Origin of the sequence: Oceanicoccus sp. KOV_DT_Chl (assembly GCF_900120175.1) — a bacterium.
GTDB lineage: Bacteria > Pseudomonadota > Gammaproteobacteria > Pseudomonadales > Dasaniaceae > Oceanicoccus.
Map to the genome: position 1 here is coordinate 1 of NZ_FQLF01000001.1, position 115,343 is coordinate 115,343.

General features: G+C 44.7%; 103 protein-coding genes, 2 rRNA genes and 6 pseudogenes (1 of these 111 running past the window's edge). 53 read left to right on the forward strand and 58 right to left on the reverse strand.

The features are described 5' to 3' along the window. The 5 genes from UNITIG_RS00005 to UNITIG_RS00025 all read left to right on the forward strand — a co-directional run. Nucleotides 1-672, forward strand: a 23S ribosomal RNA gene (locus UNITIG_RS00005); the annotation flags it as partial. 211 nt (nt 673-883) lie between these two features. Next, nucleotides 884-999: ribosomal RNA gene (rrf, locus tag UNITIG_RS00010) — 5S ribosomal RNA — on the forward strand. Between the two features lie 758 nt (nt 1,000-1,757). Further along, the gene (locus UNITIG_RS00015) at nt 1,758-2,516 is read left to right on the forward strand and encodes an ABC transporter permease (RefSeq protein WP_101756524.1); all 759 of its coding nucleotides are present in this window, start codon (nt 1,758-1,760) and stop codon (nt 2,514-2,516) included. A 10-nt stretch (nt 2,517-2,526) separates the two neighbouring features. Then, a complete protein-coding gene (locus UNITIG_RS00020; protein WP_145999026.1) occupies nt 2,527-3,345 on the forward strand; it encodes an ABC transporter ATP-binding protein in 819 nt (272 codons plus the stop codon). Nucleotides 3,346-3,370: 25 nt separating this feature from the next. After that, nucleotides 3,371-4,420, forward strand: a complete 1,050-nt coding sequence (locus UNITIG_RS00025) for a hypothetical protein (RefSeq protein WP_145999027.1) — start codon at nt 3,371-3,373, stop codon at nt 4,418-4,420. Nucleotides 4,421-4,495: 75 nt separating this feature from the next. Here UNITIG_RS00025 and UNITIG_RS00030 read toward each other — a convergent pair whose 3' ends face one another. From UNITIG_RS00030 to UNITIG_RS00065, 8 genes are all read right to left on the reverse strand, one after another. Continuing rightward, entirely contained in the window at nt 4,496-5,362 is an 867-nt protein-coding gene (locus UNITIG_RS00030) for a cyclopropane-fatty-acyl-phospholipid synthase family protein (RefSeq protein ID WP_159930979.1), read from the reverse strand. Nucleotides 5,363-5,396: 34 nt separating this feature from the next. Next, a complete protein-coding gene (locus UNITIG_RS00035) occupies nt 5,397-6,125 on the reverse strand; it encodes a 3-oxoacyl-ACP reductase family protein (protein ID WP_101756528.1) in 729 nt (242 codons plus the stop codon). 9 nt (nt 6,126-6,134) lie between these two features. Then, a complete protein-coding gene (locus UNITIG_RS00040) occupies nt 6,135-7,517 on the reverse strand; it encodes a class I adenylate-forming enzyme family protein (RefSeq protein ID WP_101756529.1) in 1,383 nt (460 codons plus the stop codon). 6 nt (nt 7,518-7,523) lie between these two features. Next, nucleotides 7,524-7,757: a phosphopantetheine-binding protein gene (locus tag UNITIG_RS00045; RefSeq protein WP_101756530.1), complete on the reverse strand. Its 234-nt coding sequence runs from the start codon at nt 7,755-7,757 to the stop codon at nt 7,524-7,526. A 221-nt stretch (nt 7,758-7,978) separates the two neighbouring features. Further along, the gene (locus UNITIG_RS00050) at nt 7,979-9,163 is read right to left on the reverse strand and encodes a hypothetical protein (RefSeq protein WP_145999028.1); all 1,185 of its coding nucleotides are present in this window, start codon (nt 9,161-9,163) and stop codon (nt 7,979-7,981) included. Nucleotides 9,164-9,484: 321 nt separating this feature from the next. Further along, nucleotides 9,485-10,714 (reverse strand): MBOAT family protein, encoded by a 1,230-nt coding sequence (locus UNITIG_RS00055; RefSeq protein WP_235015181.1) that lies wholly within the window; start codon nt 10,712-10,714, stop codon nt 9,485-9,487. Nucleotides 10,715-10,776: 62 nt separating this feature from the next. Further along, a complete protein-coding gene (locus tag UNITIG_RS00060) occupies nt 10,777-12,081 on the reverse strand; it encodes a class I SAM-dependent methyltransferase (RefSeq protein ID WP_101756532.1) in 1,305 nt (434 codons plus the stop codon). Between the two features lie 16 nt (nt 12,082-12,097). Next, the gene (locus tag UNITIG_RS00065; RefSeq protein WP_145999029.1) at nt 12,098-13,030 is read right to left on the reverse strand and encodes a sulfotransferase family protein; all 933 of its coding nucleotides are present in this window, start codon (nt 13,028-13,030) and stop codon (nt 12,098-12,100) included. A gap of 151 nt (nt 13,031-13,181) precedes the next feature. On the opposite strand from UNITIG_RS00065, the gene UNITIG_RS00070 reads away from it, so the two are divergent. Genes UNITIG_RS00070 through UNITIG_RS00080 form a run of 3 tightly spaced genes read left to right on the forward strand, consistent with a single transcriptional unit; the run spans nt 13,182 to nt 16,174 of the window. Beyond that, complete coding sequence (locus UNITIG_RS00070; RefSeq protein ID WP_101756534.1) at nt 13,182-14,273, forward strand: phytanoyl-CoA dioxygenase family protein; 1,092 nt, start codon at nt 13,182-13,184, stop codon at nt 14,271-14,273. A gap of 15 nt (nt 14,274-14,288) precedes the next feature. Beyond that, nucleotides 14,289-14,579 (forward strand): glycosyltransferase family A protein, encoded by a 291-nt coding sequence (locus tag UNITIG_RS25355; RefSeq protein WP_145999030.1) that lies wholly within the window; start codon nt 14,289-14,291, stop codon nt 14,577-14,579. 32 nt (nt 14,580-14,611) lie between these two features. Next, entirely contained in the window at nt 14,612-16,174 is a 1,563-nt protein-coding gene (locus UNITIG_RS00080; protein ID WP_159930981.1) for a hypothetical protein, read from the forward strand. Here UNITIG_RS00080 and UNITIG_RS00085 read toward each other — a convergent pair. The 3 genes and pseudogenes from UNITIG_RS00085 to UNITIG_RS25360 form a co-directional block, all read right to left on the reverse strand. After that, nucleotides 16,164-16,400, reverse strand: a complete 237-nt coding sequence (locus UNITIG_RS00085) for a hypothetical protein (protein ID WP_101756537.1) — start codon at nt 16,398-16,400, stop codon at nt 16,164-16,166. The genes UNITIG_RS00080 and UNITIG_RS00085 overlap by 11 nt on opposite strands. A 20-nt stretch (nt 16,401-16,420) precedes the next feature. Beyond that, a complete protein-coding gene (locus UNITIG_RS23820; RefSeq protein WP_235015182.1) occupies nt 16,421-16,780 on the reverse strand; it encodes a hypothetical protein in 360 nt (119 codons plus the stop codon). A gap of 50 nt (nt 16,781-16,830) precedes the next feature. After that, a pseudogene (locus tag UNITIG_RS25360) lies at nt 16,831-17,013 on the reverse strand (hypothetical protein); the annotation flags it as partial. A 198-nt stretch (nt 17,014-17,211) separates the two neighbouring features. On the opposite strand from UNITIG_RS25360, the gene UNITIG_RS00095 reads away from it, so the two are divergent. Next, entirely contained in the window at nt 17,212-19,395 is a 2,184-nt protein-coding gene (locus UNITIG_RS00095; protein WP_101756539.1) for a glycosyltransferase, read from the forward strand. A 511-nt stretch (nt 19,396-19,906) separates the two neighbouring features. On the opposite strand, the gene UNITIG_RS00100 is transcribed toward UNITIG_RS00095, so the two are convergent. Next, a complete protein-coding gene (locus UNITIG_RS00100) occupies nt 19,907-20,290 on the reverse strand; it encodes a hypothetical protein (protein WP_101756540.1) in 384 nt (127 codons plus the stop codon). A 12-nt stretch (nt 20,291-20,302) separates the two neighbouring features. On the opposite strand from UNITIG_RS00100, the gene UNITIG_RS00105 reads away from it, so the two are divergent. From UNITIG_RS00105 to UNITIG_RS00120, 4 genes are all read left to right on the forward strand, one after another. Then, nucleotides 20,303-21,034: a hypothetical protein gene (locus tag UNITIG_RS00105; RefSeq protein ID WP_145999032.1), complete on the forward strand. Its 732-nt coding sequence runs from the start codon at nt 20,303-20,305 to the stop codon at nt 21,032-21,034. A 350-nt stretch (nt 21,035-21,384) separates the two neighbouring features. Further along, the gene (locus UNITIG_RS00110) at nt 21,385-21,885 is read left to right on the forward strand and encodes a class I SAM-dependent methyltransferase (protein WP_159930983.1); all 501 of its coding nucleotides are present in this window, start codon (nt 21,385-21,387) and stop codon (nt 21,883-21,885) included. 320 nt (nt 21,886-22,205) lie between these two features. Continuing rightward, entirely contained in the window at nt 22,206-23,162 is a 957-nt protein-coding gene (locus tag UNITIG_RS00115) for a glycosyltransferase family 2 protein (RefSeq protein WP_235015183.1), read from the forward strand. Nucleotides 23,163-23,202: 40 nt separating this feature from the next. Beyond that, nucleotides 23,203-23,937: a bifunctional 2-polyprenyl-6-hydroxyphenol methylase/3-demethylubiquinol 3-O-methyltransferase UbiG gene (locus UNITIG_RS00120; RefSeq protein ID WP_101756544.1), complete on the forward strand. Its 735-nt coding sequence runs from the start codon at nt 23,203-23,205 to the stop codon at nt 23,935-23,937. On the opposite strand, the gene UNITIG_RS00125 is transcribed toward UNITIG_RS00120, so the two are convergent. The 18 genes from UNITIG_RS00125 to UNITIG_RS00200 form a co-directional block, all read right to left on the reverse strand. After that, a complete protein-coding gene (locus tag UNITIG_RS00125; protein WP_101756545.1) occupies nt 23,932-25,581 on the reverse strand; it encodes a glycosyltransferase family 39 protein in 1,650 nt (549 codons plus the stop codon). The genes UNITIG_RS00120 and UNITIG_RS00125 overlap by 6 nt on opposite strands. A gap of 125 nt (nt 25,582-25,706) precedes the next feature. After that, a complete protein-coding gene (locus UNITIG_RS00130) occupies nt 25,707-26,693 on the reverse strand; it encodes a lysylphosphatidylglycerol synthase domain-containing protein (RefSeq protein ID WP_101756546.1) in 987 nt (328 codons plus the stop codon). Beyond that, on the reverse strand, nt 26,690-27,697 hold the full coding sequence (locus tag UNITIG_RS00135) for a fatty acid desaturase (RefSeq protein WP_159930985.1): 1,008 nt from the start codon (nt 27,695-27,697) through the stop codon (nt 26,690-26,692). The genes UNITIG_RS00130 and UNITIG_RS00135 overlap by 4 nt, the downstream gene beginning before the upstream one ends. Before the next feature lie 11 nt (nt 27,698-27,708). Then, complete coding sequence (locus UNITIG_RS00140) at nt 27,709-28,641, reverse strand: class I SAM-dependent methyltransferase (protein ID WP_101756548.1); 933 nt, start codon at nt 28,639-28,641, stop codon at nt 27,709-27,711. Nucleotides 28,642-28,671: 30 nt separating this feature from the next. Then, nucleotides 28,672-29,487, reverse strand: coding sequence for a bifunctional 2-polyprenyl-6-hydroxyphenol methylase/3-demethylubiquinol 3-O-methyltransferase UbiG (locus tag UNITIG_RS00145; RefSeq protein ID WP_101756549.1), 816 nt, complete (start codon nt 29,485-29,487; stop codon nt 28,672-28,674). A 144-nt stretch (nt 29,488-29,631) separates the two neighbouring features. Continuing rightward, nucleotides 29,632-30,906 (reverse strand): hypothetical protein, encoded by a 1,275-nt coding sequence (locus UNITIG_RS00150; protein WP_145999033.1) that lies wholly within the window; start codon nt 30,904-30,906, stop codon nt 29,632-29,634. Between the two features lie 231 nt (nt 30,907-31,137). Next, nucleotides 31,138-31,884, reverse strand: a complete 747-nt coding sequence (locus UNITIG_RS00155; RefSeq protein WP_159930987.1) for an SDR family NAD(P)-dependent oxidoreductase — start codon at nt 31,882-31,884, stop codon at nt 31,138-31,140. Continuing rightward, the gene (locus tag UNITIG_RS23205; protein WP_200821118.1) at nt 31,881-32,411 is read right to left on the reverse strand and encodes a hypothetical protein; all 531 of its coding nucleotides are present in this window, start codon (nt 32,409-32,411) and stop codon (nt 31,881-31,883) included. The genes UNITIG_RS00155 and UNITIG_RS23205 overlap by 4 nt, the downstream gene beginning before the upstream one ends. Before the next feature lie 8 nt (nt 32,412-32,419). Continuing rightward, nucleotides 32,420-33,166: an FAD-binding oxidoreductase gene (locus UNITIG_RS23210; protein ID WP_200821119.1), complete on the reverse strand. Its 747-nt coding sequence runs from the start codon at nt 33,164-33,166 to the stop codon at nt 32,420-32,422. Nucleotides 33,167-33,212: 46 nt separating this feature from the next. Next, the gene (locus tag UNITIG_RS00165; protein WP_101756552.1) at nt 33,213-34,640 is read right to left on the reverse strand and encodes a UbiA family prenyltransferase; all 1,428 of its coding nucleotides are present in this window, start codon (nt 34,638-34,640) and stop codon (nt 33,213-33,215) included. 7 nt (nt 34,641-34,647) lie between these two features. Then, a complete protein-coding gene (locus tag UNITIG_RS23215; RefSeq protein WP_200821120.1) occupies nt 34,648-35,088 on the reverse strand; it encodes a class I SAM-dependent methyltransferase in 441 nt (146 codons plus the stop codon). After that, nucleotides 35,085-35,336, reverse strand: coding sequence for a class I SAM-dependent methyltransferase (locus UNITIG_RS23220; RefSeq protein WP_200821121.1), 252 nt, complete (start codon nt 35,334-35,336; stop codon nt 35,085-35,087). Before UNITIG_RS23220 ends, UNITIG_RS23215 begins: the two co-directional genes overlap by 4 nt. A gap of 31 nt (nt 35,337-35,367) precedes the next feature. Next, on the reverse strand, nt 35,368-35,784 hold the full coding sequence (locus tag UNITIG_RS00175) for a GtrA family protein (RefSeq protein WP_200821122.1): 417 nt from the start codon (nt 35,782-35,784) through the stop codon (nt 35,368-35,370). 331 nt (nt 35,785-36,115) lie between these two features. Continuing rightward, nucleotides 36,116-37,069, reverse strand: a complete 954-nt coding sequence (locus tag UNITIG_RS00180; protein ID WP_200821123.1) for an NAD(P)/FAD-dependent oxidoreductase — start codon at nt 37,067-37,069, stop codon at nt 36,116-36,118. A gap of 149 nt (nt 37,070-37,218) precedes the next feature. Further along, nucleotides 37,219-38,022, reverse strand: coding sequence for an NAD(P)-dependent oxidoreductase (locus UNITIG_RS00185; RefSeq protein ID WP_200821124.1), 804 nt, complete (start codon nt 38,020-38,022; stop codon nt 37,219-37,221). A gap of 132 nt (nt 38,023-38,154) precedes the next feature. Next, on the reverse strand, nt 38,155-39,699 hold the full coding sequence (locus UNITIG_RS00190; protein WP_145999034.1) for a hypothetical protein: 1,545 nt from the start codon (nt 39,697-39,699) through the stop codon (nt 38,155-38,157). Nucleotides 39,700-39,862: 163 nt separating this feature from the next. Next, nucleotides 39,863-43,021: a YidC/Oxa1 family membrane protein insertase gene (locus UNITIG_RS00195; RefSeq protein WP_101756554.1), complete on the reverse strand. Its 3,159-nt coding sequence runs from the start codon at nt 43,019-43,021 to the stop codon at nt 39,863-39,865. Nucleotides 43,022-43,042: 21 nt separating this feature from the next. Further along, complete coding sequence (locus UNITIG_RS00200; RefSeq protein WP_101756555.1) at nt 43,043-44,437, reverse strand: CDP-glycerol glycerophosphotransferase family protein; 1,395 nt, start codon at nt 44,435-44,437, stop codon at nt 43,043-43,045. Nucleotides 44,438-45,259: 822 nt separating this feature from the next. Here UNITIG_RS00200 and UNITIG_RS00205 point away from each other — a divergent pair. Both UNITIG_RS00205 and UNITIG_RS00210 read left to right on the forward strand, forming a co-directional pair. Continuing rightward, nucleotides 45,260-46,285, forward strand: a complete 1,026-nt coding sequence (locus UNITIG_RS00205; RefSeq protein WP_101756556.1) for a radical SAM protein — start codon at nt 45,260-45,262, stop codon at nt 46,283-46,285. A gap of 10 nt (nt 46,286-46,295) precedes the next feature. Next, the gene (locus tag UNITIG_RS00210; protein WP_101756557.1) at nt 46,296-47,237 is read left to right on the forward strand and encodes a glycosyltransferase family 2 protein; all 942 of its coding nucleotides are present in this window, start codon (nt 46,296-46,298) and stop codon (nt 47,235-47,237) included. On the opposite strand, the gene UNITIG_RS00215 is transcribed toward UNITIG_RS00210, so the two are convergent. Continuing rightward, the gene (locus UNITIG_RS00215) at nt 47,234-48,910 is read right to left on the reverse strand and encodes a hypothetical protein (protein WP_145999035.1); all 1,677 of its coding nucleotides are present in this window, start codon (nt 48,908-48,910) and stop codon (nt 47,234-47,236) included. The two genes, UNITIG_RS00210 and UNITIG_RS00215, sit on opposite strands and share 4 nt — an antisense overlap. Continuing rightward, entirely contained in the window at nt 48,817-50,064 is a 1,248-nt protein-coding gene (locus tag UNITIG_RS00220; RefSeq protein ID WP_101756559.1) for a hypothetical protein, read from the reverse strand. The genes UNITIG_RS00215 and UNITIG_RS00220 overlap by 94 nt, the downstream gene beginning before the upstream one ends. Before the next feature lie 163 nt (nt 50,065-50,227). Here UNITIG_RS00220 and UNITIG_RS00225 point away from each other — a divergent pair, with 163 nt between their 5' ends. After that, the gene (locus UNITIG_RS00225) at nt 50,228-51,094 is read left to right on the forward strand and encodes a UbiA family prenyltransferase (RefSeq protein ID WP_200821125.1); all 867 of its coding nucleotides are present in this window, start codon (nt 50,228-50,230) and stop codon (nt 51,092-51,094) included. A gap of 263 nt (nt 51,095-51,357) precedes the next feature. Beyond that, nucleotides 51,358-52,188, forward strand: coding sequence for a glycosyltransferase (locus tag UNITIG_RS00230; protein ID WP_101756561.1), 831 nt, complete (start codon nt 51,358-51,360; stop codon nt 52,186-52,188). A 42-nt stretch (nt 52,189-52,230) separates the two neighbouring features. Here UNITIG_RS00230 and UNITIG_RS00235 read toward each other — a convergent pair whose 3' ends face one another. Genes UNITIG_RS00235 through UNITIG_RS00245 form a run of 3 tightly spaced genes read right to left on the reverse strand, consistent with a single transcriptional unit; the run spans nt 52,231 to nt 55,031 of the window. Then, a complete protein-coding gene (locus UNITIG_RS00235; protein WP_200821126.1) occupies nt 52,231-53,607 on the reverse strand; it encodes an NAD(P)(+) transhydrogenase (Re/Si-specific) subunit beta in 1,377 nt (458 codons plus the stop codon). Nucleotides 53,608-53,616: 9 nt separating this feature from the next. After that, nucleotides 53,617-53,895 carry an NAD(P) transhydrogenase subunit alpha gene (locus UNITIG_RS00240; protein WP_101756562.1) on the reverse strand — a complete coding sequence of 93 codons (279 nt, stop codon included), beginning with the start codon at nt 53,893-53,895 and terminating at the stop codon, nt 53,617-53,619. 2 nt (nt 53,896-53,897) lie between these two features. Further along, nucleotides 53,898-55,031: a Re/Si-specific NAD(P)(+) transhydrogenase subunit alpha gene (locus UNITIG_RS00245; RefSeq protein WP_101756563.1), complete on the reverse strand. Its 1,134-nt coding sequence runs from the start codon at nt 55,029-55,031 to the stop codon at nt 53,898-53,900. Between the two features lie 514 nt (nt 55,032-55,545). Between UNITIG_RS00245 and UNITIG_RS00250 the strand changes: the two genes are divergently transcribed. From UNITIG_RS00250 to UNITIG_RS00285, 8 genes are all read left to right on the forward strand, one after another. Beyond that, entirely contained in the window at nt 55,546-57,096 is a 1,551-nt protein-coding gene (locus UNITIG_RS00250; protein WP_101756564.1) for a 2-isopropylmalate synthase, read from the forward strand. Between the two features lie 6 nt (nt 57,097-57,102). Next, nucleotides 57,103-57,924: a hypothetical protein gene (locus UNITIG_RS00255; protein WP_101756565.1), complete on the forward strand. Its 822-nt coding sequence runs from the start codon at nt 57,103-57,105 to the stop codon at nt 57,922-57,924. After that, complete coding sequence (rimI, locus tag UNITIG_RS00260) at nt 57,924-58,394, forward strand: ribosomal protein S18-alanine N-acetyltransferase (RefSeq protein ID WP_101756566.1); 471 nt, start codon at nt 57,924-57,926, stop codon at nt 58,392-58,394. The genes UNITIG_RS00255 and rimI overlap by 1 nt, the downstream gene beginning before the upstream one ends. Nucleotides 58,395-58,411: 17 nt before the next feature. Next, entirely contained in the window at nt 58,412-58,834 is a 423-nt protein-coding gene (locus UNITIG_RS00265) for a hypothetical protein (protein WP_101756567.1), read from the forward strand. A 727-nt stretch (nt 58,835-59,561) separates the two neighbouring features. Then, nucleotides 59,562-60,188 (forward strand): TetR/AcrR family transcriptional regulator, encoded by a 627-nt coding sequence (locus UNITIG_RS00270; protein ID WP_101756568.1) that lies wholly within the window; start codon nt 59,562-59,564, stop codon nt 60,186-60,188. 161 nt (nt 60,189-60,349) lie between these two features. Next, nucleotides 60,350-61,378: an NAD(P)/FAD-dependent oxidoreductase gene (locus UNITIG_RS00275; RefSeq protein ID WP_101756569.1), complete on the forward strand. Its 1,029-nt coding sequence runs from the start codon at nt 60,350-60,352 to the stop codon at nt 61,376-61,378. Further along, nucleotides 61,336-61,830: a hypothetical protein gene (locus UNITIG_RS00280; RefSeq protein ID WP_145999036.1), complete on the forward strand. Its 495-nt coding sequence runs from the start codon at nt 61,336-61,338 to the stop codon at nt 61,828-61,830. Before UNITIG_RS00275 ends, UNITIG_RS00280 begins: the two co-directional genes overlap by 43 nt. A gap of 74 nt (nt 61,831-61,904) precedes the next feature. After that, nucleotides 61,905-63,065, forward strand: a complete 1,161-nt coding sequence (locus tag UNITIG_RS00285) for a CocE/NonD family hydrolase (RefSeq protein WP_101756571.1) — start codon at nt 61,905-61,907, stop codon at nt 63,063-63,065. Between the two features lie 639 nt (nt 63,066-63,704). Here the strand turns inward: UNITIG_RS00285 and UNITIG_RS00290 are convergent. From UNITIG_RS00290 to UNITIG_RS00300, 3 genes are all read right to left on the reverse strand, one after another. Beyond that, entirely contained in the window at nt 63,705-65,132 is a 1,428-nt protein-coding gene (locus tag UNITIG_RS00290; protein WP_101756572.1) for a nicotinate-nucleotide adenylyltransferase, read from the reverse strand. A gap of 27 nt (nt 65,133-65,159) precedes the next feature. Beyond that, nucleotides 65,160-65,399: a PQQ-binding-like beta-propeller repeat protein gene (locus UNITIG_RS00295; protein ID WP_101756573.1), complete on the reverse strand. Its 240-nt coding sequence runs from the start codon at nt 65,397-65,399 to the stop codon at nt 65,160-65,162. A gap of 145 nt (nt 65,400-65,544) precedes the next feature. Then, complete coding sequence (locus UNITIG_RS00300) at nt 65,545-67,191, reverse strand: PQQ-binding-like beta-propeller repeat protein (RefSeq protein ID WP_159930989.1); 1,647 nt, start codon at nt 67,189-67,191, stop codon at nt 65,545-65,547. A gap of 69 nt (nt 67,192-67,260) precedes the next feature. On the opposite strand from UNITIG_RS00300, the gene UNITIG_RS00305 reads away from it, so the two are divergent. Together UNITIG_RS00305 and UNITIG_RS00310 are read left to right on the forward strand one after the other, a co-directional pair. Next, nucleotides 67,261-67,503, forward strand: a complete 243-nt coding sequence (locus tag UNITIG_RS00305; protein WP_101756575.1) for a GNAT family N-acetyltransferase — start codon at nt 67,261-67,263, stop codon at nt 67,501-67,503. 2 nt (nt 67,504-67,505) lie between these two features. Continuing rightward, nucleotides 67,506-67,742, forward strand: a complete 237-nt coding sequence (locus tag UNITIG_RS00310; RefSeq protein WP_101756576.1) for a DUF2970 domain-containing protein — start codon at nt 67,506-67,508, stop codon at nt 67,740-67,742. Between the two features lie 32 nt (nt 67,743-67,774). Here UNITIG_RS00310 and UNITIG_RS25365 read toward each other — a convergent pair. Next, nucleotides 67,775-68,562, reverse strand: a pseudogene (locus tag UNITIG_RS25365) (SDR family oxidoreductase). Between the two features lie 203 nt (nt 68,563-68,765). Between UNITIG_RS25365 and UNITIG_RS00320 the strand changes: the two are divergent. Together UNITIG_RS00320 and UNITIG_RS00325 are read left to right on the forward strand one after the other, a co-directional pair. Next, nucleotides 68,766-69,800 carry a rhodanese-related sulfurtransferase gene (locus UNITIG_RS00320; protein ID WP_101756577.1) on the forward strand — a complete coding sequence of 345 codons (1,035 nt, stop codon included), beginning with the start codon at nt 68,766-68,768 and terminating at the stop codon, nt 69,798-69,800. 136 nt (nt 69,801-69,936) lie between these two features. Beyond that, on the forward strand, nt 69,937-70,773 hold the full coding sequence (locus UNITIG_RS00325) for a MipA/OmpV family protein (RefSeq protein WP_159930991.1): 837 nt from the start codon (nt 69,937-69,939) through the stop codon (nt 70,771-70,773). 22 nt (nt 70,774-70,795) lie between these two features. On the opposite strand, the gene UNITIG_RS00330 is transcribed toward UNITIG_RS00325, so the two are convergent. The 7 genes and pseudogenes from UNITIG_RS00330 to UNITIG_RS00365 form a co-directional block, all read right to left on the reverse strand. Next, nucleotides 70,796-71,395: a tRNA-uridine aminocarboxypropyltransferase gene (locus UNITIG_RS00330; protein ID WP_159930993.1), complete on the reverse strand. Its 600-nt coding sequence runs from the start codon at nt 71,393-71,395 to the stop codon at nt 70,796-70,798. Then, a complete protein-coding gene (locus tag UNITIG_RS00335; RefSeq protein WP_101756580.1) occupies nt 71,373-72,230 on the reverse strand; it encodes a glutaminyl-peptide cyclotransferase in 858 nt (285 codons plus the stop codon). The genes UNITIG_RS00330 and UNITIG_RS00335 overlap by 23 nt, the downstream gene beginning before the upstream one ends. 3 nt (nt 72,231-72,233) lie before the next feature. Next, complete coding sequence (locus tag UNITIG_RS00340) at nt 72,234-72,539, reverse strand: late competence development ComFB family protein (RefSeq protein ID WP_101756581.1); 306 nt, start codon at nt 72,537-72,539, stop codon at nt 72,234-72,236. Between the two features lie 66 nt (nt 72,540-72,605). Beyond that, nucleotides 72,606-73,429 (reverse strand): annotated as a pseudogene (mnmC, locus tag UNITIG_RS25370) (FAD-dependent 5-carboxymethylaminomethyl-2-thiouridine(34) oxidoreductase MnmC). A gap of 20 nt (nt 73,430-73,449) precedes the next feature. Further along, the gene (gene mnmD, locus UNITIG_RS00355; RefSeq protein ID WP_101756584.1) at nt 73,450-74,676 is read right to left on the reverse strand and encodes a tRNA (5-methylaminomethyl-2-thiouridine)(34)-methyltransferase MnmD; all 1,227 of its coding nucleotides are present in this window, start codon (nt 74,674-74,676) and stop codon (nt 73,450-73,452) included. 83 nt (nt 74,677-74,759) lie between these two features. Then, nucleotides 74,760-75,959 carry a hypothetical protein gene (locus tag UNITIG_RS00360; RefSeq protein ID WP_101756585.1) on the reverse strand — a complete coding sequence of 400 codons (1,200 nt, stop codon included), beginning with the start codon at nt 75,957-75,959 and terminating at the stop codon, nt 74,760-74,762. A gap of 300 nt (nt 75,960-76,259) precedes the next feature. Further along, complete coding sequence (locus UNITIG_RS00365; protein ID WP_101756586.1) at nt 76,260-76,733, reverse strand: MaoC/PaaZ C-terminal domain-containing protein; 474 nt, start codon at nt 76,731-76,733, stop codon at nt 76,260-76,262. A 166-nt stretch (nt 76,734-76,899) separates the two neighbouring features. Between UNITIG_RS00365 and UNITIG_RS00370 the strand changes: the two genes are divergently transcribed. The 7 genes from UNITIG_RS00370 to UNITIG_RS00400 all read left to right on the forward strand — a co-directional run bounded on the left by UNITIG_RS00370 (nt 76,900) and on the right by UNITIG_RS00400 (nt 86,910). After that, on the forward strand, nt 76,900-78,555 hold the full coding sequence (locus UNITIG_RS00370; protein ID WP_101756587.1) for an AMP-binding protein: 1,656 nt from the start codon (nt 76,900-76,902) through the stop codon (nt 78,553-78,555). Nucleotides 78,556-78,657: 102 nt separating this feature from the next. Further along, complete coding sequence (gene hrpA / locus UNITIG_RS00375; protein WP_101756588.1) at nt 78,658-82,605, forward strand: ATP-dependent RNA helicase HrpA; 3,948 nt, start codon at nt 78,658-78,660, stop codon at nt 82,603-82,605. A 45-nt stretch (nt 82,606-82,650) separates the two neighbouring features. Then, nucleotides 82,651-83,565: an alpha/beta fold hydrolase gene (locus UNITIG_RS00380; protein ID WP_101756589.1), complete on the forward strand. Its 915-nt coding sequence runs from the start codon at nt 82,651-82,653 to the stop codon at nt 83,563-83,565. 220 nt (nt 83,566-83,785) lie between these two features. Next, the gene (locus tag UNITIG_RS00385) at nt 83,786-84,139 is read left to right on the forward strand and encodes a hypothetical protein (protein ID WP_101756590.1); all 354 of its coding nucleotides are present in this window, start codon (nt 83,786-83,788) and stop codon (nt 84,137-84,139) included. Nucleotides 84,140-84,265: 126 nt separating this feature from the next. Further along, on the forward strand, nt 84,266-85,144 hold the full coding sequence (locus UNITIG_RS00390; protein ID WP_101756591.1) for a DUF692 domain-containing protein: 879 nt from the start codon (nt 84,266-84,268) through the stop codon (nt 85,142-85,144). After that, on the forward strand, nt 85,144-85,902 hold the full coding sequence (locus UNITIG_RS00395; protein ID WP_101756592.1) for a DUF2063 domain-containing protein: 759 nt from the start codon (nt 85,144-85,146) through the stop codon (nt 85,900-85,902). Before UNITIG_RS00390 ends, UNITIG_RS00395 begins: the two co-directional genes overlap by 1 nt. A gap of 159 nt (nt 85,903-86,061) precedes the next feature. Next, entirely contained in the window at nt 86,062-86,910 is an 849-nt protein-coding gene (locus tag UNITIG_RS00400) for a VacJ family lipoprotein (protein ID WP_159930997.1), read from the forward strand. Between the two features lie 39 nt (nt 86,911-86,949). Here the strand turns inward: UNITIG_RS00400 and UNITIG_RS00405 are convergent, their stop codons facing one another. After that, on the reverse strand, nt 86,950-87,258 hold the full coding sequence (locus tag UNITIG_RS00405) for a PilZ domain-containing protein (RefSeq protein WP_101756594.1): 309 nt from the start codon (nt 87,256-87,258) through the stop codon (nt 86,950-86,952). Nucleotides 87,259-87,489: 231 nt separating this feature from the next. Between UNITIG_RS00405 and UNITIG_RS00410 the strand changes: the two genes are divergently transcribed. Both UNITIG_RS00410 and UNITIG_RS00415 read left to right on the forward strand, forming a co-directional pair. Beyond that, the gene (locus UNITIG_RS00410; protein WP_101756595.1) at nt 87,490-88,671 is read left to right on the forward strand and encodes a PP2C family protein-serine/threonine phosphatase; all 1,182 of its coding nucleotides are present in this window, start codon (nt 87,490-87,492) and stop codon (nt 88,669-88,671) included. 67 nt (nt 88,672-88,738) lie between these two features. Next, complete coding sequence (locus UNITIG_RS00415) at nt 88,739-89,227, forward strand: STAS domain-containing protein (protein WP_101756596.1); 489 nt, start codon at nt 88,739-88,741, stop codon at nt 89,225-89,227. A gap of 71 nt (nt 89,228-89,298) precedes the next feature. Here the strand turns inward: UNITIG_RS00415 and UNITIG_RS00420 are convergent, their stop codons facing one another. From UNITIG_RS00420 to dusA, 5 genes are all read right to left on the reverse strand, one after another. Then, entirely contained in the window at nt 89,299-89,832 is a 534-nt protein-coding gene (locus UNITIG_RS00420; RefSeq protein ID WP_101756597.1) for a hypothetical protein, read from the reverse strand. Between the two features lie 47 nt (nt 89,833-89,879). Then, nucleotides 89,880-90,464 carry a hypothetical protein gene (locus UNITIG_RS00425; RefSeq protein ID WP_101756598.1) on the reverse strand — a complete coding sequence of 195 codons (585 nt, stop codon included), beginning with the start codon at nt 90,462-90,464 and terminating at the stop codon, nt 89,880-89,882. Nucleotides 90,465-90,661: 197 nt separating this feature from the next. Next, nucleotides 90,662-91,108, reverse strand: a complete 447-nt coding sequence (locus UNITIG_RS00430; RefSeq protein WP_101756599.1) for a TerB family tellurite resistance protein — start codon at nt 91,106-91,108, stop codon at nt 90,662-90,664. Between the two features lie 13 nt (nt 91,109-91,121). Next, the gene (gene tal, locus UNITIG_RS00435; protein ID WP_101756600.1) at nt 91,122-92,072 is read right to left on the reverse strand and encodes a transaldolase; all 951 of its coding nucleotides are present in this window, start codon (nt 92,070-92,072) and stop codon (nt 91,122-91,124) included. Between the two features lie 47 nt (nt 92,073-92,119). Beyond that, nucleotides 92,120-93,133 carry a tRNA dihydrouridine(20/20a) synthase DusA gene (dusA, locus tag UNITIG_RS00440; protein ID WP_101756601.1) on the reverse strand — a complete coding sequence of 338 codons (1,014 nt, stop codon included), beginning with the start codon at nt 93,131-93,133 and terminating at the stop codon, nt 92,120-92,122. 407 nt (nt 93,134-93,540) lie between these two features. Between dusA and UNITIG_RS00445 the strand changes: the two genes are divergently transcribed. Continuing rightward, a complete protein-coding gene (locus tag UNITIG_RS00445; RefSeq protein ID WP_101756602.1) occupies nt 93,541-93,732 on the forward strand; it encodes a hypothetical protein in 192 nt (63 codons plus the stop codon). Between the two features lie 33 nt (nt 93,733-93,765). Here UNITIG_RS00445 and dapD read toward each other — a convergent pair whose 3' ends face one another. From dapD to map, 6 genes are all read right to left on the reverse strand, one after another. Further along, the gene (gene dapD / locus UNITIG_RS00450; RefSeq protein ID WP_101756603.1) at nt 93,766-94,803 is read right to left on the reverse strand and encodes a 2,3,4,5-tetrahydropyridine-2,6-dicarboxylate N-succinyltransferase; all 1,038 of its coding nucleotides are present in this window, start codon (nt 94,801-94,803) and stop codon (nt 93,766-93,768) included. Between the two features lie 32 nt (nt 94,804-94,835). After that, the gene (locus tag UNITIG_RS00455) at nt 94,836-95,186 is read right to left on the reverse strand and encodes an ArsC family reductase (RefSeq protein ID WP_101756604.1); all 351 of its coding nucleotides are present in this window, start codon (nt 95,184-95,186) and stop codon (nt 94,836-94,838) included. Between the two features lie 81 nt (nt 95,187-95,267). Continuing rightward, nucleotides 95,268-95,921, reverse strand: coding sequence for an endonuclease III (nth, locus tag UNITIG_RS00460; RefSeq protein ID WP_101756605.1), 654 nt, complete (start codon nt 95,919-95,921; stop codon nt 95,268-95,270). A 5-nt stretch (nt 95,922-95,926) separates the two neighbouring features. Continuing rightward, complete coding sequence (gene dapC / locus UNITIG_RS00465; protein WP_101756606.1) at nt 95,927-97,129, reverse strand: succinyldiaminopimelate transaminase; 1,203 nt, start codon at nt 97,127-97,129, stop codon at nt 95,927-95,929. Nucleotides 97,130-97,149: 20 nt separating this feature from the next. Continuing rightward, on the reverse strand, nt 97,150-99,840 hold the full coding sequence (locus tag UNITIG_RS00470; protein WP_101756607.1) for a [protein-PII] uridylyltransferase: 2,691 nt from the start codon (nt 99,838-99,840) through the stop codon (nt 97,150-97,152). 111 nt (nt 99,841-99,951) lie between these two features. After that, the gene (gene map / locus UNITIG_RS00475; RefSeq protein ID WP_101756608.1) at nt 99,952-100,734 is read right to left on the reverse strand and encodes a type I methionyl aminopeptidase; all 783 of its coding nucleotides are present in this window, start codon (nt 100,732-100,734) and stop codon (nt 99,952-99,954) included. Nucleotides 100,735-101,143: 409 nt separating this feature from the next. Between map and rpsB the strand changes: the two genes are divergently transcribed. The 14 genes and pseudogenes from rpsB to lpxB all read left to right on the forward strand — a co-directional run. Next, entirely contained in the window at nt 101,144-101,893 is a 750-nt protein-coding gene (gene rpsB, locus UNITIG_RS00480) for a 30S ribosomal protein S2 (protein ID WP_101756609.1), read from the forward strand. 113 nt (nt 101,894-102,006) lie between these two features. Continuing rightward, complete coding sequence (tsf, locus tag UNITIG_RS00485; RefSeq protein ID WP_101756610.1) at nt 102,007-102,870, forward strand: translation elongation factor Ts; 864 nt, start codon at nt 102,007-102,009, stop codon at nt 102,868-102,870. A 113-nt stretch (nt 102,871-102,983) separates the two neighbouring features. Then, on the forward strand, nt 102,984-103,709 hold the full coding sequence (gene pyrH, locus UNITIG_RS00490) for a UMP kinase (RefSeq protein ID WP_101756611.1): 726 nt from the start codon (nt 102,984-102,986) through the stop codon (nt 103,707-103,709). A gap of 71 nt (nt 103,710-103,780) precedes the next feature. Next, on the forward strand, nt 103,781-104,338 hold the full coding sequence (gene frr / locus UNITIG_RS00495) for a ribosome recycling factor (RefSeq protein WP_101756612.1): 558 nt from the start codon (nt 103,781-103,783) through the stop codon (nt 104,336-104,338). A 27-nt stretch (nt 104,339-104,365) separates the two neighbouring features. Then, nucleotides 104,366-105,142: a polyprenyl diphosphate synthase gene (gene uppS / locus UNITIG_RS00500; RefSeq protein ID WP_101757137.1), complete on the forward strand. Its 777-nt coding sequence runs from the start codon at nt 104,366-104,368 to the stop codon at nt 105,140-105,142. Next, entirely contained in the window at nt 105,136-105,969 is an 834-nt protein-coding gene (locus tag UNITIG_RS00505; protein WP_101756613.1) for a phosphatidate cytidylyltransferase, read from the forward strand. Before uppS ends, UNITIG_RS00505 begins: the two co-directional genes overlap by 7 nt. 4 nt (nt 105,970-105,973) lie before the next feature. Next, nucleotides 105,974-107,182: a 1-deoxy-D-xylulose-5-phosphate reductoisomerase gene (gene ispC / locus UNITIG_RS00510; protein ID WP_101756614.1), complete on the forward strand. Its 1,209-nt coding sequence runs from the start codon at nt 105,974-105,976 to the stop codon at nt 107,180-107,182. A gap of 25 nt (nt 107,183-107,207) precedes the next feature. After that, nucleotides 107,208-108,562: pseudogene (gene rseP, locus UNITIG_RS00515) on the forward strand (RIP metalloprotease RseP). Between the two features lie 156 nt (nt 108,563-108,718). Beyond that, a pseudogene (gene bamA, locus UNITIG_RS00520) lies at nt 108,719-111,402 on the forward strand (outer membrane protein assembly factor BamA). 70 nt (nt 111,403-111,472) lie between these two features. Continuing rightward, a complete protein-coding gene (locus UNITIG_RS00525) occupies nt 111,473-111,982 on the forward strand; it encodes an OmpH family outer membrane protein (protein ID WP_235015185.1) in 510 nt (169 codons plus the stop codon). A 31-nt stretch (nt 111,983-112,013) separates the two neighbouring features. Then, nucleotides 112,014-113,057, forward strand: a complete 1,044-nt coding sequence (gene lpxD / locus UNITIG_RS00530) for a UDP-3-O-(3-hydroxymyristoyl)glucosamine N-acyltransferase (RefSeq protein ID WP_101756615.1) — start codon at nt 112,014-112,016, stop codon at nt 113,055-113,057. 43 nt (nt 113,058-113,100) lie between these two features. Then, the gene (fabZ, locus tag UNITIG_RS00535) at nt 113,101-113,547 is read left to right on the forward strand and encodes a 3-hydroxyacyl-ACP dehydratase FabZ (protein WP_235015187.1); all 447 of its coding nucleotides are present in this window, start codon (nt 113,101-113,103) and stop codon (nt 113,545-113,547) included. A gap of 11 nt (nt 113,548-113,558) precedes the next feature. Beyond that, a pseudogene (lpxA, locus tag UNITIG_RS00540) lies at nt 113,559-114,343 on the forward strand (acyl-ACP--UDP-N-acetylglucosamine O-acyltransferase). Nucleotides 114,344-114,375: 32 nt separating this feature from the next. Beyond that, nucleotides 114,376-115,343, forward strand: partial view of a lipid-A-disaccharide synthase gene (gene lpxB / locus UNITIG_RS00545; protein WP_101756617.1) — the 5' portion only. The gene runs 202 nt beyond the window's last position; the window shows 968 of its 1,170 coding nt (coding positions 1-968); its start codon is at nt 114,376-114,378; the stop codon falls past the right edge of the window.

A 115,343-nucleotide genomic window follows, 5' to 3' on the forward strand; every position in this document is an offset into this window, starting at 1 on the left:
GTGTGGTGGGTAGTTTGACTGGGGCGGTCTCCTCCCAAAGAGTAACGGAGGAGTACGAAGGTGCGCTAATCACGGTCGGAAATCGTGAGGTTATAATGGTACAAGCGCGCTTGACTGCGAGACTGACAAGTCGAGCAGGTACGAAAGTAGGTCATAGTGATCCGGTGGTTCTGTATGGAAGGGCCATCGCTCAACGGATAAAAGGTACTCCGGGGATAACAGGCTGATACCGCCCAAGAGTTCACATCGACGGCGGTGTTTGGCACCTCGATGTCGGCTCATCACATCCTGGGGCTGAAGCCGGTCCCAAGGGTATGGCTGTTCGCCATTTAAAGTGGTACGCGAGCTGGGTTTAGAACGTCGTGAGACAGTTCGGTCCCTATCTGCCGTGGGCGTTGGAGAATTGAGGAAAGCTGCTTCTAGTACGAGAGGACCGAAGTGGACGAACCTCTGGTGTTCCGGTTGTATCGCCAGATGCATTGCCGGGTAGCTACGTTCGGACAGGATAACCGCTGAAAGCATCTAAGCGGGAAGCCCCATCCAAGATTAATTCTCCCTAACTCCTTGAGAGTTCTAAAGGGCCGTAGAAGACTACTACGTTGATAGGCTGGGTGTGTAAGCGTTGTGAGGCGTTGAGCTAACCAGTACTAATTGCCCGTGAGGCTTGACCATATAATGAAATGGTTTTATGACTAGTTCATTGTATGTAAAGCTAAGAAACATTGATGAGACATAACCTTCGGGTTAAACGGATCATACGAAGCAACACAAGAAATTACAGTCTCTTGTTAAAGAGAGCTAATTAGCTTATTTACCACCTTATTTGGATTGAATGTGCAGCGCAACGCGCGCGTAAGACAGACCATTCAGCCAAGCCAGTTTGCCTGGCGACCATAGAGACATGGAACCACCTGACCCCATCCCGAACTCAGTAGTGAAATGTGTCCTCGCCGATGGTAGTGTGGGGTTTCCCCATGTGAGAGTAGGTCATCGCCAGGCTTTAATTAGGAACGCCAGTATCGGAAGGTACTGGCGTTTTTTTATGGGTGTGATTTAGGTGGGTTGGCATCTAATAGCAAATTGCAATGCTTAGGAAGATCGTTATCGCGAATAACATGGAAAGATAGCAGCTACGTTCAAGCTTTTGTAGATAGACCTGCGTAGTATCAGCGCTGTGTCAGGGATTGACACAGCCAGGAGGGTTACCCAGGAGGGGATTGCAAGGGAATGCGATTGAGCACGGATGCTTAATCCTCCTGGCTTCTTTTTTTATACTTCTTTTTTATTTAATGTGATTGATTGCTGTGTGCGTCCTTTATCGGGTAACGATCCCGCAGAGGTGCTTGCAGGTGATTCCTCTATTGCCAGAACTGCGCTTTTTAGTGTGCCAATGCGGTGAGGGGCTTAGTGGTATCACGCCGTGCGGACGGTAAGTGGGTTGGAGCGTATTGCAGGTAGTTTATTGAAGACCGGTTGGTCGCTTTTTACCTACCACCGTTTACAGTACGCTTATGAATAATTTCCTATCTCATTGGTATGGTCTGATTTTGTTTAGCTGGTTAAATAAAATCAGGTAGCTTCGACAGGACACTAGGTTACAATATTGCAGTCACTAATTGCTAATATATATTTATTCCATTGTTTGGTTTCAGATGTCATTTAATATTTATGGTTTATAGTGGTTTGATGCTTCTCTTGTAGTAAAATACGAGTTCACAATAATTATTATTCGTTAATTAAATTACTGTTTTTATACTATGAGAAGATATCTCGACCTTATTTTTTTACGTGCCTTGGCGGAGATAAAATCTGGAACAAAACAATCTCATCTTGGAGCGCTTTGGTGGTTTTTAGATCCCCTTCTATATTTGTCAGTTTTTTATGTTGTTTTTGGGGTGGTACTCCATAGAGGCGGTGACGGTTTTGTGACGTACCTTATTATTGGTTTAGTCTTTTGGAGATGGTTTGAATCATCCATACACCAGTGTTCAAGTGTACTTATTAATTACAAGGGTGTAATAGATCAGGTCTACCTACCAAAAATAATATTACCTTTTATTCCATTCTTTTCTAATGTGATACGTTTCCTGATCATTTTATCAGTTTTACTCATTCTTCTTATTTTGTTCAATACCCCTAGCTATTCTACATGGCACTGGTTGCCGGTTTTATTACTTGGTCAGGCTTTAATGATTCTTTCCATCGGTGTTCTGCTATCAGCGCTGCTGCCATTTTTTCCTGATTTAAGGTCATTTATTGGTTACGGTTTAAGTTTGCTTTTTTTTATGTCTGCTATTTTTTACCGCATCGATGATTTGTCTGAAAAGAAGCAGTTTTTCTTTATGTTTAACCCAATGGTGTTTTATATTGAGTCCCAGAGGGGGGTTTTGATAGAGGGAACCAAGCCAGCCTTAATGTTTTTATTCGCCTATATAGTTATGTCATTGATTGTGCTTTGTATCGGGCTATTATTACTTCATCGTTACGATAGACGTTATCCTAAAATTATGGGTTGATTTGATTGCTATGAATTCTGCACATCCAATTATTTATTCAGCAGCGAATGTCGGTGTCTGTTACAGAAGTCTGTCAGGAAAGCTCAATTCGAAAAGTGAGTGGGTGCTAAGAGGTCTGGATCTTGAAATCTATCAGGGCGAAAGCCTTGCAATTGTAGGTCGAAATGGTGCCGGTAAAAGTACTTTGATGCGATTAATTGCTGGCATTATAGAGGAAGATGAAGGGATCATAAAAAAGACAGGCTCAGCAAAGGCTGCTTTGCTGTCTCTGCAAGCCGGATTTATTTCTGATCTATCAGGGTTGGATAACATATACCTCAGTGCAGTGTTACTCGGCTTGTCAAAATCCCAGGTTGATAGCAAGTTGCAAGCAATTATTGACTATGCAGACCTGGGTTCGCATATACACAAATCAATAAGTACCTATTCCTCAGGAATGAGGGCGCGTTTGGGTTTTTCTATCGCTTTATATTCTGAGCCGGAAGTGGTGCTTGTGGATGAAGTGTTGGGTGTTGGTGATGAGGAGTTCAAAGAGAAGTCAACGCGAGCAATTCATGAGATGGTTAAATCAGATCAAACAGTTGTTTTTGTGTCGCACGCTCCTGCCATAGTGAAAGAGCTTTGTGATCGGGCAGTATGGTTGGAGAATGGGCGCGTGGTATACGAATCTACGCCGGAGAATGTATTAAAGCGATACAGCCAGTTTAATTCTATTTGTAGTATGATTGCTAAGGATAATGGCTGGACGGAGTCCGAGGCTCGTTTACACGAGAATAATAAGAACCCAATGGAAACTATAGCTAGATTTCATAATACCAGAAGTAAGTAGCCCAATAATCGTGCGGGAATAATTTGTGAAACAATTATTAATCGTTTGTGGTATGCATAGAAGTGGGACATCACTTATTTCAAGGTCATTGTCGAAGACGGGCCTGAGTTTTGGTTCAACCTATATAGCGGATCAACCGTTTATTAATCGTGATGGGTTCTATGAAGATAAGCGAGTTGTTGCAATAAATGAGAAGATTTTAGGGAGAAATAAACATAGTTGGTGGTCGATAGAACCGTTTTTTGATCATAATTCTGATGTAAGTATCGCTGACATCCGTGAATTATTAAAGACCATTGATGAGCCTTATTATGCAATTAAGGATCCCAGACTTTGTCTTACTATTGATCTGTGGCTAAAAGCTGCAGCTCTAGAGTTAATCACAACAAAAATCGTATGGGTTGAACGTTGCGTTGAATCTATAGCTTTATCACTATATAGAAGAGATTTGTTACCACCAATCATAAGTCATGAACTGTTAGCTGTTTACCGGGATAGTTTTTTTGTTGCAGCGGACGCTCATGATGGTTATTTAGGTACGATTCATTATCCCCCGCATGAACAAGAATTAGACAGCAGTCATGATTTGGAGAAGTGGCTTACTTCACTCGGCATGACGTCATTTAAAGACGCGTATATAGCCAGTTATGACGGGGCTGAAAATAGAAATTCTGCGAGTCCTGGGGTTTTTGGAATTAAGGAAAAGCAACAGATACTTAATCGTTGGAAAGATACGCATGAATTGATTGCAGAATTAGAAGACGATCTTAAGGCAAGTAGGAAAGTGTGGATTCGAAAGCGAGTAAAGCACATTGTTGATAAAGATCAGGAATGGTTTGAAAACTTAGAGAAAAGAAATCTTGAGCTGGAACAGGCTTTAGGATCTAGAATTATTCAATTGGAATCTAGTAATAGCCAGCTAGGCGCTAGAATAAATGAATTAGAAAATGACTTGGCATCAGTGCGAGAAGAAAATAATCTATACAAGTTGCGTGATTTAAAATTCCCATGGGTTCTTTATTTATTCTTAAAAAGAAAAATTGACCGTATTTTCTTAAGGGGGAATTCTGACTGAGTTTATCGAGATTTCGATAAAAGTCCGGCGGATCGTTTTTAAAGGTAGAAGAAATAAACTTGACGTATTATTGAGTTAATCTGGCTTGATTGCAGCAATTATTCCATACCCCAGAATCTGTTCAGCCCAAAATTTTTCAAGTACATCACAGGACTCGACGAATTGATTCCATCCTTCTTCCCCTATTAGTTTTATTACTTTGTCTTTATGAATATAGGCATTTTCGCGCCAACAACTAAAGGTAGGCTGTGTCTGGAAAGAAATATTCTCAGAGTGTAAAACAGACATTTTATTGCAAGCAAACTGATCATTGTAGAACTCCATCGTTGCCATGCGGGCTCTGCCAAAGGCGTCGCGTAACAAAAGAAACTCGTCACGATATTGGATGACGGTTTCAAGTGCTAACGTCTGATGTAGGATAATATCGCAAAGCACCAGACGCCCCCCGGGTTTTAATACTCTGCAAGCCTCTTTAATCAAGCTTTGCTTGTCTGGTATAAGGTGAGATGACTCCATGATCCAAACGCAGTCGAAGCTCTGTTCGGTAAAGCACATCAATGCGCCGTCGCCCATAATAAACTCTACCTGCCCGGTGAGCGTTCGGGACAGTGCTCTATCTCTGGCTTGCTCGACACAAATCTTGCTGGGAGATATGCCAATTACGCTGGCTGCATAGTCCTGTGCCATCATGCAGGCTGGATTACCTGTTCCGCAGCCGACATCTAAAACTCGATGCCCTGCTTGAAGCTGCGCTAATTCAGTCATCTTATTACTTAGACTTTCTGTTGCACTTGTCAATGTGTCTCCATCAGGCCCGAAATAGCCATAATGCAGGTTTTCACCAAGCAGAAATCCCCAAGCCCGTGTTACGCGATTATAGTGCGCTGTTGGGTCATTAAGCGCTAGGTCATTCAGGTGTTGATGATCATTGCTAAGTTTCAATTTTGGTCCCTGTATTGCTCATTGGTAGAGCCTCTTAGCAAGAAATACCACCATCTACGACCAAGACTTGGCCGGTTATGAATTTTGCAGCTGGGCTGGCAATAAAGCCAACCAATTCGGCTACATCTTCGGGGTCGCCCAATCGTCCTAAAGGTGTACGGTTTACAATTTGGCGTGTTTGTTTCTGGTTGAGTTCATCGGTCATTTCAGTCGTCAAATAGCCAGGGGCAACTGAGTTAACGGTGATGTTTCTTGGGCCTAGCTCCCTAGCCAACGAACGGGTAAAACCATCGAGTGCAGCTTTGGTTGCGCTATATACGGATAGCCCTCGGTAGCCTGTTAGGCCCACAATCGATGAAATATTAATTATCCGACCACTGCTAAGTGATAGCATCGGGCGACAAATCATTTTTGTCAATTGAAAAGTACCCTTCAGGTTGAGGTCGATGATTTCGTCCATGTCCTTATCAGAGAATAGCGGCAGTAAGCTGGTCTTGCTGATGCCGGCATTGTTTACAAGCACATTAATATCACCTAGTTTTTCCTGAACTGTTTTTACAAAGTTGGAACAGGCCGCTGTATCTGTCAGGCTTAGAGTATCAAAATAAAAATTTTCAGGGTGGGAAGACTGCCATTTTTTTACCTGGGCGGTGGTGTTGCGGCTAAACGTAGCAACGTAATCTCCCTGATCCAGAAAATACTGGACTAGTGAGGCTCCTAAACCTCTACTGCCGCCACTTATAATAACAATGTTTTTTTTCAAGATCGGCGCCTAATTCTTACGTGAAAGCTTATAGTTATTGATATCCAGTGAATCTACCATTTGCACGAGCTTTGGTCGACTATGTCTGGGGAGGATTGTGCAGGCCTCAAATATAGCATCTTCAACCTGATCTGAATTAACTTCTTTTTCCAGTACAACATTAACCGCAACAATTTGCCCCATAATGGGGTTGTCACGCCCATAGACATGAGCAAGATGAACCCCTGGCACTTGACTAATAATATCCTCGACTTCTAGCGGGTGTACCTTAACTCCCCCGACGTTAATGGATTCAGTTTTTCGGCCCAAAAATAGAATTCTATTGTTTTCTATTCGCACCAGGTCTCCGGTTTCTCGCCAGCCTTGGTCGTCTATATCTTGCTTGCTTGCGGAAGCCTTATCAACATATCCCCTCATGCCATGTTTCGCCTTAACATATAGCTCGCCATCTTTAATTTTGAATTGAACATCATGATCATCGCAACGATCCAGTACCGCCAAGGGTAAGCCAGGTTTACGATCAGTCACCGAAACGCATGACCCTAGTTCTGTAGCCGCATATATTTGGGAAATACTTGCATCAGGAAATAGCGCCGTTAAGTGGCTTAAAATCGATGAAGTTACGGCTTCACTGCCAAGGGTTATATGTTGGAGAGACAATTTCAATGTTGGTTGAGAATGCATTTGCGCAATGGCAAAGCGCCAGAAGGTCGGTGTGGCACTGATATGTGTGGCCGAATACAGTTGGGCAGCCTTCAACATTCCAGTGACACTATTGGATTCTGCCAGTACCAGAGAGCAGCGATTAACAAGAGCATATATAAACATTTGAATGCCGGCAAAATGATTCAGGTGATAAGTCAGTAACCAGTTTTGACTGGCCCCCTGCACAGAGCGCTTGACCTGTGCGGCAATATCAGACCAACGGTAACGGACGCATTTAGGCGTTCCAGTCGTTCCTGATGTCATAATGAGTAAGTCAGCATCTATACCCGTTATCAGGTTTTTTTTATCTGCATACAGCAACGCCTGTTTTTCCAGTTGATCCATTTGAAGTATTTTACAAGGGACTGTTAATTCAAGCTCTCTATCAGTGACTATAAGGTCAACATCTAATTCGTTGGCAAGTAGTTTTATTTGCTCGGGCGAATAATCACGGTTAAAGATACAGATTGAAGTGCCGGATATGGCAGCCGCCGCCATTAAGGAAAGTAAGCGGGGAGAGTCAGGCATGTAGCAGGCGAGTACGACTACTTTTTGTTCAGTAAGTGCGGCTGCAAGAAGGGTGCTTTGATCAAGAAATCGCTGGTAAGTCCAGCTCCCTGAAGGTGCATGTAAGAGCGGTTGCTCAGCAGCCGAGTCGATAGCTTCATGTAATAACTGCTTAATCACGACTTATCAGGCATCGTAGAACGAAATAATATCCGCTACAGTTTGCGGTAAAACACCACTAGTATATGGGTCTTTCCCATAGTTTTTTTCTAGCTGCGCCGAAAGCTCAGCTACACAAAGAGAGTCAAGACCAATACCGTCGTCATAAAGGGGTGACTCAGCCGATACAACGATTTCTGGAAGACCTTGGTGCTTTAGTATCACCGTAATAATTTCGATTATTTTGTTTTCAGTGCTCATTTAGTAACCATGCCTAGATTCATAATCCTAACAGCCAGCACACCAGGAATAGCAATAGAGTGCGGGCGATGGGGTGAAAAAACCGGTCAGATTATACCATAACCAACGGCCAGGAAATATTCTGCTCTGCGCACGGATCAGCTTAACAAAAACCGGGCGAATATTAATTTCTCAGTGACGATATAATACAAGCCCCGGTTTTCGTTATACATTTAGCGATACTAATTACTTGTGGGGGCCTTTATCTGCCGTATTAATTGAGCTGTGTTTTCTTCATGTTCCTTAAGGAAGTCAATATTGATTTTTTCAACTTGGTCTAGATAAGTAGCTAAGTTGGTCTTGTTGAGCTTGATGCCATGGCTTGGAGAAATATCGTTTGAAAGTGTTTCATTGAGCATAATCTTACCGAAATGGGGGTTAAAGTGAACACCGCCCTGAAACCAGCTCTTAGTCGAATCTATGTTGTTCCATAGAGGTTCATTTACGATATCGTAAGCGGCATTAAAACCCCATATGCTATAAGTATCTCGCTGATATTGCCTGGCTAGGCGATTGTTTTCTGCAATTAGACGATCGTGCCAATATCGCCATTCATCCATTAAATTAAGATGTTTATAAACTTCGAGATACATAATATGCACAGGCATTAATATAAAGTGCGTATTGATCTTATTAGCATGACAAAACTCGAGTAACTCTACGAAATAGGAAAAGTCCATTGCTTGCTCAGGGCCATAAGGGGTCTGCAACTCAATCTGGTGTTTTGCAGTAAACTTAAAACCAGCAATTCCGGAAAAAATATGTTTGGAGCCTGAATACCAATTTCCACTGGGAAAGTATGTATTGTGTGTCGTTCTCTTATCTAAAATGGCTGACAGGGAATTTATTAAAGTCGTTGTTGATAGTAAGGTTCGATAGTGTACTTTGAAGCGACTCCACCCAGTCACAATGGATGAAATCTCACCCTCTCTATTAGTAAGCGCGGCATCATCAAATCCGCGTCTAAGTTTGGGGGCTGATGGCAGAAAGGCACTAAAATCCAGACCAATAACCAGACTCATGAGAGGTTGTGTGGCATGGCTATGTTGTACTAATCTCAATAGCTCATAATTGGTGATACCAGGAATAGATAAATTGTAGGATGTGTATGTTTCCCATGATGGGTGTTGGGGCGCGATTCTTCCCGCAGTTGAAGAACCTATTACAATAGCGTTGGGCTGAAGTTGATAAACCTTCAGTGGTTTAATCGTTCGCATGTGATGAAATTGATTAATGCGACTTAATGAGAACTTGGTTGCAGGCCGATAAAGCCCATAGGGGTCAACTCGATAATTAATCGAAGCGATGACTATGACCAAAATAAAAGTAAAAAAAGTAGAAAAATAGAGGTAGTTTTTATAGTTCACTAGGAGAACTCTAGAATTGAAAATAAATAAATTCAGAGACTTCCGTAAGCCCCAGGAATGAAATAGCCAATAATATTGCAGTCATACTAGCCCAGCGTATATTGCTATGCCAGATAACGCCGAATGCAGGCTCCCTGACGATTCTTTGTTCAAGTATAGCTACATCATAGGGCTTAAACAATTGATAGGTATTAGGAAGGAACCAGCATATAGAAAGCGCAAGCAGAAGCGCAGACAAGACCAGAGGTACTAATGATATAGCTGGGTTAAATGTCTTGGCTAATAATATAAGGTTACTGTTATTAAGTGACGTCTGGTAAATCATTGAGAAGCCTTGGCCGGGAAATTCATCAGGCTTTTAAAAAGATAGGTTGCACTTTCAAGTGATTCCGCCCTAAAGAAAACTAGTGTTAAGGAAATTAGTACGAAAGTAAAAGCCTGGCAGCTATATTTATAAATGCGATTGTTAATTAGTCCAAGTGGGCCAGAGATTTTTATGCGCCATATCTGATGTAGAACCACATAGAGACCATGACAGCTACCGTATATAACAAATGTCCAGCCGGCTCCATGCCAGACGCCGCCCAAAAACATCGTCGCAAAGAGGTTGAATTTTTGTCGGCGTGGGCTACAGACAAAGCCACCCAGTGGAGTATAAATATAATCCCTAAGAAACCTTGCTAGGGTTGCGTGCCACATGCGCCAGAAATCAGCAATATTCTGTGCCCGATAGGGAGAAAAAAAGTTTACTGGTAAGCGAACCCCAAACAAAAATGCAAGACCTATTGCCATATCACTGTAACCGGAAAAATCGAAATACAGTTGAAAAGAGTAACTAAAAATCCCAGCCAAGGCATCTAGCGTATTTATATCCGCACCGTCTGCTGCTGCCGAATAAGCCGGGCTTGCCCATTGGGCAAAGCTATCAGCCAAAATCACTTTCTTAAAAAGGCCTATGGATATAATGGAGCAGCCTATGGCCAAGTTTAAAATCACTTCCTTCTTAAGGTGTAGTGTCTGAAACTGCGGTAGCATCTGTTTATGGTGGACTATGGGGCCCGCAATTAATTGTGGGAAGAAGGTTACAAAAAGACAGTATTCCAAAAAGCTATGTGGTTCTGTCAGTCCTTTGTAAGTATCAACCAAATAGGCAATTTGTTGAAAGGTGAAAAAAGAAATTGCTAGAGGAAGAATGATTTTTTGCAGATGAAAGTCATCAGTAAGCAGGTAATTAATATTATCAACAAAAAAATTGGCGTATTTAAAGTAACCTAGTAAGCAGAGGTTGAATAAGAGACCTAGAACTAAGAATAAGCGATGATGATTTTTGGCCCTTTGCGAAACAATTAGTAGGCTAAATGCATAATTAGCGCCAATTGAAAGCAGTATCAAGAGCAGATAACTAGGGTTCCACCAGGCATAAAAAAATAATGAGGCGGCTGTTAGCCAAACGATTTGAGAAATAATTTTTCCCTTAAAGTGGAGGATCTGAAAAACGACGTAGACCATAGGTAGGAATAAAAATATGAATTCCAGCGAATTAAATAACATAGAGCTATTCCGGGTTGTTATTCTTTTTCATTAAGGTCGAATTATATACGGATAATAAATGCTCACTTAAGTTTTAGTTCTTCGATAATTTTACACGCCTGATCAGATTTTATACTGCCATTAGATATACTGTTTAACAGAATATTAAGTGAGTTATTATCTGGATCAATAATACCTTGTCTGCTTATGATACTTTCTGGCGGCTCTGGGTCCTGTTTATAAATAAAGTTATCAATGATTTCGTTATATTCGTAGTTAAGTGTTTGGTTTTCGCAGCTAGTATTAATGATTAGTAGTAATCCTGTTGGTGAAGTATCGACAGCTATCATTGCAAGGTCGGGGCGGTAATGTTTTAGGCAGGGTATTAATTTCCAGACATCCCCCGTCCAAACTTGAGAGTCTCGTTTTCTAAGAGCTTGTCTGGGGTGGCAGGGGAATATGTCATCGATAATAATTAATGTGCTTTCATGGCTGTATAGTTCACAATTAATAAAATCTCTTAGTGCATATTCAAAAAGATGCATCCCGTCAATAAATATTAGGTCTCTGTTGTTCTTAAGAATGTTGGGAGCAATGTTTTCAAAAAAGTCATCACTGGTATTTGGGTAGATGATTGTGTTTTCAAGAGTGACTTTTATATCAGGAGTAGGGTCAATGCCAATAGATGGGCATTTCGCTTGAGCGAGGGAGCGACCATGCCTTATACCGATTTCAAGGTAGTTCTGAGGTGATATTTTCTTGTGGATATGGTCAAAGAAAGATAGGTAAGGTATTTTTCCTCTGGTCTTTTCTTCTTCTTCCGAGGCTGGTGATATTGGTCCGCTCAAGTGAGTCGGTATGTCTAGTAATGAATGGCGTAATTCTAATTCGGGTTTTCCATCCCAGCCATTTTTGTTAGTGGTTTTCCTTATAATTGAGTAAACTTCATTATCTTTTCCTCTTTTTTCAAACCAGTGGTCAACTATTCTAGAGTGGTTTAGTTTTGATAGATTGCTAATCTCGCTGGGTGTGGGAGAGGTATTATTGTTTTTGTGATTTCCAGTGACAAGAAAAAAATATCCGTCATCATTTAAAGCGGACAATAGTTGTACAAAGATTTTATTAAGCGATATGTTCTTATCAGTAAGATTGACGAAGATAATGATGTCATATGTGGTTTTGGTGTTTATGATAAGCTCGTCACTTGGCGGTAAAATATTAACTGATTCATATGTGCAGAAGTCCTTATTGAAAACTGAAGAAATATGACTTGGCCCTGTGTCATAGATTATCTCAAAAATTTTCAAGGTATTTTTTATCTGATAGGCATCATCTCCAATAAATTTTGAGAAAGCCTTACCAATATTTTCTTTTATTGTGATATTCATCTTAAGTACTCAGTTATTATCCGCATAGCCGGTGAATAATTTTTTTAATAAAGCTGCGATCAGTTTTATTTTTTATTGTCCACTCCAGGTTGCGTATCTTACGTGCGTGGTCGGCGGCATCGTTTAGTATGTTGTAGGTATAATTAACAAGATTGTTATAATCTTCTATAGAAATGCTATTTGCTAAGTCTTCCTGCCATTGATTTAAGGTGGATAGCAAAGCTGTTTTGTTTTCTCTGTAGTTCTTTAATTGGGGTAGATGTTCATCATTGATAGATATAGATTTATGATTGATCAAGCCTGGCGTGATTACGCTATAGGGGTCAGCGTTGTTATGTTCAACCTGTAGTTTTTCTAATGATTGCTTAATTATCTGAGGGTTTCTGACAACCTCATCAAAGAAGATAGTTGTATTATTTTTATCAATAATAGAATTAATTGCTTCGAGATAATACCGTATCCACAGTAATTTTCCTTGAATTAATGGCATACCATCACGTCGATGCAGTGAGGCACAGACTTGTTCTGGGTCGCGTATCAAAGTGATAGTCTGAACATTGATGTTCAAATTTTGAGCGGCAATTAGCCACAGCGGTAAAAGGCGGCACACCCGAGGGTCTTTAATGCACAGTGTATCGGTGTGTTGAAACTCCTGATTGAGATAGTTGCCTATGTAATCAAGGGCTCTTTTTGCCGGTACAGAGTTTGTATCCAAAGTAAGTGGGGTAGTATTGCCCCAGTGGCTATTAAGCTGCTTCAGAAAACAATCTTGTTGCCTGGCCAAATCAAGGTCTTCAAAATACCCTTTTTGGTTATCTTCACCAATAGCCGATTTGGCATTCTTGGCTAGAGGTATACCTAGGTGGTTGATAATGTTGGCGCACATTGATGTGCCTGACCTGTGCATGCCAATTAATAGTATGAGGGTTCTTTGGATCTGCTGTGGCATTTGTTCTATATCATTGTATGATTGAAAAGCTATTGATAGAGGTTAAACAGGTGTTAGTTTGGGTTATAATTTACCACAGATTAGATACTTAATGCTTAAATTTACTACTCAATTTTGTTAGCGTCTGGAAATCTTATGTTTGAGGAAAATAATGGCTAATAATTCTACTGTGGATATTTCAAGTGCTGAGCAATTGACCTTCCTGCAGTCACTGTTCTTGTCGCTGGCATCTATTTTACCACTGCGCCTACGGTATTATTTCCTGTCGATTTGTTCCTTTTGCCATTCAACTCAGCAGTGGCTTGAAACGGTTGAGTTGATGGCGTCTCGTTTTCCCTCAATAGCATCAGAAAGCTTAAATATAGATCTGAGATTGCTGCATTTTAAGCGAAGGCCTGAGTTTGCAAAAAATAACTTTGTTGAAACTAGCGAAAAATCAATATTTCCCAAAGGTAGTATTCCAAGAATATCGTATGTCAATTTATCCGAGTCAATATTGGACGATGCGATGCGAAATCATGGCGCATTAATTGTTGAAAATGCAATATCATCTGATAAAGCTGAAGAATTGAAGGCTGAGATCGAGACAGTCAGATCAGAGCATCAAAAGCGTTTGATTGATATTGCAGGCTATACTTGCGGTCGTCACTACAGGCCGCTACCGGCTGAGAATAAAAACAATTCATATTTTATTAATAGTTCTATCTATCTTGCTGAGGCGCCACTTATATTTAATGCTTTTTATAATATTCTGAATACTACTAAGTTGCGTAGTCTTATTGTAAATTATCTTGGTAATCATGCGGCGATGTCGGTGGAAAAATCTGTTCTGAGAAAGATGGAGCCGGATAATAGTGATAAATGGCAGTGGGCATGGCATCAGGATGGCGCTTTTCTTGGTGATAACATTCATTCATTAAATATGTGGTTGGCACTGACTGATTGCGGTGCCGAGGCTCCAAGCCTGGATGTGCTTACTGAGCGTTATAGGGCTATATTACCTACCGGGTCCGGCAAGGCTTTATACGATTGGTCGCTTTGCCCTGATTTGATTGAAGATGAAATCCAAAAACATGGTTTTGAGCATACTGATTTTAAACAGGGGGACCTTATTTTCTTTGACCACTATAATGTTCATAGAACAGGAATGATCAAGAATATGACCAAAACGCGTTATGCAATTGAAAGCTGGTTTTTTAGTGAATATGGCTTTCCTGAAACCAAGACCGGGTTAAAACTTTAAGGAACTACCGCTACAGTGTCAGACTATAAATATAAGCTATCGATAATAGTCGCATGTTACAACATGCAGAGAGAGTTACCTCGAACTATTGAAACGTTGATGCCACGTTACCAACGAGGTATTGAAAAAGAAGAATATGAAGTAATTGTTATAGACAATGGTTCTGAGGAGCCCCTGATAATTGAGCGGGAAGCCTATTCACAGTCAAATCTTCAGATTATTAGTGTTGAAAATCCAAAAGTTTCCCCTGTTAGTGCTATCAATGAAGCAGTCAAGCAGTCTCGGGGGAGAACATTGCGATATTAATAGATGGCGCCAGGATGGTGACACCGGGCCTATTGTCACAGGCATTAACAATTCTAAATTCCTCGCCATATAACGTTGTTTCTGCATTGTCATACCACTTGGGGCCTGGAGTTCAGCACATTACAGTTTCACAAGGTTATTGTCAGGACGTTGAAGATAATCTGCTGGCAAGCATTGATTGGCGTAATAATGGGTATGAGTTGTTCACCATTTCAGAAATGGCGGCGAGTTCTGGTGCAGGTATGTTTGAGCCAGTGAGTGAGTCAAACTCTATCTTTGTATCAAAAAAGTTCTGGTTTGAAATTGGTGGTTTTGAGGAAGCCTTTGTTTCGCCGGGCGCGGGTTTGGCAAATCTGGATTTATATAAGCGTATTTGTGAACATGAATTATCTGAGGTATACACGCTTATGGGGGAGGGTAGTTTTCATCAAATTCATGGCGGTGTATCTACCAATACACCGGGTGGACGTTTTGCTGAATTTGAAGAAGAGTATATTCGTATTAGGGGTGAGCGATTTATTAAACCGTCTTCGCCTGCAATTGTATATGGTAAGCCTCATTTTCATGCACTCAGATTTATAGAGCAGTCGGTATTACAATCGCAAAATATACGTTCTAATAAAGCAAAAAACCGCATAGAAGTTTCTCTGCATACGGATGAACATCAAGATGCCTCTGCGATACTAGTGGTTGGGCTGTTGGCGATGTCTGATCAGGAGTTCTCTTCTTTATATTGTCAGGGTTATGGTGATTCGCTATCTCGATTTATCCAGGATTTAAACAAGCAGTTATTATCTACGTTTGAGATGTCGGCCTTTTATAATGCTTCACTAAACCACACCTGGCTTAAGAAAATTGCCAAAAATTACGATGCTAGTAAATTGAAGCAACAATTATCGAGTCTTGCGCTAGCATCTATTGAGTGTCTTTATGATCCATTAATGAATAGGTGTCTGCCATTTTGGTTGGAGCCGATAAATGATAGATGTAAAACCATATCGCCTTTGTTCGTTATTTCTGACCCCGAAAACTTTGTCTTAAGACAGGCTGACAAGCTTGGCTTAAGTAGTGATCAGGCTTTGTCGTTTTGGTTTTATTCTTATATGGATGCAGAAAGAGCATCCAGATCATTAGATAGAGTTTGTATTGCTGAACAGGCATTGTTACTAGTACGGTCTGCAGAAGGGTCACATTTTTTCGATAAGTTCTTCTCAAGTGATTTTAAAAACGAAGTACTGGTCCCTGAGGTTAAAGGAGTTGGTAATAAGCTGGATATTTATAGAGAGTTTTTTACCCTGCTAATGGATTTGACGGTGTCGGATGATGAGGCGAAGCACAAAGAAATTGATGAATTTTACCTCAGGTATCTTGATTTTGAATGTTTATCAGATACTTCTGTAAGTATATTAGAGGGTATTATTAATCATAAAAATGCTGTTATAGATGATCAGCATTTAAGGCTGGAAGAATTGTTGGTGAGGGTGGACCGTCTTGAAAATTGGTCTGCTCGCTATAAGAATGCCTTTGCCCGTCCTTATCTAGGCGTGGTAAAAGGCGCATGGCGGGTGTTAAAAAGAAAGCTTGCTAAGGTTTGATAACGTCATTCATTGCTGCAAGGTTTGGCATGTGGCCTATATATTGAATATTCACTTTTGGTCTTGAATAAGCCTTTTTATAAATAGAATAATATTCACTTTGATAGCTTGATAATTTTATTGTTCTTTCAGATCCATTGCTGTTGGTTGTATCACCGCCGTGAACTTGGTGGAATGTGCCCTCACCAATAATGCCCACGATAGTTGTTTTGCTGCCCTCAACCATTCTCTTATATAAGTCAAGGTTTACCAGTCCGCCCCCGGCAATTTGAATGATTCGTTGACTGCGCCATATTGGTAAAAGTCATATCGGTTAATAAATAGACAGTTGCACTCGAATTTTTCCATAAACCAGCTTTGATTGCTTTCGCCGATAATTTCGCCGATCTCAAATAGTTTGTAGCCGTCAGTAGGCCAGTTAATCTGTTCAAATAGCAGGTCTTCAGCCTGCTGATTGTAGCCGTTTTTTGTCGTTATACTTTGTTGTCCCGGACCAAGAAAAAGTAATGAGGTGTGATAATGGGCTTTTTGTATATCCGGGTGGCCAAATCTGCATAATGCAATACTCCCGGAGTAAGTATGTGAGCACCATCTATCATCATGCATAGATATTCGCCACTGGCTTGTTGGGCGCCTAGATTCATTGCTTTTGCCGGAGACTTACTGGCATTGCTAATTCTAAGGAGCTTGAATTCTGGTCCGAATGAATGAACTAAATCTGGATCTAAAGGTTGATCTGACCCGTTATCTACAACAATTACCTCATAGCTGAGATCTCGTATGCCCCACTGGTAGCTTCTGCTCAGTGATTGTAAGGTGCGCTTGATTTCCCGCTCCATGTTGTAGCATATAACGATGAAACTGAATTTGGGCGCGGTTTCAAAAATCGAGAAAAAAATGAATTCATTGATTAAGCCGAAAGAAGTTTTAGTATTTGAATATACGGGTTGATGGAGCTTTAACAAAGATAATACGGGTATGAATTTCTTGATAATCCTTTAGAATTAACGTCAATTATATATCTACTAGAGTTTCATATGAAGTTAGCAGTGATAATGCCTGTCTATGGGGATTTTAGCTTAACATCGGCTTGTCTTGACAGTGTTATTCAATCAAAGGTTATGAATGCAACTGATTTCCGGTTGCTAGTGATTTATGACTGTTCTGGGGACAAGGACATTGAACAGTATCTGGATAATTTGGAGGCGGCTGGCTTAATAGAGCTACACAAAAATCTATCTAATCTTGGGTTTGTTAAGACGGTCAATCGCGGTTTTTCCTACACCGAGGATGCCGATTGCATTATTTTAAATAGTGATACTCTGGTTAATGGTGATTGGATCGATCGTCTTGTGAGTGTTGCCGATAGTGATCCGGCAATTGGGACTATTACGCCGTACACTAATAATGGTGAGATATGTTCTTTTCCTGAAATCTGTAAGGATAATGTGCTCCCGGAATTCACAACCTTTGCTGAGATTGATAGAGCTTTTTCCAGGAATTACGATGAAGCTATTATTGACCTGCCGACAGGAGTGGGTTTTTGTATGTATGTCAGCCGCCAAGCTTTAAAGGCGGCTGGTAATTTTGATGAGGGCGCTTTTGGAAAGGGTTATGGAGAAGAAAACGACCTTTGTCAGCGCTTTGCCAAGCTTGGCTACAGAAATGTTTTAGCGCCTAACATCTTTGTTTATCACTCGGGTGGAGCTAGCTTTGGAGAAAAAAAGCAGCAACTTATTAATAATGCGATGACAGTTATTAATAATAGGTATCCAGATTATGCCGCATTAGTATCTGTGTTTATTGAAAACGATTTACCGCAATATACACGTTTTAAGACTATGGCTCGCCTGATGGCAGAATCGGATAAGCCATCCATCCTGATGATTTGTCATGGCTTGGGAGGAGGGACTGGGCGTTATGTCGATGAGTTATGCGATTTTTTTCATGGGGCCGCTAATTTTTTCCGTTTAACTCCTTCCCAAAACAAACGTGTGAGCCTGTCCTTCCCAGCATGGTGTGGCCTGGATCCGCTATCTTTTAGTATCGAAGAAAACTACGATAATTTTATTGACTTATTACAGTCACTTTCTTTAAATCTCATACATATTAATCATATAAAAGGTTATGAATTTCTGGTGTCACGCCTGATTAAAGATATGGCATTACGGTATATCTTTACTCTGCACGACTATTATCTGGTGTCGGGAAATCCAGTACTTACCGGTGGTAATGGTATTCACGACTCTCAGATAGCTTTGGATCCACAATTAAGGCACAAGGATTTTGACCGGCATATTAGATTCTGTAGTTATCAGGATTGGCTGTCCCTTGGTGAGATATTGATTGAGGGGGCGCATACAGTCATTGCTCCTTGTCGTAGCATCGTTGATATTTTTCAGGGTATTTATCCCAATGCCAGCTACTTGGTAACGCCTCACTTGGATACCCAACAATTATCCGTATACCCGGATGTGTATGTAAGGCCAACTAGCAGTGAGGCTTTAAAGAAAGTTGTGGTATTAGGGGCTTTAAGTCAGGAAAAAGGTGCGGATATACTTGAGCAGGTCGCAGACCTTGCAAGAGAAAATGGACTCAATATTGAATTCCATCTGGTAGGTTATGGATACCGCCGGCTTAGTTCAAATGTGATTGTTACTGGCCCATATGCTGAAGAGGATTTGCCAGCGCTCTTGGACAAGATCAACCCCGACCTGATTTGGTTTCCCTCGCGCTGGGCTGAAACCTATAGTTACACATTGAGCGCTGCATTTCTCGCTGCATGCCCAGTGATGGTCCCAGAGTTTGGTGCGCAATATGTTCGCTCTTCCGGACGCCCACAAACAACTGTTTTTACTTCCTACGAGGCAAAGGATTTACTGGATACAATTCAGACTAGCCTGTCATCACTTGATCAGCATCAGGGAAAAACGATTCACTGGCAGCAGGATATGTGCGACGGTTTCAGTTACCTTGAAGACTATTTGTGGCTGGCAGAACCCAATGCTGAAAGGGGGAGGATCAGTGATGAATTGGCTGTCGCTTGTTTGGATAATTATAGGCCACCTGAGCTGACCGAGAATTTCAAAAAGAAACTTTTACGGTTGTTGGTCATGATAAGAATGAGCCGAATGGGTGCGACAGTATCACGATTAGTTCCATTGTCGTTACAGAAAAAGATTAAGCGTATGTTATTTCGAGGCAGTGTTCATGAGTTATAGGGATGGGGCGTGGATTCAGAGATTAGCTGAAAAAAAACAGTGTCTCCCGAGGTGTTGCTCGACAGGGGAATAGTAATGAGGTTCTAACAAGTATTATGATCGCTCGCTTTAATTTGGCATTTTCTATCACTGTGTTCTTGTTGGGCTTGGTATCACTGCTGGTAAGTCTTACGGTATGGTATCGATACCACGTACAAATCCCAATAAAAGATACTCTTGATTTACTAACCTTGGTTACATCGGCGATGGAGAAGGGTTGGTCGGGCGTTAGCCTGGAAGAGTGGCTGGCACCCCACTCGGGTGCACACAGAATTTTTATTACTCGCTTGCTGATGGTCTTTGATTACGCCCACCTAGGCGGGAAAAACATTTTAATATACCTGAGTCTCTGGTCGAGTATAGCGGTGTTGTTGCTGGCCTATATAGCGGCCGCTCGGACTACTCTCTCAAGGGTGCAAGGGGCCTATTTTTTTATCGCAGGCCTCGCATTAATATATATTTGCAGTCCGACTCAATACTGGAACATTGTTAATCCTATCAATGCTAGTTGGTATGTTGCCTTTGCAGCCAGCGCTGCGAGCGTCTTGATACTTACAGCCTGTGGAAAAGACCTGAGTGTCAGGATGGCATTTCTGGCATGTTGTCTATCTGCTGTTGCAGCTTTGTCTAATTTTTCCGGTTTGCTTTGCTGCCTGATGATACCCGTTATAGTCATATACCATCGTTCCCGAAATTGTGCTTGGGTAGTCGTTTTTTGTGTGGTTTTGTGTTCCTTTATATGCAAGGTATTGAGTCCGGTAGTGCAAAAATAGCCCGGTTGCAGGCAAATTCCCCCGGTTTTTTTAATTCCTGGTTTACGAGGCTGAGTGGTGTTGTTTCCAATACCGGATTGCATCTCGGAGCCCCTTTGTCAGTCAAGTACGCAGCACTGGCCTCAGTAGCTGTACTGATTTCGGTCGTCTTTATAGCCTATAACTGGATCAGGCTGTGGCTTGATTGGTATAAGAAAAAAGACCTGGCCTCAAAGGCGCTCGAGTTTTATTTGGTTATGGCGACTATTTGTCTTGGGGTTTCTGCTGCTATTTGGCTTGGTCGGGCGGTATATGTTGATCCCACTGCGGAGAGATACCAAACAATTACTATGCTTTACTGGTTAAGCGTCTCTTGCCTGATGTTATGCCAGATCTACTCAATGTCTAATAAAAAAAATGCCCTCATAGCTTTGATTTCTGTGGCCTTGATTCCATTGGTTTTGCTGTCGGGGGCGAATATGTTTTCTTTATCTGGTGTTACTAACGTTAGTGAAAGTGCTGGCAGGATCCAAATATTAGGAAGCATGGGACTAGCTCGATTGAAGGGAGATAATGCTGTGCTGCCAATGAATAAAAAGGATTATTTTTCTCAGCATTTTGATTTTCTTCTGGAGCATAGTTTTACGCCTATTGGCGGCAGTGCACCCCATCCACAGAGGGGGGCGAGCAGTGATGACCGGTGCCCCAAACTGAAGGTAACTACAGCGTCGACTCACTGGTCGGATATCCAGAAAGTTTCCCTCTCGCTGGAGAGAAATTCTGCTATTTTTCTGAGAAGAATGGACATGATTGGTGTAAATGAACAGCGGGGGGCTTATATTTTTTAACACCCCGGCAGTACCGGTGGCAGTCAGTTATTCAGGGTTCCCGAAAGTGGGATGGTTTTTATCGTGGTAATATAGAAAGTTCAATGCCGGTAGAGCTGGTAATTAATCCTGTTTTTGGGCGCAGTTATCGCTGTAGGTTGAGTGTAGAAAACTTACAGAGTTAGATCCTTCTGCCTCATATTTGATTTCAAGGGCGAGGGTTATTTATACAGGCCTAGTGTTATAAAATTCAAAATATGAGGTCTGTTTAAATAGTATTTTGTTCGCTAATGTCAACGTTAGTTGTTAGGTTTTTGGTATGAAGCTTTCATTTTTCTCGGTGGGAAATAAGTAATCTATAGGGGATTTATTTGTATAAATATAATGAAGAATTCTATAACTATATCGGTGGGGGCGCAGTAGATTCTGCCAAGATAATTGTACCGCTTGTATTAAAAGTGTTATTACGCCAAGTAGACTCAGTGCTGGATGTGGGGTGTGGTGCTGGCGCATGGTTGTCGGTATGGAAAGAGCACGGTAGTCGCATAACGGGTATCGATGGTGAGTACGTAAACAGGGATATGTTAATGATAGCGCCAGATACTTTTGTGGGGCGGGATTTAAGGTTTGAGTTTTTGCTCCCGCAGCATTATGATTTAGTCCAATGTTTAGAGGTAGCGGAGCACCTTCCCGGTTCTTCTGCTCCACAATTGGTGGCTAGTCTTTGCCGACATAGTGATATTGTAGTTTTTTCTGCTGCACCGCCTGGCCAAGGTGGAGAGAATCATATTAATGAGCAGGATTATTCATATTGGAGGGATCTTTTTGATAAGAATAATTTTCAGATGTATGACTGTCTTCGCCCCATCTGATCAATAATCGTATGGTTATGCCATGGTACCGGTACAATATTTTTGTTTATATTAACAGAAAATGTGTTCCTGAAACTCATCAGTTATTAATGGATTTTGCTATTGCCCATGATGAATCTCCCAAAGATGTATCGCCTACACTATACCAGATTAGAAAGCTTATTATTCGTGGCATTCCTGTCAAGTTACAAACTATGTTAGCTATCATGAAAAAGAATTTTAATAACTTCTTCGGCATATAGCCTGTATTTTCTAATTAATATCCAGAATTGAGATTACAAGAGTAGAGTTATGTCGCTATCGCCCCTCCTAAGATTAGCTTGGTTATACCTTGTTATAACGAAGAAGAAATTCTTCCAATTATTTCGGTTAAATTAAAAGCCAAGCTGTCACTATTAATAGAGCAAGGCTTGATCCATGAGGCATCTAAAGTTTACTTTATCGATGATGGTAGCATTGATGATACTTGGTTAACGATTTCTTCTCTTGTCGAAGAGGGGGGGCCTTTTGTAGGGGTAAGGTTAACCAGAAACTTTGGTCACCAGTATGCGCTCTATGCTGGCCTGATGCAGGCTGATGGCGATGCCCTGATTTCGTTAGATGCAGATTTACAGGATGATATAGATGTTATTGAGGAGATGATTCAGCTTTATCTTGAAGGTAATGAAATTGTGTATGGAGTGCGTGAGAATCGGGAAAGCGACAGCCTCTTTAAGAAATGGACTGCTATTTCGCACTATCGAATTTCGGCTTTGTTAGGTGTAAATACAGTCCAGGATCACGCTGACTATCGTTTGCTAAGCCGGCGAGCAGTTAAAATGTTAGGTCAATATCGTGAGACCAATATTTATTTAAGAGGTGTGATTCCTTTATTAGGGCTGAAATCTTCCAAAGTCTATTATACCCGGCATGCACGAGTTGCTGGAGAATCGAAATACAATCTTAAAAGCATGTTTAGCTTGTCAGTTAAAGGTGTGACGTCTTTTTCAATTATGCCCTTACGAATTATCACCTTACTGGGGTTTCTGGTTTTTATAATTTCTCTCATCATGGGCGGATGGGCACTAACTGCCGCAATAGGAGGTGATACTGCAATAGCAGGGTGGGCCTCTACAGTAATTCCAATCTATTTATTTGGTGGTATTCAGCTGTTAGCGCTTGGTGTGGCTGGGGAGTATATTGGTAAAACCTATATAGAGGTTAAAAATCGCCCGCTTTATTTAATTGACGAAATATGCCGTAACGACATACAGGTCGAGCAGAAGTCAGATAATTGAAAGAGCCATATGCAGGTAGTCGATTGTAATAGAGAGCTAAATGAAAACAGAATTTTCAAATGATCAATATGATTTTGCTTACCCGGATGGCATTGAAAATCATTGGTGGAGCATGGCTAGAAGTAAGATTATTTCGAAAGTTATTTCTAAGCATTTATCTCCCGGCGCTCTAATTCTTGAAGTTGGTGCTGGCAAGGGTGTTACGGTCAAGCAGTTAAGAAGTTACGATATTTTTTGTGATGGTGTGGAGTTAGCTGAGGTGACTCCTTTAAAGGGCGTTGAGGATGTTATGGTGACAGGCCTCAGCGCTGAAGAATTGTCTCAATCCGAGCGAGAAAAATACGAGGTGATTTTATTACTTGATGTAATAGAACATTTGCCAGATCCTCATGCTTTTATAAAAGCATTAAGGCTGTCCTTCCCCAATGTTTCCACTGTATTGATTACTGTTCCGGCCGGTCCAAAAATATGGTCTAATTATGATCAATTTTATGGGCATTACCGACGTTATAATTTGAGTATGCTGGCCCACTTGGTAGAGTCTCTAGGCGCAATATCATTGGTAAAAAGTTATTTTTTTCACCTGCCTTATCTTCCAGCACGAGTCCTCTCTATTTTTAAGGTTAGCAGAAGCGTTCGAATTAATGCTCCGCATGGGTTGTTGGTATTTTTAAATAAAATTATTGCTAAATTGATGTTTTTTGATTTTATTTGCATGCCTGCTTGTGTGGCGGGTACTAGCGCGATAGTTTGTTTTAAATTTAACAAATTATAACTCTGTGATTTTATCTATCTTGCCTTTCGGGCGCCAAATACTTAAATTATATCTTCCGCCGCCAGGCCTTTTGATTAGCGAAATAGTTAATATATCAGTTTTTTCATAGTATTTTTTTAAGTAGCTGGTGCCATCTATAGCGGGGTCTAGATGCGATGGTGGCGCTGGTATTTTCGTCGAGCGATCTAGTATTATCAGATCAAATTCTTGATCCTCTATGTTTTTATAAATTCGGCTTATATGTGATTGCCATATAGTGTTTAGAATGGTGTCTTTTTCAGTTCTTTTAAATATTTCTGGTTTGAAACTGGCGTACATAAAGTAGTTTGTATGGCCATTTTGATATATTGGTTTGTCAGTATTGAGTATTTGGGTGAGAATAATGGGGGGGCCATATATTTTTTTATTCTCTGACATAATTGCTTCTAACTTCCTCCAGCTTTCAGTGTCAACGGTGAAATCTTTTGGAAGAACCTCATAGCTTTTGTACAGGGAGAAAACTATAAGGGGTAAGGATATCCATTTGAATTTATCGCTATTCGATATTGTTTTGAAAGATGCTATTAGAAAGAAGGGTGACATTATCTGGAAAAGATATGTCATGTTATTTGCAGGGTTCTTGCCTAATATTAAAACTATTATTGATATAGAGCAGGCTAAGCAAAATAATATATAGTTTGGCTTTCTGGAAAGTAGTGGGGCGTTTATATTTTTAAAATTAAATAGTTGATATTTCTTTTCGTATTTATCTTTACGATATTCATTTGTTGTTGTTTTTTCAGTAGATAGTTTGTATATAACTAAAAAAGTAGTCAAGAGTAGCAGTGCTAAGTAATATTCAAAAAATAATGACATCTGCTTTAGCATGGCTTGATTTGACGAGATTGTGCTTATAACTATTTTAACCGAAAAAAATGTGTTATCTAAAAAGTATGGAGAGGTTTTGTGAATCACAATAAGGCTAGTTATTATAGACAGCAGTGATAGTATTCCAAAAGCAAGAGCTTTTTTCTTGGATACTGCAATAAATAAATATAGGCTCAGGTACCCTAAACTGGCGATAAAATATTGTTTACTATAGAAGGCCAGTATGCCGAGAATCAGTGCTATCACTAAACTTCGATTAGAAAAATTGAACTGCCAGGGAATGAAAATGCTGGCTAGAAAGAAAAACAATCCAGTGCTATTTGGGCTTGCAATTGGGGTGGAATAAAAAAGCAGTGCAGCATAATAGAGTATGGCTGAAGCCAGACTATTAGATGCGGACCTGCTTTCCTTGTATGTTGCAAAGTAGCAAAGTACACATGATCCCAGGATGAAAATAGCAACTACACTTCGATGTAGTTCTAAGTTATTGCCGAACACAAACGTCAAGGGGGCTACGATTATGTTGTACAGAACGGGGTATACGCTCGCTCTTGAAGGCTGGTTCTTTAATGTATAAGGGTTTTCGCCCGACGCTATCGTTGCTGTAACTGTTGGTTGAGCCGCTTCATTATAGTCAAGTGGAATGCTTGCTGAAATCATTTGGAAGTGATTGTAGAGTAAAGCGCAGAGCACTAGTAAAATGGCTACAAAATAAGCTGTTAGCCGTATTCTTTCGTTGGTCGGCAAGCTCATAGGGTGACTTTGTTTCCTCAGCATGCCGGGGTTTCCCTTAGGGGCGGAAGGTTCAACTTATTATCTCGATACGCATAGCGAATTATAACAACTAAGGGTAATTACAAAAACAGTTTTCAGCGTCGTAGTTAAGTAGTGCATGATTTGGTCTATAGTCTGTCCGCAGAGAGCGCTTCAGCACTGTACTCCCGTGCAAAAATCAACCCCATGGTTAAGCGCGCTATAATTAATCCAATTGAGAGAGTAAAGCTGGCGGCTAACAACGTCTCTTTGTCGGCGTATCCGCTGAAAAGTGTCACGAATACGAGTTGGCCTGTCCCTAGTCCTGCTGCGGCGATGGGTAACGCAGTGACGAATAACAAAACAGAAACATAGACTGCCATTGTGATCCACGGTAGTTGGATGTCGAAGCCTTCCAAAATTGACCAAGTGAGCAGAATGTAACTGAATACAAAACCCATGCGCATGGTGACAAGCCATACTAGATACTTGATGGGTAATGTCCGAGCAGCGCTAAAAACATTCAGATGTCGAACCCGGTCAAATATGCCCATTGCTAGTGGCGCACGCAATACAACGAAGCCTGCGATGATTCCTAGACCGACCATTAGTACTATGCTGACCTGAACACCGATAGCGTTGCCGCCAGTAAGCATGATACTTATACTTACAAGTATAATGAGGCTGCTCAAATCGAAAAGTCCGATGATAAATACAGCTCCTGCTGCATCTGCAAGGGGTAAACCGGCGCGGCGGTGCAATAAGAAGCTGAGCGCACCAGCGCCAATGGCGTAATTAATAAGTCCTAGTAGATAAGACGCTGCTTTTATTTTTGTTGCCATTGCGAGGGTGATTACAGCTTTTTTTGACTGCGAAACTACACTGACAAGGCATAGGCCCTCAATCAGTAGGCTGACTCCCAGAAATATCAGCAAAGCGGGAATAAATAACAATATCTGGTCAACAGTAATTCTTGAGTAAACCGCCGCTATGTCTATACCTGAAAGTGTGTAAGAAAGAAGTGCCGCGCTAACCGTGAAAGGAAGAATCCAATTTAGCAATTTGCGTATCTGGTTACTTTGCAGCCACTGTCTAGCTGAGCTCATCTCTGTAGCAGGTTGTCGTGGATTGTTCATGCTCCGCGTATCTTATTCGCTAAGACCCTGCAGTAGTTTTCCTCAATGGAGACCTGATTATTTTTTACGGTACGCGTGCCATATTCATCTTGCCAAAGCCTGCAATTAACTTCGGGTAAATATTGGTAACTTATCCAGGGCCAAAGATGATGTTCCGCGTGGTAATGAAAGTTGATTTTAGAAAGAAATAAACGCTCAAGCCATGTTGCGTGAACTGAGCGTAACATCGGTCCGGGCGTATTTAGAAAGTAGGGGGTGGCAGTGTTGGCAGCCGAAGTATTGTCAGCTCGGGGTGGTTGATGTTCGGCAAGAGAGCGCAATTTTCCAAGGAGGAAGCTCAAGGTTAATAGTGGCCATAGCCATAGGATGAAATAGTAGGTAGGAATGCCTGCGTGCAGCGGGTCCACTGTTAGGAAAACCAGAAAAATAATCCCGTGTACCGCAATTATTGCTCTTTGGTCGTGGCGTAAGTTAGCTTTAAATTGTTTGGATTTTTCGCCGTTACCTTCTTGTTTTCCGTGTCGCATTGCCTCCACCGCTTGGAGAATATAGTCGAGTCCGGATAGACTTCGCAGTATCTCGATTAAAAACCGCCAGCCACGTACGTCGCGTCGATAGAAGGTTTTTGTATCATTTTGCTGAGACACTAAGCGGTGATGGATAAAGTGGCGTTGTCGATACACATTGAATGGAAGTAGCGCTGGCGCTGCAAAAAGATAGGTGCCAATACGGTCGTTGATCCGGTGGTCTTGAGGCCATATTAGTCGGTGTGCTGCTTCGTGGCTGATCATCGACAAACCGTGCTGTGCGCCTGCAATAATCATTACGCAAATTAGCCAGCTCCAGACTGAGGGATAAATGATAAATACTGAGCAGGCTAGAATTGCTTGAATCCAGGACAGCGATAGATCAAATACCAGTCGCAGCGTTTTGGGCCTGCGGTAGCGTTGTTTCTCCTCAGGAGTGAACTGAGTGTCCCCATCCTCGGTATTAGTTGAGCTCAAATTGGTGCTTGTCATTTGCGGGCGATGAATATCATGCAGTCGCCGCGACGAACGAGAAAGTCAAAAATACTTAGTGGTGCGGTGATGGCCACAAGTAACGTCCATAGTCGAGTATGCCCGCCGTCTATTGTTAGTGGTAAGCCAAGCTTTCCCAGAAGGAGGTTTTGCAAAGATAGCGCTGGAAATAAGTTTAGATCTTCTACAATTTCCACATCGCGAAAGCCGCTATCATGTAAGAGTGCATCGAGGGATTGCTTTGTAAATAGATGCAGGTGGCGTGGAAAGTGATAGCCGCCCCAGTAACGACCAAAAAGACGGTTGCCCAGACTGCCCAGTTTTGGAGTGCGTCCGTAAAATACGCCACCGTCAGCCAGCAATGTTAACGCTTTTTTCAGCATGGCCTGTGGGTCGATAACATGCTCGATCAGATGGTTCATTGTAAGGATATCAACAGTGCCTGCTCGTTCTGTTGGGTTGTATTCTTCAAAAGTCCCATCAGAAATATCAAATCCGGCGTCACATGCGGCGCGGGCCATGTCTTTGTTCATCTCTACACCAGAGAACTCAAAGCCTCCGATTGACCCAATTGCGCGAAAATGACGGCAGTCTCCGGCACCTACATCGAAGAGGCGTATTGGGCGTCTTGAGGTGAGCTTGAGTAGTCGCTTGGCCTCTGCTCGACAGCGTCTGTCATAAAGGGTTTGCCAGAAATGTCCCATCTCCTGATCGTAAGCATAATAGTTTTCTGGGTACATGTGCTGGAGTTGAGCCAGAGTTGGGCGTGGCCACACAAACTCAGAGCCGCAACTAGTGCAGCTACAAAGACTAAATTGTGCTGCAATATCGACGTCGTACTCGTAATCCTGCGGCTGAACCGCCAGATTGTGACTGCTACTTGTGCAGCATACGGGGCAATGTATTTGCGCTAGGGTATCTTGGGTCATAGTCAATTCGTTGTGGTTTTATTTATCGCTTTAAGCGCAGGGCTTGGTTCCCTTTACGCACCAGCTATATCCATGACGATGATGTATTTCGAGATTACAAAATCCAGATTTTTCTAAAATTTCTAGTGCTTCATGTTTTTTGTGGTACTTGGCATGCGAGGGGTTTAGTTGGTCGTATATCACAAGCCGTCTCTTTTTGGGCGTCATTGGCCACCAAATTGTTTCTATATATTTTTTCAGTGGTAGTGGTAGTAAAGTTGTCGCGAGTCTGTAAATGCAGAGGGTGGCGTAGAGCACTTCAATAACAACAGTTAGCATGAAATGGGGTAGTTTGGTGGTCAGCTTACGTAAAGGTTGAATAAAGTTCAGGTAGAGTTCGTTGCCTTCATAACTGTAAAGCCACAGGAAAATATCACCTCCTGGTTTTAGGTTGTCATAGGCTGTTTTAAGCGTTGTGCCGGGGTCAACAATAAACTGTATGACGCCGATAGAAAATACATAATCTAAAGGGGATGCTGCTTGCCAATCATCACCGCGGGCGTTGATACATGTCACCTGATCACCTTTAGGCATTTCGGCTATATTGGCTTTCATTTTCTGGTATGCGCCTGTTGCGGGTTCTATTGCATAGACGTGTGATGCACCAGCATCTAAAAGCATACCGACGATACGGCCAGTGCCGCTGCCAATATCGGCGATGTTTTTATCTTTTAAATCCTCACAAGAAAGTAGCGGCGAAATCATGTCTTTAAAGAGATCTAAAGATGCGTACCAGCCATCGTTGTCACTGTAGCGTGTCCATTGTTCGTCAAAATCCTGAATGGTTTTGTCATCGAGAGTTGTCATAAATTATTATTTTCCAGCTATAGCGCCGTCACTAAATGGTTGGGTAGTTATCGGCTAGGCTCGAAAGCACGCTGATTATTAGCGGCTATTTTACATCTACCTCAATTAGTTACAATAAAATATTCAGTTTAAAAATACAGTAATTCAGTGTTTTTCGGTGACAAAGCAAGAGTCCTGGTTACAAAACGGGCGTTCATCTGAGATGTCTTTGGCTATTGCTATCACTGGTAGGGTCAGGGGAGTATATTTTCCCTCATCTATTATTGTTTGTAGATCCATTAGCACTTTTTTTGGGTTGCTTCCCTGTGGATATGATAAGTATCTTGCGTCTCCCGTTTCCTGCCAAATCTGCATTCCGTTCTCTTTCCTGTGGTAAACCTCTTTGATAATGGGGGTTCTTATTTCATAGGTATAAATACAGAGTAAAAATGTTAATAGGAGCAAAGTTGCACTGATTTTCAATGCTTGTTCAGATAGAACTTTCAATGTCAGTATGATCATGCAAATCCAGTAATTGAAAGCTATAAAACGGTAGCGATCAGCATATACAATTAAGTAATCGTGCCCCCCCCATGACCTTGTCAGCGCGATCACTGCAAGGCTGGCCAAGAGGAATAGAGAGAAGGCTAACAAAACGTGCTGTTTCCAGGCACCTAAAATGGCCACAGTCAAAAGTATGATTACCCCGCAAATGCCTATTGTGCCAGCAAGTAAGTGGTTCCCATAGGCGAATGGAGATCCGACTAATTTGAAAAACGCCCAAATATAATTATGTTGGTTGGAGAGAGTGCCGTTCAGTGTTATGACAGCTTCTAACCTTTTTGTGGGCATGCCACTATAAAATACAACGAGAATTAATAGTCCGGCGGCCAGCCAAATAATATTTTTCCTATCGAGTAAGGATGTTTTTCTATCCAGAATGTTTGTCAATAGCAAGGCTAACCCAGCAAAAAAAACTAATTGTCCAGAAGCCAGTGTGAATGTGGAAAAAGCGGCAAAAATAATTGCTAAGGGAAGCCCCCACCAGTATTTGCAATTTAAAAATATTAGTGAAAGAAAGCTAAAGGTGATGACACTATAGTTGGAAATAACAGTTATTGGCCAAAGTGCTGCTCTAGTGCAAGCTATTTGGAATAACAATGAGCAAATAATGGCAAGAGTAACCAGACGCTCTGGGGTGAATCTGATTTCTCGGTAATAACAAACGATCAGAGCAAGGATGTTAATATTTCCAATCATCGTTAGAGTGTAAAAATTAATTTCTCCTGTTATTGCGTAGATTGTCGCGTAAAGTATTCTGTTAGTGACGATTCTGTGGTCGTTATAGGGTGATAAAAATTGGTTGATTTTTTCAACAAGAGTACTGTCGCTAGAAAATTGAAGAATAAAAGGGATGGCGTCCTGATAGTCATCACCCATAGGTATGTTTTGTGCGTACGTTATTATAATAAAGCAATAGCTAGCCGCGGCTATAAAAATTATTGAATAGGCAAGAATTCTTATGAGTGGCGTTAGTTTTTTTATATTAACGTTTTTCATTATTTAGTAGGTGATTATTAGAATATTTTTTGGTTGGTCGTGAACAGGTTTGGTTATATAATTTTTTGAGTGACTTGACTTCTTATATGGCAAGATATTTCTTTGAAAACGTTATATAGGTAGCCGATAAAGTATAGCCGCAGGTAGAAATTTTATTATGAGCATAATGAGTCGCCAGTAGGACGGCACATAGCAGTTACTTTTTCCTATTAATATAGCCTTGTATATCGCTGGGGCGATTTTCTCGGGCGTTGACCACAGTAAACCCTTTTGAAAGTCTCTGGTCATGGGGGTGTCGATCATTCCGGGTTTAATATTGACTATGCGTATATTTGTTCCTGAAAATCGTCCCTGTAAGCCTTGTAGTAATGTGTTCAGGGCACTTTTGCTGGCGCCATAAATGTAATTGGTCTTGCGCCCCCGGTCACCTGCGACCGATGAAATGACTGCCAGAGTGCCGCTGCCCTGAGCTTCTAGTCGCTGGCAGCTTTCCAGTACTATGGCGGCACAACTTGTGAAGTTGGCATTAATGGATTCGATAGCCTTGTTGATATCTTTTTCCAGCAGCTCGTTGTCGGGGAGGGTACCGTGTGCGACCAGTATGAGATCCAGACTCCCCATTTTATTACTAGCGCTATCTACACAGGACTGAATTGAGTCAACATGATTGAAATCAAAGCTGCTGGTACCACTGATAGTGGCGCCTCTTGTTTTCAAGTCTTGCGTTATTGCTGCTAGTCGCGACTCATCTCTTGCTGCTAGAAAAAAATGACATGTTTGCTCAGAGAGTATTTTTAGTACGGCGTGGCATATCGCTGAAGTGGCCCCAAATACTAGAATGTTATTAAACTTTTTCAAGGATTTACTCGTCTCCAAAAAGAGGATGAAAATTGTGGGTCAATGTGCGGTGTGAAATCTTTGGTTCCAGGATAGCTATTTTTGAACATCTGGGCAGACATACGTGCATCTTTGGCGGCATAGACCGCTCCCTTAGAGGCCAGAACAATGCTATCCAGTTTATTAAGAAAGTCCAGTGTTTGCTCTCCCTGATTAGGGAAATCAACTGCTAGCGTGAAGCCAGGGCGGGTGAAAGGCAGCATGCCGGGAGAAGTGATGTTCCCAAATTCTTTGAGCACCGCTAAAAATGAACCGGCTTTGCTTGAGCTGATTAAGGCCTGAAGTTTTCCAATAGTTTCAATATCGGGAACTACGCATTGGTATTGGTAAAAGCCCTTGCGGCCATAGATTCGGTTCCAGTGTTTTACCCCGTCAAGAGGAAAGAAAAAAGATCTGTAATGGCATTTCTTTAGACCTTGTTGCCTGCTGTGTAGGCGAAAATAGCATTCGTTAAAACAACGCAGACTAAGTTTATTAATCAGTGACACAGGCGGTGTTAACGGAGCCTGCAGCCATTCGCTTGGGCTTTTTGTAATTCACCGTCATTGGCATGTCGGCCACGGCTGTAAATACCTCGGCCTCCGCCTTGGGAGAGGCAGTCTATCCAGGCAACAGTGTATTCCCAGTCTGACGATTGTTGGTTGATGTTTTGAAATTCGGTGAGGGAGTGGAAAGGGATTTCTTCGAATTCCATACGGTTTGAATTAACAGGCATTAAGTTAATCTCTGCCCATATAATCATGCCTGTCAGGCCGAGGCCACCGATGGTCGCTGAAAATAAATCGGGGTGTTGCTGGCGAGAGCAGATAAGGCGCTCACCTGAAGATCGAAGCAGCTCAAACCGTTCCACATGAGCGCCGAAACTGCCTTTTAGCTGATGATTCTTTCCGTGAATATCATTAGCGATAGCGCCGCCAATAGTGACAAACCGCGTCCCGGGGATGACTGGTAAAAACCAGCCTGCAGGAATCAGTAGTTCAAGTATTTCCCCGAGTTGAACGCCCGCCTCCACGATAAGGCGTCCTTCCTGACGATTGAACTCCATCATTCGATTCAGCTGAGCGCTCTCTAGTAACGCGCCGTCCTTGTTCAGGCAAACATCGCCGTAGCTACGCCCATTGCCAAACGGGGTCATTGGTAATTTCCCTGAGGCGGGTAAATTTTCAAAGCGCCAATCGTCGATGTGGACCTGACTGGGTTTGCAGGAAGGGATTTTATTCCAGCTTTGGTAGCTTTTTGTCATGGTGAGATTAATACCCTTTCGGGGGAATTTTCAGGGCTATGCAATGTTACCTGGCAAACCATATTACCAGTAAAATAATCGCTGCCATCAGGTAGCTTTTTGTGTCTCTGATGGCAAATAACACAGGGTCCTGATCCAGTGAGCCGCGTCTTGCCAGTAGCCAGATCCGGCTAATCCAGTACATAAGAATAGGGCATAACAGCCAGATTAGCTCAGGGTGGGTATAGAGGCGAACAATAGCTGTACTGTTTATATAAAGTGCCAATACCAGTATAGCCATATAGCCGCTGGTGATACCCAGGGATGAAAGGGTTTCTGCGTCACTGTAAACGTAGCCTCTGCGCTGTATGTTTTGTGCCTGGCTCGGTTGCAGACTATAGAGCTCGGCGTATCGTTTAGCGACGGCTAGGCTCATGAATAGAAACATTGAAAAGGCCATCAGCCAGAAGGACGGGAATGTGCCCATTATTGTCGCGCCAGCTACAATTCTTAGGGTGTAGAGGCCGGCAAGGACGATCACATCGATAATGGCGATTTTCTTAAGCAGGAAGGAATAGGCCAGAGTCACCAGGTAATAGGCACACAAGGCGAGAGTAAACATTAGGGGTAGAATGGCTGTTAGTGCTAATGCTGACACTAATAATATAGGCGCCAGGCAAAAGCCCCAAGTGATAGAAAGCTTGCCGGAGGCAAAGGGGCGGTCTTTTTTCGTGTCATGCTGACGATCCGCTTGTAGGTCACATAAGTCGTTAGTCAGGTAGACACTTGAAGCGCACAGACAAAATGCAATAAATGCCAAGGTGGTCTGGAGTAACAGTTGACCCTCTCCCAGTTGATGTGCCATCGCCAGATTAACGAAGATCAGCAGGTTTTTTGGCCACTGGTAAACCCGTGTTGCCCGAAATAGTTGGGGTAGTAGGCTGGGTTGCTTGCCAATTTCCAGTACAACGTTGGCGACTTTGTCCGCATTTTTTCTAACCTGAGTATTGCCATTGACGACAATGGCTTCCTGGCAGTGAGGCCAGATATTTAAATCTATTGAGGCATTTCCCGCATAGGAGAAATTCTTCACTCCAAAGCGTCGAGTCATTTCGGCTAACTTATTTTTGCCTGACATATTGGTGTCAGTGTTGCTGGCGATGATGTCATCAAAGATATTCAAATGGGCAGCAATCTGAGCTGCGGGCTTGCTGTGGGAAGCCGTGGCAAGTATCAGGCTGCGCCCCTGTTGTTTTTGGTTATGAAGGTAATCCAGTAACTCTTCGTTATAAGGCAGTTGTGCCGGGTTGATATGTGCATTTTCAGCGATTTTATGTTTAAACCGGGCTTTGCCCTGGCTGAGCCATAACGGGAAGAGTAACAGCAGGTAGGGTTTACGAATAATAATGTTAAGAATGCTTTCCAGCAAAACATCTGAGCGTATCAGTGTGCCATCCAGATCGACACAGAGCGGTGTTTGCTGTGCTTGGGTCATGTTTATGCTATGCCTGTGTTTTTGAATTACGGGTTGCAACGATCAGAAACTGCTTCCCTAGGATTTTCCAGACCAGCGGAATTTTAAGGTATAGCTTAACCAGGAATAAATTAGGATGATTGCCATCTGACATAGTATAGGGGAGAAATTTAGCGTGTTTCTGTTGAATACTAAAACCCTTAAGCTCTAACAGCTCTGCTAATGAGTGCTCCGATATTGGAACATGGTGGTCCCAAAAATCCCAGTATTCACCGGGTAAATACTTGATGTTTGGGCCCAGACAGATGATTTTTCCACCGGGCTTAAGGCAGCGTTGTGCCTGCTCAATAGTGGTTTCTACAGCAACCTTATCGGGTAAGTGCTCGAGGAAATTACTGGTAAAGATTACATCCAGAGAGTGGTCATCGACCGGCCAGCTATCAGCACAGCTTTGGTTAATAAAACTCACCTCATTGCCCAGTTTTTTCCTGCGTCGGGGTTCAGGTCGATGGCATATTTTTTCGCTGCTTCGATATTGCTAATAAACTCACCCCAGCCACAACCAAGATCCAGTACTACGGAGTTTGCAGGTATGTAGTGCTGAAAAAACTGCTTACATAATACTGACCAAAGTGCCTTTCGATACTCTTCAGCTTTAGAGAAACGGTTGCGGTATTGTGCTTTAAGGTCTTCGCCTTGTTGTTCTAGGTCTGGCATAGTAAATACTGTGTCTGGGTTATTGGTTCTATTATTTAGAGGCGAAAGTAAAATATTTATGTCCCAAAAAACTGGTAAACACCGGGAAAACAACGCCAATAAAATGAGCTATTGCTTCTCCCGACTCTTGTCCCATTAGCGATATTAACACAAGGTCAGCGAGGACTACGCTAATCAACCAGGTCTGGGCCAGCGCTACAAGGTTGACGAGAATGTAATAGCCGGCTTCCTTGCCGCGAGAATGATCTCCGGCCTCGAAAACTATGTAGCGGGCTAAGAGGTAGCCGCTGACCAGGCCGGTGAAAAAAGCGAATATGACAGCGATTTTAAATTCTACAAACTGGCTATAAAAGAAGCGGCTTCCGAAGTTGATCATAGCTGCCAGCCCGCCAGCTAGAAGGAACTTGAGGAACTGTTTGTTCATAAATTGGGCGGAAAGTGATTTCACAGTTATTGTCCCGACATGGAGGCTAACTGATTACCTAACTTAATGCTTTCGGATATAGAACGGTCTTCCGGGTAATAATATGACGTATCGGCAATATACAGTCCTTCAATCCCGGGGTTGATGGGTGGCAGTTGCTCGAGAAAGTTTGGTGGGCAGATTGGTTGGGCATAACGGTAGCGGCCTGCTTTGATGGTGAGGATATCATCATCACTTAAGTTCGGGTTAATTTGCTTTAGGTATGTCCTGACTTTGCCGGTAAAGACTTCATCGGCCTCCAGGTATTTCGGGTGGTCGCCTGGCAGGTAGAAGGGGACGTAGACAATATGGTCTTTCAGGGGCGCAGGCGGGTGTATTCAACAACTCCCGGGATATCCATAGTTTCGTCACTTACATTCAGCCAAAAATACTTACTGAGTGGTTTTTTCAGTTTGGCCAGTACACAGACAACCGCGATATTTTCAACCGAGCGGTAGCGTTCAAGGGTGGTTTCTGGCAAATCTTCCAGCATGTCAGGCACGTAAGGTAGCGGTACTGTCGATACAACCCGGTCAAAACTTTCGTATCCTTGTTCAGTGTTGATACCGGTAATTTTGCCATTATTGATGGTGATTTTCTTAACGGGAGTTGAGAGTCTGATGTCTCCGGAGAGATCTTCAATGGCGTCCTTGATCCGATAGAGAAATGTGTCAGATCCGCCATCCAGATAGCCCAGACTTTCCTGAAGTAGATGTCGGCGCGAGCTCCCTACCCGTTTCAGCCTTGACCAGATCCAGGCCGCTGAAAGGTTATCGGTATACTGATGAAATTTTAATTCGAAAAGTGGTTTCCAGAGTACATCATAGGCCTCTTGGCCGACCCAATTCTTGAGCCAGGATACTGCATCAACACCATCGAGCTTTTTCCAGTTTGACCGCTTGGTTGAGGTAAAGGCCATCAGTCCGTAGCGAACTTTGGATAATAGAGATAGGTCTGGAAACCTGAGTAGGGCAAAGGGATCGCCCCAATCGCGAGTCGCCTTTTTCCAGTAGTACCCCATGTAGGTGTCCTGCCAGCGCAGGCTTTCTTCAATGCCCAGGTCTCTCAGTAAATCGAATAGCGGGTAGTCGGAGCGGCAAAGAAAGTGATAGAAACGCTCAATTTTAACCCCGTCAAAATCAAATGAAGCAGACATGCCGCCGATGATGCTGTCGGCTTCAAAAAGCGTGACCTGGTGCCCCATTTTGAGTAAACGGTAACTGACTGTCAGGCCCATGGGGCCTGCGCCTACAACTGCAATTTTTGCCATAAAACAGGACTCGTTAAAATTTCAGCACTACCTTGCTGTAAACAGGGTCGGTAAGTGTAATATCGATCGCATCGGCGAACGGGTTGCCTTAACGTCAAAAATTGATTCCCAGTCGACCAGATCAAAAATATCATCTGCCACCAAAGCTTTCAGTTGCGCAGGGGTAAAGGGGGGGATTTATCAAAGATGCCGTAGATCCGTAATAGTATGTCAAATAAACGATAGGGTATTGGTAGTAGGATTGTGCGGCTTTTAATGGTTTTCTTTATCGTTTTAATAATATCGATATAAGTCAGTTTTTCGCGGCCGGTGATATCGTAAGTTTTGTTGCTAATTCTTTTTTCCATAGAGGAAACAATAATGTCACAAAAATCACCGACAAATAGAGGTTGCCTCAGGTATTTGCCATCCCCTGGAATCGGAAATACTGGAGTTTTTTTCATAAACCTAGAGAGCCAGCCAAAGTGTTTTCTATCAAACCAGCCGAACATTAGCGTCGGTCTGAGGATGCAGTATTCAATACCACTATCGAGAACGATATTTTCTTGTTCTGTTTTGGAGCGAGTATAAAAATCATCAGCCACTGAGTTTATAACTGAAGAGCTGACATGAACCAGATGGCAGCTTTCGGGGTTGATAGCTGCCAATACATTTTCTGTGGCCAGAATATTATTACGTTGAAAAGGCTCATACTCTTTAGCTCCGATTTGTGCCTGTAGCATAATGACCTGAGAAGCGCTTTTAACTTTCTGCTGCCAAACTCCGGGCTCAGCAAGATCTACCTCAAAGCAGCGAATAGCAGGGTGCATTTTCTGCAAAATGGCCAGGTTGAATTGGTTTTTATCAAAGACGGTTAGATTGTTATAGCCCCGTTCGAGTAGTTTTGCGCATAGATTTTGGCCGACTAATCCTGCGCCGCCCGTTAAGGTGATAGCTCTGTTTTTATCTGTCATTAGTAGATTTAATCGGATCGCTATTGAATAAATTTATTGGCAAGAGTCTAGCAAATAAGGGGGGCACTTCACATAGCTAAATCATATTTTTGGTCTGCCGGACGCATTCAGGATTAGCAGGCCAGAATAAATTCATAGTTGTGAGGTTGGGATATAAACCGGAAGCTGTTTGTATTCCAGTTGATATTGTGTTCCAGACACGCAGAAACTAATATTTTTAGTATCCGGTTTTACAACCATGGTTGAATCTATCTTTAATATACTATATTCAGGTTTTTGTATTGTTATTGAGGTTGTCAGAGTATTACAATTTCCTGATGAAATTAAACGGGTGGGCAAGTTGTTTTCTGGGATAGCCTTTATTGGGTCATATAGTTTAATTTCTCGTGCTTGACGCAGCAGTCTGTGTGGATTTTCTGCAAATAGAACAAAGAGCCTTTTGGGGTCTTCATGCTCTAGCCAATAGATAAGGTTCTGTTGAATTGGCTTGAGCATTTTTTCAACATGAGGTCTTCCCCAGTGCCATGAATATAGGTTGAAAGTTATGGCGAAGAAAAAAATTGCAATAATTAATGGGTTGCTTAAGGCGGGATTGCCCTTTCTATTTACGTGATTTATAAAGGTACTGAGAAGAAAAGCGCCAAGAACAAGAGAGTAAAAGCTATAACGATTTTGAAAATCAATGTCCATAAACGTTAAAACAAAGCGCATATAAGCCGTCAAGGCGATTGTGCCCAGTAAAAATAGACAAAATAGCATGGGCACAGGTTGTTGTTTGAATTCTCGCTTAAGCAGAAAGCCAGCAAAAATAACTATAATTAACCCTATTAAGGGTTGTATTTTTTCAATCCCAAAGCTGAACCCTGATCCAGTTAATGAAAGAAACCATATGATGAATTTAACTGGTTCAGATTGAACTAATTGTAGTTGGTTTTCTCGGCCGTCGGTATAGAAAATGGTCGTAATAACTTCGGATGAGTGATAATCCCTAAAAAATAAAAACGATGTGCCGATTGAAAAAATCAACCATATAGCTAATTGCCGATTGGGGCCATTTCTTAGATAGATTAATATTGCTCCAAGAGGCAGGATTAGCATGCCATTTCCTAAAGAATAGCAGCACAATAAGCCACTCAGCATTGCAAGAATAAAAGGTACAGGTCGAGTGCGTGTTAGTAGTATCAGTGTAATGAGTGCAAAGCTGGTTACAGCGAAGTAAGAGATTGCAGTGATCACCCAAAAACTTGCACCCCAATAGGCCAAGTTTAGTATTAGTAGTGCTCCGGTAAGCATAGCTATTGGGTGCTTAAATATTGCGCCGTGTAGCAGCACAAGAACAATGAGAAAAAAATTAGCAATTAACAAAATATGTTGATAATTCAACTCACCAAAAAAAGAGTAATACAGTGTATAGATAGATCGGTTGATAACCGTTCTATGTTCATGGTGTTGCTCAAAAAAAAGTGCCAGTCGCTGCGAGAAGTCTGTCGCGTTCAGGTATTCCACCATAAACCTTAGGGAGTCACTGTAGTCATCATGTCTGGGGATATTGTTGGAGTGAAGATGGATTTGATATAAATAAAATAAGGCTAATAAAAATAGAATACCTAAGCTGAAAAACCTAAAAATAGGAAAATAATCAGTAGTAGTAGATTCTAGAGTGGTGATTTTCAGCAATTTAATTTCCTGTTTCATTACTTTTATACATTGCCCCAGATTTTTCTGAATCGGGCTTGGTTTAAATCTAGACTGCGTCTATCTTAACCAAGAGATCACTGGATTTCTGTATTATGCAAATATTACTGTAGATTTTATCCAGAACAGCCTATTCGGCAATAGTCTAATATCGTAGCTCTATATTTTGAATTAGAACCACTGATGATATTGTTGGGTCCATATCAATTCTAAATGGACCAATAAAGTCCTTTTCAGGGAATTTGATATATATTGAGTTACTACCTTTCGCGATCGAGTAATGTATCTGTTGAGATTCATGAAATTTTTTCATGTGCCCTGTTTGATAGTAAAAACTGATCGATTGTTCTTGGTTGCTCTTTAGTTTTATATGCAAGATCGGTTCAGATATTGCACTTTCTGATGCGGCATTAATAGTAATATAAGGGTCTTTGTTTTTAATTGAAATAACTTCAAGACCATTTTTTCCAGCATGCAGGTCCTTAAGTCCATGTGAGTTGATGACTGAGCGCTCCAAATCGTAGGGATGCTTATTTTTTCTGTTTGAAAATGAGTTTTCGAGCACTTTTTGTAGTGTTTTTGTTTTCATCTTTCTAAATATAAAATCTTCTGTCCTCTCAATTTCAAAAAGTGAAACATTGAATTCGGCAGGGAGGACCTTTTTCTCAGGCAATGAAAATGCAAAAAAACCGTCCTGTTCACGAACCTTGCCTGACTTAAAAACTGCTTGGATTTTACCATCTAGTACAGCAGCTATTATTTTGTCGTTTGCAGGGGTATTTCCATCATAAATAGTTCCGAAATGTGAGATTTCTTCAGGGTTCAGTGATCCGTCAAATGCAGCATTCAGATTGCTGGCAGTGCTTGTTGTTTTTTCATTGACCTTGGCATCGATTAAAGCATTGTAGATTGGATTCTCAGTATAATTAACAGCAATCGTATGTGTGGGGCTCTCCTCCGAAAACAGTTGTCTCTTTCTATCTCGCGATTTCTGGAATAAAGTATCGATGTCAGTGAAGTATTTATTGTACCCGGGTATCATTTCGACCGATGGCGTTTGAAAGTCTCCATTAATTTCACTTAAGTCACGCCCGATAGATTTCCAGGGGCTGTCAATTCCAGTTACTTTAAGAATGGTAGAGGAAATATCTAAAGTCGTCACAAAAGATGGCTTAACTTTCCCTGTATTCTGATTAGGGTATTTTATCAATAGTGGCACTGAAATAATGTTTGGCCATGAGCCTTTGTTGTTAGGTGCCCTTCTGCTAGGCCCAATTTTATTATAAGACACCCCATGGTCTGCAGTAACTATTATCAAACTTCTATCAAATATTTCTTTTTTCTTCAGCAGTTTGATGAAGTCATGCAGCAAGCTGTCGGCGTATGCCGACTGCTGTATGTAATTGTGATATACAACATTTAAGTGTGCCAGCTTTGCATTTTTAACAAAAGGATCATGATCGAGCAATGTGGAAAGTATAGGTTTGCTATTGCGAATGGAGCGGCCTAGAGATGTTGTAGTGTAGTGTGCGTGTGGGATTTCAAAGTGTAAAAAATTAAACTGACTGCTTACGCCGGCAGTATCTACACGTTTCATCCAGTCAATGAATTGCTTCTCGTGCGGATTTGTATGTGGCTTGGTTGATAGTTTGTTTTTATCTTTAAAAAATATGCCAAACCCTTTCCATGTTTGAGGGATAACCCCGATTTTTTCTTCAATCCAATCTTGGTGGCTTATGATATGTATGTACAAGGTTGAAAGGTCGGAGGCCAATAACCTTTTATTTGTATATCTATTGGATATGAAGTCGGCAGGTAAAATGCTACTTAATGCGTCAATAGATCCTTTTGATTGAAATAACTCAATTAAGTTAGCCTTCGGTGCGAGTCCCTTTTCTTGGATTCGCAAGTTTCCTGAGGCGATACTGGGAACGCTAATAGCCGTTCTCGGGTGTACAGTAAGCGCATTAGGGAAATAATCTGACGCCATAGCTAATTCTGCAAACCCGGGGTATCTGATCTCATCCAGTAGGCCTTTCGAGTTTTGGAGTGTTAAGCCGCTGAGCTCATCAAAAATCAATAAAAAAACAGGGGTTTCATTCATTTTCTCTATTATAGAAGATGATGATTTTTCTGGCTGCTTAAATAAACTGGAGGCAGGAGAAGCAAATATGAAGTGTAAAATAACTAGCGGTATTATAAATGATAAGTATGAGATGTTTTTTAATAGTTTCTTTCTTAAGATAATGACAACGGCTGAAGCTGTTAGTACTAAAGACAATAATAACAATATGTAAGGTTCGTATTTGGATGAGAAATAGCCATAACCTAATTTGTTTAAGGTATAAAAGATAAACAAACCAAGAAAAATGAATGAGTTTATAAAGTCAAATGATGTTGCAATTCCCGCGCGTTTGCTCGCCCAGCGGAGTACGCTTAAAGTAAGAGGTGGGATAATAAAAATTGCTAGCAATATTCCAATAATAGAGTTACTTGACAAGCTGTGGGCAGTAAAAAAATTAAACTGGTCACCAAGCACACCTAGTAAAGGAATAAGAATAGCCAGATTTGTCAAAAAAAATAGGTAACCGTACTCTTCAAAAACATGGACAATGAATGTTTTTTTGAATTCTATCTTGGCTTTTCTTGGCTTTAATTTATCAGTTATAGCAGGTGTAAAATTTGAAACTAAAGAGAACAGGTTGCTTGTTGTCCAGTAAATAAGTAGTGCAAGAGGAGACGCGTACAGTACAACAAGAAATATCAATGATATAAGTAAGCCTTGTATAAAGTTTTTTCGACTAAACGTCGGTGCCGTGATTAATGCGATAACATTTACCAGTGTCATCACAAATGGCATCAAGTGAGCACGACCGAATAAAAGGGTGTCAGGCTTCCCCAAATCACCTATATACGGCACCATACTCCCTGCCAACTGGGGAAAATCAGAGAGCATGAAGTAGGCCGCAATAAAGAAAGGCAGTTGCACGCCCAAGCCGGCAAGAGAGCGTATAGTAAAGACGGGGTGGTAACCGTATCTTGTGTATAGTCTTTGAATGGCTTCGTGTCGCTGTGCTGCTTTATATTTTAGTTTTATTGCTGCGATTTGCGGTGCCAAAACTGACTCTATTTCAACTTGATTGGTAACTGCTCGGCTTGCATATTTTTCTAACGGTTTAGTTGCAAGGCGCACCGCAATGGCGAGTAACACAATACCCAACAAATAAGAGTTTGTTATACTGCTTAAGATAATAAAAATAGTTTCTAGAACAGATTCAATCGGTGCAAGTGTATACTGGTACATATATAAAATATAATCCTTGTATCAGATCGAAGTAGTCTGATTTGGCTGCTTACGAATATCACCTATCTCATTCCGCAAGACGTCCATTTGGTGCTTGAGGGGTTGCTCAGTGGCTGTCATTGATAGCAGATCGGTCTGCTGCTTTAGGTACGCAGCAATAGCAACGGATGAGCTGCCATTATTAGCAACATATTTATTTCTCAGTCCCTCCATGCTTTCTGGTGTGAATTGCTTTATTGTTTCTTCTGCAATTTGGTTAATTAAATGAATTTTATCTGAATTAACGACCACGCCAATTTTTTCAGCCATTGTGTCGGCCCATGTTTCTGTCATGTAGTCGCTTTCATAGATTTGGCGGCTTTGCCGCGAGATCGGCAACGTGATGACAGGTTTTTGGTATAAAAAAGCAAAATCAAAGCGAATAGATGATGCATCCGATATAAGAATGTCTGCCTGAGACATGGCCTGAGTTCCAAAAACATTGTCATCCCAGGTCACATTGCTTAGGTTTTTGGTGTCAGCGATCCATCTGTCAATAGCTTCAGGCTCAAATATATAAGAATGAGGGTGTAAGCGGACAATTACGCGATATTTTGCCTCGGCGAGGGTTTTGACAAAGTTTGTTCCATACTCTGAAAAGCATCCTTTCGCTCCCCATGAAGGAGCAACAAGAACCGTTATGTATGGCTGCTCTTTTATTTCGGCCGGCATTGCATATTCATATTTTTGACGTTCCAGATCATCAAGGTAGGGCAGCCCTGCAACAACCAGTTCCTTTTTTTTCAGATTTCTGGCACTTTCTACTAGTCTTATTGAACGCTCTTCGTGTGGACCTACTATTAAAACAGAGTCATAAAAATCAAGGCTTCCTTTGTGATAGCAAGAAAGGTCGACCATTGAATGAAATACATGCACCAGATTTATGACACCTGAAGGACGTTGCACCGGATAACCTGCTGAACCTATGTTCGGTGTGGTACTCAGCATGACAGGGGATTTAATGTTAGCTATTTTTGCAAAACCTAAGCGCCCCTTGGGCAGCCGTCTGGAATGCATGAACGTGTTGTCAATCTCAAGCCCCGGATCGTATACATCAAGGGTGATATAGCGAAAATGTATTTTTTGCGAAATAAGTTCTTCAATAATAGGCCGAAAAGTTGTCCAGTAGGTTTTGCCTTCACTAAAAATTACCGGCATGCATTGCTCATCGCTGCCACACTTTTCATGCTTGGATCCATCTGATGAGCGGGTAAGTAGCTTATAAAAAACAGACTTTATAAAAAAAATTATTGAGCCAAAAATTGCAATAAAAAATGAGGCGATGGCATTCCCTGACGCGGGATCCAGATAAGCATAGGCGGTTTCAGAATTCATCAAGACGATTAATAAGAGTAGCACTGCAAATTTGTTATTCATGTCTATCCAAACAAAAAATTAATAGAAGGGTGTGTGGTCATTTCTATTAGCTACAACTCTAATCATAAATGGGTTTTCTTCTTTTCAGGTTATTGAGAGCCAGCCCCTGACCCTTTATGAGAAGCAAAACTTATCACCACTTTTCATTGATTTATAAGTTTTTTGATGCGTTATGTGGCCAGATTCATCAGCTATTTACTGTAGAAGCTGCGATAATCATACCTTTATGCTCGTGAAGCACCAAAACATAACTAAATCAAAAGGTTAGAGTAGCAGCAATTATCTATTATTAGCAATTTACTTGGTTGTCATGAGGGCTTTGGGTCTTTTCGATACCGCTAAGGGTATTAGCCTCGGCTAATTAGCTGCCAGAATCGAAAGCGCTGTCGCGAACGGGGCTATCAACCTAACCCCTTGGCGTAGTGAGTGTCTTGATAAAGGTTTTGGTGTGGGGCCAGCTGAAGCAGAAATCGACATCGTTTATTGTTCATAGCTTGTAGTTGCGCCATTAATGTAAGTTGTAATGACTAAAGTTTGTCGTGTGCCCGGTGCGGGAGTTGCATATAGTAGTTTAAGTTGGCCGTTACCCGCTTGGCTCCATGAGGCTATTTTAGAATATTTGGAGCCAGGTTCAATTTAACAACGTTTGTAAATTGGCCGTTGGGCTGTTCTATAGCTAAAATGGCTCGCCTTTTGTCTTGAGGCCGAGCAGTATCAACAAAAACTTCAATTTACATATCGGTGAGTTGTCAAGATAGACAGATTTATCTTGTCAGTTTTGTTAATATACTGGTCGTTTATATCAGTCACTAGGTTTTTAATATGAGTGGTCCTTTACAGATGGCGCAGGCCATAGGTGATTATTTAATAACTAAGCGTATGAAGCATATGATTGTGCATGTAACTAATGCGTGTAACTTTCGTTGCGATCATTGTTTTGTCGATTTTGAAGGTAAAAAACGAGACTTAAAGCTTGCCGATTATCAACAGCTTGCTGCAGATAGCGAATCCTTGATGTGGCTCGATATAGCCGGTGGAGAGCCTTTCTTGCGTAAAGATCTTGCCGATATTGTTTGTGCGTTCGATGCCAAAATCGTTCATATACCAACGAATGGATCTTTGATACCTCAAATGATTTCTACTTTAAGGGAAATAAAAGAACGCTCCGATTGCGAAATTATCATTGGCTTGAGTTTGGATGGTTTACAGGATTCTCATGACAGGATTCGCAAGGTGCCAGGTAGTTATGAGCAGGTTTGGGAGGCTTATGAGGCTTTAAGGGAGATCAGTGGAGTTTCCGTTAAGGTTTGTACGGTTATTAATAATGAAAACCTGAATGAAATTTTACCCTTGATGGAGGAGGTTCAAAGCAGGGGAGCGGATTTCCATTCAGTTATTCTTCTTAGGGGAGAAACGCTGGACCCCAATGTTCGTCTGCCCACCTTGGTAGAATTAAGAAGTCTTGAGTCGAAAATGTTTGAGGTGCTTAGCCGTTACGATTATGGCCGATCATCCCTTTCGGCCCATATTCTTAGAAATTTCCATCGTAATCTATGGGATATATCGCTGAAAACATTGGAGCAGCGTACACAGGTTATACCCTGTTTAGCTGGGCAAACTCAGCTGGTGGTTAACGGTGATGGCACTGTGTCTTCATGTGAAATGCTGCCTGCTGTGGGTAATATTAAGGATAATCGTTTGCCGGATATTATTTCCAGTGATGCCTATCAAGAGCAAGTCAATATGATAAAAAATAAGGGATGTCATTGCACACACAATTGCGCAATGCTTGATAGTATATTTTTTAATCCGGCTAATTTACCTTCACTATTATTTAGCCGTGCCTGAAAACTTTTTTATGACTCGACATTGTGTATTGGTTCCTTTCTACGGCCGTGTTTCCCAAGTCGAAAACTGTGTGAGAAAATTGCTGAGTGAGGGGTTGCCTGATACATATATTGTTCTTATCAATGATGGTACGCCTTCTTCAGAGCTTGGTACTACTCTTGATGAGTTGTTGGAAAATGAATCGCTGGTTATGTTACATCATACTGGGAATATGGGCGTAGCTGCAGCTCGGAATACAGGTGTTGAGTGGGCAAGAGCGCATCAATGCGAAATAGTTATCATGATTGATAGTGACTGTATCCCTTCAGAAAGTTTTATTAAGCAGCATTTGGGATTACATGCTCGCTATGCCGACGTAGCTTGCTTTGGTGGCGGCATTTTGGGTGTGGGTTCCACCTTGTGGGCAAGGCTGGATAATCTTATGTCTTGGGTTCATTCTGTACCCTACGGTGAGATTCGAAAGGTGTCAGCTCTTTACCACTTACCTACTACTAATTTTAGTATCAAGCTTTCGAGTGTTGACCCTACATTGCCTATGTTTGAGTCAAGGTTGAAGACCGGAGAGGACGCGTTATTGATTCGTCAATTGAGGCGGTCAGGGGCGTCGGTTATGTTTTCACCTGATCCTATTATTTATCATCTTGATCGTAGTGGCTTGGTTGATGTGTTGAAGCATCATTATGAGTGGGGGCATCATCAGTATTTTATTCAGCTTGGTGGTGACTTTTCAGAAATCACGATGAAACCCTGGTATCGAGTGCTGTTTCTATTGGCGTTTCTGCCTTTTTTGCCGGTCTTTGCAATGTTGGGTGCGGTACTAAATATAGCCCCTTGGTTGAAACATAAGCCTGTTTATCTGGCCTACTTTCCTTTGGTTTATATGGTATGGATGTGCAAGTCTGTTGCAGTAGGTGAGGCAGCGTTACGACCGCATCGTTGTCTTAGGCTTTAGCTTGATTTAGAGCTGGTTGCTGACAGAATTTTAAAGCTCTGTTCTCCTGAAATTATCATTTCCGATATTAGGGGCGATTTATACAATGCCCATAAGATACTGATCCTTATTCTATAGTGATGTACGCCAGGGCGTAGGGTAAATGTTAAGTGGGTTTTATCCTCAAATGTAAGTTGAATGTTTTGTTCAATTTCTGAGGATACTTGCAAATTAAGAAAGCAGGGAAGGGTTGGGCAGTTTATGCCACTGTCATTATATATTCGATATTCAGTCGAGGTGATATTTTCTTGAGACACATTTATTTGGGTTGATTCGGTTGTGTCGGTGGTACCGCCAAGAGCCCATATTGCAGGGATATGACGAAAATCTATAAGCTGTTTTAAATAATTATTGGTGAGCCGTTCGAGATCGATGCCTTCTTTATATTGACTGAACTTTTCTACACGGTCATAGCACGCTTGTTGGTCTCCTACTAGGGACCAGATATCAATGTTATTGATACGAGCGCAGGGTGCGAAATGCTTATAGATGTATTCAGCTATAGAAAATGATCTCAATGCATTGTCTATCCCATCGAGGTGATCCATCTTTGTGTTTTGTCTAAACAAGACATATGGCAGCCTCCCTGCCTGTCGTAATTGTTCCAGCTCTTTTATAGTATGAAGCTGTAATTTATTTGTACTCTGGTAAACCGTTTCCAGAATATAATTAGGAGCTTGTACATCACTCAATGCGTAAAGTAATGGCGCGTTGCTGAAGTCATAGAATGTTTGTTCAGGGTTGAGGTTTAGATTCATGAACTGAACGAAATCGTCGTACTTTGTAACCTGATTATCCAGCCGCTGCTGTTCTGGTTTGGTATGTATTTTGTGAGTAAAGTCTACCGATGGAAACTCCCAGCGAGTTTGATGATGCTCAAGTGCGGCGATGAGCATATTCTCTGTTTTAGGGATCGCGATATTAGTCAATGCAATATAAAGTGCTATGACTGGAGCTAAGAATTTTGCATTGAGTCTGCAGCGAAGCCAAATGATGAGGAGAGCCACCAGACCGGTAATTAAATATAGATAATTATTAAATAGACCTTCAATGAGTGAGTGCCGATGCAGCGAACGTGTAGACATCATCAGTGTGCAGCTAGAAAGATAGATACTTAATAAAAATAAGTATAAATGGTTATTGTTGACACTTTTTAATAATAGGCAGCGCACTAAATAAGCTAAAAACACGCAGGTAATACCAGGTAGGATAACGAGCTGCATTAACGATCTATAGTCTATCGCTTTATAAAAATTCACATAAGAGACTATGGGTATTTGTTTCGAAAGATATTCAGCCATTATATCTAGTTTGGGTGCTAAATCCGTATTGCTGGTAATGATCGCGAGCACCGCAGCGGCCAGAAGGCTGAATATCCAGAAAGTCCTGTTGTTTTTGAGCGATCTTAATTTTTCTTTTTCTTGCCAGCGCTCTGCTAAGAAAATCACCAGATTCGAGGTTACAACTACCAGCCCAAAATCCATTCTCCATAATATTATGGCGGCGGTCAGAAGCCACTGCCAGGCCCACCAGCTGCTTTTTACGTCTTTATGTTGATAATTAATGATGTGGATGGCGGGCAAAAGTAACGGAGCGTAATAGGGGGTAATAAATGAAAGCTGGGAAGAAGCCATATCAGAAAAAATGCATGCCCAGGTGCAATTAATTTAGCCATAAATGTGAACATCAAGGCTGCGTATATTCCTCTCATCAACCAGCCATTAAAATAGCCGTCTCCCCAAATCAGCGACTCAAGTAATTCCCCCTCATTCAGCCACCAGTAAATACCATGTGGAAGAGCGTCAAATAACCCGTGAACGGGCATGTAGTCAATAAATGGCCATTGGTTGTGACTACTCAATTGCTGCAAGGGTAATATTTTTTCTCCTAAATGAAACAAATCGAGGAACTGATAGCTGATCGTCTGCCGATATTCCGGCAAGATATAGGTTGTTATAAGGACGCTCATTCCCAGAAAGTAGATCGATGGGGCGGTGGGGCGACTTTTTAATCCATAGATAGAAATTAATAACAAGGAGAGTAAACCGAAAATACTAGCGGTTGATACTTCAGGAAAATCATGCCTGCTCAAGCTATAGCATACTTCCAGGCTGGCTATGTATATTAGTGGGCATAGTACTGCCCAGCGTGTTATTAAGGACCACAGGCTAGGAAAATAATCAGGAGCATCTTGCTTGGCTATAGTTTTATTGATGGCTAATAATCCGGCTGTGAAGCCTAGCCATAGCAAAATCATTGAATAGCCCGTTGCCGTTGTAAAAAGCAAAGATATCTGTGTAGTAAGTTGCCAGGCAGGAAGAACCGTCTGGAAGTAACTGGCAAGTGGCTTTATGTTGCTTTTTCGTATTTGAAAGCAGTAAATCCAGATCAATGCCAGTAGGCTTGCAAGTAGTAGGTTATCCAGAAATAACGGGTTTTCTTGATAGGCAGAGATAAGAATTAGATTGCCCACAGCGCAGGCGGATATAGTCCATAACAATGAAGGTGCGCCTGTTCTGATTGATGGCTTTTCAACTAAAGGAATAAATAGAAGACAAAAACAACTGAGTGAGACTCCGGCAATAATCGCCAGAATATACAGGTTGTTTCTATATATGGGGTTTACATTTTCTGCAATGCTAATGCCGATAATCTGGTTATTCAGGAGCTCAGGTGTTGGTGTTTGTTTTAGGCATAGGATCAGCGATGCTAAAGTAATAGCGAAAAAAATAAATTGCCATGCTAGTATTGCTTTTTTTTTGGCTTGGCTTTCAAGGGCTGTATGCATACATTTATTTTTTGGGTCAAATGATACGTGTCTAAGGTTATGAATTATTATAAAGATAAGTCAAATATCGGCTCAACATTCATGGGGCAATTCTAACATGTCTTTTTGGTTCACACCTTATCTAAAGGTTGCCAGACTGGACCATTGGTTTAAGAATGTTTTTATGTTGCCTGGTGCCGGGCTGGCGATAATCCTATCTACAGAAGACTATTATTCTCACTTACTGCCAACCTTGCTAGGTTTTTTTGCCCTTTGTTTGTTAGCTTCTGCAAATTATACGATTAATGAGTGGCTAGATGCTGAGTTTGATCGCTATCATCCGGTAAAGAAAAATCGTCCTGCTGTTACAGGTGACGTTGGTCGTTGGGGTATTACCACCCAATATGTGATTTTAATTTCAGCAGGCCTAATTATAGGTAGTCGGGTATCAACCGAGTTTTTCATTATAGCGTTAGTGTTTGTGATTATGGGCGTTGTCTATAATGTTAAGCCGATACGTTCAAAAGATCGGGCTTATGTCGATGTGTTGACGGAGTCGATGAATAACCCGCTTCGGTTTCTGATGGGTTGGTCGGCAGTTATAGCGGGAACTTTGCCGCCCTCGAGTATCCTTCTTGCCTACTGGATGGGAGGAGCGTTTCTGATGGCGGTCAAGAGGTATGCTGAATTTCGTTTTATAGATGACTTAAATGTCGCCGCAAGTTATAGACGCTCGTTTGCATCCTATAGTGCAGAAAAGCTACTTTTGTCATGTTTTTTTTACGCTATCAATGCCAGTTTTTTTCTAGCAATATTCCTTATTAAGTACCGTATTGAGTTTCTGCTCTCTTTTCCATTTTTTGCGATATTGTTTACATGGTATCTTGCCTTGGGTATGAAGTCTGATTCGCCAGCTCAAAACCCGGAGAAATTGTTGGCAGAGCGACCTTTTGTCGGTTTTGTCGTTTTGTTGGTTATGATTATTATTTTACTTTACTTGGTTGATATCCCGGAGCTGGACTTGCTTTTATCGAGATTAACTTACTCCTGAAATTATAGTTAACTTATTTAATGTTGCAGTTTTGGTGCATATTTAATGGCATTGTGAGATGTTTTAAGGGTCTAAAGTAAAATATTAGTTTGCTGGGGTTCTTTTCTGGTCTGAGCAAGGTCTGGGCTAGCTATTGCAGTAAGTGAAGCTGTACGGTAAATTTCTTCAAAAGTTGTGGTGTCTGTTGTTAGCATAACTACATATTATAGGTCTGATATTGCTCTTTTTCTCGATGCTCTAAAGCTAATTAACTAAGGTTGTGTATGAGGTTAACCGTTTCTGTAGTAACGTTTCGATCGGATCCGCTACTCTTTGTTGGGACCTTACACTCCCTTACTGACGCGGTTGCCTATGCCAAAAAAGTTTATTCTGAGCTGATTTGCGAAGTACATATTGTCGAAAATGAAAGCCGTGAGCGTCGAAATTTTAAGCAAGTTAAGCAATTTGTAGAAACCTATGGCTGGGAAGAGTTTGATGACGTTTTTCTTGAAGTCGCGAGTGCCAATAATGGTTACGGTGCTGGTCATAATCAAGTAATAAAGAATGCGTGTTCTGATTATCATTTAGTATTAAATCCAGATGTTTCTTTGGCGCCTGATTCGATTTCTGTGGGGTTAGCTTATATGGCTGCTCATCAACAGGTGGCATTAATTAGCCCGGGAACTGTGGATGCGAATGGTGACCCTTTATATCTTTGTAAGCGTTTTCCTCGGGTCTTTGATTTATTTTTGAGAGGCTTTGCGCCATTATCGGTTAAGGACGTTTTTCGCCAAAGATTAGGCCGATACGAAATGCGTGAATTACAACACATCCAGGACCCTGTGCCGGATGTTCCGATAGTTAGTGGTTGTTGTATGCTTTTTCGCTCTTGGCAATTACAGGAGGTTGATGGGTTTGATGATACTTTTTTTCTCTACTTTGAGGATTTCGATTTATCCCTTCGTATTGCCAAAGTTGGCGGCATTGTGTATCTGCCAGCAATGAAAATGACGCATTATGGAGGTTATGCGGCAAGAAAGGGCTTAAAACATTTAATGATGTTTGGTGTGTCGGCAGTTAAATTTTATAATCGTTATGGCTGGAAATTTTTTTGAGTATTAATTAGGGCTTCGAGTAAGAAACCCTATGAGCTCCATTTAATCCTTAAATTCACCAACAATATGTGAGATGGATTCCTTCGCATCACCAAACAACATCCGCGTGTTATCACCAAAAAACAGCGGGTTGTCCACACCAGAAAAGCCTGATCCCATCGATCGTTTCAAAACAAATACCGTGCGCGCTTCGTTGACGTTGATGACTGGCATGCCGTAAAGCGGGCTGCCTTGGTCTTCATTGGCGGCGGGATTCACCACATCATTAGCGCCGATCACAATCGCCACATCCATATTACCCATTTGTGGATTGATATGGTCCATCTCAACCAATTGGTCATAGGGGACATTGGCTTCAGCTAGCAGTACATTCATGTGGCCGGGCATGCGGCCAGCTACCGGGTGAATGGCAAATTGAACTTCACAGCCGTTGGCTTCCAGGTGATCTGATAGCTCTCTTACCACGTGCTGTGCTTGTGCCACTGCCATCCCGTAGCCGGGTACAATGACGACATTTTGTGCTGCTTCGAGAATGAGATAGGCATCGTCAGCGCTGATCGGTTTCACTTCGCCTTCGACTTTGGCGGAAGAGACTTTGGCAGCACCAAAGCCACTGAATAACACATTATTAAGTGAGCGGTTCATCGCCTTACACATGATGTTAGTCAGAATAAGCCCACTGGCACCCACTAGTGAGCCAGATACGATCAATAAGTTGTTACTGAGCACAAAGCCTGCAGCACAAGCGGCCAAGCCGGAGTAAGAATTCAATAGGGCGATTACCACCGGCATATCGGCACCACCGATGGGTATTGTGATCATAATGCCGAAGACTAATGACAGGCCAATAACAGCTAATAACCATGGGCTGTCGACACCGGGTTGTAGGCAGAACATGACTGCAGATACCAGGATGGCGATGACTATTAAGCCGTTAACAATTTGTTGGCCGCTAAATTGAATCGCTTTGCTGGGCATTTTTTCGCTGAGTTTACCCCAGGCAATCAAGCTGCCGGTGAGCGTAACGCCGCCGATCAGGATCGATAAAATAATAGTAATGTTGGTAAAGGTGCTATTAGCTGCGGCGAATACTGCAACTAAACCTACTAATAAACTGGAGGCACCACCAAAACCATTAAACAAGGCAACCAGTTCAGGCATGCCGGTCATTTCCACCCGTCTGGCTGCGGTTGCACCGATCAGCGCGCCAATGATTAACCCGGTGACAATGTTTTCCCATGGCAGTTTTATTTCATTGATGAGGGTAACGACGATAGCGACTAACATCCCTAATGCAGAAAGTAGGTTACCTTTGCGCGCTGTCGCCGGAGAACTCAGCATTTTCAAGCCGAATACAAACATCACCGCCGCAGCGATATAGGCTAAGTTGATAATTAAATTGATATTGGTTGCTGTCATGACAATTCCTTAGCCTTTCTTCTTAAACATGGCGAGCATACGGTCAGTGACCATATATCCACCCACCACATTGATAGTTGCTAATGCGACAGCAGCGGTACCCAGCCATAACGCTAGCTGATCACTACCACTATGAGCTGCTGTTAGGGCGCCGACCACGGTGATACCGGAAATAGCGTTGGAGCCTGACATCAAAGGTGTGTGCAAGGTGGCAGGTACTTTAGCGATCAGTTCAAACCCCAAAAAGATTGAGAGCATTAAAATAAATGATAGATAAATAGCGTCCATGGTTAGGCCCTCGATTTTTTAATCATGTCATTGACCAGTTCACCGCCGTGTGTAATGACACAGCCCTTGATAATTTCGTCATCCATATTCAGGTCAAATTGTTGGGTGTCTTTATTCCAATATTCCAGCACTAAATTATGCAGGTTGGCGGAGTACATTTGGCTGGCATTGCTGGCAACGCGGCCGGGCATATTGGCCAACCCGATCACTTTAACGCCGTTGATTTCAATTTCTTCGCCGGCTACCGAGCCCTCCACGTTACCGCCAGATTCAACGGCTAAATCCACCACCACACTGCCGGGCTTCATCGCGGCCAGCATGTCTTTGGTCACCACTATGGGGGCCGGACGACCAAATAATTGTGCCGTAGTAATAACGATATCCGATTGAGCGCAGATTTTTTTCTGGCCCTCCAGCTGTAACTGAACTTGCTCTGGCGTTAACGCGTTAGCATAGCCGCCAGCGGTTTGGCCGGTATCGCCCAAATCAATTTCTACAAATTTACCGCCCAGCGATTCAACCTGTTCCTTTACTACCGGACGGGTGTCAAAGGCATCGACTCGCGCACCCAGACGTTTGGCGGTGGCAATAGCTTGCAGCCCTGCGACGCCAGCGCCAATAATAAACACGCGAGAAGGGGATATGGTGCCCGCGGGGGTCATCATCATGGGTAAAATCTTATCCAAACGCTCGGCGGCTAAAACCACCATGGCATACCCCGCAAGGCTTGCTTGCGAACTTAGTGCATCCATTTTTTGTGCGCGGGTGGTGCGTGGAATCATCTCCATGCTAATAGAAGTCACTTCCGCTGCGGCGAAGGCATCGACCAAGGCATGCTCGTTAAACGGGTCCAGAAATGAAATATGGATGGAGCCTTTTTTTAACTGGCTCACTTCGGCAAGTTCCGGTTTGCGTAAACGCAAAATAATATCGGCATCGGCTAATAGAGCCGCGCGGTCACTGACGATAGTGGCGCCCGCTTTTTCGTAGGCACTGTCATCAATCCGTACCGCTTTCCCCATGCCGGCTTCGATCTGTACTTGCGCGCCTTGATCGGTAAAGCGTTTGACTGAATCCGGGATAACAGGGACTCGGGTTTCTCCGGCAGCAAGCTCCCGTGGGATTCCAATAATCATAAAATGTCCTTGTTTGGTTGCGGCTATTTAACGGCCTTCTCTTATTAATATACAAGCATTGATCAAATGCTATACAGCTGGCCAGAATAAAATGGCCGTTAACTCTACTGATGCCCTTGTTATTCACCAAGCCTATTTGATGAATAGCTGCTATAACATCGATGAATAGCGCATAAGATCTGTCCGAAAAGTCAGTGCCGCTGTAAGCAGTTGTAGCCGCAACAACAGTTGACAGCCACACCATCGAGCAAGAGCTTGTAGTGGTGAAATAATACGATAAGCTTGGGAAGCAGGGGAATGCAAAACCGGCCAGATGCTGAGTTATCTTTGACCCGCATATGACTAGCAAGTAGTGGTAATTCTCGCTACTGATTGGCGTCATGGCAGACTGGCGCTTAACTCGCTGTAAAAAAAATCCGTATCTGACTAAGTTTTACTGGCGTTTTGGTTTATCCTTCACGCACGAAATTAAGCTAGCGGCCACTGACCTACCACTGAAGATTGAGACCAGCGAATGAGCAGCAAAGACAACCTCATCATTTTTGATACTACGCTTAGAGACGGCGAGCAAAGCCCCGGCGCCTCGATGACCCGTGATGAAAAAGTGCGGATTGCAAAATTACTAGAGAAAATGCGTGTTGATGTCATTGAAGCAGGCTTTGCTATTGCCAGCCCTGGCGATTTTGACGCAGTAAAGGCGGTGGCTGAAAGTGTAAAAGACAGCATTATTTGTAGCCTGGCCCGAGCGGTGCCCGCAGATATAGAGCGGGCAGCAGAAGCATTAAAGCCGGCTAATGCCGGGCGTATCCATACTTTTATAGCTACTTCGCCAATTCATATGCAATACAAATTACAGATGCAGCCCGATCAGGTATTAGAGCGTGCTGTAGCGATGGTGAAATTGGCTCGTAATCTGCGCGATGATGTTGAGTTCTCTTTGGAAGATGGTAGCCGCAGTGAATTTGATTTTCAGTGTCGAGTGATTGAGGCGGTCATCAATGCTGGCGCTACTACTATCAATATTCCGGATACTGTTGGTTATGGTGCGCCCGATGAATACGGACTGATGTTCAGACGGGTGATTGAGAATGTCCCAAACGCGGATAAAGCGGTTTTTTCTACCCATTGCCACAATGATTTAGGGTTGGCGGTGGCTAACTCGCTATCGGCAGTCATGAATGGTGCGCGGCAGGTAGAATGTACGATTAATGGATTAGGTGAACGGGCAGGCAATGCTTCATTGGAAGAAATTGTAATGGCGGTGAAGACCCGTGCGGATGTATTTCCCGTCACCACAAATATAGATCCGGTACATATTGTGCCCACGTCGCGTCTAGTATCTTCGATCACCGGTTTCCCGGTACAGCCTAACAAGGCGATTGTGGGGGCCAATGCCTTTGCTCACGAATCCGGAATTCATCAGGATGGCGTGCTTAAGCACCGCGAAACTTATGAAATCATGAGCGCCGAATCAGTAGGTTGGAAAACCAATAAACTGGTATTGGGTAAACACTCCGGTCGCGCTGCGGTTAAAGCGCGTTTTGAGGAGCTGGGGATAACCTTTGAGTCACAGGAAGACCTGAATAAAGCCTTTATTAGTTTTAAAGATTTGGCCGATAAAAAGCATGAAATATTCGACGAGGATTTACAAGCGTTGGTCAGTGGTGTCACTGCACCTGATATTGCCATTAAGTATGAATTTTTTAATCTGGAGGCAACTTCTAAATCCGGCGTAAAACCCAAGGCGTCAATGACCTTGAAGGTTGATGGTATTGAACATCAAACCGAAGCAGAAGGTGACGGTCTGGTCGATGCATCCTTTAAAGCCATTGAAAAGATTGCTAACAGTGATACTGAGTTGCAGTTGTATCTGGTTAGTGCTGTTACCCAGGGAACAGATTCATTAGGTGAAGTGACTGTGCGCTTGGAAAAAGACGGCGTTATTGTTAATGGTTCCGGGACTGATACTGATGTGATTGTCGCTTCTGTCAAAGCCTATCTGGATGCCTTGAATTTAATGGCGGCGGGTACTTTAAAAGCCCATCCACAAAAAGAAGGTGTATAAATCATAATGAATGAAAGCCAGCGTTTGGCCTATATGGATGCAATGGGGGTGGATTGTTATGTCCCGCGCATACAGCTGCTTGGCGCTTTGGCTTCTACGCTATGTGTCATGCCGATTGTTGAGTTTGTGCCGGCGAGTGAGGTTGACGGCAGCGCCCCTGCTGGTATTGCGCAGCCCGATAGTACGGCTGCGGCTAAAGTGGCTAAAGCTAGCGGTGCAGCTGCGACCCATGCTTTGTTTGAAGATGATGGCAAAAAAAATCAACGTCAGGCAATAGCTAGCCAACAATCGGTAGCGGAAGTAACTGATGAGTTAGTGAGTCAAACCGGTAGTTCCAAAGAATTACCCAAGTTTATATTATCGATTGTACGCGCCAATAACGTGTTACTGATCGATGAGGGTTTACCGGGGCATGTTAACCCGCAGGAATACTTACAGTTGCTGCACAATTTATTATTTGCCTTGGGTGCAGGTAAACAGACGTTAACGATAGATGCGTTTGTCTGGCCAATTAATAAAAACAGTCAATTCGATCAAAGTGAAACAGCAGCCAGACAAACGTTGCAGGCATTTCTTGCCAAGCAAGTCGAACAGGCCAATATACCTACCGTAATTCTAATGGGGCAAACGGCTGCGCATTATATTAGCGAGCAGCCTCTGGCGATGGCTGAATTAATTCAGCACCCGCAATTAGCGGCGCAAATGATTCGTTGTGATAGTGGCTTCCCTTTATTGGCAGAGCCACTACTCAAAAAACAGCTCTGGCAACAGTTACAGCCTCTCTATCTGACCTTACAATCTACTAACGCTGCGAGTAAGGCGCATTAATGAATTTGCGGCGCATGCTCCCGCGGGATTTAGAGCAAGTTGCGGCAGTAGAAACCGCGGCCGCTGCATTTCCCTGGCCGCAATCGCAATTCGCCAGTAGTTTAGTCGATGGTCATATCTGCACGGTATTGCAAATAGACGACGTGGTATTGGGTTTTACTGTGTTCTCAAAGGTGTTGGATGAATCGACGCTATTAAATATTGCAGTGCACCCGGATTTTCAGGGGCATGGTTATGGTAGGCAATTACTGCAGCAAGGCTTAACCCAGCTAGTTGATGGTGGAATAAAGCAGTGTTTTTTGGAGGTCCGTGTTTCTAACAACGGTGCAAAGGCGCTGTATCAATCACTGGGGTTTGATGTTGTGGGTGAGCGTAAACAATATTATCCGGCCCACAATGGGCGTGAAGATGCTTTGGTAATGAGCTGCCAGTTATTCGCTCAGCCACAAGTAAATGAGTCACAGCAATAATTATCGAGAGCAATACTATGCGTGCAGTTGAAACCCAGTGGTGGGTACTGGAATTACCCGACGAGTGGCAGGCCGAGCAAGATGAAGAAACCATCATCATCACAGACGAAGATGCTGTGGGTGAAATTGCCATTACCACCTTGCAGAAAGATGATGGCATTGTTGATGATAGCGAACTGAAAGAATATGCAGAAGACATAGAGTTGGATTACGGCCCTGGTATTGCTGTTGAAGTTAGTGATTTGGAAGGGGTTTACTATTGTTACCAGCAAGAAGGTGAGGCCATTCGCGAATGGTATTTACGTTATGAAGATTTGCTGGTGTTGATAACTTATGTTTGTGATGTTTCCAATGCCGGCATGGATGATGGCGCAGTCGATGAAATTTTATCGACGTTGTTTATTAAGGACGGGGATGAGGAGATAGTGGAGGAGGAGTGAGTTCTTGATAAGGCATGAGATCTGTATTACGTGGCTGTCTCGTTATGGTAGCTTTTACAGTGTTCGATCTGCTTGCTTGGAATACTTTAACTGAATAAAAATAAAAGTACCGATGTACCTAACCGCTGCCTCTCGATGTTAGAGGGGCGGATCACAGTTTAATATATTGTCGACAATTGATTTCAGGGGCAGATTGTCCCTGTGCCTGAAGATGAGTGGCTCCGGAATATAATTTCTCATCAAAGCAGTGGGCATGGTTTCCTTTGAGTAATACCTATGACACTCCGACAAATACTTCGCAAGCCTTTTGCTAACGCCGCTAGTAAATTATGGAAAAATACTGAGCAATGGCTGAGCACCGTAAAGCGGTAGTTTTTAATAGAGGGCAGATCACGGGCTTATCTGTTGGCTTGTCGGGATCAGGGGGTTGCCCTAGAGCTCAGTATTAAATGTGGTGTGGTGGATTTGTAGTTAGGATTAAATATGACAAGGAGTGTTATCAATTAATAGAGAAGGATTTTTTTCACATAAAAGGGGCAGGTTGATACTCCTTTACAGCTTCCAGGCAAGGAACGAAAAACTCATCCAGCAGCAAGCTTTAAGTTAGCAGATAAGCGTAAACCAAGGAAACAGCTATACGTTTTACTTCGAGGATTGTTGCCGCTACAGTATTGCCCCATAGTCACTCCCATAGCTGGGGACCATAGCAATCGTTTCAGGGCGTTTTATGGAAACACCACCGGAGCTTCAGCTTCGCAAACAACCCAAGCAACAACGCAGTCGCGAATTAGTCGATAAAGTGCTGGATGCAGCCATGGCTATAGCGGAAGAATCGGGACTGGCCAAGTTCAATACCAATGCAGTGGCGGAACGGGCCGGGGTAGAAATCTCATCCATCTATCAATACTTTCCCAATAAAGAATCCATTCTTTTTTTAACCACCAAGCGTTGGCTGGAGGCGATCCGCAGTGCCTGTGATGAGCTGGAGCAGGAGCCTTATCTATCATTGGCTTGGCGTGAATTTTTTGCCCAATACGGTGACAGGATTTCCAATGTCCCGGGGTTTAAGAGTGGCTTTGCCTCAATGCAATCGCTCTGGGTACTTTATCCCGAATACCAGAGCCTGTCAGATACCCATCGGCAGTATCTGGTGGAATTCGTCGTTCGCCACTGTCAACGTCTTGGTGCCACTGTCGACGAGCCTAGCTTGCGCGCCAGAGCAACCTACTTATACATCGCCTCCACCAGCGTTATTCAATCGGCGCTGACTGTTGAACACCACCAAGCGGATAAACTACTGGCGCTCGATTTTGAAACCTGGTTGGCCATGCTTGAACAGATAATGCCTGATTGAGCTTTATAACCCTCGCTAACACCCTAAACATGACCATTTCCTAAACAGGCTTGCCCTCAGCTTTTTGACCCGTGTATACTAAATGTTAGTTATTACTAATATTTTGCGGCAACACTCATCTTCTATGGGTTACCCCATTTTTTAATTAATAGGCCTGCTCTATGACTAGCTCTTCCACCTCCTCCGATACTGGTGAATCGGTCTCCGACCCGCGTATTTGTATCGTCGGCGCTGGTATGTCAGGGATCCTGATGGCTATCAAGTTACTGGAACAGGGTATTGATAATTTTGTGGTCTTTGAAAAATCCAGCTCAGTATCGGGCACCTGGCGGCAAAATCGCTACCCCGGCGTTGCCTGCGATGTAGCATCTTTTACTTACTGTTATAGCTTTGAACCCAACCCTGACTGGAGCCATCGTTTTTCTCCGGGCCCGGAGATTCGCGCTTATTTTGAACGGGTGGTGGACAAGTATGGCGTGCGTCCCTTCATTCGTTTCAATACTGAAGTGACTGAGGCTTGCTTTGTTGATGAACAATGGCGCGTTACCAGCAGTGATGGTCAGCAGCAATTTTTTGATATTTATGTCGCCGCCACCGGCCCACTCAATAATCTGCATTACCCCAATATAAAAGGCTTAAAAGATTTTGCCGGCACTTGCTGCCATACCGCGGACTGGGATGATAATTTCGATTACACCGGCAAGCGAGTCGGCATTATTGGCACTGGTTCTTCCTCGGTACAATCGATTGACCCGCTCTCCGCCAAGGCTGAACACTTAACGATTTTTCAACGCACGCCGCAGTGGGTAATGGCAACGGATAATCCCGAGTACTCCGCGCTGGCGATAAAATTAAAACATCGCTTACCCGTACTGGGAAAACTAACCCGTTGGTTTTACGCCTGGATCGGTGAGCAATTTGGCCTCGCTGCACTCAAGGATGGATTTCGAAGGAAGTTGGTATTCAAGGCCTGCTATCAAGCGCTTAATGCTGTCAGAGATCCCGAACTGCGGAAAAAACTGACACCGGATTATCTGCCCATGTGTCGGCGTATGATTATGTCAGGCACTTTCCATGAGGCCGTGCAACGCACAAATGTTCTGGTGGAAACCACGAGTATTGATCGCATTACCCCGAGGGCATTCGGATGGTCGATGGTAGCGAACACCAACTGGATTTACTTATTCTAGCGACCGGTTTTTTCTTTAACGTACAAAACGTTAAAAAAGTTACCGGTGTTAACGGCCAATCACTGGCGGACTACTGGCAAACAGGGATTAAAAACTATCGTTCGATTACAGTGCCCGGCTTTCCTAATTATTTTATGTTGATAGGTCCCAGCAGTCCGGTCACTAATTTATCCTTGATTGAAATTGCCGAGATTGGCGTCGATTACGTGATGCAATGTGTGCAAAAAATTCGCCGTAAAGAAGTAACCACGATTGTCCCCAAAAATTGTGTCACCGACGCCTATACTGAAAAGTTACGTAATGCCTTTGGCGAAACTATCTGGACCTCCGGTTGTTCCAGTTGGTATCTTGATGATGAGGGTATTCCCGCCACGTGGCCCTGGCCACCCTCGGAATATCGTCGGCAATTAAGTGTGCCCGAGCTTGGCGATTATGATGTCATCTGTCCTTGAGGGTTTCATCAGGCGCATACTGACATAAGTTTAGTGACACCAGCATAAAGTAAAAAAACGACTGAGGTTTAGCCATGATTAAAGCGATGAAATTGATAACCGTTTTCATATTACTGCTAGTGTTAGTGGGCATCGTACTTTCTCTGGGTAAACAAGCGCCCGCTTTAGACCCATTATCCGATAGTGCCCTGCGCTTAAAACCCGGACCTTATAGCGTTAATTATTACGATGAAACAATTATTGATCGCAGTCGCAGCACCCAAGCCAATGGTGACTTCGCCGGAACCGACAGTCGCACGCTGGTCAGCACCCTCTGGTATCCCGACCGAAAAGTTGAGGGCGGTTTTCCACTAATTGTTTACAGCCATGGTTTTTCCTCTAATCGAAGTGATGGTGAATATCTAGCGCAACATCTGACCAGCAAAGGTTATGTGGTGGTTGCCGCTGACTTTCCTTTAACCAATGCCTCGGCGCCCGGCGGCCCTCTGGTTAAAGATGTCGTTAATCAGCCCGCCGATGTCAGCTTCCTGATTGATACTTTACTGCAGCATAACTTTAACCCTGAACACGCCTTGGCCGACATGATCGACCCTGAACGCATTGGCCTGATGGGGCTTTCGCTGGGCGGCATGACCACCACGCTGGCCGCCTATCATCCGACCATGGCCGACAGCCGAGTCGATGCTGCATTATCCCTTGCCGGGCCGACCGATCAATTTACCGCAGCCTTTTTCCAACAACGGACACCGGCTTTTCTGATGCTGGCAGGTACTGCGGATGCGTTAGTTCCATACTCGAGCAATGCACTGCCCGTGCTGCAAAAGATTCCCAACGCCCAATTGCTAACGATTGCTGAAGGATCCCATATGGGCTTTTCTGGCAGCGCCAGCTTATTGCGCTGGATAAACCACCCGGACTCTATTGGTTGTTATGTGGTGATGAGCAATTTGGACGATGCCGACAGCGAAGCACCCTGGTTTGATTTATTGGGCACGCCTGAGCAGGGCATCAATTATCAATCCACCAATGAACTATGTCAGCAAAACCCACTGCCCAAGGCCATCAATCCCTTGCGACAACAACAGATTAGTCGCTTAGTGGTGAGCAGCTTTTTTGACAGCCAGTTTTCACCCAGCCCTGAAAATAAAACGGCTGCAGACACTTTTTTGCAGCAGACTCTGCCACAAGAGTTTGCTGAGCTAAGCTACTCACGGGCTAAAGCCATAATCCCTTGAACTTGAGGGGGGCAGAGTCATTTTATGGAAAACAAAAATGGATCCGCCCCCGCACTGTGCCGCGACCAGATTGTTTCTAGCTGAGCTTATATCAATGCCTCAACTTGGCACCTTTGAGAACCTACGCCTTGATTAACTTCGGGCTTTTTATGTTTGAAGCTGAATCTATAGCTGCCGAAAACAGCTAAGAAAAATCGTTAGATTGAAGAGTGTCTGTTGCGGAAGGTATGGCTGCAGGTCTTGAAGATTGTTTTACATGTAAGGTAATCGTCGGTATTGACCCTTAACAGCCTGAGGGCTGTTAAGGCCCTGCGGGCTTCGCCTTCGGCTCGGTCCAAACGCTATGCGCGTTTGTGACCCATTACAGGCCCGAGTAATTACGTGCGCATTCCAGCTGGCAGGAAATTGGATAGGGTCGATCTTATCGCGGCACGATGTGGGGTCGGACCAATAATTTTACGTAGTGTGTAAAATTTTGCTCTGACCCCCGCTAGAAACCGTTGGCACGATGTTGTTTCGAAGTATCTGCCAGAATGGCAAGTTGATAAATCGGAGTGACCTGAAAAAGGTTTATTTAGGGAAATCGTGCCAACGTCTCTAATTGGCACGGAACTGCCGAGGTGCGACGTTGGTATGGTTTTATTCTTTAAACCCAAACAACTTCTTGTTAATAATTTCCTCGGCAATACCTTTAGGTATGGATTGCTCCCAATCACCACGTCCCTTTGCCAGTTCTTCCATAACTTCGTTCGGCAGGATGTGCAGGTTTTCTTCCTTGTAATGCTCAATAGGAATTAATGATTTATTCAGTGTGAGGTATTTCAGTAAGTGAATATTTTTTACAGGGACTTGTGCATTTTCCAGGGTGATAAGCTCGCCATTTATTTTCGCAGGGTAGACCATAGCGTGAGTGTCATCTGAAAATAATTTACCAATAGCTGCTAATATGCCACCTTCCAACCCTTCGTAGTAATCATCATTAAATAGCTGGTTTAAATCAAAGGTGCTGAGTGCCACCGCAATGTGGTTGTCGGTATAGCGTCGCATCCAGGAGCGTAGGCGGAAGAAGCGAAAATAATCCGAGATAAGCACGTTAAACCCTAACTGGATTAATAGATCCACGCGAGCTAGCAGCTCTTCGTCGCTGGTGTCGGCATCGGTACCTAGCCTGGACATGGAAATTTCAACAACGTTAATAATACCGCGGTCACTCAAACCTTCCATCTTACTGAACTGTTCCAGTGCGGCATTGTTCATGTCCATATGTACATTCGTTGGCGGTTTAAAGGATCCGCGCATGACCAGTACATCTTTTTTGCGCAGTGCGCTTGCTGGGACGATGGAGTTGCCGGTGTTATCAAACATCACCGCACGACAGCACCAGCTGCGTACCAAATGTAAATTAATCAGGCGGTTATTGATGCTGGCAAAGTAGGGGCCGCTAAAGTGAATGAGGTCTATTTCCAGCCGAGTGGAGTCGATGTTGTCGGTGAGGCTATCGATAATCCATTTTGGTTCATCACGGTAATGGAACGCGCCATAGAGTAGATTAACACCGAGAATACCCAGTGCTTCGGACTGGCTTTGGTTGTCTTCATCCAGCATGCGGACGTGTAAAACGATTTCATCGGGCGGAAAATTAGGGATAAGGTTTAATTTGATCCCTATCCAGCCGTGGCATTCATTTTTTTGTTTGAAGCTTTTTGCTGTAACGGTGGCCGCGTAACTAAAGAACTGGGTATTGGCTGGACGTGATTCGCCAAGGCGTTCAACCAATAAATCGTATTCCCGCGTTAGCATTTGTTCAAGGCGTTCACGGCTTACGTAAGCACCAGCCTTGCCATAAATTACATCACTGATTTGCATGTCGTAGGCTGACATGGTCTTGGCAATAGTGCCGGCTGCTGCACCAGCAGAAAAAAACTGGCGGGCCACTTCCTGCCCGGCGCCAATTTCTACAAAGGTGCCGTATTTTCTTTCGTCTAAATTTATCTCTAAGGCTTTTTGGCGAGTAGAGACCTGTTCGTTGCGTAAAGTGTGTGGTGTTGAATAGTGTTGCTTACTCATTAATCAATCCGTAAACGCTGGTGATTGTTAATTTGGTAGTGAATATACCATTAATACATCACCTGGATTTTGCGGGTATAAAAAAGAATGCCCTCCCGCAGAGATAGCGATGTATTGCTTGCCATTGTATTCATAACTCATCGGGACTGCCATGCCTGCGGTGGGTAAAGTTGCCTGCCAGAGCTGTTTTCCGCTCTCAATATCAAAGGCGCGGAATTTTTCATCCATGGTTGCGGCAATAAATACCAAACCCGAAGCCGTGATCATCGGGCCGCCTGCGTTGGGGTGCCAAATTTCAAAAACGGTAAATTGAAGACAAAATCTTTCAGCGGGATTTCTGCCGGAGCCAGTTTTTCCAAAGTCCCTAACGGTACATCCCATGCTATGGTGCCCTTGCTAAGGTCAATCGCCACTAAGCTGCCCCACGGCGGTGCGGTACAGGGCATACCCCAGGGTGAAAGTAATGGCCGTTGTTCGATGGCGTACGGGTGCCTTTAATTTTCCCTGGTGGTCCACCGGCAATACCCGGTGGTGTGCCCCATATTTCGCCAGCGGCTTTGCGCGCTTTCATTTCGGCTTTTAATTTATCCTGCCGTACCAGACGTAGGAAATAAGGGACCCGATTGACGTTGGTAATCAGTAATTGCCGCTGCGGATCATAAGCGCCGCCCCCCCAGTTTGGGCCGCCACCGGTTTGTGGGTACATGACGGTGCCCTGTTCGCTAATAGGGGTGAAGATTTTCCCATAGCGAGACTGTTCGATTAACTCACGGCATTGTTGCTTATCCCAAAAAGTCAGACCCCAGGCATCATCGGGGGTGATTGATTGTGGGACTAAAGGTGGGGGTGCCAGCGGAAACGGTTGGGTGGGAGACAATACTTCACCGGCAACGCCATCAGTGGGGACCGGGCGTTCTTCAACACCAAAGACAGGCTTGCCGGTTTCCCGGTGCAGCACGTATAACATGCCGGTTTTGACCAGCTGGGCGACTACGGGGATGGTTTCACCATCCTTGTCGATATCTAACAGCATTGGTTGTGCAGGGTTATCAAAATTCCACACATCGTGATGCACGGTTTGAAATGACCACACCAGTTCGCCGGTTGAAGCTTTTAATGCCACTACCGAGTTGGCGTGGCGATTATCCCCTGGGCGCTGGCCGGCAAAAAAATCCGGTGAAGCTGAGGAGGTAGGAATAAAGACCAGGTCTCGCTCTGTATCGATACTAAAAAATGACCAGGCATTACCGCCGCCGGTTTTTTTCAGTGCCTGCGGATCCCAGCTGTCGTGATAAAGGTCATCAGGTTGACGCGGGATAGGATCAAACTCCCATTTGAGTGCACCGGTATGCACATCAAAAGCGCGGATAGCACCGTTGGGTGCATCTACTCTTTTTGATTTGGAGTTGGTCGTAGAGCCAATAATAATCGTATTGGATAACACCACAGGCGGGGTGTAGGTTTGTACTTTATGAAATTGACCGGCGGGTTTAGCGGCTTTGATCAACGGTTCGACATCGACTAAACCTTGTTCACCGAAATTCTCACAAGGCTTGCCATCTAATGCATCGAGTGAGAGTAGGCGGCGATCATTGGTGTTGCTAATAATACGGTGTTTACACTGCGTTCCACTGGCTGCTGCGGTATCTTCCCAGTACGCTACACCACGGCATTTAAATTGGCTGCCGGGCTTCATCTTTCGCAATTGCGTGCGGTAACTCCAGCGCTCTGCGCCGGTAGCAGGGTCTAGCGCGACAATTTTATTGAACGCTGAACAGAGTATTAAGTGGTCGCCAGCTGCGGCAGGAAGTTTTAGTGGCGTGGCGTGGTGGCCGGAAAAAAATAACTGCATTTTGGGGCGGTTATCCAATTCGTCCAAACTGTATTGCCAAGCGACAGTCAATTCATCAATATTGTCTTTAGTAATTTGTTGCAGCGGTGAATATCGACTGCCGCCTTCGTCACCACCCCAGTGTGGCCAATCCTGCGCATGTCCAAGTAAACTTAAACCGCTAATGGCAGTGATAAGACAGTAATAAAACGGTTTGAATAGTGTCATAATAGTGCGCATTTTTAATTATCGATTGTTTGTTGTTGAGCGTATAACTGGCATTTTACTGGAAACCTAATGAATATCATCCACTACCCGAGTAAAGATTGTTTTAGCTGTGTTATCGATAACGAGGAAGCGGTACTGGAATATCAACTGCTAGACAATAATAAAATTAATTTTAGCCGTACCTATGTACCCAATGCTGCCAGAGGCAAAGGCGTGGCGGAAAAGTTAGTTCGTCACGGTTTGGCTTGGGCTAAAGAACAGCAATATGCAATACAGGCCAGTTGCTGGTATGTTGAGAAATTCCTGCGCTAATAATGTCTAAGCAAAAGAAACCACGCTATTTTGAACGCCCTGATGAGGATGAAGCGCCGCTAGGTTTTTGGGCGACTTTGTTGATTGTGTTATCAACCCATCTTGGTGTGCGGCCAAAAGCAAAGCGAGAAGAAGATTTTCGTCGTGCTAACGGTTTGCATGTGTTTGTTGCTGGTGTGATTTATTTTGTGGTTTTATTGATTATGATGGTAATTCTGGTAAATGTGGTGAGCCACTAAATAAGTCACTCACCGGTATTAATATGTTAGTCCTAAAAAGCTCGTGGCATATCCATATTGAGTCGAGTCAGCCCGCCGTTAATACCTAGTATTTCTCCTGTTACATAACTGGCGGCGGGTGAGGCTAAATAAAGCGCCCCCAGAGCAATATCTTCTACTTCTCCAAGTCGTCCCATGGGAGTGAGATCATTCATGGTTTGTTCGATATCATCATTGAGTACAGTATTTAATGCTTCGGTTTTGGTCGAGCCGACACCAATGCCATTGACCCGGACCTTGGGAGCAAAGTCCTGAGCCAGTTCACGCGTTAAAAAAGACAGTGCAGATTTGGCGGTACCGTAGGCGGCAAAGCAGGGCGACGGGTGTTGACCGGCAACGGAAGAAATATTGATCACACAGCCCGAGCCAGCAGAACTCACCATTAACGGCACACAGATACGAGTCATCTCAAAGGCAGTGGTGACGTTAAATTTGAATGCATTATCGAGGTCGCGGGCGCTGGTTTGTAAGGCGGGTTTGGGGGAAAGCCACCGGCATTATTAACCAATATATCAATACGGCCAAACTCAGCCATGGCTTGATCGGCTAAGTGCTGCAATTGCTCATCAACCATCACGTCGGTAGGGACGATTAAAGTGCGGCGGCCAAAAGCTTCAACGGCGGCAGCAGTGGTTTGCAGTTGTTCCAGTGTGCGTGCGGCAAGGACAATATCCGCACCCGCTTCAGCAAATGCTTTGGCGATAGCTGCGCCTATGCCACGACCGGCACCGGTAATAATGGCGACTTGGCCGTCTAAACGAAAACGATCAAAAATACTCATAAGGTTTCTCTTGTTATTGTCATCAAGGTTATTTGGGCTCTAGCTGTTCTTTATACCGTGTCTGCGGCGGCGCAGGAAGTTGCGGTTCGTTAATGCTTGATGAGGGCGGAGCGGGCGGGTTTGGCATTCGCAGTTAAATTCCTTATAATTCGCGCGGTTTTAACACGCGCCGGATTTACGTTCCGGTCAGCTGAGGAAAGAAAATGACGACTACTGTACCCACAGGCGCCGACGCTGCGCTTGCTAAAAAATCATCCCCAGACACCATTGTGGTGTGCGCGTTGTACAAATTTGTTGCTTTAGACCGATTTGAAGTGCTGCGCGAACCGCTATTAAATACCATGAAGTCACTGTCAGTGAAGGGCACTTTGTTGCTGGCCAGTGAAGGTATTAATGGCACGGTTGCCGGTTCTCGTGAGGCCATTGATCAATTACTGGACTGGTTGCGTCAGCAGCCGGAGCTGGTCGATATCGATAGCAAGGAATCCTATACCACCAAGCCACCATTCCTGCGCACCAAGGTTAAATTGAAAAAAGAAATCGTCACTATGGGGGTGGAAGGGATTGACCCCAAGCGCGTGGTAGGCACCTATGTCGATCCCAAAGACTGGAATGCGCTGATCAGTGATCCTGACGTGGTGCTGGTTGATACCCGCAATGATTATGAAGTGCAGGTCGGCACGTTTAAAAATGCGATCAACCCGGTGACGGAAAGCTTTCGCGAATTTCCGCAGTACGTAAAAGACCATCTGGACCCAGCTAAAAATAAAAAAGTGGCAATGTTTTGTACCGGTGGTATTCGCTGTGAAAAATCTACTGCCTATTTGAAAGAACAAGGTTTTGACGAAGTCTATCATTTGAAAGGTGGCATTTTAAAATATCTGGAAGACGTTCCCGCCGAGGAAACACTGTGGCAAGGCGAATGTTTTGTATTCGACGATCGAGTAACGGTAAATCATCAATTGGAAAAAGGCGATTATGATCAGTGCCATGCCTGTCGATTACCTATTACCGAGCAAGATAAAGCGCATCAGCATTACCAAAAAGGCGTGAGTTGCCCTGCGTGTTATGACAAAACCAGCCCGGAGCAACGCCAGCGCTTTTTAGAGAGGGAAAAACAAATGCAGCTGGCCAAAGCCCGTGGCGAACAGCATATGGGTTCGGATGTGGTTGAGCAGTTAGAGTTGAAGCGGCAACGCAAAGCGCAACGCTTAGAGCAGCAGCGTCAGCAGCAATAATATATCGGGAGAGTCTGAAGGAATAGTAGAGTCAGATAGGCAGGTAAATTTGCCTAATCCGCTATTAATGATTAGATTACGGACTGATTATTAATAGCTGGCTCATCAAAATTGGCGGGTAGCTTTGGAGAGTGTAGTGCTACTGTTTGCCAATGATAAAAATACCATTCGATTTATCCTGTTATTACTTTCCCTTTTAACCGTGGCTAACTCGACTGCAAGTGCGGAAAAAAATCCCTTGTGGGAGTTGGGCATAGGTGCTGCCGGTTTATATCATCCGCATTACTTGGGTGCTGAACAACAACAAGGCTATTTGTTCCCGCTTCCTTACTTTACCTATCGAGGTGAAATAATCCGCGCCGACCGCAGCGGTATCAGAGGGTTTCTTTATAACAGTGAAAAGTGGAATTTACGCCTGAGTTTTAGTGGTTCATTGCCCGTTAATAGCGAAGACAATGATGCCCGTGAAAATATGGATGACCTCGACTTGATGCTGGAAGTGGGGCCGACGCTGCAATATACGATTAGCTCGGATGCCGAGCAAATATGGCGTTTCGATTTACCCTTGCGCGCCGGTTTTTTATTGGGCGATAAGCCGTTTTATCATCAGGGTTGGACCTTTAATCCACGCTTGTATTATAGCGTCGATAACGGCCCCTGGACGGTAAGCGCTACCGCCGGCCCGATGTTTAGTGATCATCGTTATCACGGTTATATTTATGATGTGGGACTGCAAGACGTGACGGCTAATCGCGGGTATTATGAATCCCGCTCCGGTTACACTGGCAGCCGTTTTTCACTGCGGCTAAAGCGTCATTATGATCGCTATGTGTTCGGGGCCGGGGTAAGTTATTACAATTTGGACGGCGCCGAAAATGAAGATAGCCCGCTGTTACTACAAGATGATTATGTGGCGGTGAGCTTTACTTTTGCCTGGATATTCAAAAAATCGGCTGCCATGGTGGACAATTAAACGTATCGCGCAGACGCCACGTTTAATTTTTGTTGCGGTAATGCCGAATAAAAACGTCTGTGCCCATAGCTTTGATTTGCTGGGCAATTATCCACTCCATGGAGGCTAACAGTGGCGCATATTTCGTTGAATTTCGCTCCAAAAAACCCAGTGTTTGTGCAATCGCTTCGACCGTAGCAATCGCTTGGGCATCCGGCTGTTTTCTAATTTGATAGCGTGAACGGCTAGTAGGGGTCAGTTGTACTTTAGGCAAGGCTGCAAGCTGCGGGTTTTCAAATAACATACGGCGGCTTTTACGCCAGCTGGCATCAATAAAGAGTAAGGGGCGAATGGTAGTGTTATCGATGGAAGCCAGTGGCGTACTGTCTTCTCCAGGGTAGATCAATAGCGGTTGCTGTTGCATGATGTGCTTTAGTTGTCGCTGATCTTGGTCATTATCGCTATTAAGTAATTGGCAATGTAGCAGGCTGAGTTCAGCAATACGCGCAGTGCCAATCGCGTGCCGGCTTTCGCTGGGATGTTGCACAATCGTGACCGGCCACTGGTTGTTAATCGTGGTCAGGGTGTGGCAATAACACACTGTGAGTGGACGTAGGCAATTATCGCACTGGGGTCTGGGCATGTGGGCTGGTATTAGATTCGGGGCTACGGTGCAATTGAATTTGAAAAAGACTGGGCCAATTTTTACCGGTGACCCATAAGCGTTTAGTGCTGGCGTCATAGGCTATGCCATTCAACACATTGGTGTTGTTAGTGCGTTTTTGGCGTGGTAGTAATTGGTGTAATCGTACTTTCGCGACGACTTCGCCTGACTCTGGATCAATCATCACGATCCAGTTACTTTGCCAGACATTGGCATAAATTAAGCCTTCAACCCATTCCAGCTCATTCAGCTTGTGCAGCGGTTTTCCTGCCAGCGTAACGGCTAACGTTTTTTCAACCGCAAAGGTATTTGGATTAATAAACTGCAGCAGATTGCTGCCATTGCTGACGATAAGGTGCTGCTGATTATGGGTGAGGCCCCAGCCTTCACCATTGATGGTGAAGGTCGCCACTGGTGTCAGGTCTTCCACTCGATAGATAAACCCCTGTTGTGACTGCCAGCTGAGTTGATACAGTTTGTCGCCAATAATGGTAATACCCTCGCCAAAAATATGGGGGGCATTGGCGTGTAGGGTAATTGCGTGAGCGTCGTTCAGGCTGCGACTAAAAACTTTTGACTGCCCGCGTATACCGCTGCCTTCATAGAGTAGCCCCTTATGGAAAACCAGGCCTTGGGTAAAAACAGCGGGGTCGTGGGGGTGTTCGCTAATAACCGTATAATGATAATCAATAATGGCTGCCTGGCTGGCAGCAGCAAATGAAATAATAGTGCTGCACAAAAGGAATAGTATCAGCTTACGGTAACGCCATGATAGAAACGTTAGGGAATGCTGTTGAACGTTGTAAACTGACAAATGTTATTCGTATTCCTGTTGGCTGTCATTTACAAACTGGATGGCTTTAGTCACCGCCTGATTTACTTTTTCCAGCATTTCCTGACGCTCATTAGGCGATAAATAAAATGCCATATCGACATCATGGCGGATGTAGCGTGGCGGTAAATGGTTAAGCGCGACACAGGCAATATCAGCAATGTATTCGTTATTACCAAACTGTTCGGGCAGTTGCTGTTGTAACGCCTCGAATACCATGCCCTCGTAATAGTTATGGATACTATCGAGCTCGGTAGGAAGTAATAAGGGACTTTCATGTGATAGCAGCATGATTTTCTCCAGATAAAGCGATTGAACTTGGCTGTTTACCAGTCGTTTCGTTGTGGATATCGACTTTTATAACTTATTGCGAATCAAATCGCGAATAATAAATCGTCCGGGGTTGAGGCCGGTCATTAATTGCCGCGGCAAGGCCGGCACTTCAGCGCAAATAATCCGTGCTAATACTTCACTGCATAGCGGGGTGGATGTCAGCCCCCGTGAACCATGGGCAATATTGAGGTAGAGGTTGGGAAAATAGCCGCCCTTGTGATCGATTTTATTATTGGCGTTTTTGCGCAGCGCGGCAAAGTCTTCAATAAATCGGGCTCGATCGGGGACGGCACCTACCAGCGGCAAGTAATCGGGGCTGGTGCAGCGCAAGGCTGCCCGACCGCCCAGTTGTTCCAGTGAGCCGTTAGTGCCTAGTACCAATGACGGCAGCGCAGTTTTTAGACTGCCCAGATTGCGCTGGTGATCCACGCTGCGAAGTTCGGTATTGCTATCGCCAATATCGAAAGTGGCGCCCACACTGTGTGTGCCATTGATGGCGGGGTGACATAGCCTTCGTGGCAAAGTACGGTATTTAACGGTGATAGCTGGGGTGAGGCCAGCTGCGTAATTTGTCCCCGTATCGTTTTTACCGGTAACTCGCGGGTTTGGCTAAAGCTAAGCGCATCATGACTATTGGCAATAATCACTGCATCGCAATTAGCGATACTGTTGGCTTGTGCATCATGCAGTGACCAGCCCTCGGGTTGTTGGTCGAGGCTGATAACGTCGGTATTGTAAATAACCTGTATCGATGCGTGTTGCACCAGCGATTGGCACAGTGCTGGTGGCGATAACCAACCCGCTTGCGGAAAAAACCAGGCCGGGTGGGCGAGATCAATTCCCGCTATCGCTGAAGCGGCTTTGGCATCTAAAAATTGTACAAGTTCGGGGTTTGGTCAAAGGCCTGACTGAGCTGAGTCATTAATTTCAGCTCGGCAGCGCTGTTGGCAAGTTGCATGACACCACAAAAATCCAGCTGTTGAGAATTAATATGATGGCGCTGTTGCCATTGTTGATAAAAGCGTAAAGCGTATAAATAACTACTCAAATAAAATTCATTCAGTGTTGAACGCTGCGGTGATAGTTTGGTGTAAAGCATGCCTTGTGGATTGCCGGATGCGCCTTGCGCCAGCGCGGGTTGTCGCTCGATTAGCGTCACCTGCCAGCCACGTTTTGCCATTGCGTAGGCGCTACTGCTGCCTGCTAGTCCGCCGCCAATAATTGTAATGTGCTGAGCGGATGTTTTTGGATGTTTCGATAAATACCAAGGTGCTTGATTACTTTTGCGGTTATCGCTGCTTGTCGGTGCTTGCCGTGGCAGTTGAGGGTCAAAGCGGCCGGTAAGCATTTCCCTTTTGGTGCCAAATCCCGGTGCTTTTTGAATGTGGAAGCCTTGTTGGCCAAGCCCGTGACGAACGGCACTGGACGCGGTAAAAGTCGCTAAGCTGGTGCTTTCGCCACTTAAATCCGCAATGATGGCATACAGCGTGTCATTCCACAGTTGTGGATTGCGTGTGGGGGTGAAACCATCTAAAAACCAGGCATCAATGTGGTAAGGGTGATGGTCTCGATAGTCATTTAACTCCGAGCAGCGCAATTGCTCCAGGCCTGCAATAGCATCGTCGAAGATTAACAGTAGGCTGACATTGCTATCGGGAAAATCGATCAGGTGTTGGCCGGCGGTCAGGGTCGGGTAGTGGTCAATTAATTGTTCTGCAAACGGTTTTAGTTCATCCCAGACGGCTAACACACGGATTAAATCGCTTTTTTTAAGCGGGTATTTTTCTACCGAGACAAACTGCAATCGCGCATGTAGAGGAGCGGTGCGTTGCCAGAGTTGCCATGCGGCTAAAAAATTCAGGCCACTACCAAAGCCGGTTTCGGCAATGGTAAAGGTTTGCTCTGGCGTTAGTTGTTGCCAGCGTTGTTCGAGCTGATTGTGCTGTAAAAAAACATAGCGGGTTTCATCCAGACCTTGCAGCTTGGAAAAATAGATATCGTTGAAGTGTTTGGCTTGCGGTATATCATCATCCAACCATTCAATTTCAGCTGTTTGTAATTGATAGCTGGGCGGCGTGCTGGAGGTGTTTGGCATGGTAGCAGTATTGCGGCAACAAGGTAGCTAACCTTAGCATAAGCGTTAGCTACTGTTGTAGGGTAATCAGCATTCAGTCAGTTTTATAAGGCCAGGCCCGCGGGATAATAAATCAAGCGTGGTTTGGCTGGATCAGAGCTATCGAAAATAACCACATAATATTTTTCAGTTTTAGCTTTAACTTCTTCTCGCCAGCGATTAAAACCGACGATAAATAGTGTGTCTCCACCCATAATGCTTGCTGAGCCGCGATATATATTGTGACCGGCAGGACGCAGCGTATTGGCAACTGCTGGACCGGTAGTACCATCGGCGGCGAGCGCTTTAACATTAAGAATCTTGTTATAACTGGACGTCTTTTGCGGGTCCGGTGTGGCTAGCAATTCGGTGATGCGAATCTCTTCAGCTTGAACTTCTTCCGCTGTGCTTAAAAATACAATGCCTGAGCCAGATTGGGTGCTGTCTTCAATGGTTGAGGTTGCCGTGGCAGCTGGTTTCTCAGTAGCGGTGGTAACTGCGTTGTTGCCGGGAGCGCTGACGGCATCGGGTACTGTGGCAGTGGCTACTGGGGCTGGTGTGTTGCTAGCTGCTGCGCTAGCTGCGGCCGCTTTGGCTGCGGCTGCTTTTTTCTCTGCTGCTAATCTGGCTTGTTCAGCAGCGGCCTCTTCCTTTGCCTGTTGCTCCGAGAGCTGTGCTTTTAAACGCGCAATTTCCGCTGCTGCAGCCTCTGCTTTGAGACGTTGTTCCTCGGCGAGACGTTGCTGTTTAAGCGTTTGTTGTTGCTTTGCGACTTTTTCAATCGTTGCGTTTTGTTGGGTTATTTGCTTGGATAATTTGTCTATGTCAGCGGTGGTGGTTGTTAATTGTGCGTTGAGGGATTCAGCTTCTTGCTGTAATTCAAATAATTGACTGTTGGCCTTTTTATATTTGCGCTCTGCCAGTGCAAACTTGAATTCGCTATTTTTCAGCACTGCCTGATTATCATCAGTAGGCTCTGCATTATATTGGGCTTGGGCCTGGTCCAACTCTGCTTGAGCTTCATCCAAACCATCCTGTTCAGGTGCATCTTGATTGGCTAGTGGTGCTAGCGCTGCTTTATTAGCAGCAATGGCAGTTTGTAATTGTGCTTGTTGGGTTTGTAGTTGCTGCAATTGCTGTTGAAATGCGGTCAGTTTTTGTTGTTCGGATTGCAGGCTCTGCCCCAGTGTTAAAGAACTACTGATGATGATAAGCAACAATAGGGATAATCGCGTGAGTAACGTGTGAATATTCGAATGTGGCATAAACCGATAGTTTCCTGTAACGGCGAGTGTTTGTGTAATGGGTGTGATATTTTGTATAAAAAATAAACAGCCTGGCAGTTGTAGTATTACTAGCCTGACGGTCAGCTCTTATCTGCATTGTTATAGCTGCTTGCTAAAACCCAACAGGATTATAGACCATTGTGCATGATTATGAGCTTTAATATCTCGGTGCTGTGCGTTGCTTCAAACTGTGGCAGAGCTTGTCACTACGGCCAATGTTATCCATTAAGTGTCTATGGGGACCACCAAGGGGTAGCTAGCCGCCTTGGTGGTGAATTTTCAGCCAATGGTGATGGCAGGTAGTACCGGTTTTGGCAAGACCAGTTTTTCGGTGGGGGCCATCACTTCGGCGCTGCCTTTAGCTACCGTTTTCCCGTGTTGGTTGATAGCGGTGGTATTGAGAGTGACAAATTTTTTGGCATCATTCTTGGCGGTCACTTCCAGTTCGACAGTGACGGTGTCGCCAATTTTAACCGGGGCACGAAATGACAGGCTCTGTCCTAGATAAATGGTACCTGGTCCCGGCAGTTCCAGGGCCAGTGCCGCAGAAATAACTGATCCGGTCCAGGCTCCGTGGCCAATTCGCTCCTGAAACATCGTGCTGGCGGCAAATTCAGCGTCCAAATGCACGGGATTTACATCACCTGATACCGCAGCAAACATGACCAGATCGTCTTCAGACAGGGTTTTGCTGTAGCTGGCAGTTTGGCCGATGGTGATTTCGTCGTAGGTTACATTTTGTAGCGTGCTCACATTAGGTCCTTAATTTATTGAGATTAAAGCGGCATTGTAGACGATTCTATTCTGGCGCTCTAATCCATAGTTGCTTAATCAATAGCGATGCCCATTACAGCGGAACTGATCTTTTGACGATTGCTACTGAGTTAGATACTCTGCGCTGTCGGCAACTCGGGGTCAGATGCAAACGACGATTATCCAACAGGCGTTAGTTAAACAGGGTATAGATCCTGAGGCGGACTTGCGTGCTGGCACGCATTTAGTGCAGCTGTTTCAACAGGCGGTTGAGCAGTTTGGCCCCAGTCCCGCAGTGACTAGCTTAGGGCATACACTGAGTTACCAGCAGTTGGGTGAACTGGCACAGCGTTTTGCTGCCTATTTACAATTGCACACCGATCTGCAGCCCGGCGATCGCATCGCCATTCAATTGCCTAACTTAATTCAGTATCCGGTGGTGTTGTACGGTGCCTTGATGGCTGGTTTGGTGGTGGTGAATACCAACCCGCTTTACTCAGGACGAGAGCTGGAACACCAGCTCAATGATTCTGGCGCCAAGGCTATCGTGGTATTGGCGAATGTAGCTAACACTTTGCAGCAAGTAGTGGCCAATACCCGCATTAACTATGTGGTGGTTACCGAACTGGCCGATCTTCACCCCTGGCTGCAGCGCTACGGTATTAATCTGGGGGCAAAATATTTAAAAGGGATGGTGCCGTCGTTATCTTTACCCAATAGTATGAAATTACGCACGGCGTTGAATATGGCAGATGCCAGCCGCTATCAGCCCATGCCCATCAATTCAGAACAGGTTGCGATGCTGCAATATACCGGTGGCACTACCGGGGTGGCCAAAGGCGCGATGCTGAGTCATCGCAATCTGGTGAGTAATGTCTTCCAATCTATGGCGATGTTCAGCTCCTATGGGTTTGAGTCACAACAGGAGACCATGGTGGCGCCACTGCCGCTGTACCATATTTATTCATTTACCACTGGCATGTTGATGCTGGTGTCGGGGAATCATAGTGTATTGATTCCTGATCCGCGCAACACCAAAGCCTTAATAGAAGCGATGCGTCGGTATCCGATGACAACATTTTGCGGCATCAATACGTTATTTGTTTCGCTATGCAATAACCCGGCAATGCAGTCCGTTGATTTTTCACGGTTAAAAATGACGCTTTCTGGCGGGATGGCATTGACGGCTGATGCGGCCCAGCAGTGGCAGCGAGTGACCGGCATTGAAGTCTATCAAGGCTATGGTCTAACTGAAACTTCACCCGTTGTGACGGTGAACCCGGGCAAAGGCAATCAAATCGACAGTATTGGTTTGGCGGTACCGCATACCCAGATTAAGTTAGTCGATGATAGTGGTAATGAGGTAGCTCAGGGTGAGCGTGGTGAATTATGTGTTAAAGGCCCGCAGGTTATGGAAGGCTATTGGCAGCGGCCGGAGGCTACAGCAGAAGTAATGGATAGTGACGGATTTTTTGCCACCGGAGATATTGCTATTCTGAAAGCTGATGGCTACTTGAAAATTGTCGACCGCAAGAAAGATATGATTGTGGTGTCGGGCTTTAATGTCTACCCCAATGAGTTGGAAGACGTGATGAGCGAGCACCCGCAAGTGGTGGAATGTGCTGCGGTGGGTGTGGCGGATGAAAAATCCGGCGAAGCGGTAAAAATGTTTGTAGTCGTTAGCGAACCCGTGGCAGTCGAAGATTTACAGCAGTTTTGTAAAGAGCGCATGACCGGCTATAAAGTACCGCGCCATTTTGAGTTTCGCGATGAGTTACCCAAATCGGCTGTCGGTAAAATTTTGCGGCGAGAATTAAGGTGAGCGCCGCCGGCGAGCCTGGTGTTGAGTCCCAATAATTAATCCCTTTATGTTTTTATCCGGTTTATAATTCGCCCTTTTTATCGAGACTTATTGTTGTAGCCTGTGGACCAGTCCCTTCATTCCCTCCGTGATCAAATCAAACATTGCATGTTGTTTGACCGTCATCCTTTGCAGCGCAAGTTGCACGCATTGGCAAAACGTTTGGCGGACAAACAAGCCAGTGAACAGCAGCTGCAGGATCTTCAGACCCGGTTGGCACAATCAATAGCCTTGGTTGAGCAGCGGCGCGATAAATTACCTACTATTGAATTTCCCCCCTTACCCATTGCCGATAAGCGTGATGAGATCGCAGCGGCGATTGCTGCTCATCAGGTTGTCGTCATCGCCGGTGAAACCGGTTCAGGAAAAACCACGCAACTGCCAAAAATTTGTTTGGAATTAGGGCGCGGCGTCAGCGGCTTTATCGGCCATACCCAGCCTAGACGCCTGGCGGCCAGAACCGTTGCTCAACGCATTGCTGATGAGCTAAAAACTCCCTTGGGTGAGGGCGTGGGTTATCAGGTGCGGTTTACTGATCATGTCTCCGATACCACCCATATAAAATTAATGACCGATGGTATTTTGTTGGCGGAAATTCAGCGCGATCGCTATCTGAACCGCTACGATACAATCATTATTGATGAAGCTCATGAGCGCAGTCTGAATATTGATTTTTTGCTCGGTTATCTCAAGCAACTCCTGTCTAAACGTCCCGATTTAAAATTAATTATTACCTCTGCCACCATCGATCTGGAACGTTTCTCTACGCATTTTGACGACGCGCCGATTATTGAGGTTTCTGGTCGAACCTATCCAGTAGATACCTGGTATCGCCCTATGGATGAACTGGCCGAGGACGCCAGTCTTACCCACAGTATTCAACTGGCGATTGAAGAGTTGATGCAACATGAATCGACCGCAGGGCAAAATCGTCAGGGCGATGTGCTGGTATTTCTCAGTGGCGAAGCGGATATTCGCGAAGTCGCATTGCATCTAAGAAAGCTGCAAAAAGAAACCCGTGCCTGGCAACACTGCGAAGTGTTGCCACTATACGCCCGTCTGTCTAATGCCGAACAAAATAAAGTGTTTCAGACTGAGCAACGCCGTGGCCGCAGAATAGTTTTGGCGACCAATGTAGCAGAAACCTCCTTAACCGTGCCCGGTATTCGCTATGTGGTTGATCCCGGCTACGCGCGTATTAGTCGCTATAGTTACCGTACTAAAGTACAGCGCTTGCCGATTGAGCCGATCTCGCAGGCCAGTGCCAATCAGCGTAAAGGTCGTTGCGGTCGGGTGGCAGAAGGGATTTGTGTGCGGCTTTATGACGAAGATGATTTTAATTTACGTCCGGAATTTACTGATCCGGAAATAAAACGCACCAATCTAGCCGCAGTTATTTTGCAAATGCTGGGGATGCGCATAGGTGAAGTGGAGCAGTTTCCTTTTGTTGATCCACCTGACCGGCGGATGATAGGCGACGGCTTTAAATTGCTGGAAGAATTGGGGGCGGTTGATAAAAAGCGTGGACTGAGTGCAGTGGGTAAAATTTTAACCCGCTTTCAAGTGGATCCACGTTTGGCGCGAATGATGATCGCTGCCAATCAACACAATTGTTTGCAGGAAATATTAATCATAGTCAGTGCGCTCAGTATTCAGGACCCGCGCGAGCGGCCAGCGGATAAACAGCAAGCATCCGATGAAAAACACCGCCGTTTTTGGCATAAGGATTCGGATTTTTTAACGCTGGTTAATCTTTGGCAGTACTATGAAGAGCAGCGTCAGGAACTGACTCAAAACCAACTGCGTAAACTGTGCAAAAAAGAATTTCTGTCGTTTATGCGCATGCGCGAGTGGCGGGATATACATCACCAGTTGCGTTTGGTATGTAAAGAACTGCAATACAAGCAGAATAAAGAGCCGGCCAGTTTCGAGGCAGTACATCGGGCTTTATTGGCGGGCTTGCTGAGTCACATCGCCAATCTGGATGAAAACCGTGAATATCTGGGTGCTCGTAACCGGCGGCTAAAAATATTTCCTGCATCGGCTATTTTCAAAAAATCACCGAAATGGATAATGGCCGCAGAAATTACCGAGACCTCGCAGGTCTATGCACGCTGCTGTGCAATGATTGATCCTGATTGGCTGCTGGGTATTAACGATAAGCTACTAAAGCGTCACTATAGCGAACCGCATTGGGAGCAAAAAAACGGCCGGGTAATGGCCTTTGAAAATACCAGTCTGTATGGATTGACGATTCGCGATCGGCACCGGGTGCACTACGGCCCGATTGATAGCGGTTTATCCCGCGAGATTTTGATTCGCGGTGCCTTGGTAGAAGGGAGAGTCAGTAAAACCAGCAATACCATCAAAGCCCCCTTTTTTATACATAACCAAAAGTTGGTGAAAGACGTAGAGGCACTGGAAGCGAAATCGCGGCGCCGTGACATATTGGTTGACGATCAGCAGTTATTTCAATTTTATGAGGAGCGTTTGGGACAGGATCTCATTACCCTCAAGCATTTTGAAAGTTGGCGCAAAGGCATTGAACGCGAGCAACCTAAACTGTTATTTATCGACAGGCAGCGTTTGATGCGTCACGACGCGGGTGATGTAAATGAGCAACAATTCCCTTCACGTCTGCCCGTTGGTGATTTGGTTTTTGCGTTAAGTTATCACTTTGAACCGGGGCATCGGGCAGATGGTGTCACTGTGACTATTCCCATTGGTTTGTTAAATCGGGTGCCGCGTCACCGCTTTGAGTGGCTGGTCCCTGGCATGCTGCGGGATAAGTGTATCGCGCTGGTCAAATTACTACCCAAGCAATTGCGTAAACAAGTGGTACCGGTACCGGAGTTTGTCGATAAATGTTTAGCGCAGATTAAAGCCGATGATGTGCCCTTGCTGGAAGTATTAACCCGACAGTTAAAACAGTTGGCAGCGGTGGTTATTCCTATGGAGAGCTGGCAGCCGGAACTGCTGGATGATTTTTATCGGATGAATTATCGGGTGGTGGATGCTAACGGCAAGCAGCTGGGACAGGGGCGCGACCTGGAAAAGTTACTGGCTAATTTTCAAGGGCAGGTGGTTGAGACGTTGCAGGAGCAAACCCAGCAGCGTTTTCATACCGATAATATTAAACAATGGGACTTTGGCGATTTACCGAATCAATATCAGTTTAAGCAAGCGGGGGTAACGGTGATCAGTTATCCGGCACTGGTTGATTGCAAAGACAGTGTCGCTATCGAGTTAAAAGATTACCCTGAACAGGCGCAGCACGAAAGTGAGAGAGGTTTGGTGCGGCTATTTATGTTGCAGTTGCCGCAGCAATTGAAATATTTGCGCAAGGATTTACTGCGTGGGAATACCTTGAATTTGCAATTTGTCGGCATTGGGCAGCAACGCGAAGAATGGTTGGATGATTTGTTGAGAGCAGTATTTCATCGGGTGTTTATTGCGGATCAAACGTTACCACGAAATGATCAGGAATTTCAGCAACGGCTCAATCAAGGAAAGTCGAAATTAGTCGAAGAGGCGACAGCGGCTGCTGCCTTGTTAACAGATATTGTCGATCGCTATAACGGCATACGTCAGCAATTAAAAAAATCCAATGAATTAGCCTGGGCATTTGCAGTTGCCGATATTCAGCAGCAACTAGCTATGCTATTTGCCAAAGGCTTTGTCGCCGATACCCCCTGGCACTGGCTACAACAGTATCCGCGTTATTTAACAGCGATCAGCCAGCGCCTGGAAAAATTGCGGGGACATTTTGCCAGAGATAAGCAGTTGCTGCTGGGATTGACGGCGTTCAGTGAGCCACTTTATAAAGAGTGGCAGAATAATCATCAAGCAGCCATGCGCAGTGAATTATTACTACAGTTTCGCTGGAACCTCGAAGAGTATCGGGTGTCACTATTTGCCCAGCAGTTGGGTACCTTACACCCGGTTTCTGAAAAGCGATTAAAAGAGCAGTGGAAGCTGGTGAAGCAATCGCTATTGGATATTCGCAGTTAGAATGTTGTGCTCGTTAATCATACAAAGCCTGCTAAAATAAACCTTATGTCGAACCCCGAACCCTTACAATACGAACACATTACCGTTTCGCTGCCGTCAGCGGATCAGGCCAGTATTACCCGTTTTTTTCGCGATAAGAAAACCCTGGGGGCGCCGGTGTTTATGTTGCACTCTACCCTGCAAGACGGCACTACTTTTTTTAGTGATGATGGTAATGGTCTGGCCTGTTATTTAGCACGTCAAGGGTATGATGTGTTCGTTGCGGATTTACGCGGCAAGGGACGCAGTTGGCCGCTGGTCGGTGCGACTTCAGACTATGGTTATCACCACGCAATTACCGAAGATATTCCGGCGTTAATTGAAAAAGTTGTCAGCAAGCGCGGAAAAACCCCGCAAATATGGATTGGTCATGGCTGGGGCAGTGTGTTGATGTGCAGTTTTTACGCCCGCTATGGTGATCGTCATGCGCCGGTTGCACGGATGGCGCATTTTGCCGCCAGAAGACAGTTGACGAACAGTAACTCTAGTAAAAGACTACTAATGAATTTTATGTGGCGCAAGTTAGGCCGGCTCTTGCTAGCACTAAATGGCTACTTACCCGCGCGGTTTTTACGTATGGGGGTCACTAATGAATCCCGTGCTAATTATCAAGAATATCTACAATGGTCTGATAGCGCGGACTGGCTTGATGCCAGTGATGGTTTTAGTTACGGCGAAGCCATCAAGCAACAACAGCTCCCCCCCAGCTTTTATTTTGCCGCCAAGGGTGACCGCGCTTATGGTGACCCCAACGATGTGCGCCAATTTATTCAGGAATTAGGGCCGCATGACGGTCGTTTTATGGTGCTCAGCCGGGCGGGTGGCAATTTACGTGACTACAACCATTTGGATATGCTGCGCCATAAGGACTGTGAGCAAGATCATTTTCCGCTGCTGCTCGACTGGTTGCAGCAAGCCTGACGTAGAAAATTGGTACGTTTTCCCTGTTTATAACGCTTTGGTGAACTACTGGTGAATAGACCGGTCATAGCAAGCACAACATTTGTGCTGTTTCGCTTGGAATTCAGTCGATGTTGGCTAAACTGAAGCGGTAAAGGCTAGATCGCCTCAGGTAACATGGTTGTACAGTAGTGAATTTTACTAATTTTCTATATTTTTTAGGGCAACGGGAGAACGAAACATGTCAAAGTCTAACAAAACTCAATTAGCAGCAGCGCTAGGAGCTGCTTTTCTGGCAACAGCCGTTGCTCCAATCGCATCGGCGGAAGTTAATCCATTCGCCGCGACGCAGCTGAATTCAGGCTACGATCTCGCTAACTACGGCGCCCATGAGGGCAAATGCGGTGAAGGCAAGTGTGGTGGCGACAAGGCTAAAAAAGAAGGCAAGTGTGGTGAAGGCAAATGCGGCGGCGATAAGGCGGATAAAGAAGGCAAATGCGGCGGCGATAAAGCGGATAAAGAAGGTAAATGTGGCGAAGGTAAGTGTGGTGGTGATAAAGCCGGTAAAGAGGGCTCTTGTGGTGGTACTCACTAATATTGCTACTTGAATAATGGGCGTGCAGCGGTGACATTACTGGTCATCATCCGGCTTAGTGTGGCCGCTCACGTTTTCCTTTCGCAGTTTCTGCGATAAGCCCATGAACTAACTCATGGAAGCTTTATGACTCAATATTCTTCAGACTTACCTGTAATGACGGCAGGCCTTGGCTTGCGGCGCTCACTCATGGATTCATTGATTGATTTGCCGGCAGGTAGTTTGGATTTTATGGAAGTTGCGCCGGAAAACTGGATCAACCTCGGCGGCCGCTTACAGAAAAAATTTCGTCAATTCTCAGAACAATATCCCATCTATTTACACGGTTTGTCATTGAACATTGGTGGTATCGCGCCTTTGGATCAGGATTTATTGTTATCAATCAAAGCGTTTATGGCAGAGCACGGCTGCCCTATCTATACCGAGCATCTTACCTATTGCGGTGATGATGGACACCTTTACGACTTGATGCCAATACCCTTCACCGAAGAGGCGGTTAAGCATGTGGTAGCGAGGGTCAAACAGGTACAGGATGTGTTAGGCCAGCGTATTGCCTTAGAGAACGCCTCTTACTATTGTGCGCCTGACCAACAAATGTCCGAAAGTGAATTTATCAATGCCGTTATCACGGAAGCAGATTGTGACCTGTTATTAGATGTGAATAATATTTACGTTAATAGTATTAACCATCGCTATGACGCCTATCAATTTCTAGAATCCTTACCTTTGCAGCGGGCGCGTTATATTCATATCGCTGGTCACTATGATGAAGCCGAGGACTTGCGGGTGGATACCCATGGTGCCGACGTTATTGATCCGGTATGGGCAATTCTGGCGTCAGCCTACCAGCACTGCGGCCCATTGCCGACGTTGCTGGAACGGGATTTTAATTTTCCGCCGATGGTCGATTTGCTGGCGGAAGTCGAAATGATTCGCGGGTTGCAGCTGCAGGCGGCTGGTGTGTTGTCTGAAAGTCAGCAGTCAGTAGCCAAGGTCGGTGCCTGATGCCAGCCAGTCAGCTTGAGCAGGTTCAACGTCAACTGGCGTCTCATATTCGCAACCCGGAACAGGTGGCTGGTCCCGATGGGTTAGAGCAGCGACGATTAAAAATCTACCGGGAGCTGTTCTATAAAAACATTGAAAATTTTATTAGTAATGGCTTTCCTGTGCTGCGCAGCTTATACGCAGATGAGCAATGGCATGTATTGGTGAGGGGGTTTATGGTGAGCCATCATTGCCACAGCCCTTATTTTTTGGAGATTAGCCAGGAGTTCTTGCTCTATTTACAGCAGCAGTATCAGCTAAAACCCAGCGACCCGACTTATATGCTGGAGTTAGCCCACTATGAATGGGTGGAATTGGCACTGGATGTTGCCAGCGAAGATCTTGATGAGTTGGTGTATGCAGCTGATGGGGACCTCTTGGCTGGTTTGCCAATGGTATCGCCATTGGCCTGGTCGTTAGCCTATCAGTATCCGGTCCATAAAATTGGTGTTAATTTTCAACCGCAGCAAGCCGGTGAGCAAGCGACGTATCTCATTGTTTATCGGAACCGGGATGATGGCGTGGGATTTATGGAAGCCAATTCGGTGACCGCCCGTTTACTGGAGTTATTAGCTGAGCCCGAGGCCAGGTCTGGGCGGCAAGTCCTGGAGCAAATAGCTGCTGAAATGCAGCACCCTAACCCTGATATAGTCATTGACGGTGGTCTGCAAATCCTGCAGCAACTGCATTCGTTGGATATTATTCTGGGGACGCATTAAATTCACTGCTTGTGACGCTGGAATCTGTTGCCAGTTTCGATTAATGTGCGCAATAATTTTTGACGATAATAAAATACCGACTGTTGAATTCGTGGCCGCAATGTTTGCTGTCAAAGAGTCCGGTGTTGTACATGCTCAGGGATGGGTAAGGGGAGACAATTGGGGTATTTTCGTATTCATTGCTTACGCCGTTCAGGTGTGCATCTGACAGTGTGGCTATGCCTGGGTTTTTCGGCGTTGGTGTGGTCTGCTGATGACAGTGATTTTGAGGTCAGAGACAGCTCCAATTACGCAGAGAATAAGCCGTTCTGGGTGGCATGGAATGACTATGTGACTGAGCTAATCCGTCGAGAGTTGGAAGTACCGGATCCTTGGGAGCCCATGAACCGCAAAATATTTGCCTTCAATGAGTGGGGTGATCGCGTTTTGCTTACTCCTGCAGCTAAAACCTATCGGTGGCTTACGCCAGACTTTGTTGAGCAGGGTATCGGCAATATGTTTGCCAATCTGCTTGAGGTAACCACCATCGTTAACGATATATTACAGTTAAAGTTTGGTCAGGCTGCCGCTGATAGCGGACGTTTTGTTATTAACTCAACCGTTGGTTTATTAGGTTTTTTTGATGTTGCGGCGCCGTTGGGTTTAGAGCGTCATGAAGAAGATTTTGGCCAAACCATGGGTTTCTGGGGGGTGGGCACGGGGCCATATTTAATGGTTCCCATTTTTGGCCCCTATACCCTGCGCGACGGGATAGGCAGTTTTCCTGATAATTATACGGATTACTTACTTAACCTTGAGCATATCCCCTCACGTAATATGTTTTGGGTATTTCGTAATGTCCATGATCGTTCCGAACTTTTTACGGCCGAGGAGTTGATCACAGGAGACCGCTACACCTTTATTCGCGATGCGTATTTACAGCGGCGTGTCTATTTGGTGAACGATGGTGTAATAGAAGATGATTTTGGTGATGAGGATGAATGGGGTGAACAGGACTGGGCTGAATGACCGCAGCCTCGACCCAATCCCAATCTGGTTAGTGGTTGACTAATTTTTGATCGTTTTAATGGATAGTCCCAGAGTATAGTTGTCAGACTCTTCAGGGTCGCCATCCACTCGTGTTACTTCAACAATGGCGTTAAAAGGCATATGGGTTTCGCCTTGCTGTGCAATGATTATTTCCAGTTCATCGCCAAGGTTAAACGCTTGCTCGCATTCCGCCAGTAGCCCGGCACCACTGAGGTCCCTGCATGTGGCTTGGTATTCATTACCCGCATGCAGAATAGTCATAGCAGAACTGACCTTCATACGAATAAAGTCGCGCTTTTCTTGATAACTTCTATCGGCCGTCGACATAACATCCCCCCGCAAAGCATTATTCTTTCCTTTTTATAGTACGACAAGTTTAGCCCGTCAATCCAGAGCGCGGATAGATTCAACTTTTACCCTTTAAATGACTAGTTTCGCTCTTGCACCGGTGCAGTCATAGGAGTAGTGTTCTGCGCCACGATATTGGGTCTAAGGCGCTTGGGCCTGCTGAAATGGGGTGGAAATTGTCACCTCGCACGTTAATCAATGGATAGCTTAATGGAGAGCAATAATCAGTCCTTTTTGTTGATTGATAGCGATGATAATCATCGTGTCAATCTGCAGTCTTATTTAGCAGAGGCAGGTTTTCAGGTTTATCAAGCGAAAAATGGCGAACAGGGTTTGGCGCTACTTGAATTGCACGAGCCTGATGTAGTGATATGCGACCTAAGCACCCCGAGTATTGATAGCGCTAGTTTGCTTAAAGTCACTCAGGCAGCGGCGACTGATATTCAGGTGATAGTGATGTCATCGGATGGCGGTATGAATGAAGTTGTCGCAGCTTTACGTTTCGGTGCCAGCGATTATTTACTTAAACCGGTCGATCAGGAAATGCTCGGCTATGCAGTGGGTCGTTGTCTGGCACAAGTGCAGCTACGTTTGGAAAACGCGCGTTACAGTGAAGAGTTGGAGCAGCTTAACAGGGACCTGCAACGCAATTTGAAGGTGTTGGAGCAGGATCAGTTAGCGGGTAGGGAAGTGCAATTAAAAATGCTACCCCGACCTACCCAAATTGGTGAATATCATTTTACCCACCGGATTGTGCCATCGTCCTATTTGAGCGGTGACTTTGTTGATTATTTTACTGTTGGAGATCAGCATGCCGTATTTTTTATTGCGGATGTTTCAGGGCATGGGGCGTCTTCAGCCTTTGTGACGGTATTGCTGAAAAATATGTTTGCTCGCAAACGCAGTGATTTTACGCATCGCAGTGACAATACCATTTTATCGCCACTGGGTATGTTGGATGTCGCCAATCGCAATTTGTTAAATACTGAAATAGGTAAGCATGCCACGCTCTGCGTCGGCGTGATTGATTTAAGCAGTCATACCTTGAACTACAGTGTTGCAGGGCATTTACCGCTACCGATTCTGGAACATAACGGCCAGGCGGAATATTTGCCGGGAGAAGGAATGCCTGTAGGGCTTTTTACTACGGCGCAGTACACGGAAAATACGTTATTACTACCAGAGAATTTTGTTTTGACCTTATTTACCGATGGTATATTGGAGGTCGTGCCAGCTAAGGGTGTGCTGGCGCAGGAGCAGTTTTTATTAAGCCGACTACAGTCGCGGCTTGAGAGCGTAGATAGCGTTATCGCCGCGCTGGAATTGGAGACCGTTAAATCTGCTCCGGATGATATTGCAGTGCTAATGATTAGTCGCCGTGGTATTGATTAAATTAAATAGATGAATTTAAGCTTAGTTGTAAGCTTTTTCTAAAGCAGTCGAAAAGGTAGTAAGCCAGATGCAGGCCGGTAAAATTCTTGTTGCCCAACACGATGGTACTTTCGTCATTAAAATGATGGGTGATGTGCGCCTGACGTTGTGTACCAGCATTGATGAGTATTTTAATCAAATGTTTAGCTACCCGGATTTCGTTGGTGTGCTATTTGATTTGTCAGATGCTGAAGGTATTGATAGTACTTCTCTGGGGCTAATGGCAAAACTCGCGATACAGGCGCAAAATAAATATCAGCTCGTCCCTATTATTATTTCACCTAACCCGAATATCACTCGCTTACTCGATAGTATGGGATTCAATAAAGTATTCGATATTCACCAGCAGATGGATCAGGAATGTGCTGGCGACTTGGGTGAATTGCCCGTAGTGTCTGCCGACGAAGATTGCGTGCGCAGTAAAATTATTGAGGCGCATCGCGTGTTGATGAATTTGAATGAAAATAATCGTGAGACTTTCTCTGCACTGGTTTCAACCTTGGAAGCGGTTCACTAATTGGGATGAAAACTTTAAAAAAACAATCAGCGGTGCTAACGAATGTGGCGGGAGATGCAAAATATATCGGCTCATTTAAACGGCCAAATGTCGGGAGTAACTACGGCAACCGCTCGCATTTCAAGAGATTTTCGCACTACTTTGTCCATCGCTAACCCCGCGTTTTCAAGCCACCCTTCCATAGTTTTTACATCACCCTGGCACTGATTGAAATCGTGCAATAAGGTTTCCATATCGACCACTGCCTGACGTAAAGGGGCGGTTGTATCAGAAGGTAGCACAGCAGGTTCGAAGGTTATCAGTTTATCAATTTCGTTTTCATTACCTCGCTTAACAGATTCAATAAGGGAATTTAATCTTAAGTAGTACTGCTCAGCCACATCTTCACCCGGTAAAATAACTGCGCCGTGAGGTGTGCCCAACGTATCAAACACATAAGCTGAAGACGCATCCAAATCAGAGTTAAAATACCAACGCTGTTCAGCATCATGAAGAAAAGCCCATATATCATTCGCGCTGATACTTTCATCGCGTTCAAGGAAGTCTTCTGTGGGCAGCGAATAACACAGCTGATGTTTTTTCTTATTTAGTGTACGCCGATCCATAAACGTAAGTGGTCGGGTAATCTGCTGCAATGGGAGCCATACATTGACTAAAAAAATGGGCGATATTTTATTAGCACCATCCGGTGACTGGTGTCGAAATATCCAGGGGCTGCACCATGCATCATTTGCTTTAAAGGCGTTCCACGCACATCCTGATCAGCATGGACTGTCAAAGCGCCGTCATGACCATTCATCTCGGACATAGCGATATCCGGGTCAACCTTCATGCCATTGGGGCCAGCTTTACGCATGATAAAACCTTCAGCCGCAATAAATAATAACCGCAACCGCTTACCGCTGGAGAGCTTAAATGAGCGACCTTTTAGCTGCTTACGAATAATTGACGCTTCAACTCGTGAAATCTTCCCTGCTAGTCGGACATTTTCCAGAGTGTTTTGTAATAACGCATTTGAGGGTAATTCGATATGATCAAAGCCCATCGTTTCTAAATTTAATTTACTTTCTGAAGGTGCAGACCAATCTCGTAGCCGGCAGGGCTTTAGTTCAAATGCTTCTTGTTGATCTGCATCAATAGGGTGGGCAGTAGCGCGCAACATGCCTTTACGCTGCAAATCATCAACCACGTCAGCAGGTTTCGCAAAGGCAACTTGTGCTTCAATTTCTTTGACCATGGTATCGATCCCAAATTAAGAGATTTAGGTAGCCTGTTTTTATTATTATTGACAGGAGAGGAGGGCAACTTACTCTATCCAGCTATCTCTTAGGAAGCGGATTCAATGCCCTTTTTCCCCTAATCTACTACATGCACTACACTTTGAGGTCAGACGCTAGAGAGGTTAGAGTCAGGTCTGCTTGGGGTTAATAACGACTAGCTCCCCATCACTGCCAATTTCGCTTTAATAAATTCGCTGTGAGGCAGGTAAATAAGATCAGCAACTTTGCGAATCAAGTGATCTTCGTATTTGCTGATTTCCCCATCCGCGATTGCGACTTGCCATAACATTTTCACTAATTCAAAGCGTTGCTCGGGAGAATAGTTGTCCTTAATTAGAGTGGTGAATTGAAATAATGAAGTGGCTTGTTCATTTTCTTCTTCGGCTAACGCGATGACCTCTTGCAACTGCTGGCTGTCTAGTTGGAAGCATTTTTTGAGTGCTGACTCAATAGCTTGATGCTCTAATGCATCACGCTGATAGTCGGCCTTGCTTAATTCAATTAATAAGGCCGCCGCTGCCAGTTGCAGTTGTTCGGTTTCGTTACTGCTTTCTTCAATCGTTAGTTGTTGTGAAAAAAAGAGTTTAATTTTATCTAGCACATTGTTTCCTTAATTAATCTTTTAGTAATTCTTCAAGTTTAATTTGGTCGATAGTGAAGTTGCGAATGCCTTCAGCTAATTTTTCCGTGGCCATAGCATCTTCATTCATTGCCCAGCGAAACCCTGCTTCGCTGTTATCCGGTTTGGCAATTACCTCACCGTTATGTTCAGCGCTAAGCTTGCGCTCAAGTGGGGAGTTGTCATTGCTGAGCTGTTCAAGTAATTGTGGGCTGATAGTTAAGCGATCACAACCCGCTAGTTGTTCAATTTCACCGGTATTGCGAAAGCTGGCGCCCATTACCACGGTCTTATAGCCGTGTTGTTTGTAAAAGTTATAAATTTGGGTGACAGAGATAACGCCGGGGTCTTCGTGTGCTTCGTACTCGGTTTTATCGCTATTGGCTTTATACCAATCCAGTATTCTGCCAACAAAGGGGGATATTAAAAATACGCCGGCATCGGCACAGGCCGCAGCTTGGGCAAAGCCAAACAGCAGGGTTAAATTACAATTGATAGCTTCTTTTTCAAGAATCTCAGCGGCTTTTATGCCTTCCCAAGTAGCGGCAATTTTTATCAGAACCCGTTCACGGCCTATGCCCGCATCAGCATACAATTGAATCAGACGACGTGCTTTTTCGACTGTAGCGTGGGTATCAAATGACAAGCGCGAATCGACTTCTGTGGAAATGCGGCCTGGGATTATTTTTAAAATCTCGCAGCCAATCGCTACGGCAAGCTTGTCGCTGCAATTTGCCAGCTGCTGGGTAGAGTCACCGCCTTGTTGTGCTGCCCATGCCTTTGCCTCTATCACCAGTGCTGCATATTGCGGTAGTTGCGCAGCTTTTAATAATAGCGACGGATTGGTAGTGGCATCCATGGGTTTAAATTTTTCAATGGCTTCTATATCGCCAGTATCGGCAACGACATCGGTGAATGTTTTTAATTGATCAAGTTTGCTAGTCATATAGAGTCTTCTTAAGTCAGTAACAATGTTTAAATTCTATAATTATTTTATGGCGATTGTGTGGCTTTCTGGTTTTGGTATTCATCACTGCGTTGCCGCGCTTCGTTCATTAAAGTGAGGGCCTGCTCAATGACTTCTATCCCCGCACCTTTAATATGCGCTTGCTGGCTAATGTGACGACGAAATATCTTGGCGCCAGCTACACCCTGAAATAACCCTAGTACATGTCTGCTTATATGATTAAGCGGAACGCCAAGGGTTAATTGTTCCTCGATATAGGGAATAAAGTCCAGTAACACTTGTTCTCTGCTCTTGGTAATACTACCGTCAGCAAAGATTTTGTTGTCTGCTTCCGCCAGAATATAGGGATCATGGTAGGCGGCTCGGCCAAGCATCACGCCATCGATTTGTTTGAGGTGATCAACACTTTGTTCAAGGTCGGTGATGCCGCCATTGATGATAACCTCCAGTTGCGGAAAGTCCTGTTTCAACTGGTAGACCATATCGTAATTCAGCGGTGGTATTTCCCGATTTTGTTTTGGGCTTAAACCTTGCAGCCAGGCTTTGCGGGCGTGAACAATAAAAGTGCTGCAACCACTATCCATAATTGGGCGAATAAAATCGACCATTTCCCCATAGCTTTCCATGTCGTCAATGCCGATGCGGTGTTTAACGGTGACCGGTAATGAGCAGCTATCTTGCATGGCCTTGATACAGTCTGCCACTAGTTGTGGGTGCGCCATCAAACAGGCGCCAAACATCCCGCTCTGTACCCGATCAGAGGGGCAGCCGCAGTTCAGGTTAACTTCATCAAAATGCCAGTCTTCAGCAATTTTTGCGCATTTGGCTAAATCCTGGGGATTGCTGCCACCAAGTTGTAACGCAATAGGGTGTTCGCCTTGATCAAATGTCAGGAAGCGGTCAGGGCCTGCATGCAGAATAGCGCCAGTGGTAACCATCTCTGTATAGAGCAGCGACTGCCGGGTTAGCTGTCGCCAAAACATCCGGCAATGGCGGTCAGACCAGTCCATCATCGGTGCGACACTTAATCGTCTATTCATGATAGCAAGTACTTCTATCTTGTCTGAGTGGGAAGTTAATGTTTTGCATGCTTGAGCAACAATCTCCAAATTAAAGTGTTTGCTTGTGAGGCGTGAAAGTATGGCTGCATAATTTTAAGGAGATAAGTGTTTGAGAGTTCGCGCAGGTATTTTGGGTTTAACACGCAATAAGTTTATGCGCAGCATTGTTCATCTGTAATCGCCTAACCAGGCATATTGTATCTGAATCAGTGATGGGGATGAAAATTCTTTGAATCTTGATTATGGGTTGACGATTTGATTGGAGCGAAGGATGTAAGGCGGCCTATTATCAAGTCTGGTTAGATACAGGGTATTTTGTAGCAAAACTTTCATAATTGAGCGTTACAGTGCAGTTGTTGATTAACCAATAGGATTAAGGAGTAACTATGAATAACGTGTTAAGCAATAAGGCCAAAGTAGATAGTTATTATCGGCAAGCTGAAAGGCTGGAGATTGAGCGTCAGGTGCAGTCATTTTTAGAAAACGGCGGCCAGATAGAGCAACTACCAAAGCCTGTGACCACAGTCGCTCCAAAGAGCAAGGCGTGGCCTACCAGCTTTGGTAGTTTTGAAGCCTAGAAATTTCGATATCAGTCTAGTGGTAAAAACGCACTAGTTATTCGCGTGTAGTTCTTCGTTCAGTTCTACCGCTGATTTGTTAGTGAGACATTCAACCGCCCCGTTGGTTGAGTTGCGGCGAAATAGCAGGTCAGATTTGCCAGCCAGGTCACGGGCTTTGGTCTGTGCAGCTTCTTTGCCTTGGTCATCTATCATGATTACCTTAGTGCCGGCTGTAATATACAAGCCAGACTCTACGGTGCAACGATCACCTAATGGAATACCTATACCGGCATTAGCACCAAGCAAACATTCTTTGCCTACTGAAATAACAATATTGCCGCCGCCCGATAAGGTGCCCATAGTAGAGCTGCCGCCACCGAGATCGGAGCCCGCACCGACAAAAACCCCTGCAGAAATACGGCCCTCAATCATACCTGGGCCATCAGTGCCGGCATTAAAATTGACGAAACCCTCGTGCATAATGGTGGTGCCTTCGCCAATGTAGGCGCCAAGACGCACACGGGCCGTGTGGGCAATACGCACACCAGCAGGGACTACATAGTTGGTCATTTTGGGAAACTTATCGACACAATCTACACTGATTAATTCGCCCTTCAATCGAGCTTCCAATTGCGCTTGTGGCAATTCATTTAAGTCGATAGCGCCTTTGTTGGTCCAGGCCACGTTAGGCAGGGCACCAAATAATCCATTCAGATTAATGGCATGGGGCTTCACTAGGCGGTGTGAAAGCAACTGCAGCTTGAGATAGCCTTCTGGCACTGAGGTAGGATTGTCATCAATGGCTAATACTGCAGCGACTAATGGTTGGCTGCTGCTTTTAAAGCTATTTATTATAGCGGCCTGCTCCGGTTCGCCGGCTTTTTCTAACGCGGAGGCTAAGCTGCCAAGTTGGCCCTTTTCGAGGTTGATCGCTTGATTGCCACCGTTGTAACCAAGGCAGTCAGTTATTGCTTGTACTAGCGCTGGAGAAGGGTTGAGCACCGGTGTTGGGAAGAATACTTCCAACCATTCACTCTTGCTATTTTGAGTGCCTACACCCAGCCCGATGCTAAAAAATTGTTCGCTCATAGTATTGCCTATCGATTGTCGTTAAGTAGAAATTAAAATTTTTCCTGGTAGTCGGCCGCTTTAAAGCCGACTGAAAACTGACCATTAAGTGCTAGCAGTGGTCGCTTGACCAACGTGGGGTTTTCCAGGATTGCGGTGGCTGCGGTGGCTGCATCCATCGCTTCGCGTTTTGCTGGTGTTAACTCTTTCCAGCTGGTGCTGCGTTTGTTGACGACGGTTTCCCAGCCAAGTTGCTTAATCCATTGCTCGACTTCGGCACGTCCAATACCGTCTTGCCGGAAATCATGAAAATGATAGGCGATCTGGTGTTGATCCAACCATTGGCGGGCTTTTTTTACCGTGTCGCAGTTTTTGATGCCGTAAAGCGTGGTAGCCGTTGTCACTGTAGATACCTATTGATACTGGTTGTTGGTCGTTATCCTGAGGGCCGCTAGGATAGCAGATTGCGTAAGCAATGTTGACTGCTAGGGTTTTTTTACAATTTTGGGTTTGGTTCTGTTGGGGTAGCAGCTAGTGCAAATTTCACAAACAGTGCCATCGCAGCCGCGAGCACTACAGTACTCCCGTCCATAATAAATAATTTGTAAATGCAGGGCGTTCCATTTTTCTTTAGGGAATAGTCGCTTTAAATCTTTTTCTGTTTGGGTAACATTTTTGCCATTGGTTAAACCCCAGCGCTGAGCCAGACGGTGAATGTGGGTATCAACGGGAAATGCAGGTACGCCAAAGGCCTGGGACATCACCACGCTGGCTGTTTTGTGGCCAACCCCGGGAAGCTCTTCAAGTGCAGCCATATCGGCAGGTACTTTCCCTTGGTATTTTTCCACCAGGATCTCGGATAGGCGCTTTATTGCTTTGGATTTTTGCGGTGATAAGCCGCAGGGCCGAATAATTTCCCGGATTTTTTCAACTGTTTGTCTGGCCATATCAAATGGATTGTCAGCTAGCCTAAATAATGCCGGTGTAATTTGATTGACTCTTTCGTCAGTACATTGCGCAGACAAAAGTACGGCTACCAATAGGGTGTAGGTATCACTGTGATCCAATGGAATTGGTTGGGTCGGGTAGAGTTGCTGTAATTTTTGCTGGATAAACTCAACGCGTTGGTGTTTAAGCATAGGTTTTATTTATTCAGTGTGGCAGTGAATTGCTTGATTCGTTCGGCACCGGCGATGCATTCTTCTAATGATGCAACTAACGCCATGCGTACCCGGTTTGCTCCAGGATTATTGCCATCAACTTCACGGCCAATATAACTGCCGGGTAAGACGGTCATATGTTGCTGGGCAAAAAGTTGCTGGGCAAAGTCAGTATCGCCGATGGGTGTTTTTGCCCACAAATAAAAGCCGGCGTCAGGCTTTGAAACTTCAAGGCTGCCTTCCAGTATATTCAAGACCGCATCAAATTTAGCCCGGTATTGATCGCGGTTAGCTTTCACGTGTAGCTCATCTCCCCATGCGGCGATACTCGCGAACTGATGTTGTATCGGCATGGCGCAGCCGTGATAAGTACGATAAAGCAAAAAGGGTTTTAAGATGTCGCCATCACCGGCGACAAATCCGGAGCGTAAGCCTGGCAGATTGGAGCGTTTGGATAGGCTGTGAAATACCACGCAGCGACGATAATCATCCCGGCCCATTTCCGCGCAGGCTTGTAATAAGCCTATAGGTGGACGTTGCTCATCAAAATACAACTCTGAGTAACACTCATCACTGGCAATAATAAAGTCAAACTTGTCGGCCAGGCCGATGAGTTTTTGTAAAGCCTGACTGTCAATAACCGCGCCGGTGGGGTTGCCGGGAGAGCATAAAAACAATAACTGGCAGCGCTGCCAGGTTTCGTCACTGACTTTATCAAAATCAGGGATGAAGTTATTGGTTTCAAGACAGGGTAAAAAGTGAGGTTCTGCACCAGCCAAAAAGGCGGCCCCTTCGTAGATTTGGTAAAAAGGGTTGGGGCTAACCAGTAGCGGGTTTTTGCTGCGGTCGATAACTGCTTGGGCAAAAGCAAAAATAGCTTCTCGGGTGCCGTTCACTGGAATGACATTGCGGCTCGGGTTAATTGATTTTGATTTAAGTTGAAAGCGTGTCGTTAACCAATCGGCAATTGCCTCGCTAAGTTCAGGGATGCCCTTGGTCGTCGGGTAGTTGGCCAGTTTGTCGATGTTGTCGATTAACGTTTGTTTTACAAAATCGGGTGATTGGTGTTTGGGTTCGCCGATGGATAACGCAATATGCGATAAATTTTCTGGCGCAGACACAGCAGCCTTTAGAACGGCCAATTTTTCAAACGGATAAGGTTGTAAACGTTGTAAGTCTGGGTTCATGGTCGGGTTCTTATTTATAATCAGGCGGCGGCTTGCTCGTCGAGTTCTTTGCATATGGCTTGTTGTATGGCTTCGCAAAGATCAGGGTCTTCAATGGGTTGCTGTTTATTGTTGGTAATAAAAAAAACGTCTTCAACACGCTCGCCCAGTGTTGCAATCTTTGCATTTTGCAGCTGTATATCAAAATCAAAAAATATTTTACCAATTCGTGCCAATAGGCCAGGGCGGTCAGGGGTTCGCACTTCTAATATGCTATGTCCGCGAACGCTATCGGTAGTTAACGTGGTGCGAGTAGGGATAGAAAATAAACGCATCTGTCTTGGTGTGCGACGCTGCATAAAATCCAGATATGAATCGGTATTCTTTAAATGCTCTGTTAACGATGTACGAATATGGGCAATACGTTTCGGGTCATCGCCGATAGAGTGGCCGTTTTCATCGAGTACAAAAAACGTATCCAAAGTAAAACCATTGCCCGTTTTGTAAATACGGGCATCCTGAATATTTAAATCCAGCTGTTCCAGACCGGATGCCATCAATGCGAATAAAGTATCCTGGTGCCGGGTGTGCACAAAAATTTGAGTGGCGCCTTCAAAATCCAAATCGCTACTCTCTTTTAACAGTATTAATGGCTCATTAGGATTGGTGTGCCGACTGACGGCTTCAGTATGCCAGATGATATCTTCGACTTTTTCTCGTAAGAAATAATCTTCATTGGTGTTGGCCCAGAGCTTTAGGATTTCGCTTTCGGTGTAGCCCAGACTTTCCATTTGATCGATGACATCTGCCTGGGTCTCGCTGATCCATTCATCCTTGTCAAAGGGGTTACATAAACCGCGACGTAAAGCGCGCTTGGTCTCTGCATAGAGTTGGCGTAGCAAGGAAGCGCGCCAGCTGTTCCATAGGTTGGGGTTGGTAGCATTGATATCAGCTACAGTAAGGGCGTACAGATAGTCCAGATGATCCTGATCGCCGACCTGTGTGGCAAATAGATTAATGATATCCGGATCAGAAATGTCTTGACGCTGCGCAACAGCTGACATCAATAAGTGATTTTGCACCAACCAGCACACCAGATTGGTATCGCGATTACCAATTTCATGGCGCTGACAAAATTCACGGGCATCTACCACACCTAGAGTAGAGTGATCACCGCCACGGCCTTTGGCGATGTCATGATAGAGACCGGCAATAAATAATAATTCCGGCTTGGGTAGGCGCTTAACAATGCGGCTGGCTACCGGAAATTTTTCTTCTGATTCTGCATAGTGGAAACGGCGTATATTTTTAACCACTTCCATCGTATGTGCGTCCACGGAATAAATGTGGAAGAGGTCGTGTTGCATCTGACCAATGATTTTGCCGAATTCAGGTAGATATTTTCCAAGTACCCCAAAGCGCAGCATGCGGCGTAGCTGCAGTGCAACTTTTGCGGGTGAGCGTAAAATCTCCATAAAGTAGCGGGCATTGCGTGGATCGTTACGGAACTTGTCGTTAATTAAATAGCGGTTTTCGCGTATAAGCCGAATGGTTGATGCCCGTGCACCATCAATATGTTCGTTTTGCGCCATAAGAACAAACACTTCCAGCAATGCTGACGGCGTTCTTTTGAATACTTTGTTATTGGTTACTTCAATGTGGCCGTTTTTAACTCTGAAGCGTGTGTTGATTTCGTAGACGTTTTCAACTTCACAGGCGCGTAAAATGGTTTCATCAAAGTGCTGCATTAAGACATCGTTAAGTTCACCTAACGATAGTGCCCAGCGGTAGTAGTATTGCATAAATTGCTCTACTGCCATTTTTGCGTTGTCGTCTTCATAGCCAAACATTTTTGCTATGGTGCGCTGATGATCAAATAATAGACGGTCTTCTTCGCGACCGGCAATCATATGCAGGGCATAACGCACACGCCACATAAAATCCAAGCCGCGATTAAGAATGTCTACTTCTTCTTCGCGCAAGAAGCCTTGTGCTACCAAATCTTCAATATTGCTGGCACCGAAATGCCGCTTTACAATCCACCCAATCATTTGGATGTCACGTAATCCTCCCGGGGAATTTTTTATATTGGCTTCGAGCTTGTATTCACTGTTACCGTGTTTTCTGTGGCGCTTGATTTGTTCATCCCATTTGGCACGGAAAAAACTTTGGCTGGGCCAGATGGTTTCCGGGCCTACACCGCGCATCATTTTGCGGTGAATATCAGCGTTGCCTAATAGTGCGCGGGACTCCATCAAGTTGGTAACTATGGTGATGTCTTTTTTGGCTTCTGCCTGACACTCTTCGATGGTGCGTACGCTGTGGCCGATATCCAGATTTATATCCCATAGCAGAGTAATAAACTCACTGATACTTTGCTGGTTTTTTTCAATGGCGGCTTCGTCGTTGAACAATAATAATAAATCAATATCGGAGTGTGGATGCAGTTCTCCACGTCCATAGCCACCTACGGCGATGAGGCAAATAGTGTTATCGAGTTGCCAGTCGAATAATCCCCAGCAGGCTTGTAATAACTGGTCGATAAATGTAGCGCGCGCCCAAACCAGATGGCGGATATACGTGCCTTGTTGGAACTGCTGGTGCAGGAAGTCAGTTGTTCGTTCGATATTTTTTTTCAGCAGCGGGATGCGCGACTGTGAGCTTGTTAAAGCTTGAACAAATAAATCCGGGTCAAAGACCGTCGCAGGAATAGAAAAGGGCTGCTCACTCATGCTGTCGCTGGATAACCTCTGGTTGATGCGATGAAGCTATGACTTCAACGTGCTGAATTGTAGTGCTTCTTTTTTAACTGGAGTAGATGTAGTTGCAGTAAAGAGTGTTTCTTAGCCGCGGTAAAATGGCTCGTCTGGACGCGCGGTAAAGATTTCAACACCGTCTTTGGTCACCAGCATGGTATGTTCCCACTGGGCAGACAGTCGTTTATCTTTGGTGGTGACTGTCCAGCCATCTTTAACGTCTAACTTAACGTGACGTTTACCGGCGTTAAGCATGGGTTCAATAGTGAAGGTCATACCTTCTTTTAGTACCATGCCTGCACCTTTTTTGCCGTAGTGCAGTACTTGGGGTTCTTCGTGAAAGATTTCGCCAATGCCGTGGCCGCAGTACTCGCGTACTACTGAGTAGTAGTTGGCCTCGGCATGTTGTTGGATAACATGGCCAATATCGCCCAAAGTTGCGCCCGGACGGACAATCTCGATCGCTTTATACAAACATTCCTGAGTAATCTTCACCAATCGTTCTGCATGCTGAAGTGGTTTGCCAATATGGAACATTTTGCTGGTGTCGCCATGGACCCCATCTTTGATCACTGTTATATCGATATTGATGATGTCGCCATTTTTCAATATTTTGCGATCTGAGGGGATGCCGTGGCACACCACTTCATTGACTGATGTGCAGATCGATTTTGGAAAGCCGTGGTAGTTCAGTGGCGCAGGAATAGCCTGCTGCGTATTGACTATATAGTCGTGGCATATTTGGTCCAGCTCGTCAGTCGAGGTGCCGGCCTGCACATGGGGGCCGATCATTTCCAATACGTCGGCAGCCAAGCGGCCCGCAATACGCATTTTCTCAATTTGGGCGGCGTTTTTGATAGTAACAGTCATTACGGGTAGTAGCCTAAGTCCATGAAAATTAAAACAAATTTGATATTTTTGTCGCTTGGTCTGCAGCGAGGGCGGTATTGTAAACCAAGCCTGAGTGAAATAGTCAATTTTATCAAGTCAGGTCGCAAGGTGGTGATAAGGCTGATTGGCATGGAAAACCGGTAAATTAGTGCAAAGTTGCCTGCAATGCTTTTAGTTGAGGTGGGCTTGTGGTATAAAGCGCGCTCTCAAATTTAGGGGTTGTTTTTGGGGCTGGGTTTCAGCTGTAGAAAAGACCAATGAATTGAGAGAAAACTTAACTAAATCCGCACATATACCGTCACATTGGTCAGGGTGCCCGGGCTTGAATCATCATGCCGGGGTTGATTGATGGGGTATATGGAGGCCTAACCCATAAAAAGGTATATATATGACTACTCAAGTAAGCATGCGTGACATGTTGCAAGCTGGCGTCCACTTTGGTCACCAGACTCGCTATTGGAATCCCAAAATGGGCCCGTATATTTTTGGCGCCCGCAATAAAATCCATATCATTAACCTGGAGCAAACTGTTCCTGCATTTAACGATGCACTGGCATTTATCCAGAAGTTATCAAACGGCAAAAACAAAATCCTGTTTGTTGGCACCAAGCGTGCAGCTAGCAAGATCATGACTGAGCAAGCTCAGCGTGCCGGTCAGCCTTATGTTAGCCACCGTTGGTTGGGTGGTATGTTGACAAACTACAAAACTATTCGTGGTTCTATTAAGCGCTTGCGTGATCTTGAGTCCCAGCAAGCTGATGGTACTTTCGACAAGTTGACCAAAAAAGAAGCCCTGATGCGTACTCGCATGATGGAAAAGCTGGAGCGTTCTATCGGTGGTATTAAAGATATGGGCGGTTTGCCTGACGCTTTATTCGTTATCGACGTAGATCAAGAGCGTATTGCTATTCAAGAAGCCAATAACCTGGGTATACCGGTTATCGGTATCGTTGATACCAACAGCAACCCGGATGGCGTTGATTACGTTATCCCCGGTAATGACGATGCGATCCGTGCGATCAAGCTATACGCAACAGCGATTGCTGATGCGGTTATTGCTGGTAAGGGTGCGGATACCGTTGCGGCTAAAGACGAGTTTGTAGAAGAAGCAGCAGCGCCTGCGCCTGAAGCTGAATAAGCTCTCTTGATTGCTGTTTCATAGGGGCGTGGCCCCCTTTTTAGTAATGAGAAATTCAAGATTGATATTTACTGGGCTGCTTTAAGCTGCAGCCAGTGTTGGAGGATATAACGATGGCAGCTATTTCTGCATCAATGGTTAAAGAATTACGTGACCGTACTGGTCTGGGCATGATGGAGTGTAAAAAAGCGCTGGCTGAAGCCGGTGGCGATATCGACGCTGCCATTGAAGAAATGCGCAAAAACAGTGGTATGAAGGCGGCAAAGAAAGCCGGTCGTATTGCTGCTGAAGGTGTCGTCGCAGTTAAAGTGGCTGATGATGGTAGCTATGGTCTGGTTATCGAAGTTAACAGTGAGACTGATTTTGCTGCGCGCGATGAGAACTTTTTGGGATTTGTGGCCAAAGTCGCCGATAAAGCTTTTGCCGAAAAGCAAATCGATGTCGCCGCACTGATGGTGGGTGATCTGGATTCAGCTCGCGAAGCCTTGGTACAGAAAATCGGTGAAAACATCGGTGTTCGTCGTGCTCTGGTTTTGGCTTCTGACGGTGTTGTCGGCAGCTATGTTCACTCAAACAACCGTATCGGTGTGTTGGTGTCATTGAGCGGCGGTGACGTTGAGCTGGCCAGAGACATTGCCATGCATGTTGCCGCGGTTAATCCACAGGTAGTACGCGCAGAAGATATGCCTGCTGAAGTGGTTGAGCAGGAGAAAGAAATCATCAAGGCGCAGCCTGATATGGAAGGTAAACCTGCTGAAATCGTTGAGAAGATGATGGGTGGTCGTATCAATAAGTTCTTGAAAGAGAACAGCTTGGTTGATCAGCCTTTTGTTAAAAACCCGGAAGTAACCGTTGGCAAGCTGGCCAAAGACGGTGGTGCTGAGGTGTTGTCTTTCATCCGTTTTGAAGTGGGTGAGGGTATTGAGAAAGAAGAAGTCGACTTCGCTGCTGAAGTTGCTGCTCAATTAAAGGGTTAATCGCCTTATATTGAAAAAAACGGGGCCTCAAGGCCCCGTTTTTCTATCCGCTTGTTATACAATGTTGGCCGGAATTTTGGTCTGCTTAGAATTACACCTGTGAGGAGCTATAGATGCCAGGCGCTGAAAAGAAGTTTAAACGTATTCTGCTCAAGTTGAGCGGTGAGGCCCTGATGGGTACTGAAGGGTTCGGGATTGATCCCAAGGTGCTGGACCGGATGGCATTGGAGATTGGCCAATTAGTCGGCATCGGCATTCAGGTGGGGTTAGTGATTGGTGGCGGTAATTTGTTTCGCGGTGCGGCCTTGCAAAAAGCGGGTCTGGATCGTGTGACGGGTGATCACATGGGTATGCTGGCCACAGTGATGAATGCACTGGCCATGCGTGATGCGTTAGAGCGCTCTAATATTTCCTCCCGGGTCATGTCGTCGATCCCAATGAGTGGAGTGGTCGATCATTATGATCGCCGTAAAGCGATGCGTGCACTGGAGCGGGGTGAGGTGGTAATTTTTTCTGCTGGTACTGGTAATCCATTCTTTACTACCGATTCGGCAGCGTGTTTACGCGGTATCGAAGTCGACGCAGAATTGGTGTTAAAGGCGACTAAAGTTGATGGCGTGTATACTGCCGACCCGATGACGGATCCTACCGCGACAAAATATGACCAGTTAAGCTATGACGAAGTGTTAGATAAAAAACTGGCCGTCATGGATCTAACAGCTATTTGTTTATGCCGCGATCATAATATGCCATTGCGGGTTTTTGCGATGGAAGAAGCCGGTGCTTTATTGAGAATTGTAAAAGGTGGCAGTGACGGCACATTGATCGTCGAAGAATAATTGTTTGCAGTGACGCAGTGGTGTCCCACTGTATTGGTTAACCTTTGTAAGAGAGAGTCAGGAGAAATTCAGTGATTAATGAATTAAAGCAAGATGCCGAAGAGCGGATGCAAAAAACACTGGTGGCTTTGGGTGGTAGTTTAAATAAAATTCGTACCGGTCGTGCGCATCCCAGTATTCTGGATGGTATTCGCGTTAATTATTATGGTTCGGAAACACCTCTCAGCCAGCTGGCAGCTATCAACGTAGAAGATGCGCGGACCTTATCAGTAGTGCCTTGGGAAAAAGCCATCGTCCCCGATGTAGAAAAAGCCATTATGAAATCGGACCTAGGGGTTAACCCTTCAACAGCGGGTACTGTAATTCGCATTCCTATGCCAATGCTGACTGAAGAAACCCGCCGCGGTTTTATCAAGCGGGCTAAACAAGAAGCTGAAAATTCCCGGGTTTCTATTCGTAATATCCGTCGTGATGTTATTTCCGACATTAAAGAATTACAAAAAGAAAAAGAAATTTCTGAGGATGAAGAGCGTAAAGCACAGGACGATATCCAGGTGATTACTGACCGCTTCATCGCCGAGGTGGAAAAAATTCTGACGGCCAAAGAAGCCGACTTACTGGAAGTCTAGTCGGCGTTTACGATGCCGTCTAACATTATGCCTAAGTCTGAAAAACCTGCCGATCAATTTGCTGCGGTACCTGCGCACCTCGCTATCATTATGGATGGCAATAGTCGCTGGGCCAAAGCACGCGGCAAGCAAACGCCTGCAGGTCATAAGGCTGGCGTTGAAGCCGTTCGTTCAGTGTTAAAGCTGTGCAAGAACTATGGTATAAAAGTCGTCACTTTATTTGCTTTCAGCAGTGAAAACTGGCAACGCCCGGGGCCAGAAGTTAAAGCACTAATGATGCTGTTTTCTTCTTACCTGAAAAAAGAAGTGAAGCAACTAAATAAAGATGGTGTGCGAGTACGTTTCATAGGAGATCGTCAGCGGTTTAGTGCTGGACTTGTTAAGCAAATGGAATCTGCCGAGCAGCTTACGGCCAAAAATACTGACACCACTCTGGTGATAGCAGTTGATTATGGTGGCCAGTGGGATATTGCAAACGCAGCCCGGCAACTAGCGATAAAAGTTAAGGCGGGTGAGTTAGAGCCAGAAAAAATTAATGAAGAATTACTCGATAGCCATATTTCGTTAGCTGATTTGCCCAAGCCGGATTTGTGTATTCGCACGGCAGGTGAACAGCGCATAAGTAACTTTTTGTTATGGCAATTAGCGTATGCGGAGCTGTTTTTTTCTCCGACGTTATGGCCTGACTTTGGTGATCAAGATATGGTCGCTGCGTTAGCCAGTTATAACCAGCGTGATCGTCGATTTGGTGGCCGTGATTTGGACGCCGATACAGAAACTGTAGAGGGACAGTCATCTTGTTAAAGCAACGAGTGATTACCGCAGTAATAATGATGCTGTTGATTGGCTTGGGCATTGTATTTTTACCGTTGTTAGGGCTGGCGATAATGTTCGCAGCGTTAGTGTTGGTCGCTGCCTGGGAGTGGTCAGCGTTGGCGGGGTTGTCATCAAAGTATTCTCGTTTGGCTTATACGGCTGTCACGTTGGTGTTGATGTTGGCCGCTGCAGAGTACAGTCAGATTTTAACGGCGCAAATGCACTGGGAGCGAGTGCGAGATATCCTGGGCTTGGGTTGTTTGTGGTGGGCTATTGCCTTGTTATGGGTGAAAAGTTATCCAGCCAGCGCAGTGATTTGGCGAACTAACGCCATGCGTTTTTTGATGGGTTTTTTGACGCTGGTGCCAGCCTGGATCGCGTTGGTGTATTTACGCTCACATAGTCAGGGCGTGATGTTGTTGTTTATTATGATTGCACTGGTGGCCTCAGCTGATATAGGGGCTTATTTTGCCGGTAAAACCTGGGGCAACGCCAAGCTGGCTCCTGATGTTAGTCCCGGTAAATCCTGGGCCGGTTTTTGGGGCGGAATGGTGGCCACAACAAGTTTGGCGGTTTTATTATCCTGGTGGTTTGGCGGCGCTAAATACCCGTTATTTGCTGTCGCTGTTGTCGCTTTGGTCACCGGTTTGGCGTCAGTGCTGGGTGACTTATTGGAGAGTATGCTTAAGCGTGAGGAGGGGATAAAAGACAGTGGCAGTATTTTACCCGGTCATGGCGGCATGATGGATCGTCTGGATAGTATGACCGCGGCAGCGCCTGTCTTCGCCTTATGTTTACTGTTGGCAGGTTGGTAGGCTGATGACGGTGATTCAACAAATTACGGTGCTGGGCTCCACTGGTTCAATCGGTGTCAGCACGTTGGATGTTATTGCCAGACACCCTGACCGCTACCGTGTTTATGCACTCACTGCCAATACCCGTGTCGATCTGATCCTTCCTCAAATTCAAAGCTGCCGTCCTCGTTTTGTGGTGATGCGTGATGAGTCCGCCGCTCAGCAGTTAGCTGATCAGTTAAAAGTATTGGGCGATAGTGAAACCCAGGTGCTGGCAGGCGCTGCCGGCTTGCTGCAAGTGTCGGCCGCTGGCGCTGTTGATACTGTAATGGCGGCGATAGTGGGTGCTGCAGGTCTGGAGCCCACCATGGCTGCGGTAGATGCGGGCAAGAAAGTCCTGCTAGCCAATAAAGAGTCGCTGGTAATGGCGGGGCATTTATTTATGCAAGCGGTAGCACGCAGCGGCGCGACCTTGTTACCGATTGATAGTGAGCATAATGCTATTTTTCAGTGTATGCCTGCGCGCCACCAGCAGGGAGAACGGCATAGTCTGGAAGCTGATGGTGTCCGTCGAATTCTATTGACGGGTTCTGGTGGGCCGTTTCGACAAACGCCATTAGCGTTATTGGCTGATATGACGCCGGATCAGGCCTGCGCTCATCCTAACTGGGATATGGGGCGCAAGATTTCGGTAGATTCGGCCACTATGATGAATAAGGGCTTGGAGTTTATTGAAGCCTGCTGGTTGTTTAACACCACCCCGGACAAAATTGACATTGTGGTGCACCCGCAGAGCGTGATTCATTCGATGGTCGAGTATAATGATGGCTCGGTGCTGGCACAGCTGGGCAACCCCGATATGCGCACGCCGATTGCTCACGCTTTGGCGTTTCCTGAGCGAATTGATTCCGGGGTTGCAGCGTTAGATATTATTGCCACCGCGCGACTGGATTTTGAAGCACCAGATTACCAGCGTTTTCCCTGTTTGCGTCTAGCTACCGAAGCGGTGAGCGCGGGTGGTACTGCAATGACCGTGCTGAATGCGGCGAATGAAATAGCCGTCGATGCATTCCTTGAGCAGCGGGTACGTTTTACTGATATTCCGGTTATTATTGAGCACGTATTAACTGGTATTCCGGCAATTGAACCTGAGTCGTTGGCGCTGGTCAAAGAGCAGGATGCGCTGGCCAGAGCAATGGCCCAGCAATTTATTCGTTCCAGCCTTAGTCGCTGATATTGAGATAACTGACATCAACCTTATGGAATTACTGCAAACCGTATTAATTACACTGGCCACTTTGGCGATATTAGTGACTATTCACGAATGCGGCCATTTTTGGGTGGCGCGGCGTTGTGGCATCAAAGTACTGCGTTTTTCTGTTGGCTTCGGTAAGGCCTTGTACCGCTGGCATGATAAGCAGGGTACGGAATTTGTTATTGCGGCTATTCCATTGGGCGGTTATGTCAAAATGTTGGATGAACGTGAAGGCAATGTGCCTGCGGATCAATTGCAATATGCCTTTAATCGTCAGCCGGTGGGCGCACGTTTAGCGACAGTAGCGGCGGGCCACTGGCTAATTTCATTCTCGCCATCGTTATTTACTGGGCGGTATTTATTGGTGGTGTAACAGGCGTTGTGCCTATTATTGATGGCGTTGAGCCGGGTTCAGTCGCCGATATGGCAAGTCTGGAAGCCGGTCAGGAAATTGTCGCTATTGATGGTGAGTTAACGCCGACCTGGGAAGCCTTGCATCTGCGACTATTACAGCGCATTGGTGAGACGGGTCCCATTGGTTTTTCCGTTAAATACCCTGACTCCAACGTGATTTATGAGTCCAGCGCTAATCTGGATGAGTGGTTAGCGGGAGCAGAGGCTACTGATTTGATTGGCGGTTTAGGTTTAGAGCTTTATCGGCCACCGCTGCTGGCTGTAGCCGAACAAATTGTCGAGGACAGTCCCGCCGCTAAAGCCGGTTTGCAAAGCGGAGATCAAATAGTCAGTGCTGATGGTGAGCCCATTGCGGATTGGGCGGCGTGGGTTGACTACGTGCGCGCGCGGCCCGGAGAGTTGATAGAAATACGTTATCAGCGCGGTGAGCAAATTGTCCGCACGGAGCTGACCCCTGCAACCTTGTACGACGACGATAACAAGGCTTATGGTCAAGTCGGTATGGGGGTGCAATGGCCTGAGTGGCCTGAGGAGCTAAAGCGCAGTTTTAGTTATGGCCCAATTGATGCGTTAGTACAGGCTGCTGAGCGCACCTGGTCTATGAGCGTATTCACTCTGGAGTCGATAAAAAAGATGTTAATGGGCTTAATCTCCCCGAAAAACTTGAGTGGGCCGATAACCATTGCTAAAGTGGCGGGCGCTTCGGCGAACTCTGGCTTAGAGGCATATTTAGGCTTTTTGGCGCTGCTGAGTGTCAGCTTGGGGGTATTAAATTTATTACCGATTCCAGTGTTGGATGGTGGCCATATTTTGTACGGCTTGATTGAGTTAGTCACTGGAAAAGAAGTCTCTTTGAAAATACAGATGCTGGGCTATCAGCTGGGATTATTTATTATTGTTGGAGTGATGATGTTGGCGCTCTACAATGATATCGCCCGGTTATGAGGTCGCGTAGATAATGACCTGCTGTAGATAGTGGCAGGCACTAATAATAATCGAGCGCGGATGGCCGGTTATGCTGCTAATCAAATAAAGAGTTGATGATAATTAGGACTAATTCTGTGGAGGGATTAGTCCAAACTGCTGGTAAAAAAACCTTAGATGAAACGTTATTTATTGCTGTACTTAGTTGTCGCGCTTAATTTCACCATTGAATTTGCCCACGCCGACGACACTTTTATTGTTTCTGATATTCGAGTTGAAGGACTGCAGCGTATTTCTGCTGGCAGTATCTTCGCTGCCCTGCCAATTAATGTTGGCGATAATATTAGTGATGTGACTATTCGCAGCGCTATTCGCACGCTATTCCGTACCGGCAACTATGACAATATTTATATCGCCCGCGATGGCAGTATTTTGGTTGTTTCCGTCGAGGAGCGACCATCGATCAGTGAGATCAATCTTGAAGGGAACAAGGCTATTGATAGTGAGGCCTTATTGGAAGGCCTCAAAGGTGCAGGTTTGTCCGAGGGGCAAGTGTTCAAACGGTCAACTCTGGAAGGCATGAAACTGGAACTAACTCGCCAGTATGTTTCACAAGGGCGTTATGACGCTAATATCGAAACGGATATTTCTTCACTGCCGCGCAACCGGGTAGCCGTTAATATTAATATTGATGAAGGTACTACCGCGGCGATTAAACATATCAATATTGTTGGTAATTCCGTTTACAGCGATGATGAATTAATCAGCTTATTTGAATTGAAAACTACCGGTTGGTTTTCATGGATCAGTGGCAACGATAAATATGCCAAAGAAAAGTTGTCGGGCGACCTGGATAAGTTAAGTTCTTATTATTTAGACAGCGGTTATATCAAATTCAGTATTGATAGCTCACAAGTATCGGTCACACCGGATCGTGAAGCGGTGTATATCACGGTGAACATTATCGAAGGGGATAAATATGAAATCGGTGAGGTTGATCTGTCTGGTGATCTGGTATTGACGGAAGCGGAATTAACGCCTTATATATTTGTTCAAAAAGGACAAACATTTTCACAGTCACTGGTGACCAGCTCGGAAGAGTGGTTAACCAAGCGCTTGGGTAATGAAGGCTATAATTTTGCTAACGTCAAAGGTATCCCTGATATCAATGATGACGATAAAACGGTCAATTTAAAATTCTTTGTCGATCCGGGTAAGCGCACCTATGTACGCCGCATAAACTTCGAAGGTAATACTAAAACAGCCGATGAAGTTCTGCGCCGTGAAATGCGACAAATGGAAGCTGCCCCAGCTTCGTCAGCCAGTATTGAACAGTCTCGTATTCGCTTGCAGCGTTTGGGTTATTTTAAAGAGGCCACGGTTAATACTTTAGAGTTGCCAGGTAGTGATGACTTTATTGATTTGCAATACCTCGTTGAGGAGCAAGCTTCCGGGAGTATTGGTGCCAGCGTAGGTTTTTCCCAGGATAGTGGTGTCTTGTTAGGCGCAAATATTCAGCAGGATAATTTTTTGGGTAGTGGCAAACAGATAGGTGTTGCCGTTAACAAAAGTGATTACCTTACTAATTTGCGTTTTAGTTTCGTTGATCCTTACTATACCAAAGACGGCGTGAGTCGCGGCTTCTCGGTGTATTATCGGGAAATGGATCTGGATAAAATCAACGTGTCGCGCTATACCACCAATACATTTGGCGCTACGTTGAATTTCGGTTATCCCATTAAAGAAACCGAGCGGCTTGGTTTTAGTTTTGGCTATGCTAATACTGAAGTTGAAGCAGGCGATGGCGCGGTGCAGGAAATTATTGCTAGTCCGCGGCCACGAGAAATAGTTAATGATGATTGGTTTGCTGGTTATTACGAGTCACAACAAACAACCGCTGGTTATCTGCAATCTGAAGTTGTGTTGCCTTTGTATGACAGTCAGGGAAATCTTCTACCTAATACCTTTTTTTCAAACCCGGAAGATTTTGGTTATGGGCCGGGCTTTCTCGACGAACAAGGTGATACATTCGATAATTACACGGCAACGATTAGTTGGACCCAGTCTACATTGAACCGTGGACGGATGGCGACGAGAGGAGCGTCACAAAGTTTGTCACTGGAGCTCACAGTCCCAGGGAGTGACCTTAATTATTACAAGTTGATATACAACGGTCAGATATTCTTCCCATTAACCCGGTCTTTAACGCTTAGATTGCGGACTGAGTTGGGTTATGGTGATGGTATTGGTGATGATGAGATTCCTTTCTTCAATCATTTTTACTCAGGTGGCTTTGGTTCTGTTCGCGGCTTTAAGAGTAATACTCTGGGCCATTAAGTACGCCCGCATTGTATTATCCGGATATAGGTATAGCCGCCATTGATGTTGTAGAGTTAGGTGACGCGGGTTGTGAAAGTGCCACCCAAATCGGTGATCCATGTACTGATGGCTCGGTGGTCGGTGGTGTTCGTCAGGGAGATGATAAATACTCCTATATTTTAGCCAACGGTGCCGATAAATTTAGAGTTCTTCAATATGAAAGTGAGGGTGACCCATTTGGCGGTAACGTGTTAGTAGAGGGTGGGGCCGAGATACTATTTCCTTTACCCTTTATTAAAGATCAAAGTTCAGTGCGTACCGCTTTCTTTATCGATGTCGGTAATGTGTTTAGCACTCACTGTGGGCCTACACAATTAAACTGTTCAAACTTTGATGCTGGCGAGTTGCGGTATTCTTTCGGCGTTGGCTTAAGCTGGATTACTGGCTTTGGGCCACTTACTTTCAGCTATGCCAAACCGGGTAATGACAGTGACGAAGACGAAACAGAAGCCTTCCAGTTTTCATTGGGGCGTAGTTTTTAAGCTGCCATTTGTAAAACAAGCTAAATGTAAAAATTTTTAATCAATACTTAAATCACTATGGAGAATAATTGTGAACAAATTTATTAAACTGGCCGTAATGGCAATTGCCCTATGTACAACTATGGCGGCTTCTGCGGAAGGTAAAATTGCTGTGTTGAATGCCCAGCAAGCTATTATCAATACTGAATTAGCTCAAAATCGCTTAAAAGAATTGCGTGCTGAGTCTAGCTATGCGGCAAACCGCAAGGAACTGGAATCTTTAGGTAAGAGCTATCAGGATACCGTGGCTCAATTGCAAAAAGATGCTGCTGTGATGAGTGCGGAACAGAAACAAGCTGAAGCGAAAAAGATTCAGGAAAAGCGTGTTGATATTGAATTCGTACAGAAGAAATTACAAGCAGCCGAGCAAGGTCTGTTGCAAGAGGTAGCGCAGGAGCTGTCGCCTAAACTACAAAAAGCGGTAACCGAACTGATCGCCTCTGAAGGTATTGGCTTATTACTCAATCAGCAAGCTGCAATGCATGTTGATAGTAGCTTCAGTATTACGGCTAAAGTTACCGATAAACTAAACCAGATGTAATTGGTTTACGCCTACCGTAACTTATAACGGGATGAAGTCGCAGCGGCAATATACATTGGCTCAATTAGCCGGTTTGCTAGACGTCAAATGTGTTGGTGATTCGGAAATGATAATTTCCGGTCTGGCAACTCTGGCGGCTGCGGGCGATCATCAGCTCAGTTTTTTAGCCAATAGTAAATACCAGCAGGCGCTGAAGGTGACGGCAGCGGCAGCTGTTATTGTAAGTCCTGATCAGGTGAGTCATAGCCCTTGTGCTTGCCTTGTATCTAGCAATCCGTATTTAACCTACGCCAGGGCATCGCAACTTTTTGCCCCTGATCTGAGTCGTCAAGCCGGTATTCATCCCTCGGCAGTTATCAGTGATTCAGCCAGCATTGATGCTACTGCGTCTATTGCAGCGAACGTCGTTATCGAAGCGGGTGTCAGCGTAGGGGCAAATACCGTAATCAGTGCGGGGTGCGTCATTGGTCAAGGTTCAAACCTGGGCTCGAACTGTTTACTTCACGCTAACGTCACTATCTATCACGGTATTACTTTAGGTAATCATGTGCTGGTGCACAGTGGAACAGTGATTGGCAGTGATGGTTTTGGTTTTGCGCCGTCCCCGGATAAGACACAGGGTGGATGGATTAAAATTGCCCAGCTTGGCGGCGTGGTGATTGGTAATCATGTAGAGATTGGCGCAAGCTGTACTATTGATCGCGGTGCGTTGGAAGATACGGTATTAGCTGATCGCGTTATTCTGGATAACCAGGTACAAATTGCCCACAACGTTCGCTTGGGAGAAAATACTGCGATTGCCGGTTGCACGGCGATTGCCGGTAGTACCCGTGTTGGTCGGAATTGTACGATTGCTGGTGGCGTAGGGATTGTGGGACATATTGATATTGTTGATGGTGTGCATGTTACTGCGATGACATTGGTGACGAAATCCATTACTGAAGCAGGCTCCTATTCAGCAGGGACTCCGATGCAAAGTTCAGCGTCCTGGCGCAAGAGCGCTGTGCGGTTTTCTCAGCTTGAAGCGATGAATAAGCGTCTAAAAGACGTGGAAAAAAATTTAAAAGAGTCGTAATAGTTAAGTTCGCTAAATTGGTTGACTGATGATGAGTACAGCAATGACAACAGTTATGGATATAAAAGATATACAGGAATACCTGCCACACCGTTACCCATTTTTATTGGTTGATAGAGTGGTTGAATTAAATGTTGGTGAGTCGATTGTTGCGCTGAAAAATGTAACGGTGAACGAACCCTTTTTTAATGGCCATTTTCCACAAAAGGCAGTGATGCCGGGCGTGCTTATTGTTGAAGCGATGGCGCAAGCTGCGGGTATTCTAGGTTTCAAAACCCAGGGAAAAACGCCTGCCGAAGGCTCGTTATATTTATTTGTAGGAGCCGATAATGTTCGTTTTCGTCGACAAGTGGTTCCCGGTGATCAGCTCACTTTAAAAGTCGAATACGTTAATGATCGTCGAGGTATGTGGAAGTTTAAATGCAGTTGTTATGTTGATGGTGATTTGGCCGCATCTGCTGATATTATTTGCGCAGATAAAACAGTTTAATTAGTTTTCCCATTGGAGTTAGTAGTTTGATTGATCCTCGCGCAATTATTGATCCTACCGCTAAGGTTGCTGACAATGTTGAAATTGGTCCCTGGACAATCATCGGGCCGGCGTTGAGATTGGTGAAGGGTCGATTGTTGCTTCGCATGTAGTACTAAAAGGACCGACAAAAATTGGTCGCAATAACCATATTTTTCAATTTTCTTCGGTAGGCGAAGATACACCTGATTTGAAATACAACGGTGAAGAAACCTGGTTGGTGATAGGCGATAATAACGTCATCCGCGAAGGGGTCACTATTCATCGTGGCACGGTGCAGGATAGATCCGAAACGACTATCGGCAATGACAATTTATTTATGGCTTATAGCCATATCGGCCATGATTCCGTGATCGGTAACCACACCATTTTTGTTAACAACGCTGCAGTTGCCGGCCATGTGCATGTGGGTGATTGGGCGATATTGGCAGGGTATACCCTGGTGCATCAATTTTGCCATATCGGTGCGCACAGTTTCTCTGGTTTTGGCAGTCAGATCAGTAAAGATGTGCCAGCTTATATTACTGTGATGGGCCAGCCCGCAGAAGCAAAAATGGTCAATGTGGAAGGCTTAAAACGTCGCGGCTTCAGTGCTGCGGTCATTGCGGAAATTCGACGCGCGTATAAAGTCATTTATCGTCAGGGTTTAACCACAGAAGAGGCGTTGGAAAAATTGCGAGTGCAAGCGCAGAACTGTGCTGAAATTGAATTGCTGATTGAATCGTTGCAATCTTCAACTCGCGGTATTGTACGTTAGGTCTCTTTAAAATAATAAGTGAGAACAGCTTCATGGCGTCATTGCGCATTGGAATCGTAGCAGGTGAGGCATCCGGAGATATTCTGGGCGCCAGCTTGATGCGCGCAATTTTGACCAAAAACCCGGATGTACAGTTTGAAGGTATCGGCGGCCCGCTAATGATTGCCGAGGGCTTTAATAGTCACTTTCCTATGGATCGCTTGTCAGTGATGGGTTTGGTTGAACCGTTGAAACGGTTGCCAGAATTACTGCGTATTCGCCGCGCTATCAAAGATCATTTTATTGCCAAACCTGCTGATCTGTTTATTGGCATCGATTCGCCAGACTTTACGCTCAATATTGAATTGGCTTTACGTCAAGCCGGCTTGCTTACCGCGCATTATGTCAGCCCGTCGGTTTGGGCCTGGCGTCAAGGGAGAGTAAAAAAAATAGCCAAAGCGGTTGATCGCATGCTGACATTATTGCCTTTTGAGGCGGAGTTTTACCATCAACATAATGTACCAGTGACCTTTGTAGGGCATCCACTGGCCGACCAGCTGCCGCTGGATAACACCGGATTAGCGCAACAGCAACTACAAGCGAGAGCGCAATTGGCGTTACCTGAAAACGGTGCGATAATCGCGCTCCTGCCAGGCAGCCGCGGCGGTGAAGTTAAATTATTAGCGCCTGATTTTATCGCCGCTGCGCGGTGGTGTTATCACCAGCGTAACGATTTAAAATTTGTCATTCCGGCTGCCAATGATCAGCGCCGCCAGCAATTAGAAACCATTCTGGCGGAGCATGGCAAAGGCCTACCGATTAAATTAGTCGATGGTCAATCGCAAACTGCGATGACTGCCGCGGATGTGGTGCTAATGGCTTCCGGCACAACAGCGCTGGAAGCCATGCTATTGAAGAAGCCGATGGTTGTTGCTTATCGCATGGCAGGGCTGAGTTATTTTATTATTTCCCGGATGGTCAAAACACGTTTCTTTTCACTTCCCAACTTATTAGCTGGCGA

Coding starts and splice junctions, on each gene's coding strand:
- UNITIG_RS00320 (WP_101756577.1), top strand. CDS start 68,766: ATGACGACTACTGTACCCACAGGCGCCGACGCTGCGCTTGCTAAAAAA.
- map (WP_101756608.1), bottom strand. CDS start 100,734: ATGACTGTTACTATCAAAAACGCCGCCCAAATTGAGAAAATGCGTATT.
- UNITIG_RS23820 (WP_235015182.1), bottom strand. CDS start 16,780: ATGCATGATGATAGATGGTGCTCACATACTTACTCCGGGAGTATTGCA.
- UNITIG_RS00210 (WP_101756557.1), top strand. CDS start 46,296: ATGACTCGACATTGTGTATTGGTTCCTTTCTACGGCCGTGTTTCCCAA.
- UNITIG_RS00265 (WP_101756567.1), top strand. CDS start 58,412: ATGCGTGCAGTTGAAACCCAGTGGTGGGTACTGGAATTACCCGACGAG.
- dapD (WP_101756603.1), bottom strand. CDS start 94,803: ATGAGCGAACAATTTTTTAGCATCGGGCTGGGTGTAGGCACTCAAAAT.
- UNITIG_RS00295 (WP_101756573.1), bottom strand. CDS start 65,399: ATGATCACGGCTTCGGGTTTGGTATTTATTGCCGCAACCATGGATGAA.
- UNITIG_RS00370 (WP_101756587.1), top strand. CDS start 76,900: ATGCAAACGACGATTATCCAACAGGCGTTAGTTAAACAGGGTATAGAT.
- UNITIG_RS00165 (WP_101756552.1), bottom strand. CDS start 34,640: ATGACCCAAGCACAGCAAACACCGCTCTGTGTCGATCTGGATGGCACA.
- UNITIG_RS23220 (WP_200821121.1), bottom strand. CDS start 35,336: ATGCCAGACCTAGAACAACAAGGCGAAGACCTTAAAGCACAATACCGC.
- fabZ (WP_235015187.1), top strand. CDS start 113,101: ATGACAACAGTTATGGATATAAAAGATATACAGGAATACCTGCCACAC.
- lpxD (WP_101756615.1), top strand. CDS start 112,014: ATGAAGTCGCAGCGGCAATATACATTGGCTCAATTAGCCGGTTTGCTA.
- UNITIG_RS00065 (WP_145999029.1), bottom strand. CDS start 13,030: ATGCCACAGCAGATCCAAAGAACCCTCATACTATTAATTGGCATGCAC.
- UNITIG_RS00290 (WP_101756572.1), bottom strand. CDS start 65,132: ATGAGTAAGCAACACTATTCAACACCACACACTTTACGCAACGAACAG.
- UNITIG_RS00145 (WP_101756549.1), bottom strand. CDS start 29,487: ATGACAACTCTCGATGACAAAACCATTCAGGATTTTGACGAACAATGG.
- UNITIG_RS00120 (WP_101756544.1), top strand. CDS start 23,203: ATGAAAACAGAATTTTCAAATGATCAATATGATTTTGCTTACCCGGAT.
- UNITIG_RS00060 (WP_101756532.1), bottom strand. CDS start 12,081: ATGAATATCACAATAAAAGAAAATATTGGTAAGGCTTTCTCAAAATTT.
- UNITIG_RS00330 (WP_159930993.1), bottom strand. CDS start 71,395: ATGCCCAGACCCCAGTGCGATAATTGCCTACGTCCACTCACAGTGTGT.
- rimI (WP_101756566.1), top strand. CDS start 57,924: ATGAATTTGCGGCGCATGCTCCCGCGGGATTTAGAGCAAGTTGCGGCA.
- dapC (WP_101756606.1), bottom strand. CDS start 97,129: ATGAACCCAGACTTACAACGTTTACAACCTTATCCGTTTGAAAAATTG.
- UNITIG_RS00195 (WP_101756554.1), bottom strand. CDS start 43,021: ATGTACCAGTATACACTTGCACCGATTGAATCTGTTCTAGAAACTATT.
- UNITIG_RS00055 (WP_235015181.1), bottom strand. CDS start 10,714: ATGTTATTTAATTCGCTGGAATTCATATTTTTATTCCTACCTATGGTC.
- UNITIG_RS00340 (WP_101756581.1), bottom strand. CDS start 72,539: ATGCTGCTATCACATGAAAGTCCCTTATTACTTCCTACCGAGCTCGAT.
- UNITIG_RS00250 (WP_101756564.1), top strand. CDS start 55,546: ATGAGCAGCAAAGACAACCTCATCATTTTTGATACTACGCTTAGAGAC.
- tal (WP_101756600.1), bottom strand. CDS start 92,072: ATGACTAGCAAACTTGATCAATTAAAAACATTCACCGATGTCGTTGCC.
- UNITIG_RS00130 (WP_101756546.1), bottom strand. CDS start 26,693: ATGAACAATCCACGACAACCTGCTACAGAGATGAGCTCAGCTAGACAG.
- UNITIG_RS00405 (WP_101756594.1), bottom strand. CDS start 87,258: ATGTCGACGGCCGATAGAAGTTATCAAGAAAAGCGCGACTTTATTCGT.
- UNITIG_RS23210 (WP_200821119.1), bottom strand. CDS start 33,166: ATGACAAAAAGCTACCAAAGCTGGAATAAAATCCCTTCCTGCAAACCC.
- UNITIG_RS00305 (WP_101756575.1), top strand. CDS start 67,261: ATGAATATCATCCACTACCCGAGTAAAGATTGTTTTAGCTGTGTTATC.
- UNITIG_RS00380 (WP_101756589.1), top strand. CDS start 82,651: ATGTCGAACCCCGAACCCTTACAATACGAACACATTACCGTTTCGCTG.
- UNITIG_RS00225 (WP_200821125.1), top strand. CDS start 50,228: ATGTTGCCTGGTGCCGGGCTGGCGATAATCCTATCTACAGAAGACTAT.
- UNITIG_RS00415 (WP_101756596.1), top strand. CDS start 88,739: ATGCAGGCCGGTAAAATTCTTGTTGCCCAACACGATGGTACTTTCGTC.
- mnmD (WP_101756584.1), bottom strand. CDS start 74,676: ATGCCAAACACCTCCAGCACGCCGCCCAGCTATCAATTACAAACAGCT.
- UNITIG_RS00100 (WP_101756540.1), bottom strand. CDS start 20,290: ATGCAATCCGGTATTGGAAACAACACCACTCAGCCTCGTAAACCAGGA.
- UNITIG_RS00185 (WP_200821124.1), bottom strand. CDS start 38,022: ATGACAGATAAAAACAGAGCTATCACCTTAACGGGCGGCGCAGGATTA.
- nth (WP_101756605.1), bottom strand. CDS start 95,921: ATGCTTAAACACCAACGCGTTGAGTTTATCCAGCAAAAATTACAGCAA.
- UNITIG_RS00240 (WP_101756562.1), bottom strand. CDS start 53,895: ATGGACGCTATTTATCTATCATTTATTTTAATGCTCTCAATCTTTTTG.
- UNITIG_RS00470 (WP_101756607.1), bottom strand. CDS start 99,840: ATGAGTGAGCAGCCCTTTTCTATTCCTGCGACGGTCTTTGACCCGGAT.
- UNITIG_RS00410 (WP_101756595.1), top strand. CDS start 87,490: ATGGAGAGCAATAATCAGTCCTTTTTGTTGATTGATAGCGATGATAAT.
- UNITIG_RS00255 (WP_101756565.1), top strand. CDS start 57,103: ATGAATGAAAGCCAGCGTTTGGCCTATATGGATGCAATGGGGGTGGAT.
- UNITIG_RS00230 (WP_101756561.1), top strand. CDS start 51,358: ATGAGGTTAACCGTTTCTGTAGTAACGTTTCGATCGGATCCGCTACTC.
- ispC (WP_101756614.1), top strand. CDS start 105,974: ATGACGGTGATTCAACAAATTACGGTGCTGGGCTCCACTGGTTCAATC.
- dusA (WP_101756601.1), bottom strand. CDS start 93,133: ATGAATAGACGATTAAGTGTCGCACCGATGATGGACTGGTCTGACCGC.
- rpsB (WP_101756609.1), top strand. CDS start 101,144: ATGACTACTCAAGTAAGCATGCGTGACATGTTGCAAGCTGGCGTCCAC.
- UNITIG_RS00275 (WP_101756569.1), top strand. CDS start 60,350: ATGACTAGCTCTTCCACCTCCTCCGATACTGGTGAATCGGTCTCCGAC.
- UNITIG_RS00070 (WP_101756534.1), top strand. CDS start 13,182: ATGGCTAATAATTCTACTGTGGATATTTCAAGTGCTGAGCAATTGACC.
- UNITIG_RS00270 (WP_101756568.1), top strand. CDS start 59,562: ATGGAAACACCACCGGAGCTTCAGCTTCGCAAACAACCCAAGCAACAA.
- uppS (WP_101757137.1), top strand. CDS start 104,366: ATGCCTAAGTCTGAAAAACCTGCCGATCAATTTGCTGCGGTACCTGCG.
- UNITIG_RS00445 (WP_101756602.1), top strand. CDS start 93,541: ATGAATAACGTGTTAAGCAATAAGGCCAAAGTAGATAGTTATTATCGG.
- tsf (WP_101756610.1), top strand. CDS start 102,007: ATGGCAGCTATTTCTGCATCAATGGTTAAAGAATTACGTGACCGTACT.
- UNITIG_RS00150 (WP_145999033.1), bottom strand. CDS start 30,906: ATGGGTGATGACTATCAGGACGCCATCCCTTTTATTCTTCAATTTTCT.
- UNITIG_RS00015 (WP_101756524.1), top strand. CDS start 1,758: ATGAGAAGATATCTCGACCTTATTTTTTTACGTGCCTTGGCGGAGATA.
- UNITIG_RS00300 (WP_159930989.1), bottom strand. CDS start 67,191: ATGACACTATTCAAACCGTTTTATTACTGTCTTATCACTGCCATTAGC.
- UNITIG_RS00140 (WP_101756548.1), bottom strand. CDS start 28,641: ATGACCCAAGATACCCTAGCGCAAATACATTGCCCCGTATGCTGCACA.
- UNITIG_RS00245 (WP_101756563.1), bottom strand. CDS start 55,031: ATGATTATTGGAATCCCACGGGAGCTTGCTGCCGGAGAAACCCGAGTC.
- UNITIG_RS00180 (WP_200821123.1), bottom strand. CDS start 37,069: ATGGCAAAAATTGCAGTTGTAGGCGCAGGCCCCATGGGCCTGACAGTC.
- UNITIG_RS00085 (WP_101756537.1), bottom strand. CDS start 16,400: ATGGTTGAGGGCAGCAAAACAACTATCGTGGGCATTATTGGTGAGGGC.
- UNITIG_RS00200 (WP_101756555.1), bottom strand. CDS start 44,437: ATGAATAACAAATTTGCAGTGCTACTCTTATTAATCGTCTTGATGAAT.
- UNITIG_RS00095 (WP_101756539.1), top strand. CDS start 17,212: ATGAAGTTAGCAGTGATAATGCCTGTCTATGGGGATTTTAGCTTAACA.
- UNITIG_RS00285 (WP_101756571.1), top strand. CDS start 61,905: ATGATTAAAGCGATGAAATTGATAACCGTTTTCATATTACTGCTAGTG.
- UNITIG_RS00310 (WP_101756576.1), top strand. CDS start 67,506: ATGTCTAAGCAAAAGAAACCACGCTATTTTGAACGCCCTGATGAGGAT.
- UNITIG_RS00125 (WP_101756545.1), bottom strand. CDS start 25,581: ATGCTGAGGAAACAAAGTCACCCTATGAGCTTGCCGACCAACGAAAGA.
- UNITIG_RS00385 (WP_101756590.1), top strand. CDS start 83,786: ATGTCAAAGTCTAACAAAACTCAATTAGCAGCAGCGCTAGGAGCTGCT.
- UNITIG_RS00205 (WP_101756556.1), top strand. CDS start 45,260: ATGAGTGGTCCTTTACAGATGGCGCAGGCCATAGGTGATTATTTAATA.
- UNITIG_RS00215 (WP_145999035.1), bottom strand. CDS start 48,910: ATGGCTTCTTCCCAGCTTTCATTTATTACCCCCTATTACGCTCCGTTA.
- UNITIG_RS00045 (WP_101756530.1), bottom strand. CDS start 7,757: ATGAGCACTGAAAACAAAATAATCGAAATTATTACGGTGATACTAAAG.
- UNITIG_RS00020 (WP_145999026.1), top strand. CDS start 2,527: ATGAATTCTGCACATCCAATTATTTATTCAGCAGCGAATGTCGGTGTC.
- UNITIG_RS00390 (WP_101756591.1), top strand. CDS start 84,266: ATGACTCAATATTCTTCAGACTTACCTGTAATGACGGCAGGCCTTGGC.
- UNITIG_RS00235 (WP_200821126.1), bottom strand. CDS start 53,607: ATGACAGCAACCAATATCAATTTAATTATCAACTTAGCCTATATCGCT.
- UNITIG_RS00425 (WP_101756598.1), bottom strand. CDS start 90,464: ATGGTCAAAGAAATTGAAGCACAAGTTGCCTTTGCGAAACCTGCTGAC.
- UNITIG_RS00395 (WP_101756592.1), top strand. CDS start 85,144: ATGCCAGCCAGTCAGCTTGAGCAGGTTCAACGTCAACTGGCGTCTCAT.
- UNITIG_RS00220 (WP_101756559.1), bottom strand. CDS start 50,064: ATGCATACAGCCCTTGAAAGCCAAGCCAAAAAAAAAGCAATACTAGCA.
- UNITIG_RS00280 (WP_145999036.1), top strand. CDS start 61,336: ATGGTCGATGGTAGCGAACACCAACTGGATTTACTTATTCTAGCGACC.
- UNITIG_RS00360 (WP_101756585.1), bottom strand. CDS start 75,959: ATGCCACATTCGAATATTCACACGTTACTCACGCGATTATCCCTATTG.
- UNITIG_RS00420 (WP_101756597.1), bottom strand. CDS start 89,832: ATGGATCGGCGTACACTAAATAAGAAAAAACATCAGCTGTGTTATTCG.
- pyrH (WP_101756611.1), top strand. CDS start 102,984: ATGCCAGGCGCTGAAAAGAAGTTTAAACGTATTCTGCTCAAGTTGAGC.